Source organism: Nocardia brasiliensis NBRC 14402, assembly GCF_000308475.2.
GTDB classification, from domain to species: Bacteria; Actinomycetota; Actinomycetes; order Mycobacteriales; family Mycobacteriaceae; genus Nocardia; species Nocardia brasiliensis.
The window spans coordinates 54,806-139,584 of record NZ_BAFT02000045.1 but is presented as its reverse complement, the minus strand read 5'-3'; the positions used below and the strand labels follow the sequence as shown (position 1 = coordinate 139,584).

At 68.4% G+C, this 84,779-nt stretch carries 76 protein-coding genes, 1 tRNA gene and 2 pseudogenes (1 of these 79 cut by a window edge); 41 read left to right on the top strand and 38 right to left on the bottom strand.

From position 1 onward, the window contains the following. Together TY25_RS43210 and TY25_RS14915 are read left to right on the top strand one after the other, a co-directional pair. The coding region (locus tag TY25_RS43210) for a DUF8176 domain-containing protein (protein ID WP_500797169.1) at nt 1-589 on the top strand (589 nt) is incomplete at its 5' end. Between the two features lie 95 nt (nt 590-684). Then, complete coding sequence (locus tag TY25_RS14915) at nt 685-1,860, top strand: aminotransferase-like domain-containing protein (protein ID WP_042256659.1); 1,176 nt, start codon at nt 685-687, stop codon at nt 1,858-1,860. Nucleotides 1,861-1,948: 88 nt separating this feature from the next. Here the strand turns inward: TY25_RS14915 and TY25_RS14910 are convergent, their stop codons facing one another. Together TY25_RS14910 and glpK are read right to left on the bottom strand one after the other, a co-directional pair. Continuing rightward, a complete protein-coding gene (locus TY25_RS14910; protein ID WP_042256656.1) occupies nt 1,949-2,161 on the bottom strand; it encodes a hypothetical protein in 213 nt (70 codons plus the stop codon). Nucleotides 2,162-2,263: 102 nt separating this feature from the next. After that, nucleotides 2,264-3,763, bottom strand: a complete 1,500-nt coding sequence (gene glpK / locus TY25_RS14905; RefSeq protein ID WP_042256654.1) for a glycerol kinase GlpK — start codon at nt 3,761-3,763, stop codon at nt 2,264-2,266. Nucleotides 3,764-4,021: 258 nt separating this feature from the next. Here glpK and glpD point away from each other — a divergent pair, with 258 nt between their 5' ends. Next, nucleotides 4,022-5,788 carry a glycerol-3-phosphate dehydrogenase gene (gene glpD / locus TY25_RS14900; RefSeq protein WP_042256652.1) on the top strand — a complete coding sequence of 589 codons (1,767 nt, stop codon included), beginning with the start codon at nt 4,022-4,024 and terminating at the stop codon, nt 5,786-5,788. Between the two features lie 4 nt (nt 5,789-5,792). Here the strand turns inward: glpD and TY25_RS14895 are convergent, their stop codons facing one another. The 8 genes from TY25_RS14895 to TY25_RS14860 form a co-directional block, all read right to left on the bottom strand. Further along, on the bottom strand, nt 5,793-7,100 hold the full coding sequence (locus tag TY25_RS14895; RefSeq protein ID WP_081868875.1) for a sensor histidine kinase: 1,308 nt from the start codon (nt 7,098-7,100) through the stop codon (nt 5,793-5,795). Continuing rightward, entirely contained in the window at nt 7,097-7,771 is a 675-nt protein-coding gene (locus TY25_RS14890; RefSeq protein WP_042256651.1) for a winged helix-turn-helix domain-containing protein, read from the bottom strand. The genes TY25_RS14895 and TY25_RS14890 overlap by 4 nt, the downstream gene beginning before the upstream one ends. A gap of 48 nt (nt 7,772-7,819) precedes the next feature. Then, nucleotides 7,820-8,041: a hypothetical protein gene (locus TY25_RS14885; protein WP_014981925.1), complete on the bottom strand. Its 222-nt coding sequence runs from the start codon at nt 8,039-8,041 to the stop codon at nt 7,820-7,822. A 90-nt stretch (nt 8,042-8,131) separates the two neighbouring features. Beyond that, nucleotides 8,132-8,701 carry a TetR/AcrR family transcriptional regulator gene (locus tag TY25_RS14880; protein ID WP_014981926.1) on the bottom strand — a complete coding sequence of 190 codons (570 nt, stop codon included), beginning with the start codon at nt 8,699-8,701 and terminating at the stop codon, nt 8,132-8,134. A 101-nt stretch (nt 8,702-8,802) separates the two neighbouring features. Next, nucleotides 8,803-10,164, bottom strand: a complete 1,362-nt coding sequence (gene hpnE / locus TY25_RS14875) for a hydroxysqualene dehydroxylase HpnE (RefSeq protein WP_042256649.1) — start codon at nt 10,162-10,164, stop codon at nt 8,803-8,805. A gap of 54 nt (nt 10,165-10,218) precedes the next feature. After that, the gene (locus TY25_RS14870) at nt 10,219-10,404 is read right to left on the bottom strand and encodes a hypothetical protein (RefSeq protein ID WP_042256647.1); all 186 of its coding nucleotides are present in this window, start codon (nt 10,402-10,404) and stop codon (nt 10,219-10,221) included. 279 nt (nt 10,405-10,683) lie between these two features. Further along, nucleotides 10,684-11,466: a DNA-formamidopyrimidine glycosylase family protein gene (locus TY25_RS14865; protein ID WP_042256644.1), complete on the bottom strand. Its 783-nt coding sequence runs from the start codon at nt 11,464-11,466 to the stop codon at nt 10,684-10,686. Nucleotides 11,467-11,493: 27 nt separating this feature from the next. After that, nucleotides 11,494-16,146 carry an ATP-dependent helicase gene (locus TY25_RS14860; protein WP_042256642.1) on the bottom strand — a complete coding sequence of 1,551 codons (4,653 nt, stop codon included), beginning with the start codon at nt 16,144-16,146 and terminating at the stop codon, nt 11,494-11,496. 201 nt (nt 16,147-16,347) lie between these two features. Here TY25_RS14860 and TY25_RS14855 point away from each other — a divergent pair, with 201 nt between their 5' ends. Next, nucleotides 16,348-16,893: a histidine phosphatase family protein gene (locus TY25_RS14855; RefSeq protein WP_029898536.1), complete on the top strand. Its 546-nt coding sequence runs from the start codon at nt 16,348-16,350 to the stop codon at nt 16,891-16,893. Nucleotides 16,894-16,899: 6 nt separating this feature from the next. Here TY25_RS14855 and TY25_RS14850 read toward each other — a convergent pair whose 3' ends face one another. Continuing rightward, nucleotides 16,900-17,526, bottom strand: coding sequence for a TetR/AcrR family transcriptional regulator (locus TY25_RS14850; RefSeq protein WP_042256640.1), 627 nt, complete (start codon nt 17,524-17,526; stop codon nt 16,900-16,902). Nucleotides 17,527-17,594: 68 nt separating this feature from the next. Between TY25_RS14850 and TY25_RS14845 the strand changes: the two genes are divergently transcribed. The 6 genes from TY25_RS14845 (at nt 17,595) to TY25_RS14820 (ending at nt 23,596) form a co-directional block, all read left to right on the top strand. Then, entirely contained in the window at nt 17,595-18,542 is a 948-nt protein-coding gene (locus TY25_RS14845; RefSeq protein WP_042256637.1) for a patatin-like phospholipase family protein, read from the top strand. Next, nucleotides 18,539-19,375 carry an SDR family oxidoreductase gene (locus TY25_RS14840; protein ID WP_042256636.1) on the top strand — a complete coding sequence of 279 codons (837 nt, stop codon included), beginning with the start codon at nt 18,539-18,541 and terminating at the stop codon, nt 19,373-19,375. Before TY25_RS14845 ends, TY25_RS14840 begins: the two co-directional genes overlap by 4 nt. Nucleotides 19,376-19,725: 350 nt before the next feature. Further along, on the top strand, nt 19,726-20,019 hold the full coding sequence (locus TY25_RS14835; RefSeq protein ID WP_052382981.1) for a hypothetical protein: 294 nt from the start codon (nt 19,726-19,728) through the stop codon (nt 20,017-20,019). 746 nt (nt 20,020-20,765) lie between these two features. Continuing rightward, a complete protein-coding gene (locus TY25_RS40575; protein ID WP_146154085.1) occupies nt 20,766-22,613 on the top strand; it encodes a hypothetical protein in 1,848 nt (615 codons plus the stop codon). Between the two features lie 5 nt (nt 22,614-22,618). Further along, nucleotides 22,619-23,005: a hypothetical protein gene (locus tag TY25_RS14825; protein WP_042256635.1), complete on the top strand. Its 387-nt coding sequence runs from the start codon at nt 22,619-22,621 to the stop codon at nt 23,003-23,005. Nucleotides 23,006-23,029: 24 nt separating this feature from the next. Further along, nucleotides 23,030-23,596: an RNA 2'-phosphotransferase gene (locus TY25_RS14820; RefSeq protein WP_042256632.1), complete on the top strand. Its 567-nt coding sequence runs from the start codon at nt 23,030-23,032 to the stop codon at nt 23,594-23,596. 172 nt (nt 23,597-23,768) lie between these two features. On the opposite strand, the gene TY25_RS14815 is transcribed toward TY25_RS14820, so the two are convergent. After that, complete coding sequence (locus TY25_RS14815; protein WP_042256698.1) at nt 23,769-24,926, bottom strand: lipase family protein; 1,158 nt, start codon at nt 24,924-24,926, stop codon at nt 23,769-23,771. A gap of 757 nt (nt 24,927-25,683) precedes the next feature. Between TY25_RS14815 and TY25_RS14810 the strand changes: the two genes are divergently transcribed. Then, on the top strand, nt 25,684-29,157 hold the full coding sequence (locus tag TY25_RS14810; RefSeq protein ID WP_042256631.1) for an indolepyruvate ferredoxin oxidoreductase family protein: 3,474 nt from the start codon (nt 25,684-25,686) through the stop codon (nt 29,155-29,157). A 122-nt stretch (nt 29,158-29,279) separates the two neighbouring features. On the opposite strand, the gene TY25_RS14805 is transcribed toward TY25_RS14810, so the two are convergent. Further along, a complete protein-coding gene (locus tag TY25_RS14805) occupies nt 29,280-29,579 on the bottom strand; it encodes a hypothetical protein (RefSeq protein ID WP_029898523.1) in 300 nt (99 codons plus the stop codon). 406 nt (nt 29,580-29,985) lie between these two features. Between TY25_RS14805 and TY25_RS14800 the strand changes: the two genes are divergently transcribed. From TY25_RS14800 to TY25_RS14785, 4 genes are all read left to right on the top strand, one after another. Then, complete coding sequence (locus tag TY25_RS14800) at nt 29,986-30,744, top strand: helix-turn-helix transcriptional regulator (protein WP_052382979.1); 759 nt, start codon at nt 29,986-29,988, stop codon at nt 30,742-30,744. An 81-nt stretch (nt 30,745-30,825) separates the two neighbouring features. Continuing rightward, nucleotides 30,826-31,083 carry a DUF2283 domain-containing protein gene (locus tag TY25_RS14795; protein WP_042256629.1) on the top strand — a complete coding sequence of 86 codons (258 nt, stop codon included), beginning with the start codon at nt 30,826-30,828 and terminating at the stop codon, nt 31,081-31,083. A gap of 73 nt (nt 31,084-31,156) precedes the next feature. Next, nucleotides 31,157-31,966, top strand: coding sequence for a lantibiotic immunity ABC transporter MutE/EpiE family permease subunit (locus TY25_RS14790; RefSeq protein WP_042256626.1), 810 nt, complete (start codon nt 31,157-31,159; stop codon nt 31,964-31,966). 2 nt (nt 31,967-31,968) lie between these two features. After that, complete coding sequence (locus TY25_RS14785) at nt 31,969-32,679, top strand: ATP-binding cassette domain-containing protein (RefSeq protein WP_042256625.1); 711 nt, start codon at nt 31,969-31,971, stop codon at nt 32,677-32,679. A 468-nt stretch (nt 32,680-33,147) separates the two neighbouring features. On the opposite strand, the gene TY25_RS14775 is transcribed toward TY25_RS14785, so the two are convergent. The 6 genes from TY25_RS14775 to TY25_RS41650 form a co-directional block, all read right to left on the bottom strand. Further along, nucleotides 33,148-34,143 (bottom strand): DUF6895 family protein, encoded by a 996-nt coding sequence (locus TY25_RS14775; RefSeq protein WP_052382978.1) that lies wholly within the window; start codon nt 34,141-34,143, stop codon nt 33,148-33,150. Further along, entirely contained in the window at nt 34,140-34,928 is a 789-nt protein-coding gene (locus TY25_RS14770; protein ID WP_042256694.1) for an ABC transporter permease, read from the bottom strand. Before TY25_RS14770 ends, TY25_RS14775 begins: the two co-directional genes overlap by 4 nt. Before the next feature lie 5 nt (nt 34,929-34,933). Further along, nucleotides 34,934-35,860, bottom strand: a complete 927-nt coding sequence (locus tag TY25_RS14765) for an ABC transporter ATP-binding protein (protein ID WP_042256620.1) — start codon at nt 35,858-35,860, stop codon at nt 34,934-34,936. 15 nt (nt 35,861-35,875) lie between these two features. Continuing rightward, on the bottom strand, nt 35,876-37,252 hold the full coding sequence (locus tag TY25_RS14760) for a lanthionine synthetase C family protein (protein WP_042256618.1): 1,377 nt from the start codon (nt 37,250-37,252) through the stop codon (nt 35,876-35,878). Then, entirely contained in the window at nt 37,249-40,362 is a 3,114-nt protein-coding gene (locus TY25_RS14755) for a lantibiotic dehydratase (RefSeq protein WP_201773669.1), read from the bottom strand. Before TY25_RS14755 ends, TY25_RS14760 begins: the two co-directional genes overlap by 4 nt. A 77-nt stretch (nt 40,363-40,439) precedes the next feature. Further along, entirely contained in the window at nt 40,440-40,616 is a 177-nt protein-coding gene (locus TY25_RS41650; RefSeq protein ID WP_115347074.1) for a gallidermin family lantibiotic, read from the bottom strand. A gap of 245 nt (nt 40,617-40,861) precedes the next feature. Between TY25_RS41650 and TY25_RS14750 the strand changes: the two genes are divergently transcribed. From TY25_RS14750 to TY25_RS14730, 5 genes are read left to right on the top strand one after another with little or no spacing between them, the layout of a single operon-like run. Next, the gene (locus TY25_RS14750; protein WP_042256615.1) at nt 40,862-41,431 is read left to right on the top strand and encodes an RNA polymerase sigma factor; all 570 of its coding nucleotides are present in this window, start codon (nt 40,862-40,864) and stop codon (nt 41,429-41,431) included. Next, a complete protein-coding gene (locus tag TY25_RS42655) occupies nt 41,428-42,327 on the top strand; it encodes a hypothetical protein (protein ID WP_052382977.1) in 900 nt (299 codons plus the stop codon). Before TY25_RS14750 ends, TY25_RS42655 begins: the two co-directional genes overlap by 4 nt. After that, nucleotides 42,324-42,953, top strand: coding sequence for a hypothetical protein (locus tag TY25_RS40570; RefSeq protein WP_052382976.1), 630 nt, complete (start codon nt 42,324-42,326; stop codon nt 42,951-42,953). The genes TY25_RS42655 and TY25_RS40570 overlap by 4 nt, the downstream gene beginning before the upstream one ends. Next, nucleotides 42,950-43,729: a hypothetical protein gene (locus tag TY25_RS14735; protein WP_042256613.1), complete on the top strand. Its 780-nt coding sequence runs from the start codon at nt 42,950-42,952 to the stop codon at nt 43,727-43,729. The genes TY25_RS40570 and TY25_RS14735 overlap by 4 nt, the downstream gene beginning before the upstream one ends. A 17-nt stretch (nt 43,730-43,746) precedes the next feature. Then, on the top strand, nt 43,747-44,622 hold the full coding sequence (locus TY25_RS14730; protein ID WP_042256612.1) for an ABC transporter ATP-binding protein: 876 nt from the start codon (nt 43,747-43,749) through the stop codon (nt 44,620-44,622). Here the strand turns inward: TY25_RS14730 and TY25_RS40565 are convergent, their stop codons facing one another. Continuing rightward, a complete protein-coding gene (locus tag TY25_RS40565; RefSeq protein ID WP_063602725.1) occupies nt 44,623-45,714 on the bottom strand; it encodes a glycosyltransferase family 2 protein in 1,092 nt (363 codons plus the stop codon). Between the two features lie 130 nt (nt 45,715-45,844). Between TY25_RS40565 and TY25_RS14720 the strand changes: the two genes are divergently transcribed. Both TY25_RS14720 and TY25_RS40560 read left to right on the top strand, forming a co-directional pair. Further along, on the top strand, nt 45,845-46,213 hold the full coding sequence (locus TY25_RS14720; RefSeq protein WP_042256687.1) for a DUF2511 domain-containing protein: 369 nt from the start codon (nt 45,845-45,847) through the stop codon (nt 46,211-46,213). A gap of 97 nt (nt 46,214-46,310) precedes the next feature. Beyond that, the gene (locus tag TY25_RS40560) at nt 46,311-47,444 is read left to right on the top strand and encodes a class I SAM-dependent methyltransferase (protein ID WP_052382974.1); all 1,134 of its coding nucleotides are present in this window, start codon (nt 46,311-46,313) and stop codon (nt 47,442-47,444) included. Between the two features lies 1 nt (nt 47,445). On the opposite strand, the gene TY25_RS14710 is transcribed toward TY25_RS40560, so the two are convergent. From TY25_RS14710 to TY25_RS14690, 5 genes are all read right to left on the bottom strand, one after another. Beyond that, the gene (locus TY25_RS14710; RefSeq protein ID WP_042256611.1) at nt 47,446-48,789 is read right to left on the bottom strand and encodes a hypothetical protein; all 1,344 of its coding nucleotides are present in this window, start codon (nt 48,787-48,789) and stop codon (nt 47,446-47,448) included. Between the two features lie 177 nt (nt 48,790-48,966). Then, entirely contained in the window at nt 48,967-49,263 is a 297-nt protein-coding gene (locus TY25_RS14705) for a hypothetical protein (RefSeq protein ID WP_042256609.1), read from the bottom strand. Between the two features lie 13 nt (nt 49,264-49,276). Next, nucleotides 49,277-49,669, bottom strand: a complete 393-nt coding sequence (locus tag TY25_RS14700; protein WP_146154084.1) for a hypothetical protein — start codon at nt 49,667-49,669, stop codon at nt 49,277-49,279. Then, nucleotides 49,662-50,078 (bottom strand): toxin C-terminal domain-containing protein, encoded by a 417-nt coding sequence (locus TY25_RS40555; RefSeq protein WP_052382973.1) that lies wholly within the window; start codon nt 50,076-50,078, stop codon nt 49,662-49,664. The genes TY25_RS14700 and TY25_RS40555 overlap by 8 nt, the downstream gene beginning before the upstream one ends. Before the next feature lie 151 nt (nt 50,079-50,229). Next, the gene (locus TY25_RS14690) at nt 50,230-50,613 is read right to left on the bottom strand and encodes a DUF4258 domain-containing protein (RefSeq protein WP_162184201.1); all 384 of its coding nucleotides are present in this window, start codon (nt 50,611-50,613) and stop codon (nt 50,230-50,232) included. A 184-nt stretch (nt 50,614-50,797) separates the two neighbouring features. On the opposite strand from TY25_RS14690, the pseudogene TY25_RS14685 reads away from it, so the two are divergent. Next, nucleotides 50,798-51,612: pseudogene (locus TY25_RS14685) on the top strand (DUF4185 domain-containing protein); the annotation flags it as partial. A 61-nt stretch (nt 51,613-51,673) separates the two neighbouring features. Here TY25_RS14685 and TY25_RS14680 read toward each other — a convergent pair. Beyond that, nucleotides 51,674-51,747 (bottom strand) — tRNA-Met (locus TY25_RS14680). A 291-nt stretch (nt 51,748-52,038) separates the two neighbouring features. Here TY25_RS14680 and TY25_RS14675 point away from each other — a divergent pair. The 4 genes from TY25_RS14675 to TY25_RS14660 all read left to right on the top strand — a co-directional run bounded on the left by TY25_RS14675 (nt 52,039) and on the right by TY25_RS14660 (nt 57,627). Then, nucleotides 52,039-53,724, top strand: coding sequence for an MDR family MFS transporter (locus TY25_RS14675; RefSeq protein WP_042256604.1), 1,686 nt, complete (start codon nt 52,039-52,041; stop codon nt 53,722-53,724). Between the two features lie 446 nt (nt 53,725-54,170). Beyond that, entirely contained in the window at nt 54,171-54,995 is an 825-nt protein-coding gene (locus tag TY25_RS14670) for an acyl-CoA thioesterase (protein ID WP_042256602.1), read from the top strand. Then, complete coding sequence (locus TY25_RS14665) at nt 54,995-56,383, top strand: hypothetical protein (protein ID WP_042256601.1); 1,389 nt, start codon at nt 54,995-54,997, stop codon at nt 56,381-56,383. The genes TY25_RS14670 and TY25_RS14665 overlap by 1 nt, the downstream gene beginning before the upstream one ends. Beyond that, entirely contained in the window at nt 56,380-57,627 is a 1,248-nt protein-coding gene (locus TY25_RS14660; protein ID WP_042256600.1) for a cytochrome P450 family protein, read from the top strand. Before TY25_RS14665 ends, TY25_RS14660 begins: the two co-directional genes overlap by 4 nt. Before the next feature lie 102 nt (nt 57,628-57,729). On the opposite strand, the gene amaB is transcribed toward TY25_RS14660, so the two are convergent. Continuing rightward, nucleotides 57,730-59,295 carry an L-piperidine-6-carboxylate dehydrogenase gene (amaB, locus tag TY25_RS14655; RefSeq protein ID WP_226887057.1) on the bottom strand — a complete coding sequence of 522 codons (1,566 nt, stop codon included), beginning with the start codon at nt 59,293-59,295 and terminating at the stop codon, nt 57,730-57,732. 112 nt (nt 59,296-59,407) lie between these two features. On the opposite strand from amaB, the gene TY25_RS14650 reads away from it, so the two are divergent. Together TY25_RS14650 and lat are read left to right on the top strand one after the other, a co-directional pair. After that, nucleotides 59,408-59,860, top strand: a complete 453-nt coding sequence (locus TY25_RS14650; RefSeq protein ID WP_014981966.1) for an Lrp/AsnC family transcriptional regulator — start codon at nt 59,408-59,410, stop codon at nt 59,858-59,860. A gap of 63 nt (nt 59,861-59,923) precedes the next feature. Next, nucleotides 59,924-61,258, top strand: coding sequence for an L-lysine 6-transaminase (gene lat, locus TY25_RS14645; protein ID WP_042256599.1), 1,335 nt, complete (start codon nt 59,924-59,926; stop codon nt 61,256-61,258). An 87-nt stretch (nt 61,259-61,345) separates the two neighbouring features. On the opposite strand, the gene TY25_RS14640 is transcribed toward lat, so the two are convergent. From TY25_RS14640 to TY25_RS14630, 3 genes are all read right to left on the bottom strand, one after another. Continuing rightward, nucleotides 61,346-61,690, bottom strand: coding sequence for a hypothetical protein (locus TY25_RS14640; RefSeq protein WP_014981968.1), 345 nt, complete (start codon nt 61,688-61,690; stop codon nt 61,346-61,348). A 64-nt stretch (nt 61,691-61,754) separates the two neighbouring features. Then, nucleotides 61,755-63,086 carry an amidohydrolase family protein gene (locus TY25_RS14635; protein WP_042256597.1) on the bottom strand — a complete coding sequence of 444 codons (1,332 nt, stop codon included), beginning with the start codon at nt 63,084-63,086 and terminating at the stop codon, nt 61,755-61,757. A 58-nt stretch (nt 63,087-63,144) separates the two neighbouring features. Further along, nucleotides 63,145-63,573 (bottom strand): DUF1707 SHOCT-like domain-containing protein, encoded by a 429-nt coding sequence (locus TY25_RS14630; protein ID WP_042256595.1) that lies wholly within the window; start codon nt 63,571-63,573, stop codon nt 63,145-63,147. 29 nt (nt 63,574-63,602) lie between these two features. Here TY25_RS14630 and TY25_RS40550 point away from each other — a divergent pair, with 29 nt between their 5' ends. Together TY25_RS40550 and TY25_RS40545 are read left to right on the top strand one after the other, a co-directional pair. Further along, nucleotides 63,603-65,105 (top strand): serine/threonine-protein kinase, encoded by a 1,503-nt coding sequence (locus TY25_RS40550; RefSeq protein ID WP_052382972.1) that lies wholly within the window; start codon nt 63,603-63,605, stop codon nt 65,103-65,105. Nucleotides 65,106-65,313: 208 nt separating this feature from the next. Next, nucleotides 65,314-67,593: a serine/threonine-protein kinase gene (locus tag TY25_RS40545; RefSeq protein ID WP_052382971.1), complete on the top strand. Its 2,280-nt coding sequence runs from the start codon at nt 65,314-65,316 to the stop codon at nt 67,591-67,593. 103 nt (nt 67,594-67,696) lie between these two features. Here TY25_RS40545 and TY25_RS14615 read toward each other — a convergent pair whose 3' ends face one another. From TY25_RS14615 to TY25_RS14605, 3 genes are all read right to left on the bottom strand, one after another. After that, nucleotides 67,697-68,632: a patatin-like phospholipase family protein gene (locus tag TY25_RS14615; RefSeq protein WP_042256594.1), complete on the bottom strand. Its 936-nt coding sequence runs from the start codon at nt 68,630-68,632 to the stop codon at nt 67,697-67,699. 115 nt (nt 68,633-68,747) lie between these two features. Beyond that, nucleotides 68,748-70,547: an acetyl/propionyl/methylcrotonyl-CoA carboxylase subunit alpha gene (locus TY25_RS14610; RefSeq protein WP_042256592.1), complete on the bottom strand. Its 1,800-nt coding sequence runs from the start codon at nt 70,545-70,547 to the stop codon at nt 68,748-68,750. Nucleotides 70,548-70,710: 163 nt separating this feature from the next. Then, on the bottom strand, nt 70,711-71,676 hold the full coding sequence (locus TY25_RS14605) for a sulfurtransferase (RefSeq protein WP_042256590.1): 966 nt from the start codon (nt 71,674-71,676) through the stop codon (nt 70,711-70,713). Nucleotides 71,677-71,842: 166 nt separating this feature from the next. Between TY25_RS14605 and TY25_RS14600 the strand changes: the two genes are divergently transcribed. Next, nucleotides 71,843-72,655, top strand: a complete 813-nt coding sequence (locus tag TY25_RS14600) for a helix-turn-helix transcriptional regulator (RefSeq protein WP_014981976.1) — start codon at nt 71,843-71,845, stop codon at nt 72,653-72,655. Here the strand turns inward: TY25_RS14600 and TY25_RS14595 are convergent. From TY25_RS14595 to TY25_RS14585, 3 genes are all read right to left on the bottom strand, one after another. Beyond that, nucleotides 72,581-73,216, bottom strand: coding sequence for a nucleoside triphosphate pyrophosphatase (locus TY25_RS14595; protein WP_042256589.1), 636 nt, complete (start codon nt 73,214-73,216; stop codon nt 72,581-72,583). The two genes, TY25_RS14600 and TY25_RS14595, sit on opposite strands and share 75 nt — an antisense overlap. Then, nucleotides 73,213-73,545 (bottom strand): acyl-CoA carboxylase subunit epsilon, encoded by a 333-nt coding sequence (locus TY25_RS14590; RefSeq protein WP_042256588.1) that lies wholly within the window; start codon nt 73,543-73,545, stop codon nt 73,213-73,215. The genes TY25_RS14595 and TY25_RS14590 overlap by 4 nt, the downstream gene beginning before the upstream one ends. A gap of 134 nt (nt 73,546-73,679) precedes the next feature. Continuing rightward, nucleotides 73,680-75,320 carry an acyl-CoA carboxylase subunit beta gene (locus tag TY25_RS14585; protein ID WP_042256587.1) on the bottom strand — a complete coding sequence of 547 codons (1,641 nt, stop codon included), beginning with the start codon at nt 75,318-75,320 and terminating at the stop codon, nt 73,680-73,682. 334 nt (nt 75,321-75,654) lie between these two features. On the opposite strand from TY25_RS14585, the gene TY25_RS44455 reads away from it, so the two are divergent. From TY25_RS44455 to TY25_RS14565, 5 genes are all read left to right on the top strand, one after another. Further along, complete coding sequence (locus TY25_RS44455; RefSeq protein ID WP_256656772.1) at nt 75,655-75,777, top strand: hypothetical protein; 123 nt, start codon at nt 75,655-75,657, stop codon at nt 75,775-75,777. Between the two features lie 58 nt (nt 75,778-75,835). Further along, the gene (locus tag TY25_RS14580) at nt 75,836-76,636 is read left to right on the top strand and encodes a biotin--[acetyl-CoA-carboxylase] ligase (RefSeq protein ID WP_042256586.1); all 801 of its coding nucleotides are present in this window, start codon (nt 75,836-75,838) and stop codon (nt 76,634-76,636) included. A 347-nt stretch (nt 76,637-76,983) separates the two neighbouring features. Further along, complete coding sequence (locus tag TY25_RS14575) at nt 76,984-77,532, top strand: PH domain-containing protein (RefSeq protein ID WP_014981982.1); 549 nt, start codon at nt 76,984-76,986, stop codon at nt 77,530-77,532. A gap of 22 nt (nt 77,533-77,554) precedes the next feature. Continuing rightward, entirely contained in the window at nt 77,555-78,232 is a 678-nt protein-coding gene (locus TY25_RS14570) for a response regulator transcription factor (RefSeq protein ID WP_014981983.1), read from the top strand. Between the two features lies 1 nt (nt 78,233). Continuing rightward, nucleotides 78,234-79,541 carry a sensor histidine kinase gene (locus tag TY25_RS14565; protein ID WP_042256584.1) on the top strand — a complete coding sequence of 436 codons (1,308 nt, stop codon included), beginning with the start codon at nt 78,234-78,236 and terminating at the stop codon, nt 79,539-79,541. Between the two features lie 77 nt (nt 79,542-79,618). Here the strand turns inward: TY25_RS14565 and TY25_RS14560 are convergent. Further along, nucleotides 79,619-80,098: pseudogene (locus TY25_RS14560) on the bottom strand (GtrA family protein); the annotation flags it as partial. Between the two features lie 38 nt (nt 80,099-80,136). Between TY25_RS14560 and TY25_RS14555 the strand changes: the two are divergent. The 4 genes from TY25_RS14555 to TY25_RS14540 all read left to right on the top strand — a co-directional run bounded on the left by TY25_RS14555 (nt 80,137) and on the right by TY25_RS14540 (nt 83,931). Continuing rightward, nucleotides 80,137-81,360 carry a 5-(carboxyamino)imidazole ribonucleotide synthase gene (locus TY25_RS14555; RefSeq protein WP_042256583.1) on the top strand — a complete coding sequence of 408 codons (1,224 nt, stop codon included), beginning with the start codon at nt 80,137-80,139 and terminating at the stop codon, nt 81,358-81,360. Between the two features lie 13 nt (nt 81,361-81,373). Further along, nucleotides 81,374-81,874 carry a 5-(carboxyamino)imidazole ribonucleotide mutase gene (gene purE, locus TY25_RS14550; protein WP_041562433.1) on the top strand — a complete coding sequence of 167 codons (501 nt, stop codon included), beginning with the start codon at nt 81,374-81,376 and terminating at the stop codon, nt 81,872-81,874. 56 nt (nt 81,875-81,930) lie between these two features. Next, nucleotides 81,931-82,611: a TetR family transcriptional regulator gene (locus tag TY25_RS14545; RefSeq protein WP_042256581.1), complete on the top strand. Its 681-nt coding sequence runs from the start codon at nt 81,931-81,933 to the stop codon at nt 82,609-82,611. A 159-nt stretch (nt 82,612-82,770) separates the two neighbouring features. After that, entirely contained in the window at nt 82,771-83,931 is a 1,161-nt protein-coding gene (locus TY25_RS14540; protein ID WP_042256579.1) for an acyl-CoA dehydrogenase, read from the top strand. Between the two features lie 30 nt (nt 83,932-83,961). Here the strand turns inward: TY25_RS14540 and TY25_RS14535 are convergent, their stop codons facing one another. Then, a protein-coding gene (locus TY25_RS14535; RefSeq protein ID WP_042256577.1) for a tyrosine-type recombinase/integrase crosses the window boundary here: on the bottom strand, nt 83,962-84,779 show its 3' portion. The gene runs 445 nt beyond the window's last position; the window shows 818 of its 1,263 coding nt (coding positions 446-1,263); its start codon lies off the right edge, out of view; the stop codon is at nt 83,962-83,964.

Here is an 84,779-nt window from a genome sequence, read left to right as displayed (position 1 = left end):
GCGGACGATCCGGATCGCGCAGCGGCTGGCGCCGAGCACGCCGGCGGCGCCGGTGCCTGTGCGCCGGACCGGTTCGCACAAGGGCCGCAACGTGCTGGCCGGCCTGCTGGCGGTTGTCATCCTGATCGGCTTGACGGTGACCGTGATCGTGGTGTCCAGGAACGGCGGCGACGACGGCCCCGTGCCGCCCGGCTCGACCACCGCCGCCGGGTTGACCTGTCCGACCGGCAAGGACGGCAAGGTGACGGTCGGTAACGGCAACGGCGACACCGCGAGCGGGCCCGGCGCGATCCTCGGCTTCCAGTACGCCTTCTACGTCCAGCGCAGCGGCGCCCAGGCCCGGGCCTTCGTCGCGCCCGACGCGGAGAACGTCTCGTCGGCGGAGATCATCCAGGGTGGCATCAACGCCGAGGTTCCGGTCGGGACCAAGCACTGCCTGCGGATCACCGAGGTGGCGAGTGACACCTTCGACGTGGATCTGACCCAGCGCAAACCGGACGGCACCGAGACCATCTACCACCAGACCATCACCACCGCGGTGCGGGACGGAAAGGTGCTCGTCTACTCGATCAAGCCGCGTGAGGTGTGAACAATTCTCAGAATATGAGAAATTCGTTTCATATATTGGTCGGCGCCGTGCGAAAGTAGACTTTCGCATATCTGGCGTTCGTTCGGAGGTTTCTCATGTCGCCGACCCGTCCCGCGCTCGCGGCCAAGCTCGCAGGACTGCAGAGCTCGGCGATTCGTGACCTGCTCAAACTCACGGCTCGCGCCGAGATCATCGGGCTCGCAGGCGGCCTGCCCGACGCCGCGCTGATGCCGCGCGAGCGGATCGCCGAAGCCGCGGACGCGGCGCTGCGCAAGGCGGCCTGCCTGCAGTACACCGAGTCGCCGGGCTGGGCGCCGCTGCGTGCGGTGCTCGCGGAACGGGAATCGGCGCGCCTCGGCCGGGCGGTGCCGGTCGACGAGGTGTTCGTGACGCACGGTTCGCAGCAGGCGCTGTCGCTGCTCGCCGAGGTGCTGCTCGATCCGGGCGCGCTGGTGATCGTCGAGGATCCGGCCTATGTCGGTGCGCTGCAAGTCTTCCGGGCCGCGGGCGCGCGCATCGTCGCCGTGCCGCTGGATGCCGAGGGAATGCGCACCGACGTGCTCGCCGACCTGCTCGCTCGCGGTGAGCGTCCCGCGGTGGTGCACACGGTCAGCAATTTCCACAACCCGGGCGGGGTCACGATGAGTCCCGCACGCCGCGCCGAACTCGCCGAACTCGCTGACGCGCACGGTTTCTGGGTGATCGAGGACGACCCGTACGGCGAGCTGTGGTTCGACGAGCCCGCACCCGCTCCGGTGGCCACTTACTCCCGCAACGTGATTCGGCTGTCGAGTTCATCGAAGATCCTCGCGCCGTCGCTGCGGGTCGGCTGGTTGGTCGCGCCGAACGAGGTGTGCCGCGCGGTGGAATTGCTGAAACAGGGTGCGGACCTGTGTGGTTCGGCCCTGACCCAGCAGATCGCGGCCGATCTGCTCGCCGACCGGGACTGGTTGGCCGCGCACATCGATCACGTGCGTACGGCCTACGGCGAACGCGCCAAGGCGCTGGTGCACGCGGTGCGTACCCGCTTCGGTGACCGGGTGCGCTGCACCGACGCGACCGGCGGGATGTTCGTCTGGGCCGATTTCACCGACGGCACCGACACCCATGAGCTGCTGCCGCGCGCGCTGGACGCGGGCGTCGCGTACGTACCGGGCGCGGCCTTCGCGGTGGCCGGCGGCTATCGGAACTCGATGCGCATGTGCTTCACCACGTCCGACGCGGACACCCTCGCCGAGGCGGTGCGCCGTCTCGCCCTCGCCGCGGAATAGCCTGCCCGCCCGAGGTTTTCGTCGGCATGCCCGCCGCGGCCGGGCGCGCGGGCGGAGTCGCGCAGTCCGGCGGCCGCGGGCGGGCGCGTCAGCGCTGGTTGATGCCCGGCTGCTTGCCGCCGATGGGCAGCCACACGTTCCCGTTGCCGCCCCAGGCGCAGACGAGATTCTGCTCCCGCAGGGTCTGTCCCGCGATCGGGCAGGGCTCGTTGATCTGGGCAGCCTGCGCGGACGGTGCGACGAGGGCGACCGCGCCGGCGGTCAGTGCGCCGATGGCAAGCGCAGATAGGGTGCGGCTCATAGCTTTTCATGCCTTTCGAGAGAATGATCAGTACGTCGGATTCGACGGCGGCGGCGCTCCCGTGGTTCCGTCGAGTGATGCGGATCACTGCTCTCGAGTTGTTCAGTCGGCCCAGCCGTAGGTGCGCTCGACGGCCTTGTTCCAGGCCCGCAGATGCTCGTCGCGATCCGCTTCGGACATCGTGGGCTCCCAGGTCTTGTCCGCGGCCCAGTTCTCTTCGATGTCCTCGGTACTCGACCAGAAGTCGACCGCCAGGCCTGCGGCGTAGGCGGCGCCGAGCGCGGTGGTCTCGTTGACCACCGGACGCACCACGGGCACGTCGAGGATGTCGGACTGGAACTGCATCAGCAGATCGTTGCCGACCATGCCGCCGTCCACCTTCAGGGTGGTGAGTTCCAGGCCGAGGTGCTCGGATTCGGCGTCGGCGCGCATGGCGTCGACGACCTCGCGGGTCTGGAAAGCGGTGGACTCCAGCACCGCTCGGGCCAGGTGGGCCTTGTTCACGAAGCGGGTGAGCCCGGCGATCACCCCGCGTGCGTCCGGCCGCCAGCGCGGCGCGAACAGTCCGGAGAAGGCGGGCACGATGTAGGCGCCGCCGTTGTCCTCGACGCTGCGCGCCAGCGGTTCGATCTCCTCGGCGGCGGAGATGATGCCCAGGTTGTCCCGGAACCACTGCACCAGTGAGCCGGTCACCGCGATCGAGCCCTCCAGCGCGTACACCGCGTCCGCGTCACCGAGCTGATAGCAGACGGTGGTGAGCAGACCGTGCTGGCTCACCACCGGCGTGGTGCCGGTGTTGAGCAGCATGAAATTGCCGGTGCCGTAGGTGTTCTTGGCTTCGCCGGGCGAAAGGCAGGCCTGGCCGAAGGTGGCCGCCTGCTGGTCGCCGAGGATGCCCGCGACCGGCACCCCTTGCAGCGGACCGGAATTGATTTCCGCGTACACCTCCGAGGAACTGCGGATCTGCGGCAGCATCGCCTCCGGCACGCCGAACTCGGCGCAGATCTGCCCATCCCATTGCCGGGTGCGCAGATCCATCAGCATGGTGCGCGAGGCGTTGGTCACGTCCGTGATGTGCTCGCCGGTGAGGTTCCACAGCACCCAGCTGTCCATGGTGCCGAAGCAGAGCTCGCCGGCCTCGGCGCGGTCGCGGGCGCCGTCCACGTGGTCCAGGAGCCAGCGCAGCTTCGGTCCGGCGAAGTAGGTGGACAGCGGCAGCCCGGTGCGTTCCTGGTAGCGGGTCGGACCGATATCGCCGCCGAGCTCGGTAGTGAGCCGGTCGGTACGGGTGTCCTGCCACACGATGGCGTGGTGGATCGGCTTGCCGGTGGCCCGGTCCCACACCACGGTGGTCTCGCGCTGATTGGTGACCCCGACGGCCGCGATGTCGCCGGCGCTCAGATCGTGCTCGTCGAGCACTTCGCGGAGCACTGTTTCGGTGTTCTGCCAAATGGATTCGGCGTCGTGCTCGACCCAGCCCCGGCGCGGGAAGATCTGCTCGTGTTCGCGCTGGGCGACGCCGACCACGCGCCCCTGCCGATCGAAGACGATGCACCGACTCGAGGTCGTGCCCTGGTCGATGGCGGCCACATAGCGACGCATTCGTGCAGGTTACTAAACGTGCGACGCGCTGAGGCCGATTGTCGTGCGCGCGGGTTGCCGCCGGTTTCACATCGCCGCGGCCGCGCGCCTCGAGTAGGTTGGTAGTGGTTACCGCCGGGTAGCGTTCGACGACACGGGCGGACGTCGCGGTCGACGAGATCGCGGGCCGTTCGCCTAGCCTGTTAGCAGAGCAGCTCGAGCTATGCCCGAAGAAGACCACAACGTCGTCGGCAACCGGCGCGGCTGGAGGAGTCGAGCATGACCAAGAAGCCGGAATCCCAGTTCCTCGGTCCGGAGCAGCGCAGGACGGCCTGGGAGCGGTTCGGTAAGGACCATTTCGACGTGGTCGTCATCGGTGGCGGCGTGGTCGGCGCGGGCATCGCCCTGGACGCGGCCACGCGTGGCCTGCAGGTCGCGCTGGTCGAGGCCCGTGACCTCGCCTCCGGCACGTCGAGCCGGTCGTCGAAGATGTTCCACGGCGGCCTGCGCTATCTGGAGCAGTTGGAGTTCGGCCTGGTGCGTGAGGCGTTGCGCGAGCGCGAACTGGCGCTCTCCACGCTGGCGCCGCATCTGGTGAAACCGCTGCGGTTCCTCTACCCGCTCACCCATCGGGCCTGGGAACGCCCGTACGTCGCGGCCGGGCTGGTGCTCTACGACACCATGGGCGGCGCCAAATCGGTTCCCGGTCAACGGCATCTCACCCGGATGGGGGCGCTGCGGCTCTCGCCCGGACTCAAGCGCAGCGCGCTGATCGGCGGCGTCAGCTACTACGACACCGTCGTCGACGATGCCCGGCACACCATGACGGTGGCGCGGACCGCTGCGCACTACGGCGCGGTGATCCGCACCTCCACCCAGGTGGTCGGCTTCCTGCGGGAGGCGGATCGGGTGGTCGGGGTGCGGGTGCGCGACAGCGAGGACGGCCGCACCGCGGAGGTGCGCGCGCACGTGGTGATCAACGCGACCGGCGTGTGGACCGACGAGGTGCAGGCGCTGGCGCATCAGCGGGGCCGGTTCCATGTGCGCGCGTCGAAGGGCGTGCACATCGTGGTGCCGCGGGACCGGATCGTCAGCGATGCCGCGATCATCCTGCGCACGCCGACCTCGGTGCTGTTCATCATCCCGTGGGGCAACCACTGGATCGTCGGCACCACCGACACCGACTGGAATCTCGACCTCGCGCATCCGGCCGCCACCAAGGCCGATATCGACTATCTGCTCGACCGGGTCAACGAGGTGCTGGTCACCCCGCTCACCCACGACGACATCGACGGGGTCTACGCGGGGCTGCGGCCGCTGCTGGCGGGGGAGAGCGACGAGACCTCCAAGCTGTCGCGCGAGCATGCCGTGGCCCGGGTCGCGCCCGGTCTGGTCGGCATCGCGGGCGGTAAGTACACCACCTACCGGGTGATGGCCTACGACGCGGTCGACGAGGCGGCACAGGACATTCCGGCCCGGGTCTCGCCCTCGATCACCGAGAAGGTGCCGCTGCTCGGCGCGGACGGCTATTTCGCGCTGGTCAATCAGACGGTGCAGCTGGCCGAGGCCTACGGCGTGCACCCGTACCGGATCAAGCATCTGCTCGACCGCTACGGCTCGCTGATCGATGAGGTCATGGCCATGGCGGAGGGTAAACCGGAACTGCTCCAACCGATTACCGACGCACCGTCGTACCTGCAGGTGGAGGCCGTCTACGCGGCCGCGGCCGAGGGCGCGCTGCACCTGGACGACATCCTGGCCCGGCGCACCCGCATCTCCATCGAGTACTCCCATCGCGGTGCCGACTGTGCCGCGCAGGTGGCGCAGCTGGTCGCCCCGGTCCTCGGCTGGGACGACGCCGAAATCGACCGTGAGGTAACGACTTACCGGGCCCGGGTCGAGGCGGAGATCCGCTCGCAGACCCAACCCGACGATGCCTCGGCAGACGCGTTGCGCATCGCGGCGCCCGAACCGCGGCCGGAGATCCTCGAGCCGGTACCGGCCGACGGCTCGGCGAGCAGGGCGGCGCGGCAACCGAATTCGTAGCGGTTCAGTCCAGGCCCAGCGTCGGCGGCGGTAGCGCGATGGTCGCGAGGGTGCCGCCGCCCGGCGCGGGTTCCATCGTGGCTGTGCCGCCGTGCAATTCGGCGATCCAGGCGACCAGCGCGAGGCCGATGCCGCTGCCCCGGCCGCCGGTGACACCTCGCTCGAACGGATTGCTCGACAGCTGCGGGTGCAGTCCGGCGCCGTGATCGCGCACGCTGACCCGGCCGTCGGCGACATGCACCTCGATCGGGGCGCCGGGGTTGATCGCGCCGTGCGTGATCGCGTTCTCGAGCAGATTGCGTACCGCGAGGCTCAGCAGATTCGGGTCGCCGACCACGACGGTGGGATTGCTCTGCACGATGATGCTCGCCTTGAATTCCTCGACGACCGATTCGGTGAGTTGATCGAGCAACAACTGCACCCGCTCCATCGTCGTCACCCCGGCCTGCATCCTGGCCCGGGCGAGCAGTCCCGTGACGATCCGCTCCATCCGGGCGCCGAGCGCACCCGCGTCGGCCAGCGCGCGTTCCACCTCGTGTGGATTGCGTCGTCGCGGCGCGGTGACCAGACCCAAAGTGGTGAGCGGCGTACGCAACTCGTGCGCGGCGTCGCCGAGAAACCGTTCCTGTTCCTCGATCAGCACCATCGCCTGCCGCATGCTGCGACCCGAAAGCGCATGGGCGGCAAGGGCGGACAGGGCGACCAGGGTCAGGCCGCCGACCACCAGACCCCAGAGCAACAGGGCGCGATCACGGTCGCGCAGACCGGGATTCGTGCCCGCGATGACCACCGCCTGGGTCGTGGTGTCCTCCCAGGACACCGGCGTCGCGGCCAGCCGCACCGGTCGCCCCGCGCTGTCGTGGTCGTCCTGGAAGACGGTGCCCGACGTGCGGACGGCTTCGTCGGCGAGCGCCTCGGCGCCCACCGACGCGGGTAACCAGGAACGCAGGTGCCCGTAGATCTCGCGCCAGTGCCCGTTCTCGTCGGTGCGCACGATCAGCACCGCGGTCTCGCCGTTGGCGAGGTCGTCGCGTTTCACCTGTTCGAGATCGATGGCCTGCGCGTCGAGGTCGAAGTCGATGCTGCGCCACAGGCCGGTCACCACCCGGTCGAGGCTGTTGTCGATCGCGTTGTGCCGCGAGCGCGCGTCGATGGTCGCCGCGACGACGCCGAGGATGATCAGACAGGTCGCGGTGATTCCGGTGATGAGCGCGGTCAGCAGCCATCGGGTGCGGCGCAGCCGGGCCACCGCGGGGCGTGCGCCGGTGAAACCGGCCGAACGGATGCCGCCGCGGCTCGGGCCGGGACTCAACGTGCGAATGCTGCACTTCCGATCATGAACCCGGCACCCCGCACGGTCTCGATCACCTGTGGCGGCCCCAGTTTACGGCGCAGCTGGGCGATGACGGCGTCGACCACATTGGAGGCGGGTTCGGCCATCTCGTCCCAGCAGCACTCGATGAGCTCGCTGCGCGACACCACGGTGCCCGCGCGGGTGGCGAGCAGTTCGAGTACCGCGAACTCCTTCGGCGTCAGCGAGCGCAGGATGCCCGCGCGCTGCACCCGCCGCCGCGGCAGGTCGATATCGATGTCACCGAGCACGATGCGCGCGGGCGCCGGGTGTTCGCGGCGGCGGCTCAGTGCCCGTACCCTGGCGGCGAGTTCGGGCAGGGCGAACGGTTTGACCAGGTAGTCGTCGGCGCCGTGGTCGAAACCGGCGATGCGATCGGCGAGCCCGTCGCGGGCAGTGAGCATCAATACCGGTACCCGCAGTCCTGCCGCACGGTGGTGGGCGACGAGGCGCAGACCGTCGCCGTCGGGCAGGCCGCGATCGATGACAAGAACGTCGTAAGTGTTGACGGCGATCTTCAGATCGGCGTCGGCGAGCCGTCCGGCTAGATCCACCGCGCAGCCCGCCGCGCGCAGCCCGGCGGCGACTTCGTTGCCGAGCCCCTCGTCGTCCTCCACCACCAGCACACGCACGAGGTCTGAGAATAAGGCATTTCAGACCTCGTGCGTGTGCCGGACGGCTCAGTTGGTGGAGTAGTACAGGTCCCACTCACCGGTCGGGGTCTGCCGGCACTCCCACCACTTCCAGTCGGGGTGCGCGGGGGCGTCAGCGCCGTCGGCGCGGCAGGCCGCCTCGGTGCCGTAGGTGCCGACGTAGATCGTCTCCGCGTTGGCCACCGCCGACCCCCCGGCGACGAGGCCCGCCGACAGCGCGACGGCGGCGAGCAAGGTGCTGATCTTCATGGTTTTTCCTTTCTCCCTGGCGCGTGATCCGCGCCCGGCATCAGAAAACCAAGCTGTCCGTGAGAATTTCGTGATGGACCGCGCGGGCGATCAGTGCGGTGCTTCCTGCCGGACCGCCCAGCCGACCAGCGAGCGCAGATAGCGCAGCACCATTTCCTCCGGATAGGCCGCGGGATCGGTGAGGTGCAGCCGGGCCAGTTCTTCCATGGCCGCCAACAGGATTCGTTCGGTCGGGCCGTCCGGATCCACGGTGACACCGGTGTATCGGGACAGGTGCCGCGCGCCGATCGCCCTGGCGTAGGAGCGGCCGAGCTCGAGCCGGGCGCGCAGATCAGGCGGGCCGCCGTCCGGCGGGCTGAGGATGATCCGCCAACTGGTCGGGGCTGCATGCAGATACGCGAGGATGCCACGGCCGACCTGATCGATGTCGATCTCGCCCGGCCAGTCGACTGTGCCGATGCCGGCTAGCGCGATCGCCGACTCGCGGTCGAGCAGCGCGGTCATCAGCCCGGACAGATCGGTGAACTGCTGATACACCAGGGCCCGCGCCACCCGCGCGGCGCGGGCCACCCGGTCGATGGTGACCGCCGCAAAGCCGTCCTCGGCGACGATGTCCCGCGCGATGTCCAGCAGCTGGGCGCGTCGGTCGGCGGCCGACATCCGGCGCTTCGGGGCTGCCGGACCGTTCGGCGGGTCTGCGGCGGGCCGGGATCCAGAGGGCGGGGATTGAGCGGCGAGCTCGGACGTGGCGCGATCCGTGGTCACCGCACCGACGGTAGCGTAAGCAGCAGGTCCACCGCCCTGGCAGCGCTCTGCACCGCGCTCTCCATGGTCGCCGACCAGTCGGTGGCGGTCCAGTCACCGGCCAGGACCAGGGTCGGCACCGAGGTCCGCTGTTTCGGACGCAGTCCGTGCGTGCCCACCACCTGGGAGAATGTCGCCTTGGGCATGCGCACCACGTGACCCTGCAGCACCGTCGCCGCGCGTGCCGCCGGATAGTAGCGACGCAGCAGTGCCAGCTGTTCGGCGACGATCTCCTCGTTCGATTTGTGGATCTGCTCGTAGGCGCCGCTGGTGGTCAGGCAGTACAGCCAGGCTCGCTCGGTGCTGCGGCCGGTCATCCGCTGGCGGTCGAAGACCTCGTCGATCACGCCGGTGCCGCCGATCAGCGCCTCGAATTCGGCCGTCGTCCCGAGCGGCCGATCCAGATAGAGATTGGTGCTGACAATCGGCGTGTAGCCCAATTTGTCGGCGGCCGAGTAGATTTCGGCGTGCTCAGGTAGGTCGTCGAGCAGTCCGTTGATATTCGAGTTGGGTACCGCGCAGACCACCGCGTCGGCGGGCACGGTGCTGCCGTCGGCCAGCGCCACCCCGGTAACCCGGCCGTCGGCGATGTCGATCCGCCGTGCCACGGCGCGGTGGCGCACCTGAACCCCGTGCCGGGCAAAGACTTTCAACGCGCCGGTGACGTAGAGCGTGTCCAGATCGGTGGTCGGGTAGCCGATGGTGGCGGGCCGCCGATGTTTGATGCCGAGGCGGATGCCCGTCGCCATCACATCGGCGAGCACCTTCGCCGATTCCTGCTGCACCGGTTCGGCGGCGACACCGAGCGCCAGCCAATCCCACAGCGCCTCACGGGCTTTGGCGGGCATGCCGACCCGGTCGAACCATTGCTCGGTGCTCAGGTCGGGCAGGTCCGCGGGCTGGTGCAGGCACTGCCAGCCGAGTCTCGCGGTGGCGACGGCGGCGCGGGCGCGCTCCAGCAGGGAGGCGTCGGGGTGGGCGCCGGACAGCGTGCGCAGCGCACCGAGCCCCCTGGTGTGCATGGTGACGCTGCGCCCGTCCGGCCAGCGCAGCGTGGCCTGTTGCGGGAAGGCGACGTACTGGCGGGTGCCGACGCTGGTGAGGTACCGGAACAGGTGCTCGTAACCGCTGGCGATCACGTGCTGCCCGTTGTCCGGCGGATCGTCCGCGGCCTCGACCTTCATGGCGTGGGTGCGGCCGCCGAGCCGGCCGCGTCGTTCCAGCAGGGTGACCTTCTTGCCCGCCTCGGCGAGCCAGACCGCGGCCGCGAGCCCGGCCAGTCCGCCGCCGATGACCACGTACTGCCGTGGATCGTTCATGCCGCACTCCTCGATAACTTACATATTGCAAGTTATGCGGGCTGGCTCACTTCGTCAAGGGTGCGGGGAGACCTCGGACACCGACGGGTGCGGCGCTTGCGGCGTCGAGCCCTCGGCCGAATTCGGGTGCAGCAGAAGGTAGCTGAACAGCACAGTGGCCAGCGTCGCCAGGGTGGCGAAGAACAAGCGTCCGGCGATCGCGAGGAACAGTCGTCCGCTCGTTCTCGGTACCGTCGTCATGGCTTGCTCCTGTGCTGTGTCGTGACTGCCACGGATGTAGTCGTGTCGCGTGCGCCGAGCATTAGCAACTGAGTGGCAAATTACAGTGCCGGTCGGGTGATAGCGCGTTGGCACGCCGGTATTCGCCATGTTCGGACGGTAGGAGCCGGGGGCCTTCGTCCGGAAGCGGTGATCAACTGGGGAGGCCGTGACCTGCGTCGACGCCGAGGTCCGACGCCAACTGGGCAGATCGCCGCGGCAGGTGGCTCAGCCAGCTGGGTGGCGCGGCCGACGGGTGACTCAGCCGGTGGGCTCGGGTTGGCAGCGCGGGCAGAAGTAGATGCCACGCTCGCGTTTGGCGAGCCGATCCGTCTCCGGCGCGGTGTCGCCGAGCAGGCGCACCGTGATCTGGGTGCCACAGCGCTGGCACGGCCAGCGGGTACGCCCGTACGCCAGTGGGCGCCAAGGCGGTTCGTGCACGGCCTTGTTCAGCACCCGGTGTGCCTCGTGCACGAGCGCGAGCAGGTCGGGCACCGCGCCGACGGGGGTCGCCGGATGCACGCGCCGCAGGTAGCAGATCTCGCTGCGATAGATGTTGCCGATACCGGCTAGGTTGCGCTGATCCAGCAGCGCGACCCCGATCGACTGGTCCGGCTGCCGCTGCAATCGGGTCATCACCTCGGCGACATCCCAATTCGGTCCGAGCAGGTCGGGGCCGAGGTGATCGATCACGGTGTGCTCGTCGGCCAAGCGCAGCACCTCGACCTTGCCCAGCGAGAACCCGACGGCCTCCACCTCGTCCGTGCGCAACACCAGCCGCGCGGTGACCCGCGGCCTGGTCCAGCGCTGCCCGCAATGGAAGACCCGCCAGATGCCCTCCATCTTGAGGTGCGTGTGAATGCTCACCGTAGAGGTCCGGATGAACAGATGTTTGCCGTAGCTGCCGACGCTCTCCACCACCTGATCGCGCAGATCCACCGTTGCATAGCGGGGCACCCGGAAGTCGCTGCTGGTCAAGGTCTTTCCTTCGAGCGCGGCGCGCAGCCGGGCAGCGGCGAAGTAGACCGTGTCACCCTCTGGCATGACACCACCGTGCCGGGTGGCCGCCCCTCACGGCCGCGTCCGGAGGCGCAGGCCGCGCGGGGTGGCGGAGAAGCCCGCTTCGGTGAGGAAGCCCGCGAAGGTGTTGCCGTGCACCGTTTCCCCGTCGACCTTGTCGATGACGAGGGAGTCGACGCGCCGGCTGTGCACGAGGCCGGCCATGGCGTGTGCGGCGGCCTGGCGGGCGTCCGGGTCCTCGGTGAAGGTGAGCAGTGTCTTGCCGCCGCGTTCGAGGTACAACACCAGTTCGCCGTCGACGAGCACGACGATCGCGCCCGCCTTCCGCCCGGGCCGATGTCCGCCGTCGCCCTCGCCTTTCGGCCACGGCAGTGCGGCGCCATAGGGATTGGCCGGATCGCAGGCGGCCAGCGCGAGGGCCTGCCCGGTCTGGGGTTTGGCCTCCGACGGTCGGCGTTCGGTGTCGAACGAGCGCAACCGGTCCACCACGTCGGTGGTGGAGAACTGGGCGCCGCCGAGCGAGTCGACGAAATAGCCACGGCGGCAACGGCCGCGGTCCTCGAACTCGGTGAGCACCCGGTACATCAGCGCGAAACCGCCCGGGATGCCTTCGTTCTGGACCGAACCCCTGGTCAGCACGCCGTAGCGCTCCAGTAGCAGATCGGCGGTCGCGTGCGCGCGAACGGTGTTGTCCGACACCCGCTCCGGCAGCAACGACCATCGACCGGCCACCATCGGCGGACCGGACCGGGTCGGCATGCTCGGCCGCGGCAGGTAGGCCCGCCCGCGCGGGGCGCGGCGCGGGGTCCGGTGCGCGGTCGTGGTGCGCGTGGTGCCGGACAACAGCGCGCGCACCGGCGCGAAGGTATCGCCGGAAACCATTCCCGCCCAGACCAATTCCCACAGTGCCGCGGCGACCTGGGTGTCGTCCAGCAAACCGGTGGCATCGGAGAGTTGGCGGAAGAAGTAGGCGCCCCCGCCATGCAGGACCGGAGCGAGCCGGGGAGCCGGGGCACCGGCCCCGGGCGGTGCCCCGGCACTCGTGTCGAGATCCAGTTCGACCGGTTCCTGCTGGGGTAGCGCGGAATTCGCCGGTCGCGGCACGAGTGTCGCACCGAGCGCGGCGAGCAGGCTGAGCTGCACCTCGGAGAGTTCGATGTCGTCGGGCGGCGGCAGGGTGAACGCGGCCTGGTCGGTCAGGTGCAGGGCGATCCAGCCGTCCTTTGCCGTGATCGAGCCGTGGCCGGACCAGCTGACCTCGCCGGTGGCCATCAGCTCGTCCAGCATGGCGGGGGAGTAGTCGCGCACCCGCGCGGGCAGGATGAGCGATTCCCAGGCCGAGGCCGGAATCGGCACGCCCGCCAGCTGCTCCACCACCGCGGCCACGCCGTCGACGCCGCGGAGTTCGCCACTGCCGATGTGCTGCCAGGCCGGCAGGAAACGGCCGAGCGTGGCCGTCGACACCGGTTCGACCTCGTGTCTGGCGGCCGCGAGCGAGCGGCGGCGCAGCCGGCGCAACACCTGCGCGTCGCACCATTCGGACCCCGCCGCGCCGGGCGTGAATTCGCCCTCCACGAGGCGTTTTTCGGTGACCAGCCGATGCAGCGCGGTGGCGGCGACCGCGGTGCCGAGCCCGAACCGGGCCGCCACCGCCTCCGTGCCGAACGGGCCGTGTGTGCGGGCGTAGCGCCCGACCAGATCGCCGAGCGGGTCGGCGACCGGTTCGATGAAGGCCGCGGGCGTCCCGATCGGTAGTGGTACGCCCAGTGCGTCTCGCAGCCTGGACGCGTCCTCCACGGCCACCCACCAGCTGCGGCCCGCGAAGGTCACCTCCATGGCGCGCCGCGCCGCCAGCAGGTCGGCGAACCAGCTCGCCGGATCGTCTACGCAGCGCTCGGCGGCCTCCGCGGCGGTGAGCGGACCGAGCAGGCGCAGCAGATCGGCCAGTCCCTCGGCGTCGCGGGCGTGGCGCTCCGGGGTGCGCCGCTGGAGTTCGCGTTCGGTCAGCTCGAGTACCGAGGCGTCGAGCAGTTCGCGCAGTTCCACCCGGCCCAGCAGTTCGGCGAGCAAGCCCGAATCGAGCGAAAGGGCGGCGGCACGGCGTTCGGCCAGCGGGCTGTCGCCGTCGTACATGAACTGGCCGATGTAGTCGAACAGCAGCGCGTTGGCGAACGGCGACGGAGTCGCCGTCTCCACCTCGACGAGTCGCAACTGCCTGCGCGCCACCCGGCTGAGCACGTCGCGCAGCGACGGCAGATCGTAGACGTCGCGCAGACATTCGCGCACCGTCTCCAGCAGGATCGGGAAGTCGGGGAATTTGCGCGCGACGTCGAGCAGTTGCGCCGAGCGTTGCCGCTGCTGCCACAGCGGGGCGCGTTTGCCCGGATCGCGGCGCGGCAGCAGCAGCGCGCGGGCGGCGCATTCGCGGAAGCGCGACGCGAAAAGCGCTGAGCCGCCGACCTGTTCGGTGACGACGTCGTCGATCTCGTCGGGCTCGAAGACGAACAGCTCGGCGCCGGGCGGGGCGTCGGTGGTGTCGGGCAGGCGCACCACGATGCCGTCGTCGGAGGCGTTGGGCGCCGCGTCCACACCGAACCGTTCGCGCAGCCGCGCACCGATCGCCAACGCCCACGGCGCGTGCACCGGCAAGCCGTACGGCGAATGCAGCACCAGCCGCCAATCGCCGAGCTCGTCCCGGAAACGCTCCACCACCAGGGTCTTGTCGCTCGGCAGGTGGCCCGTCGCGGTGCGCTGCTCGTCCAGCAGGGCACCCAGATTACTGGTCGCGAACGCGTCCAGACCCGCTGCGGCCGTGAGCTTTTCCAGGTTCTCCGGATGCTGGCCGACCTTGCGCACGAATTCGCCCAGCGCGCCGCCGAGTTCGGCGGGCCTGCCCAATCCGTCGCCGTGCCAGAACGGCAGCCGGCCCGGCTGCCCGAACGCGGGCGTCACCAGCACCCGATCGAAGGTGATCTCCTCGATCCGCCAGCTGGTCGCGCCGAGCGCGAAGACGTCGCCGACCCGCGACTCGTACACCATCTCCTCGTCGAGTTCGCCGACCCGCGAGGCCTTTTCCCCGACCATGTACACCGCGAACAGGCCACGGTCGGGGATCGCGCCGCCCGAGGTCACCGCGAGCCGCTGCGCACCGGGCCGTCCGGTGAGGGTGCCCGCGTCGCGGTCCCACACCAGCCGCGGGCGCAGTTCGGCGAACTCGTCGGACGGGTAGCGCCCCGACAAGAGGTCGAGCACCGACTCGTAGGCCGAGCGGGGCAGCGTCGCGTAACTGCCGGTGCCGCGGACGATCTCGAACCAGGCGTCGACGTCGATGGGTTCCAGCGCGCACGCGGCCACCGTCTGCTGGGCCAGGATGTCGAGCGGGTGCGCCGGGATCTGGATGGCCTCGATCTGGCCCGTGGTCATCCGCTGGGCCGCGACGGCGCAATGGATCACGTCGGTGCGGTGCTTGGGGAACAACACGCCGCGCGAGATCTCGCCGACCTGATGCCCGGCCCGACCGACCCGCTGCAGGCCGCTCGCGACCGAGGGCGGCGCCTCCACCTGGACCACCAGATCGACCGCGCCCATATCGATGCCGAGTTCGAGGCTGCTGGTCGCGACCACGCAGCGCAACCGCCCGCTCTTCAGGTCGTCCTCGATGAGCGCGCGCTGCTCCTTGCTCACCGATCCGTGATGCGCCCGCGCGAGCAGCTGGCTCGCGCCGTGCACCACCTCGGTGCTGGCGCCGATCAGGGCGGGGGGCTTGTGCTCGAGCTCGACCGGTGCGCCGATCCGTTCCGCGTAGGTCTCGTTGAGTCGGGCGGTGAGCCGCTCGGCGAGGCGTCGCGAATTCGCGAAGACGATCGATGACCGGTGCTCCAGCACGAGATCCACGATGGCCTCGTCCACGTGCGGCCAGATCGAGCCCGGCTGATCGGAGTCCCCGGGCTCGGTCATGTCCGCGACCGGCACCCGCACGGACAGGTCGAAGGTCTTCGGCGCGGGCGGCGCGACGATGGTGATCGGCGCATTGCCGACCAGGAAGCGCCCGACCTCCGCCGGCGGCCGCACGGTCGCCGAGAGACCGATGCGCTGGGCCGGACCGCTCGGCGCCCGGCCGTCCTCGTCGCGCGGTTCCGAGGTGAGCAGGTCCAGCCGGGCCAGCGAAAGGGCCAGGTGCGCTCCGCGTTTGGATCCGGCGATCGCGTGCACCTCGTCCACGATCACGGTGCGCACGTCGCGCAGCGTCTCCTTGGCCGCGGAGGTGAGCATCAGGAACAGCGACTCGGGTGTGGTGATCAGGATGTCCGGCGGGGTGCGCTGCATCGTGCGGCGGTCGGCCGCGCTGGTATCGCCGGAGCGCACGCCGACCCTGATCTCCGGGGGATCCAGGCCGAGTCGCTTGGCGGTCTGGGTGACGCCGACCAACGGGGCCCGCAGATTGCGCTCCACGTCCACCGCGAGCGCCTTGAGCGGGGACACGTACAGCACCGAGGTACCGGTGCGCTGCGCGGACGGCTCCCGCGTCGCCAGCTGGTCGATGGCCCACAGGAACGCCGACAGCGTCTTGCCCGAGCCGGTCGGCGCGATCACCAGCGTGTGCTCACCCGCCGCAATCGCCTCCCACGCCCCCAGCTGCGCGGACGTCGGCGCCGGAAACGCACCGTCGAACCACTCCTGGGTAGCCGGGGAGAACTGAGCCATGTCCTCAGTCTGCACCCCACCACCGACACACTTATCGGTGTCAACCACCCTGACCACTGATCTCGTTCGCACATGGGTAACTCGCCGGGGACGGGCTGAGCGGATTCCGGCCCCACCGCCGGTCGCCGACGTCAGTGTTCGCGCACCTCAGTCTGGCCTGAATACGCGGAGAGGCGGAACAGATAGCCGTACGCTTCTCGCGTGCACAAGGTGCTGAGACTCGACCTGGTCAGCCATGGAATGACCGAGGCGATGCGGAAGGCACGTTTTCCAGTCGACGAATCGCTGACCGAAGCAGGCCGCCGCGCCATCTCCGGCAGCACCGCGCTGGCCGCTCCCCGGGTGCTCACCGGTCCGGAACGCCGGACGGTCGAAACGGCGGCCCTACTGGGGCTACCAGGCGAAGAGGACACCCGACTACGTGATCTGGACGCGGGGGCCTGGCGCGGTGGCGCGCTGATGTCGGTGCCGCAGGACGAGCTGTACGCGTGGCTCACCGACCCGAAGTTCCGCGGCCACGGCGGTGAGTCCGTGGTGGACGTGATCGAGCGGACCAGGTATTGGATGGCCGAGATCGCTTCCGAGGGGAAATCCACCATTGCCGTCACCCATCCCGCCGTGATCCGCGCGGCGCTGCTGGTGACGCTGGACGCGCCGCCGAAGTCGTTCTGGCGGATCGATATTCCGCCGGGCAGCGTCACCCGGCTGCACTACCGCGGGGAATGGACGCTGCACTTCACCGCATGACGGCCGTCAGGAGGTGGCGGTACTCTTCGCGGCGAGCGGCCCCGTCCCGAGGGTGAGCAGCATGCGCAGCGCGTCGGTGATCAGCCTGGCCGGGATGGACGGGTCGATGGCGCGCTGCATACCCAGGCCGATGCCCATGCTGAGGATGCCCGTCGCGGCGTCCTCGACCGGCACCGGCAGCTCTATCCCGATCGTGTCGGCCAGCGTCTGGACCTGCGCGGCAACGGCCCCGCGCAGCACGCTGAGGCTGGACACCAGCGCCGCCTGCAGTGCCGGGTCGTCCCGGGCGACGGTGGCGAATTCGAATTCGAGCATGGTCCATCCGACGTCGCCGACGGTGTGCTCGGCCCACTCCTGGAATCGCTCCAGCCGCTCGTCGAAGTCGTCGCCCGCGGCGAGCAGGTCGGTCACCTCTTGGAACTTGGTCGCGTGGATCAGCTCGAGCACCTCGAGGCCGAGCTCCTTCTTGGTGCGGAAGTTCGAGTAAACGGCACCCTTGGAGTACCCGGCCTCCTCGGCGACCCGTTCCAGGCTGGTGCTGGCGTAGCCGTCGGCCAGGAAGAGGTCGCGGGCCGTGGCGATCAGGTCCGCGCGGGTGCGGGCCTGGCTCTCGGATCGGGTCAGTCGTGCCATGCCGTGATTCTACGTACCGCAAGATTTCGGATACCGCGGGTATTTGAATTCTGCTAGTGTTTGAAACCATGGGTAACAAGAACGGGTCGCAGCACCGCGGCCTGGCCATCGGCTGTGGTGGCACGCTCGGCGCCGCCTGGATCGTCGCGGCACTCGCCGCGGTGCGCGAAGTGCTCGACTGGGATCCGCGCGAGGCCGACGTCCTGATCGGCACCTCGGCGGGCGCGGAGCTGGTCACCATGCTCGGTAGCGGTGTCGCGGTGCCGGAGCTGGTCGCCATGCAGGACGGCACCTCGGCGAACCCGATCCTCACCGCGCACCTGCGGTCCGGGCCGGGGCGGTTCCCGCCCGTGCCGCGGCCGCGCCTCGGCTCCCTCCGATTGCCGTTGCGGCGCACCGGGTCCGGGCAGCGGCTACTCACCGCGGGCAGCGGGTTGCTGCCGGTCGGCGGTGGCGACGCGAGCTGGTTGCAGCAGCTGGCCGAGCGGCTTAATCCCGGCCGCGCCTGGGTACCGCATCCGGCGACCTGGTTGGTGAGCATGGATTACGCGACGGGACAGCGGGTTCCGTTCGGCGCACCCGACGCACCGACGGCACCGCTGGGAGCCGCGTTGCGCGCCTCGTGGGCGGTGCCCGGGTGGTTTCCACCGGTCGCGATCGACGGCCGCCGGTTCATCGACGGCGGTGCGGGTTCGACCGCCTCGGTGGATCTGCTCGCGCCGGCGAAGCTGGACGAACTCGTCGTGCTCGCTCCGATGGCCTCGACCGGTCAGATCCCCGCGAGCGGGCCGGGTCACTTCCTCGAACGGCAGCTGCGCAATCGCATGAGCGCCGCCCTCGATGCGGAGATCGCTCAGTTGCGCGCCACCGGCACCAAGGTGCTGCGCATCGACGCCACCGCCGCGGATCTCGCGGTCATGGGCCCCAATTTCATGGACGGCCGCCGCCGTCTCGACACCTTCCAGCACAGCCTGACCAGCACGCGCCGTGCGGTCGAACAAGGAGCCTTCGCATGAGAATTCTCGGTCACGGTTACCCCGGCATCGATCTGAAAGGCGCGCGGGTGCTGATCACCGGTGCCGGCCGCGGCATCGGGCAGTCCACCGCGGAACTGTTCGCGGCCAAGGGCGCCGAGGTGGTGATCGCCGATGTGGATACCGTCGCCGCCGAAACCGCCGCTGCCGCACTGGGTGCCGCCGCCGTCGAACTCGACGTGCGTTCCCGGGGCCAGTGGGACAAGGTGATCGCCGATCTCGGCGGCGTCGACATCCTCGTCAACAACGCGGGTGTGATGCCCGCGGGCGCATTCCTCGATGAGCCGGATGTGGTGGGGCAGGCCACGATGGACATCAACGTGTGGGGCCTGATCCACGGCATGCGTGCCGTCGCGCCCGGCATGATCGAGCGCGGCCGCGGCCATATCGTCAACGTGGCCTCGCTGGCGGGCAAGATCCCGGTTGCCGGCCTGGCCGTCTACAACGCGAGCAAGTTCGCCGCCGTAGGTCTTTCCGCCGCAACGCGTTTGGAGTTCGCACCGCAGGGCGTCAGCGTCAGCTGCGTGCTGCCCTCCGCGGTGCGCACCCGGCTTTCCTCCGGCCTGACCCTCGGCCACGGCATGCCCACTGTCGATCCCGAGGACGTCGCCGCCGCCATCGTGCGCACCGTCGACACCCGCAAGGCCGAGATCGCCGTCCCCAACTACCTCGGCCCCATCGACGTCGCCCTCGCCGCCGCCCCCGAACGCGCCGTCCGCCTGGTCCGCCGCCTCTTCGACGGCGACCGCGCCCTGCATCCCGCCGACGAGAAGACCCGCGCCGAATACGAAGCACAGGTCCGCAACATCAGCTGAGCCGCCCGATCGGCTGACACGCAGCCCCGGCCTTCCCGGCCGGGGCTTTTGCCTTTCCTCGGCGATTGGCTGCGGCGTCGCTGTTCCTGTGTGCTGTGTCACCTGCGGTTCCTATGCTGGGCATTCTCTGCCATGCTGAAATAGCTAAAAAATAGCTACATGGGGAGTGGGGGGTTATTCGTGCAGTCGCAAGGCCATTTTTCGAAGATTGCTGTTCGATTGTCCGCTGTGTCGCCGTGTGTCGCGCGTGGTCGCTGCGCTGACCTGGTGCCCGCTCCTGTCCTCGACCTCTGTTCCGTCGCGACTGTCGGCGGCCCGGTCTTCGTGTACAGCGAAAGGATCATCCGGTCATGAGCATCAGCCCGACCCTCGGCGTTCCGACCGCTGACAACGCACGCGAAAACGCCACGGCCTCAGGCGATCACGAAACGGCGGCGTTGGCAGGTCCAGCGCTCATCCTCGGCGTGATCCTGCTGATCGCCGCCTTTACCACGCTCGATCGCATCCCGGGCTGGGCCGACGATTACGGTGCCGTGCTCGTCTACCTGGCGTTCTTCCTCTACATGTCGACCGCGGGTCGGCTGACCTGGTGGGGCGTCGACACGATCTACGCCCAGTTGAAGGACCGTCGGAGCGGCCGATGAGTGGCCGCGCGGGGCGCACGATTGCCGCGGGATTCGCGATTGCCGCAGCCGGCGCCGGTATCGGGTTCGCGTTGCTCGGCACGCCGAAAGTCGCTGCTGCGCCGTATATTCCCTGCGCACAGTGGCAGCAGATGCACCCTGGCTGGCCGTGCATCGATGTGCCGGAGCCGCCCTCCCGGCCCCCTACTGCACCTTCTGTGCCGCCACCGCCCAGCGGCGTTCCGGCACAACCGGGTTCCGGTGCCGGGGTCGGTGCCGGGGCCTTGGTCCCGCCTGCGCCGGGGTCGGGAAACGGCACACCGATTGTGCCGGTCCCCGGCGCGCAGCCGCCCGTAACCCACGAAGGGCGGCCGACCACCGGCTCGGCGACCACCGCCGCGCCGGAGATCACTGCGCCGGAGACTGCGCAGGCGCCCCCACCGTCGGTTGAATCGGCGCCGCCCGCAATCACTTCCGCGCCGCCGCCGCGGCCATTGCCGCAGCCTGCTCCCGAGCCGGACCGCAGTGCCACCGAAGGGGGGACAGATCGCCGAATTCCCTTGCTGCTCTTGGCTGGAGCGGCGGCCTTCCTGGCTCCCGCATTCCGATCGCGCACGTTCGCGTCGTCACACCAGTTGACGATCCACAAGCTGTGGGGTGGCGAACAGACCTTCATTCTGATGACCGATCCGTCGGCACCACGAATCTATCGGTTCCCGATGCAAGTCCCTCCCGGCGGTCGAGTGCGTCGAAACCTGGACGGGACAGTGGACGTCATCGACGCCGATGGGCAGATCGTCCAGCACACCAAGGCGCCGTGGGCATACGACGCGCTCGGTCGCCCGGTGCGTACCTGGTACGAGGTCGACGGCAACACCTTGGTGCAGCACATCGAGCCCGACGCAGACAACGTGTACCCGATCGTCGCCGACCCGGACAGCGACCCGTTCGGCAAGCCTGACGTCAGCGGCCGCCAGGAAGGCGATTCCTGGACCACGAAGCTCCCGGACGGTCGCGAGGTCATCAACCACATCCCGGTCGGCAACGGCACGCAAACCGTCGACCAGACCATCCCGGACGGCAAGGGCGGCTTCACCACCTCGCGAATCACCGAGAACGGTGCGGGGGGATATCAGCGCTGGAACGACGACAGCAGCGGAACCGCCTCGTACGCAGCGAAAGACACACCGGACGCGACCGTCTACGGGCAGTCGTTCGACCGGGGCGCGTCGACCTCCGGTTCGCCGAGTCATGAGTGGGGCGCCACCGCCGACTATCAGCACACCGTCACACCGACATACGACGACAACGGCAATCGAACCGGCGCCGTCTACGGTGATCAACGCTCCGACGGATACTGGAACAGCGCCGTAGAAGACAACCAGGGCAACACCACATACCTCGACGGGCACCCGGACGGCTCCGGCGGCATCGCCAATACCGTTACGGGGCAGGTCGACAGCGACGGGACCGGCTGGCGGACCCTCGAAGACGGCCGCCGAGCAGAGGTTTTCACCGACGGAAACGACAACCCGGTCATGGTCGTCACCGACCCGAAGACCGGTGCGCAGTCCTACCGGTACATAGAAGACGGCATCGTTCAAGAGAACGCCTTCGACAAGGATGGGCGGTGGAACGGGCATACCGAGTACCGCGCCGACGGCACGATCGTCCAGTGGAGCCGTGATGCGCAGGGTGACAAGTGGACCACCCTGAATCCCGATGGTTCCGGAAAAGTGGTGTTCGACAGCGTCAATGGCACCGTCTCCACCACGACGTTCGCCGCCGACGGTTCCGGCCGCACCACCGCGAACGACGGCTCCTGGCAGGTGTTCGACAAGAGCGGCCGGGTCACCGAAAGCCACGGCCCGACCGACAATCGTTCCGGGCCGGAGAAATTCGTCGACGGCTTCGCCAACGCTGCGGACCGGACCGCCTCGCTCGTCGGCCTGGGCAGTCATGGCGTCGGCGAATCCTGGCAGGCGGTCGGCACCGGCACCTATCGCATCGTGTCGTTCCCGTTCCGGGAGATGCACGAGTCGATGATGGCCGCCGCCACCTACAATCCGGTCACCGGCACCGGCTATCAATACGACCCTCGGGCCGACCTCGTCGAAACCTTCCCGGTCATGGATCCGAAGCTCTGGCAGGAGGATCCGTGGGGCATGGCGGGAGGTTTGGCCTTCGATGCCACCCTCGGCCTGGCAACTTCGCGCATCCCGCTGAAGTTCCCCGGCAAGCTCGGCGAAGCATCCGACGTGCCGACGATCGACATCGAGAATGCCACGTACGCGCAAAAGACCGCCAACGTGAACTTCAGTAATACCGGCAAGTTCGCCGGATCGACCATCGACGATGTTGCGAACATGCTCGCCGATGGACGACTCGCACCGTCCGACGTGCCGATCGAAGTTGCACAGATCGAAAACAGCGTCCTAATATTGAATACGCGGTCGTCCATGGCTTTAGAGGCCGCCGGAATTCCTAGAACTTCGTGGTATGTCGTCGATGTGACAGAAGATACCGCTGCGATGGCTCGGTTGCTGGGGCAGTTGAACCGGAACAAGCTCGGCCCCGAAGGCTTGACCGGAAGCCCTCGAATCACGGGAAGGTGAAAAGAGTGACCGAAGTCAAATCGACCGTCGTCGAATTGTCACAGCCGTCGACCTCCGCCACGGCGTTCCAGTACGTCACGAACGGTGCCGATATCGTGCTGCGACTGGACTACGAGGACGAGGACGGCAGGAAGACGCAGGACACCGTTACTTTCCGGCGCGTCCGAGCTGCCCACTGGCGAAGCGAATCATGCTGCACCCCATGGCATATCAATGGAGTTTTCGATACGGTGGCAATCGTCCGTGAGTCCGGATGGCTGGCCGAGCTCTCCGCTGTCGTGCCCGAGCATCAGCGGCTGACGTGGTCGGAAACCCAGCATTTCATGCTGTATGTCGACGGAGTGGGCTGCCATGAATTTCTCGCTGATTCTGTAGATGTTGTCAGCACCTGAATTCATCGAAAGGCGCCGGTGACAATGCCGCTGTCGGACGAATCCATTTCCAAGAGGCTGTCGCTCGTATTGCGGCACGACCCGGACGCGCATGGTGTCGTGCTGGACGCCGAGGGCTGGGCGCAGATAGCTGACCTGCTGGCCGCGCTGCACCGCCTGGGAGACGACTGGAGCGGCTTGGCGGCGCGCGATATTCGCCGGGTCGTTTCGGCTGCCGGTAAAGCCAGGCATGAAATAGACGGCGAGCGTATCCGGGCACGGTACGGGCATTCGATCGGAGTTCGTCGCGCCGAAGCGCCGGCTGTCCCACCGGCGATCCTGTATCACGGGACCTCGAGATCCGCGTGGGCGGCGATCGAGCGAACGGGGATCAAGCCCATGGCGCGCGACGCCGTGCACCTGTCCTCGTCGAGCGAGGCCGCTCGGTCGGTCGGCCTGCGGAAGGATCGTCGACCCGTTGTCGTCGAGGTGCACGCGCTACAGGCGTATGAGCGTGCACAGGTGCAGTTTTGGCGTATGTCCGAATCGTTGTGGTTGGCGGGCTCGGCCATCGGCCCGGAATTCGTCGCGCAATGGCACCGGGATGAATAGCAATGGGCTCCCCGGTGCGTCGGTCGTGCTCCAGAATCCGGATGGCCGAGCGGGTGTGGAGGCTTTCCTGTTACGGCCCGTGCCGGTGGAGACAGCGGCTATACGTGTCGTCGGCGCCGGCGAAAGCAAGTGGCCCCGGAGTCGAACTCCGGGGCCACTTTTCGGTGTGGGATCAGCAGGTGGTGGGGGCGGGGTCGCCGCGGAAGCGGGCCTCCACGTAGTTCCAGGCTTCGACGAAGCCCGCGGCGGCGGTGGTCAGGTGTTCGGCGATCTCGTACGGGCGGAACTCGACTCGGGCGCCCGCCTTGCAGTAGCGGTCGACGACCTCGGCGACCGGTGGGAAGAAGGTCATTTCATCGAAGCGGCCCTGCCAGATGAAGGTGGGGATGCTGGGGACGCCGTCGTAGTAGCGCAGGCTGTTCTCCCGCAGCACCTGATGCGCGACCGGGCTGTCCATCAGGCTCTTCGACGCGGCCATCTGCTCGGCGTTGCGGAACGCGCCGTGGAACAGCAGGAACCGGCGGCAGGCGTCGTGGGTGAATTCCCGGAACCACAAACCGTTTTCGTTGAGCTGATCCGAAACCGGCAGTCGCTCCGGGTATTCGCGTTCCAGTCCCATCGCGGCGGCGAAGGCCAGGCCGAAGCCCGGATGCGGCGCGAAGCCCAGCGCCATCGCCATCTCCTCGAGATCGGCGGGGATACCGCCCGCGACGGCCGCGGTGAGCTTCAGGTCGGGGGCGTAGGTGGGCTGCAGCGCGGCCGCCCACGCGGTGGCCATGCCGCCGCCGGAGTAACCCGCAATGGCGACAGGCGAATTGCCGAGTCCGAGTTCGGTCACCTGCTGCACGGCTTTGACGCTGTCCAGCGTCATCATGCCGCTGAGCCGGGCGGCGCCGTAGGCCGAGGTGGGGCCGAGGTAGTCGGGCAGCGAGACCGCCCAGCCGCGCCCGATCGGCAGCATCGCGCCGACCGCGTCCTGCAGTTCGCCGTTGAACAGCGAGCGGGACGGGTTGCACTGGGTGCCAAGGGAGTTGATGAGCGCCTGGTAGGAGACCAGCGGCGGGTTCTTGACGCCGAGTGGCAGCAGCACCGTGGTCACGCCCATGACCGGCTTGCTCTGGGAATTGGTGGACCGGAAGGCGACCTGCCAGCCCTCGGTCCCGACGTACGGGCCGGTGTCGATCTTGCGGGAACGCACGACGTCGCCGGGTTTCAAGTCCGCCAAATTCGCTGGCGCACTGTAGAACGCATCCGGGTCAGGGGTGGGGTAAAGCGGCTGGGCGATTGTCGCGGGCAGGCCGACCAGGCCCATCGAGACAATGCTCAACATCAGGATCGCGATCCTGAACGGAACTCTTCGCACGGCTTTCCTTCGAATCTCGGCCGTCATCGACTCGCCGACCCCGACTTTCGTTCGGCAGTTCGGACGGACCACCACTGCATGGAGAGATCGCGGCGAACGTCGTCGTTCGCTGCGCGGACGGTAAGCAGGAACCCACAGCCGCACCGAGGGGCGGACCGGCACACCACCTTTCGACTCGACGCTGCGGATCGCCGCAGCAGGCGGCACCATCCGCAGCGAAAGTAGCGTCGCGACCGCGGCCCCGCGCACCCGGCCCCGGCATATTGGACAAGTAACAATGCGCTACCTGTGCACCTGCACAAGATCACTATTGCCAAACCATCGCAACTCCTGCCCGTCGGTGATGGAAGCCGTTTGCTATCACCGCAGTAGGGCTGGCGTGGCGAAACGCGCTGGGCGGCGGCGCGTACGCCGACCGGCGCTGTCGTCGCCGATAGGGCGGGTCGCCGAGTCGTCGCTCCCCGCGTTCGCCGGGATGTCGCCGCGACCTCCGCCGCGCCGCTGGCCCCCCGGGCGTGCGGGCCGCGTGGCACGGCCGAGTGGTGGCAGTCACAACAGACCGCACATCATGCATAGTGTGTGCCCATTCACAGGTGATCAAATTGGGCAACATGCTCAACAAAGTGAACAAAGGTTGTTCAAGTAGCGCTTTAAAGGCAGGGTATGCGGCAAGAAGTGCTCAACTAGGAAGGCGCCCGATCGGTGCTGACCGGAGGTGGACCGAATGACCGAGCTCGCCGATCACGACCTGATCCCGGCTCCGTATGACCTCGCCGACCGTTACCGCGTCGGCGCGGGCACCGTTGTCCTCACTGGCGTCCAGGCGATTGCCCGACAGCTGGTGGAACAGCACGTGCGCGATCTGCGCGCCGGGCGCCGGGTCGGCACCTTCGTTTCGGGATACCAGGGCAGCCCGCTCGGCGGCGTCGACAAGATGCTCAGCGGCATGCCGAATGTGCTGGCCGAGCACGACATCGCGTTCGTCCCCGGCTTGAACGAGGAACTCGCGGCCACCTCGGTGTGGGGGAGCCAGGCCGACCTGCCAGCCGGTGCGGCCACGCACGACGGCGTCGTCGGCGTCTGGTACGGCAAGGGGCCCGGTCTGGACCGCGCGACGGATGCGTTGCGGCACGCCAATATGTACGGTGCGAACGCGCGCGGCGGTGTGCTGCTGCTCGTCGGCGACGATCCCGCCTCCAAGTCCTCGACCGTGCCCGCGGTGAGCGAACGCTCGCTGGCCGCGATGGGCATTCCGGTGCTGTTCCCGCGCAATGCCCGCGAGATCATCACGATGGGTCTGCACGGGGTCGCGCTGTCGCGCGCCTCCGGCTGCCTGGTCGCGCTGAAGATCGTCGCCGACGTGGCCGACGGCGCCTGGACGGTCGAGGGCAACGTGGGCGACATCGACATCACGGTGCCCGAGATCACCTGGGAGGGACGCCCGTTCAGCTACCTGCAGCGTCCGATGGCCGCGCCGACCGACAGCGTGATCGCCGAGGCGGACCTCTACGGGCCGCGCTGGGAGACGGTGAAGGCGTACAGCACGCTCAACGAACTCGACGTGATCGAGGTGAATCCGGCCCAGGCCACGATCGGGATCGCCGCCACCGGAACGACTTTCGACGCGGTCCGGCAGGCGCTGATCGACCTGGGCGTGGACGACGAGGCGCTCATGCGGGCCGGGGTACGGCTGCTGCGCATCGGTATGCCGTATCCGATTGCGCCGGAGCGGGTCCGGCAGTTCGCCAAGGGCCTCACCCGGTTGGTCGTGGTCGAGGACAAGACGGCGTTCATCGAGACGCAGCTGCGCGAAATCCTCTACGGCACCGCCGATGCCCCCGAGATCATCGGTAAGCGCGACGCTGCGGGCCGCCCGCTGTTCAGTCAGGACGGCGAGCTCACCACCGGCCGGATCGCCAAGCCGCTGTGCCGGGCACTCGACGGTTTTGTGGACATGAAACGACCGCTGCCACAGCCGTTGTCGCTGGCCGTGCTACCCGCCAAGCGCGCGGCCTATTTCTGCAGCGGCTGCCCGCACAACCGCTCCACCGCCGTGCCGGAGGGTTCGCTGGCGGGCGGTGGCATCGGCTGCCACACCATGGTGACCATGTCCGGTCGTGAGGACAGCAAGGTCACCGGCCTCACCCAGATGGGTGGCGAAGGCGCGCAGTGGATCGGTCAGGCACCGTTCACCGACGTGCCGCACCTGTTCCAGAACATCGGCGACGGAACGTATTTCCACTCCGGCCAGCTCGCCGTGCAGGCGTGCGTCGCGGCCAAGGTGAACATCACCTTCAAGCTGCTCTACAACGACGTCGTCGCGATGACCGGCGCGCAAGACGCCGAGGGCGCGCTCGCGGTGCCGCGGCTGACGCACAAGCTCGCCACCGAGGGCGTCGCGCAGATCATCATCTGCGCCGACGAGCCGAAGAAGTACCGCAAGCGTGACCTCGCCGCGGGCACCCGGCTGTGGCACCGCGACCGGCTCGACGAAGCGCAGCGCATCCTGCGCGAGATCCCGGGTGTCACCGTGCTCATCTACGACCAGCACTGCGCCGCCGACGCACGCCGTCAGCGCAAGCGGGGCACCCTGCCGGTGCGCCAGACCCGGGTGGTCATCAACGAGGCGGTCTGCGAGGGTTGCGGTGACTGCGGTGTGAAGAGCAACTGCCTGTCGGTGCAGCCGGTGGACACCGAGTTCGGCCGTAAGACCCGGATCGATCAGACCTCGTGCAACACCGACTACAGCTGTCTCGACGGCGACTGCCCGTCCTTCGTCACGGTGGAACTGCCCGAGCCAGGGAAAGCCAAGAAGCGCAAGGGCACTCAGCGTCCCACCCCGCCCGTGCTGCCGGACCTCCGGCAGGATCCGCCGACCACGACGCAGAATGTCTTCCTCGCCGGCATCGGCGGCACCGGCATCGTCACCGTGAACCAGGTGCTGGCGACCGCGGCGCTGCGCGCGGGTTACGACGTGGCGAGCCTGGACCAGATCGGGCTCAGCCAGAAGGCGGGCCCCGTCGTCTCGCACCTGCGGTTCGTCGCGGGCGTACTGGAGCCGGCGAACCGGCTGACCCCCGGCTCCGCGGACTGCATCGTCGCCTTTGACCTGCTCACCGCGACCGACAACAAGAACCTGGCCTACGGGTCGAAGGAGACCACCCTCTCGGTCGCCTCCACCAGCAAGACCCCGACCGGGGACATGGTCTACGACAAGTCGGTGCAGTACCCGGAGACGCCCGCGCTGCTGTCCCGGCTCGACCAGGCCTCGCGGGAACTGCGCTCGTTCGACGCGCTCGGCGCGGCGGAGGTGCTGTTCGGCAACACCGCGGCGGCCAACTTCCTGATGGTCGGCGCCGCCTACCAGCTCGGCGGCTTGCGCCTGCCCGCGGCGGCGATCGAGGAGGCCATCGAGATCAACGGGGTCGCCGTGAACGCGAATATCGCGGCCTTCCGCTGGGGCCGGGTCGCGATCGCCCGCCCGGACGAGTTCGCGGCGGCGATCGGCCGTCCGCAGGCCGAGCGGGCCGAGATCAAGGTTCCGGCAGACCTTTTCGACACGCTGACCGCCACCGGTGAGACCCGGCGGCTGATCGAGCTGCGCGCCGCGGAGCTGATCGGGTTCCAGGGTGTCCGGGTCGCCCGGGACTACGTGTCGACGATGCAGCGGGTGTGGACGGCGCAGGAGCAGGTCACCGGTCGTACCGAGTTCAGTGAGCAGGTGGCGCGGGGGCTGTTCAAGTTCACCGCGTACAAGGACGAATACGAGGTCGCGCGGCAGCTGATCGACCCGGCCTTCCTGGACCAGGTGGCGGGTCAGCTGCCCGAGGGCACCAACCTCACCTACAAGCTGCACCCGCCGATCCTGCGCGCCATGGGCCGCAAGAAGAAGATCGGCATCGGACCGCGCGGGCACCTCGCCCTCAAGGTCCTGGCCAAGGGAAAGCGGCTGCGCGGCACCAAGTTCGACATCTTCGGTTACGCGCACGTTCGTCGCGTCGAGCGGGAACTGCTGGCGCACTACACCGAAATGGTGCTGGCACTGGCGGGTTCGCTCGACGAGGCGGGTTACGACCGCGCGGTCCAGGCCGCCGCGCTGGCCGACACAGTGCGTGGCTACGAGGGCGTCAAGCTCGCCAACGTGGAGGTGTACCGAAACAGCCTGCGCGAACTCGGAATCGAGCCGCCGCAGGTGTGAAGCAGCGCGGCCTGGGCAGTAGGCCGCGCGCCTGGTCGAGCGTAAAGGCCACGCTCCCAGGCATATGAGAAGCGACCCGGAACCGCATCGGTTCCGGGTCGCTTCGCTGTCGGGACCGCGCGTCAGGCGCCCGGCCTGCGGTGGCGGCAGACGGTGACGGCCAGGGTCGCCGGCGGGGTCAGCGTGAGAATCCCGAGCACGGCCACCACCAGCGGCGCCTGCGCGGGCAGGGCGAGGCACAGGGCGACCACGCCGGCGGTGATGACGAGGGCGAGTACGGACACGCCGAAGCCGTGCCAGGTCCGGCGGATGCCGAGCGCGCGGCCGCGCGGGGCCGGCACCGGGGCGAACGGCGCGGGATCGGGTGCGGGACCGGCCGCGGCGGCATCGCTGCGGACGGGATCGGGCGTGAGCAGAGGCACTGTCGTCTCTCAGGGTTCAGTGGACAAGTCGCGCAGGCAATACCCGTTCGCCGGCGGCTCAATCAGCCCGAATCGGTCTGATTTTCCGACACCGCCGCGGCCATCCGAACCTCGATCGTGCACCGGGTCGGCCGAGGGCGACGAACTTCGGACCGGGAGCAACACTGGACGGCCCGCCGGCGTGGTGCGGGATCTCGTTGCCGCACGCCGAAGTTCGTACCTGACGTGCACTCATCATAGCTTATGTGCATGGAGGCCTGTGCTGCGGCAACGTCTTCCGCGCGACTGCCGCCGGGGTCGCTGCGAGAGCTTCTCAAATCTGTTGCCCCGAAATGGAACCGATCGGGTATCGGCCGCGTCTAACCCCGTGACTAGACACAGTAAGGACAAAAAGGTGGGGGTTTCCATGAACGCTTTGCAGCTGAGTCAGGGCATCGAGGCGACGGCCACGACCACCGCGTTCGCGCATCCGAGCCTGCGCGACTATCTGGATCCGGCGGACGGGCGGTGGGGCAGTCTGTTCGCGGCACCGTTCCGGCTCGAGTTCGCCGAGTACGACGAGTTGAGCGACCGCCACGACACCGAGGGAGCGCCGATCGTGCTCCCCGTGCACACCGAGTGCCAGGCCGAAAAGCTGCGCTCGATTCGGGCGCGGCACGCCATGACCCTGCTCGTCGCGGTCACCAACGACGTCACCGGTCATTCGACCTACCTGGCGATCCGGGCCGGCGCCAACTTCGTCATCAACCTCGCGATCTCGATCGAGCGGCAAGCCGAGGTCCTGCGCGCCCGGCTGCTCGACCATGTCAGCGCGCAGCCGAGAAGGCCGCGTCCGCCGGTCCTGGGCGCGGTACCCGATCGCGCCCCCGCCGCCCGCGAAACGCGCGCTGCCCGCGACACTGCGCCCGCCGTCCCGAACGGCCTGCGCGCCGCCAGTCCGATCGGCCGACCCGAGCTGGACGAATTCGACGCTCGCCTGCTGCGCATGCTGAAGACCTCGATGACCGTCGCCGAAATCGCCCGGCAGAACTACCTTTCGGAACGGTCGATGTACCGCCGCATTCGCAATCTCTACGACGTCCTGGGCGTCGCGGGCCGCAACGATCTGGTGAACTCGGGTGCGCACGACCAGGCCCGGGCGCCACTCACCGTGCTTCGCGGCTGACCGGCGCGGACCGCACGCCCGCACGACCAGCAGCCGCCCGCAGCGGCTGCGGCGAATCCACGACTACCGAAGGATCCGAGCATGAACCCCGACCTCATCGACTACGTGACCTGGGACGACCAGCACAACGTCGCCTACCTCGCGCTGCGGCAGAACACCGCAGGCCCGCGCTACGCCGCCCGAACCCTGCCGGTCCAGGACAGCACGGACAACGAGGTCGTCGCCGCGCTCGACTTCGGCGCGGACGGCGAACTGATCGGCATCGAACTCCTGCGGGCCGACTCGCAGTTGAGCGCCGCACTGAAGGCAGCGGCACGCACGGAACGCGAAACGGATTGATCGGCGATTCGCGGTGAACCGTCCGGCCGCTGCTCGCTACGTACCGGAGGAGACCGAAAGAACGAGGAGACCCATGGCCACCACCGCACCACATCAGGGGCTCGAAATACGCCCCGGGCGGGACCAACCCAGCCTGTGGCATGTCACGGCGACCGAACTGTCCAGGATGCGGCGTGGCTTCATCGGCTGGTTCGTGATCCTGGTGCCCATCATCCTCACCGTTCCGCTCTATCCGATGTCGCTGGCTTCGCCGGAGGGCAAGTCCGGTCACGCGTGGATGGTGTTTCGCGACGTCACGCTCGAAGGCTGGGGCGTGCTCATTCCGATGACGGCGGCGCTGCTCGCCGCGCTCTCGGTGCGGGCCGACCAGGACGCCTGGCGGCTGCTCTTCTCGTACGCGGTACCGCGAACGAAGTACCTGCTGGGCAAGTACTTCGCGTTGGCGGCATTGTCCGCGGTCTCGACGACACTACTGGCGGCACTGCTGTGTGTCGGTGCGGCGCTCGGCGGTCGGCTCGGCAGCAGCATCGGGACCATCGTCGCGGCGAGCTTCCTGCCTTGGCTGGCCGGACTGGGTTGCGCCGCAGTGGCTTTGGTCGTCTCGGTGGTGTGGGGTCTCGGGCCGACCATCGCGATCGGCGTCGTCGGCATGATGAGCGGCATGCTCATCGCCGACAAGACGTGGTGGATGGCGGTGCCGTTCGCGTGGCCGATGCGCGTCATCCTGCCGCTGGCCGGCATCGGGCCCAACGGAGTTCCGCTGCCGGCCGACAGCCCGGTCCGCGATCACGGGGTGATTCTCCCCGCGATAGCCCTGTCGTTCGGACTGGCGGCGGTTGTCCTGGCGCTGGGTTCGGCGCACCTCGAGCGCAAGGAGATCTGACTGTGGCGGCGTTGGAAGTCTCGCAACTGCACAAGCATTACGGAAAGCATCGCGCGCTCGACGGCGTCGAGCTGTCGGTCCGAACGGGCGAGGTCTATGGCCTGCTCGGCCCCAACGGCGCGGGCAAGTCCACCCTGATGAAGACCGTGCTGGGGCTGCAGCGGCCGACCAGTGGACAGATCCAACTGTTCGGCAAGCCCTACCACCGGGCGCAGTTGGTCGATGTCGGCGCGCTGATCGAGACTCCGGGACTGTGGCCGAAGCTGGACGCGTTGACCCATCTACGCATTCACGCGAAACTGCGCGGCGTGCCCGAAGCCTGGATCGAGGAGGCGTTGGCCGTGGTGCAACTGAACGACGTCCGGGACCGCAAGATTCAGGCCTTCTCGCTCGGAATGCGCTGGCGGCTCGGCATCGCCATCGCATTACTCGCGCGACCGAAGCTGTTGCTGCTCGACGAGCCGACCAACGGACTCGACCCGGTGGGCATCCGGGAGATGCGCGGGATCATCCGTTCGCTCGCGGCCAACGGCACCACGGTGTTCATTTCCAGCCACCAGTTGACCGAGATCGCGCAGGTGTGTGACCGCGTCGCGGTGCTGGTAGCGGGAAAAACCCGCTACGAGGGAACGCTGGAGGGCATCGCGGGCGACGGTGATCTCGAAGCAGGATTCTTCCGCATCCTCGAGTCCTGTGATTCGCATATTCGCTGAAGCGCGCGGGCGCAGTGCCGAGTGAGGGCGATCCGAACAGCCGATTCGGATCGCCCGGCATCCTGGCTCGCAAAACCGAAGCCACCGTCGGACTGCTGCTGGGCAAGCAGGAAACCCGTCGCGCGCAACGGAAGCGGACGTGCGGTCAGCCCGAGTTCGGCGCAGCCGCGCAGCAGCGTCGCGAGCGCTTCGAGGTCGTAGCGCCGAATCGCCAGCACCAGTAGTGAATCCAGCACTACCGCCCACGTGGCCACGGGTGCGGTTGATGCGGGGAGGTTGTCGAGGGCGCGCCAGCGAACCGGGTCCGCGCACAGCAGTTCCATCGGTGCCGGCTCCGGAACATGCTCCTGCGCACCGGCTTCGGCGACGGAGCCGACTCCGTCGTCGAGGGCGTCATCGACGCCGATCAGCCACGCTCGGGCAGCACCGAGCGCGTGTTGCGTGCGGGACCGCTGTGCCTCGGCGACATTATCGAGCACGGTGGCGCTCCCGTTCTGCGGCGGCCATCGCCGCGACCATGGTGGTGTGGTGACAGGTTCCGAAGGCATAGCCCTCGGCGACCTCGTCCCGCAAAGTCGACCAGCGGGCCGGGTCGAAGAGCGGCCCGGGCACCGCGCCGTCGGACAGTCTGTGCCGCGCCAGGGTGTGCCAGCCATGCGTGGTCAGCGCGCAGTCGGGCGGTCCGATGGCCAGCAGACACAGCAACAGTTCACCCGCTAGATCCATGTCGCCGAGGGCGAGATAGGTGCCGAGCAGTGTGCGCAATGCCTCGACGAGCTCCGGCTCGACCGGTGTCGGCCGAGCGGCGAAATCCGTTGCGTAGAAGAGGACGTGGGTGAGCGCGTAGACCTCGTCATCCCGCAGATAGAGGGGGTCGGGCGCGCCCGCGATGATGGAGAGTTCGAGCAGATCGGCGCTCGGCGGCAGCGGGTTGGGAAACTGGCCGAGCTCGAGGACATAGTGCAACTCCAGGCGGCTCAGCGGTGTACGCCAGGCACCGTGCTGGCCGCCGCAACCGGTGGCGAGGACTGTCCGGACGCGCTCCGCGGCACCCGGCACCGGCCTACCGAGCTCGGCGAGCAGCGCGACCAGGTACGCGCGATACGGAAACTTGTCGTCACCGAGGCCCAGTGCCGCGTGGAACGAGTCCGTGGCGGCCAGCGAATGCGCCAGCTCGACCGCGTCCGCGATGAGCGGATGATCATGGAATCGGCCACGGCGCAGGATGCGGCAGAGCATGAGCAGTTCGAGCGCGGCGCCTTCGCGGAACGGCCGGGGCGGCAGCATCCGCTCCCATATGTTCGGGTCGAACCAGCGGAGGTGAGCGTGCAGCCAGGCCACCGCGGCGTCCAATATCGGCGCATCGCCGCGGTATTCGATCGGGCTGATCGCGGGCCAGACCGGGTAGCCGCTTACCTGTCCGCGCAGGTCTGCGTCGAGGTACCGGTCGGCCACCGGCGTCACTGCCCGATCCTGAGGCGGATCGCCGCCGCGAAGAACACCGCGAGCGCCGCGAGCACGAGCACGTCCACCCCGGCTGGGACGAGGCCGCGTTCGGCACCCACCAGCACATGCCTGCCCAGATCGACCAGATAGGTCAGCGGGTTGAGCCGGATCAGCACCGAAAGCCAGGTGGGGACCACCTCGGGTTGAAACACCGATCCGGAGAGGAACAACATCGGCATCATCATCATCTGCACACTCGCCTGCAGGGTTTGGATCTGGCGGAAAGCGGTGGCCAGAAACAAGCCGAGCAGACTGAACACCGCGGAACCGAACAGGTAGATCAGCGCGGCCACGGCGATCTGCCCCATGGTCGGCGTCAGTCCGAAAACCGGTGCGCACGAGAGCAACAGCAGGCTCTGTATGCCGACGATGACGCCGGTGCTCGCTACTTTGCCCAGCGGCAGGCACATCCGGGGCACCGGGGCGACGGTCATCTCGCGCAGGACGCCGAACTCGCGGTCCCAGGCGTAGGACAGGCCGGTCGCGATGCCGATCGTCGCCACCTGAATGGCGATGATGCCGGGGAGGATATACGCGCTGAACGACACCGAGTCGACGGTGCCGACCATCGCGTCGAAGCCGACGGCGTAGATCGCGATGAAGAACAGCAGTTGCGCGGCATTGCTGAGCAGCAGCCCGGGACGCCGGAGCTGCCGTTGCAGGTCCCGTCCCGCGATCACCGCGATCGCCCGGACACCGCTGACCATCGCGTGTTCCCGCGCAGGGGCGGCAGTCGGATGCATCGTTGTCATGAAATGCCTTTCCCGGCACGGGCGGTGGCGGCGACATAGACGTCGTCCATCGACGGGTTGTGCACGGTGACGCTCGAGATCGGCAGCTCGAGCACGCGCACGATATCGGCGACGCGGCGATCGGGTTCGGTACATCGCACCTCGAGCTCGGTGAACCCGGTGACCACCTCGAACCCCGCCCTGCGCAACTGTGCGGCGGCCGTCTCGTCGTCGTGGGTCCGCAGCCGGACACAGGAGACCCGTAACTCGTCCTTCAGCTCGACCGGCGAACCGGAGCGACCGATCCGGCCGGCGGACATGATCACGATCTCGTCGGCGTATTCGGCCTCGTCGAGATAGTGGGTGGAATACAGGGTGGTGACACCGAGTTCGTCGCGCATTCGGAGGAGATCTCGCCATACGACGCGACGAGATTGTGGATCGAGGCCCGTTGTGGGTTCGTCCAGGATGAGCAGTCCGGGGCGATGGAGCAGTGCACGAACAAGTTCCACGCGTCGCGCGGTGCCGCCGGACAGTCGTTCGATCGCGGTGCGCCGGTGCGCGGTGAGCTCGAGCAGGTCGAGCAGGCGATCGATCTGCGCGGCAGTGTCGACTCGGCGCATGCCGAAGAGCCGGGCATGGAACCAGAGGTTCTGCTCGACCGTGAGTTCCTTGTCCAGCGTGCGTTCCTGGAACACCAGACCGAGTTGGGCGCGGGCCCGCATCGGTGCCACCCGTACATCGCTGCCGAAGATCCGCACCGTGCCCGCGGCCGGCCGCGCCGCCGTCGAGAGCACATTGAGCAGGCTCGACTTTCCCGCACCGTTCGGCCCCAGCAACGCGGTCAGCTTGCCTGGTACCGAATGCAACGAGACCGAGTCGACGGCCAGCGTGCTGCCGTAGCGCACGACGATATCCGAGAGTTCGAAGGCGTTGACTGCCATCGGACGACCCCTTTCTCAGCTCAGCGCGAGGACGCGGTCCCAGGGATGCCGTGCCGTCTCGGCACTACCGTCCGGGAGCACCGACAGCAGCGCGCACGCCACCCCGGCCGCCCCCTCCAGCAGTCCGGCGATATCGAGCAGCTTGAATTCGCTCGGCCCTGGCGCAGACCTCGGATACCGCATCGGCTGCCGGAACACGAAGGGCGCGGCCGGATCCGCCATGTCGAGGATCGTCGCGGCGAGCCGGTGCTGCGCGGCCAGTAGCACGTCGTCCTGTTCGGCGGTGCCGATGCGATGGACCACCTGGAGCAACCCCGCGTAACCGTGGCAAATCGTCGGTCCCGCCAGGGTCCAGCGCGATTCGTCCCGGGCCAGCGCGTCGTGCAGTGCCCGGACGGCATGCGCGCGCCACTCGGGGATGCCGAGAGTCTGACCGGCGTGGTGTACCGCCGCCGCGACGCCCGGCGCGCCATAACACCACGCGGTCCTGGTGAACAGATCTTCCGTTGCGGTGGCGGCGATTTCGTCGTCGAACGGTATTCGGCAGGGCCAGTAGGTGCCCTGGTCGTCGGTGCGGATCCAGCGGATCAGCCACTGCACCATGCGGGTCAGCGCCGCGCGCTGTCCCGGCACCTCGTGCCCGCGGCGCAAGGCCGCCGACAGCACCGCTATCGGTCCCGGAATGCCGTGTGCGAGACCGAGATTGAAGTCGCCGCGCGGATAGTCGATCCGGTCCTGCTCGACGGGTTGCGCCGCCGCGGGAACCCACCAGCCGGGCACGATGTGGCCGTCCACGGTGATCGGTTCACTGATCTGCACCAGGTACTGCAAGGTGTCGTAGAGGGCGCGCCGGACTTCCGCGCTGTTCTCGTCCGGATCGTCGAGGGAATCGAGCAATATTCGTGCGGTGCCGGACAATCCGTTGACGATGTCGTAGCACTCCCAGGAAATACCGGGCCCCGGCTGGGCGCGCAGGCGCCGCAGTCGGGTCAGCTGGTCGTCGGCCAGCCAGGCGGCGAGTTTGCGTCGCAATCCGGGGTAGTGGCCCTCGCAGGTCTGCGCGGCCGCCAGCAGCGCCGCCGGTCCCGCGTACAGCCCCCGGCTCGGCTGACTCGACATCGTCTCGCCCGCCGCGCGGACGTGGTCGTGGGTCGTGCTCGACCAGGACGGAGTCCGGCGAGCCAACTCCGCGTAGAACATCGCCGTGCCGGGCAATCCGGTGGACAAGGTCATCGGTCCCCACATCACCGACCCGTAGATGGGGTCGTGATTGTCCGGGCGGTCCGCGATCGTCGCGATGGCGGCGGGATCGGCCAGCCGTTCCGCGACCAGGGTGACGAGTTCGGCCGCCCGTTCGGCCGGCGAAACCTGTTGCGGTAGGGCGGTGCTCATCGTGCGTGCCTTCTTTTGCCGAAGTTGTCCTGCACGGCGCCGCGGGCAATGGCGACCGCCGCGCGCTCTCGATCGGAGTCGCCGCCGAAGAGCCGATTGCAGCTCATGTGCATCAGGCTGCCGACGAGCCGTTGGTGCCGGAGCGCAGGGGCTGTCAGTGCTGCGCGCAGTTCGCGGACGGCGGTGTCGCGGGTGTGGAGTACGTCCAGCGCAGCAGCGCCGTACGGGTCGGCGCGCAGCCCGTCCCACCCGCCGTGCGGGTCGACCAGCCGCCGCCAGTTCTGTGCGTCCACCCGGTAGGCCGCAGGCAGGTCGGCTCGTGCGCCGGTCATCGACAGCCAGGCGAAGGCCGCGTCGGTTGCCCGCCGGTTGTCATCCGCCGGGTTCGGCTCGGGTGGACCGTAGGCGGCGGCCAGCGCCGCGACGGAGACCGCGGCGAAGGTATCCAGCGTATGCGGGCACGAGGGGTCGTCCACCAGCTCGAGAAACCGGATCGCGCGACTGTCTGCCTCGAATACTCGCTCGGCCAGCGCCATGGCCGCCACGCCGCCGTATCGTTCCAGTTCGGCTTCGTAGGGCTCGATACGGTGCGTTCTGATCAGCCCCCCGCGCTGCCATTGCTCGAGTTGACGTCCGAGTGACGACGCGGCCGCACCCCACAGATCCGCGGCCGGGCCGTGGCATCGGATCCGCAGATGCGGCCCGTTCGGCCCGGTGTACCGAATGAAGAACCAACGGTCGCAACCGTTTTCCTGAGCTCGCTCGACCAGGCCGGGCAGGTGCACACGGAGGAACTCGCTCTGCTCCGCTACCGGAAGGTACAACTCGAGCGAGAGCCAGTCGCTGCCGAGCCCGGCAGCCGTCCGATCCACCCCGAGGCGGCCACCGTGCGGCGAGCGGGCCGGGCGAGTGTCGCGCCGTGACAACGGCACGACGATCTCCATCGCGTGCCCATCGATACCGTCGAAATATTCGTCGTCCCCGGGTATCTCGTGCGCGACGAGGCCGGGGTCCTTGCGCAGTTCGTCCCACAGCAGCCCCAGATGGGCGGGATCGGTCAGGTCGAACAGCAACCGCTGATCCATCTGGACGGTCAGGATCCGCCCGGGCACCCGCCACTCGCGCCGCCATGCGGCGACCGCTGCCGCGAAGTCCGGCTCGGCCACACCGAGGAGCGCGTCCATGCGCCACACCGCAGGGGCCAGCACGAAACGGCCGTGCCTGATCCGCGGCACGAAGGGCAGCTCTGTCAGCCCGGACCAGGTCCACGGCTCCCACAGTCGTTGTCCCTCCAACCCGATCTCCCACAGCAGCCGGGCGGCGTTGGGCGCCTGGGTCATCGGGCTGATCATGTTGTTCAGCACCGGAACGATCTCCCGGCCGGTCGGCAGATGTACCGCACACAACCGCTCCGTCGTCGCACCGACGGCTACCTCGGCGAGGGGGATCTCATCGATGCCGACGGCCGCGGGCAGTCCGATGCTGATCCGGCTGCCGCTGTGCACCGCGCAGTGGGCGAGGTTCGCCGCTTTGCCGGAACGTGTCATGAAGGCCAGGTCGACGCGCATCGCGCCGTTCACGTGGACCGGAATCGCCGCGGACTCCGCCGCGATCTCGGCCCGAATCTCCGCCGGCAGCAGGTCGGCGAAGCGGGCGAGCGTCGCCCCCGCGTGGTGGGAACCCGGGCTGGGTGCCAGCACGATCCGGAAGTCCCCGGCCGACAGCGCGTCCAGCGACGCAGCGATGACGTGGAAGGTGATCTCGCACGAGTTCGGCGCGTCCGTGTCGCCGTCGTCCGTGCCGATCAGGTCGTGCAACATCGCGTCGGTCAGCTCGACCTCGCGCAGGCCGTCGCGTAGTGCGACTCCGGCCAGTTCGTGCAGCAGTCGAATTCGGCTCGGTTCGCGAGCGATGGCCGAATCCGGCTTCGTCTCTTGGCTTTCCGGCCAGATATAGCCGGCGGGTGCACCCATGCCCCGCGTGGCGTCGAGCAGCTCGCCGACGCGGACCAGGCGATCGGTGCCGTAGCGTTCGAGGAATTTCGCGTGATAGTCGCGCAAGGCGACGAGGCCGAGCTTGGCTGCCGACATCCGCCACATCAACTCGGCCGCGCGCTCGACCTCGGTGCGCACCTCGAGCGGTAACTGGACGTCGATATCCACCGCCGTATCGATGTGCAGCGGTGTGTCGTAGGAGTGCAGGCGGTCGGCCAGCGCCGCGGTCTCGATCAACCGCGCGGTCCCGGCCTCCAGGGACAGTAGATCGCTCGATCGCCGTCGGTCATCGATCTCGCGCAGCGCGCGCAGCGTCGCCGCGATCGGTGCGGCCGGATCTCCGACGGCCGCGAGGACGTCGATCACGTGGTCGAGTGGGTCGCCGCCGTCCAGCGGTGGCCGCAGCTCGGTGAGCAGGAATTCCTGCTCGACCAGTACCCGTAGCACCTCGGCCACGCGGTGCGGCGGGGCCCCGAAACGGACCGCGATCGTTGCCGTGAGTTCGTCGATCGGGATCATCTGCTCGGCGGCGGCCAGCGCGGCGTGGACCACCGGCGAGTTCCGTAGCGACACCACCGCCCGGGTCTGTCCGTCGAGCGGTGCGCCGAGCGGTGACGGGCAGTCGAGCACCACCCGGTCGCCGCGACCGGACAGTGCCGGGTGGGCCAGTACCCGTAGCCCGGGTAGCAGCTCCGGCCTGCTCTGCAACTGCTGTACGAGGCCGAGCAGCCATTGCATGTCCGCGTGTGTCCTGGTGCGGTGGCGGGTGCCGCGGTCGAGCTTCGCCGAGGAATCGAATCGGCCACCCGTCACGCCGGAGAAGACGCCGAACGGCGTCGGGCGCATCCGTGTTCGGATGTCGTAGCGGAGTACCGCGAGCGCGGCGCGGCGCAACTGGGTTGCTTTGATGCCGCGGTGTTCGCCGCGGTGGACGCGGTCGAGCAGGTTGCCGAGACTCGGGCTGGCCAGCGTGATCGCGGTGCGCAGCGTGGTATCGGCCGCGGCGGCGCGCACGATGCCGAGGTGGCCGCCCGCGGTCGGGATGCCGGAGCGGCCGAGCGCCAGCGGGGCGCGGAGCATGAAGACATCCCAGGCCCGGAAGATCGAATCCGACACCAGCCCAATTCCTTTGCGATGGTCGACGATGTGGGGGCACCCGGGCCGCGCGGTGCCGCGCGGCCCGGGTCTGGCGATCAACAGCAGTGGCTGCAGCCGCTGCCGCCGCCCGAGCTGGTGCAGCCCGGGGTGCAGTACGACCAGCTGTTGATCGCCGCGTTGCCCTGGATGTTGCCGACGCCGACGCGGATGTCGAGATCGAACAGATCGACTGTTTCGACGGTCTCCACCGGTTCCATGGTCACCGTGCTCACGGTGTTCTCCTCTTCTGTGGCACTGCCCGGCTGATCGAACGACCCGGCCGAGGGAGGCCCAGCGTTCCCACCGGGCCTGCCGGCCGGTGCTGTTCCCCCGGTAACGAGACAAGCACCGCACACCACACGGCGACAACGTCTCGACCGGTATCTGGCAGCGTCCGAGGCCGCTGCCAACTCTGCGCAGCGCGCCGAATTCCGATCCGGGTTGAACCGTTCGGCGCGCACCCGCTACACACGACTGTGTGGACTCGGACGAAGCGTTGCTGGCCGCGGTGGCCAAGGGCGACCAGGCATGCCTGCGTGTGCTCTACGACCGGCACGCGCCCGCGATGCTGCGGGTGGTGCGCCGGATGACGGCGCAGAGCGGGGTCGCGGAGGAGATCCTGCAGGAGACCTGGCTGGCCGTGTGGCGCTCGGCGGACAGTTTCCGCGGCGAATCCTCCGCCCGCGGCTGGCTGTTCGGTGTCGCCAAACGCCAAGCCCACAACTATCTGCGCAAGTCGGTGCTCGCCACGGTCGATCTCGACGAGACGCCGGAGATATCCGATCACGCGGGGACGGTGGAAGACATCGTGCTCGCCAACGCCGCCCGCGGGGATCTCGCGGCCGGCATTCGCGACCTGCCGGAACATCTTCGCGACGTCCTGTTGCTGGTGCTGGTCGACGATCTGTCCTACCCGGATGTCGCCACGGTGCTCGACATTCCCGTGGGTACGGTGAAGAGCCGAATGTCGCACGCGCGCAAGCGACTTGCACAGGCCCTGTCCGGCACCACCGCCGATCTGTCCATTCGTTACGGAGGCGAGCGATGACCAGCCCGAACACCCTGGGCCCACACCTCTCCGACGATCAACTGATCGGCGTACCGGACGATGCCGCCAGAGCACACCTGCGTGCCTGCGCGGAATGTCAGGCCCACGCTCAGATTTGGCAGCAGATGGCAGTCGCGGCCCGCCAGGTTTCCGCCGATCTGGTGGGTGCTGCTCGTACGCCCTCCTTCGATGCGCTGCTCGGCGACGCGCTCGGAATGCCCTGGGCGACAACGAACGAGGCAGTGCGCCCGGGGTGGCGAGCCTCGCTCCTGCTGACGGTGACGCTGGCTCGGGCACAGCTACGGCTGCTGCCCCGGGCACTCGTTCTGTTGAGCGCGCTGGGCTTCGTGGGTTCGGTGCTGCTCGCTGTGCTGACGCGGCACAGCGGCGCTGCCGCACCGCTGTTCGGTCTCACGGTGACCTTGCTCTTCCAGCTCGGCACGCTGGCGACCTGCATGCCTCGATCCGATCCACGGTTGGAGTTGTTCGCCACCTTGCCCATCGCGCCGGCGGCGGTGTTCGCGTGCCGGCTGATCGTGGTTCTCGCCGCCGATCTCGCGCTGGCACTGCTCGCCTCGCTGCTCGCCAGCGGCGTGGGTGCGTCCGCCGATTTCGGCGCGACGGTCGCGGGTTGGCTCGGGCCCGCGTTGCTCGCCTCCGCGGTCGGCGTCGCCGGTGCGGTCTGGCGTTCCCCGCCGGTCGGTGCCGGCGCGGGTGCGGTGATGTGGCTGCTCGGCGCGGCGGCCACCGCGGATGCCGGACCCGCGCACCGCGTCGGCGCGGTGATCGCACCGCTGTGGTCCACCTCGGTGCTCACGCTCGCGGTCGCCGCGCTGCTGCTGGTCGCCGCCGCGGCCGGGATGAGCAGGCCGCGCTATCGCACCGTGGCCGGATGAACCGAATCGAGCGGCTCGGCTACCACAATGAGGTGAATCCGATCTGGTGGTACGAGATCCGGCGCTGCGGGCCCGGAGTGCTGGTGACGGCGCCGCTGGTGGGCGTCGTCATCGGCATCGCGCTGGTGGCTTTCGACGGCACGATGATCCTGCGCACGATCGCCATCGAGGTCGTCGCGCTGACGGCCGGGCTGGCCACCGCGGCGGTACTGGGCCGGGAGCGGATGGGTGAGCTGCACCTGACCGTGCGGACGCCGTACCCGCAGACCGTCGTGCGCCGCCTCGTCCTGGTCGGGGCATCGGCGTGCGGTGCGGTGGTGCTGATCGGCCTGCTCGGCTGGTCCGCGGGGCCCGTTGCCGCAGGACCCCTGCTGGTGAGTACGCCCGCGTTCGCCCTCGCGTTGATCAGTGTCGCGACCTACGTCGTCGTCACCTCGGGTTCCGCTGCGGGTGCCTCGGCGATCGTCGTGACCGTCTGGTCGGCGAAGCTGCTCTTACTGGATCAGGTCGTGCGCGGTGTATGGGCACAGGCCGCGGTCATGGTGACGCTCGCGGCACTGTTCGCGTGGCCCGCGGCAATGCGCGTCGCGGACAGCGAGACCCAGCTGCGCGAGGTGCGGGCATGACCGGCCGGTCCCTCGGGGCGCTCGGCGCGACCGTCCGTTACGAGGCGTTGCTCTCCTTCCGGCACCGCACGGTGTGGCTGTCGTTGCTGCCGCTCGTCGCGTTGATCATGGTGCTGGGGGAATTCCCGTACGGCCGGAATCGAACAAGCGATATCGCCGCCGTGGGCGAGACCGCCTTGCTGATCAATTTCCTGGGCTCCCTCGGTATCGCCATCGTGCTCGCCGATCGGCTCGCCGGACAGCGGCGACCAGGATTGCGGGAATTGTTCGGTGCCACACCGTCCGGTGGACTGACCAGAACGGCAGGCCTGGTCCTGGGCCCCTGGCTGATCGCCTCGGTGCCCGCGACCGTGGTCCTGGTGAGCATGGGGGGATGGCTGGCGATCACCTCGGGTGGGCCCGGCCCGCTCGGCGCTGCAATGATCGGTGTGCTCACCATCGTGGCGCCCGGATCCTTGCTACTGACCATGCTCGCGAACGTCGCGGCCCTGTTGCTGCCCAGCGCCGTCGCGCGTGTTCTCCTGGTGCCGTTCTGGTACTGGGCGACGCTGCTCACGCCACTGCTCCCGATACCGACGCCGGCCCGGACCGTACTGTCGCCGCTCGGCGATTACCAAGCGGCGCAATGGCTCGAGGTCGCACTGCCCGGGCGAAGCGGCGGTTGGCTGTATCCGGCGGTGAGCGTTACGTCCTCGATCCTCGCCTGCGGGCTCACCCTGGCGGTGACGGTGCTCGCCTTTTTCATCGGCCACGCGATCACGACCAAAGGTCGTTGAGCCGGAATGGAGTTCGAATGACGATCACGCTGCGCAAGCTCACCAAGGTCTACCGTGGGCGCAACGTCGCGCTCGACGAGATCGACCTGACCGTGACCGAGGGCATGACCGGCTTGCTCGGCACGAACGGCGCGGGCAAGACCACCCTCATCCGCATTCTGACCGGAACCATCCGCCCGAGTGCGGGCACGGTCGCGGTCTGCGGACACGATATGGCGACCACCGCGGGTCGCACCGCCGTCAAACGGCTACTCGGCTATCTGCCCCAGGAGCTCGCGCTCTATCCGGACCTCACCGGTCGCGAGTTCCTCGACTATGTCGCATTGCTCAAGGGGATCGACGACAAGCGGCGCCGACGCTCACAGATCGATAACCTGCTGGACCGTGTCGGACTGGATGCCGTCGCCACCCAACGGATCGAGCGATACTCCGGCGGGATGAAGCGCCGGCTCGGCATCGCGCAGACGCTGCTGGGGGACCCGAAGCTGATCATCGTCGACGAACCGACGGCGGGACTCGATCCCGAGGAACGGATCCGCTTCCGCACCTTGCTCGGCCAGCTCGGTGGCGACCGCATCGTCGTCTTGTCCACCCACATCCTCGACGACGTAGCGCACAGCTGCCCGATGGCCGCCGTGCTGACCGAAGGCAGGTTGGCCTATCACGGCACCACCGGCGGTCTGGTCGCACTGGCCGACGGGCAGACGCACGTGCTGCGCGCGGCGCACGAGCCGGTGGGCGATTTCACCGTAGTCAACGTGACCAGCACCGGCGACGGGGTGCACTATCGGGTGGTCGGCCCGGTACCGCCGCCCGAATCATGGCCGGTGGCACCGACTCTGGACGATGGCTACATCGCGTTGCTCCGTGCCGCCAGGGCCGGGACCCGCTGATCACGCCGCCGCGGTCGCGTCGACCAGTGCGTGCAGATACCTGTGCTGTGCGGGGAAGCGCTCGCGGACCACGGTGCCGATCGCGCGTGCGTGCTCGCGGTCGGTGCACCACAGCGGCAGCAGTATCGCGTAGTGGTCGCCGATCGCCGCGTAGTTCAGTTCCTCCAGCAGGCAGGGCTTCTCGTGCTGCTCGAAGTATTCGTGCAGCGCTTGCGCGACGGTGTCGGGCGGTAGGCCTTCGGCCAGCCGATAACGATCGGAATCGGCCAGGCTCGCATACCACTCTTCGACCTCGGTGAAATGGATTGTGCGCAAGGAGTTTCGATGTTCCGGCGTCTTGATGGCCTGGAGTACGGCTTCCGCGGCGGCCAGGTCCGGGACCCGCTGGAGCACTACCGCCTGCGGTGGGCGCAGGCCGTTGCGACGCGTGCCCGGGCCGACGGTGAGCAGCGCGGTGTGCTCGGCGGAAATCGTGAAATCGTAACCGCGCCTTGCCGTCCGGAACCATAGATCCCAGTCCTCGTAGCCGGCCCGCACGGTGGTCCAACCGCCGACCTCGGCCAGCAGCGTCCGCACGTGGCCGACGCGGGACGGTTCGAACATCGCATGGGTGGTCTGTAGCTCCGGATGCCAGACCAGATCGGGGACCGCGGTGCGATCCAGTTCCGTCCCCGTTTCGTCGACCCGGCGGCAACCGGTGGCGGCGAAGGCAGCACCGCGGTCGAGCATGCCGAGCAGAGTCGCCAAATGCGTTGGCAGCCAGCGATCGTCATGATCGAGGTAGGCCACCGCCGGGGCCGTCGCCGCCGCGACACCGACGTTGCGCGGACCGCCTGGGTGCCCATAGGGGCCGGTGCGCAGGAGCCGGATCCGCGGATCGCGATACGCGCGCACGACGTCGTCGGTGTCGTCGGTGGAGCCGTCCGACACGACCAGCAACGTCCAGTCCGGCACGGTCTGTGCCAGCACGCTGTCGATCGTGGCCCGGATAGCCGCAGACCGGTTGAATGTCGGACACACGATGTCGATTCGAGACGACCGGGATGCGGACAACGACTCTCCAAAGGGCGCGAAGGGATGCGCTCCGACCATATCCGGCCGGAACTGCCGGCTCCGCTGACAGCCACGCTCGTGAACCGAAACTTGGCAGTGCGCAACGTTATCGATAGACGGATACCCGAAGGCTGGAGGAAGCATGATCCCGCAGGTTCGAGGAGTACTGATGGCCGGTGCGGCGCTCTGCGGTGCCGTGGCGATCAGCGCGTGCGGTGGCGGTTCGGGGCCGAAGGACCCGGCCCATCGGGACGGTGTGACCCTGCCCGAGCCGACGTCGAGCAGCCAGGCTGTCGCCAGCGAGAATCTCGGCTACCTGTGGCCGTTCACCGTCGATCGCGGCACGATCGAGTGCCGGGCGGGTGCGCAAGCGACGTTCACCGCTCCGGATGGAAAGACCTACGCGCTCAACGAGAAGGCCGAACAGGCAGGCCTTCCCGGCATCGAGCCGTTGCGAGCGACCGGCGCCGGTGGCGACAAGGTCAGTCTCGGCGCCCTGCGCAGCCGAGCGATGCAGCTGTGCCGCTTCGCGAACTGACCTCGGGGGCCGAACATGCTGTGGCACAGTAGGAATGGCACTGCCGGATCAACGCAGAATCGTTGACTCCGCCCACCATCGGTGTCAGCGTCGCCGCATGACCCACCGCGCCACAGACACTCGGCCCGACCTTGCACGCCTCATTCACGTCGCCGGGGCCAGCGATGGCCTCATCGCCGAGCACATCGAGTCGATGGGTGTCGAGCGGACCGCGCGGACGGTCGTCCGCGAAGTACTCGACCGTGTCGATCTGCGCGGTTGCCCGCCGATCGACGTGCTGTTCCGGCTGCATGCCGGTGCGCAGTCGGCCGACGTGCTCGTGTGCGTTGCCGCGGACGGCAGCACCACGACGCCGACCGCCCCGTCGTCCGGTGCGGTCGCCGCCACGATCGAACAGTCACTACCCGAGTTCGTCCGCAGTGTGCTCGGGCCGCGCGGCGCGGCGACGAGTGCCACCCGCGTGCTGCACTGGCCCGATCTGTCCGCCTTCGAGACGTTCGGCAGGCCGCAACCCGCATTCGAACCCGTTCGGCGGCTGCTCGATTCGATCGACCACGGCTACGGCGTCACCCTCGCCGAATTGTGCGTCCGGGCCGGTTCGGACAAGTGGGGCGTGCATCAGTACCCGCAGCACTACGCGAAGCACTTCGAGATGCTTCGGGATCGTCCCCTGACCGTGCTGGAGATCGGGGTCGGCGGTTTTGCCGACCCCCGGCGCGGCGGCGAGTCGCTGCGCATGTGGAAACGGTACTTTCCGCGGGCCACGGTGTACGGCATCGACATCGTCGACAAGTCCGAGCTGTCGGAGCCACGGATGACGGTATTGCGGGCTGATCAATCCGCGCCGGCCGACCTCGCCAGGGTGCTCGAGACAACCGGGCCGCTCGACCTGGTCATCGATGACGGCAGCCACCTCAGCGCCCACGTCATCGCCTCGTTCGGCGTGCTGTTCCCCGCTCTCCGACCGGGCGGAATGTACGTGATCGAGGATCTGCAGACATCGTACTGGCCACACTTCGGTGGCAAATCCGGTGTCTACGATGACACTTCGACGAGCATGGGGTTTCTCAAGTCCTTGATCGACGGACTCAACTTCGCCGAGATCGACGGTCGGGAGCCGAGGAGAACCGACAGCGCGATCAAAGGGCTGCACTTCTATCACAACATCGTGTTCGTCGAGAAGGGCGAGAATCGCGACGAGGGAGCGCCGGCTTGGCTTCGCGGGGCGTGAGCTAGCGACTGTTCGGGTTGTAGGGATAGTCCTGCACCCAGTGGAAATTGCGGCTGAGCAAGGGCAGTGACTCCAGATCGAGTCGGCGCAACCAGATCTCGGTGCGGTGGCCGTTCAGTGTGCCGGACAGTTTCAAGCTGTCCGGCTCGGCGGTATCGAGCCGGAGTTCGGTGACCTGGTCCGGACGGTCGTATCGGCTCAACGCCAGTCGGTGGCCGGTGACGTCGACGGTGGCTCGATAGAACCCGATCGAGTCGTTCATGCGCTGGAATTTGAACTCGTCCGGGTACTCGAAGAACACGCGCCGCCACTGCTTCTCGTCGGTGATCAGCAGCGGCACGTCCTTGCCCTCCTCGGTCGCGCGCTCCACGTTCCACACCCCGTACAGTGGCGGTTTCACCCGTCCGGCACCGTGCTCGCGCCACGCGGCCACGCAGTCCCCGACGATCGGGATCGCGATCCACAATCCGAGCAGAACCTGTGCGGCAAGGGCGATCCGAGCCGCCCGGCGAGCGCGGAAGAGCGGTGGCTGAGCCGAGACGCCGACCGGCCTCCTGGACAGCAGCACATCGAACAGGCGGCCGAGTTCCGGCGCCAGCAGCACCAGGGTCATCACCAACAGGTGCAGTGACATCGACTTGACCGGAACGTCGTAGGTCAGGTTGAGCACGAATATCTGGGTGAGACCGACGGTGCCGAGCACCGCCCCGAGGGTGGTTGTCCGCGGCAGCACGAGCAGCAGGCCACCGATGGCCTCGAAGCTGCCGATCATGATCTCGTAACCCGGCGCGGCGCCGACCGATGACCAGAGCAGGCCCATGGGGGTCAGCTCGCCGAACGGTGACACCAGGGTGGTCAGCGGAGGTGACGGCATCTGTGTCAGCAGGATTTTGGCGATGCCGTAGAGCATGAGCTGTCCGGCCAGCGTGAATCGCAGGAATACCCGGAACCAGGCCAGCAGCGCCGGATACCGGGTCCGGCGTCGATCCAGCACCGACCAGACGAGGGTCGCCACGGCGGCGATGACGAACAGGCAGAACAGCAGCACCCAGTCGTAGGTGCGGTCACTGCTCGCTGTCGCGGCGTGCACCAGGGGTGCACGCACACCGAAGACGTGGGCAGCGGTCCAGTCCACCAACGGCGTCATCAGCCCGCTCACGTTCCACCCGGCGCTCGGACTGCTGAAGAAGCCGAACAGCGGACTGATGAGCTGGGTGAGCACCGCATAGAGACCGAAATAGCTGACGCAGAAGCGAAAAATGATGCGAGTCAGCGGCTTCCATGCCGCGAGCGTCGATTCCTCGGGCAGTTCGTGCTGTGGCTCGGCACGCGTGATCACCGACATTCGACATCAATCCTTCGCTCGGCCCATCCGCGCCGGCGTGATCGGTGCGGTCGAAGGCGTGGACGGGTGGTCCCTCGCGGATCCCATCGTGCATCGGGAAGGACGCGCCGACATCGGCCTGCGCGGTTGTTGGCACCCCGATGGCAGGCCGTACTGCCATCGGGGTGGCCGGTCGAATCAGTCGGTCGCGGAGGCGGTTTCGGCCCACGCGTCGAGCTCGGCGAGCCGATCGGCGAGGACGAGCCGATTGTTCGCGGTGAGCTCGGCGCCGTCGAGAATCTTCTGGAACAGGTGGCGATACAGTTCCACCGTCGCACGGTCGAAGTCGTAGCGGAGCACCGCTCGATCGTCGACACCGTGTGCCGCCTGCTCGATCCCGTTGCTCGCGGCGAACTCTGCCAGGCGAGCCACCTGATCTGCGGTGAGTCCTTCCGGGAACAGGATCTGCCATTGCTGTGATCCGGGCTCGGTCATGGGCAGCTCCTTTCTAGTCGAAATCGAAGAACGTGGTATCCGCGTCGTAGATCTCCTCGCGCGGATAGGCGAGCGTGCGCAGCCATTCGTCGAATCGCTGGACTGTGTCCCGAATCGGGTCGAGGTCGGTTGTGCTCAGCGGCTCGTTGTTCAGCGCTTTGCGCAAGATCTCTCGGTGCGCGTCGACCTCGGTGCGGTCGAGCGCACCGGAGTGCCAGAACCGCGGATCCCGGCCCGCGCGGACGAAATCTGCCGAGCCGGGATCGCACATGCCCTCCGCAACAGCGAAATCCGCGATCCGCGCGATGTTTTCCTTCGTTGTCCCCGGTTCGAACCGTATCTGCCACGGTCCGGCGGCGGTCGGCGCGTCTGCGGTGTCGTTGTTCGAATGGTCCAAATCAGTCACCAATCCGGTTGAGGTTCGCGTCGTAGGTCCCCATCCGGGTCTTCTTCGAGGCAAGGTTCTCCGGCGAACTCGCCATTTTCCAGCGCCCCCCGTTGTGGCCGTCGACGTCTTGTGAAATGTACAGGTTCTTCTTCTCGTGCTTGAAGATCAGGCAGCCATGGCTCTTGCCGACGTTGGCCACCGCGTAGCCGAGGTCGCGCGCCGCTGCCCGGTCCTCGGCGTCGGTGAATCGCTTGCCTGCGACGGCTTGGAATGCGGGCGGCACGCCCGGGGTGTCCGCGTCGACGACGATCGTCGCGGGGGCCGGGGTGCTCGCGGACGGCGCGGCGGCCGCCTGGGCGCTCGTCAGGGCGATGAGTGGCAGCGTGGCGAAGAGCGCTGCGGCAAAGGACTTGCGGATAGTGATCAAGGTTCTTCCGATCGTCTACAGCCGAGCCGGCGGCTCGGGGTTCCTGCCGCGCCGACGAGGGCGCAGGCGCGAGTCAGGGATTGGGTGGTAGTGATGCACCGCGGCGCTGTCGGCGTGGCAGTCGACTGCCACGTCGACACGCGGGGCCGCGTCAGACGCGCTCGACCGTGACGATCTTGGCGTCCTCGCTGATCGCTACCGCGACTCCGCCCCAGGTCACCAGCCAAGTGCGGTGCTGGGGCTGCCACTGGCCCTCGTACTTGCTGTAAATGGCGCTTTCGACCTGGTCCTCGTTGATCCGGCGCTCGGCCATGCGCTGGCGAGCGTGGTCCGTGTAGCCGGAGATGTAGTGCGGGCGCCGGCCCGCTGCTTCCTCGAACCTGAAATCCCCTGTGCCGGGGACCTGCTCGGCGGCGACGAACGTGACCGCGGTATCCGGCGTGGCAGTGGAAGTTGCTGCGGCGAAAGGCATTCCGGTCAGCAGAATGGCGAAGGCGGCCACGGGTGCGGCGGCGGCACGAATGATTGATCGCAAGGGTTCCCCTCCTGGACTACTTGGGCTCGCAACGCCCCGATGATCGGGTGGCCACCGAACCGGTTGCGCACCCAGCGGATTCATCGTGCCCGGCGGAACGCCCGAAAATGTTGCCCGGAACCAGCTTTGGCATTCCCGTGGCAGATGGTCGGCAAATGTGGCAGTGGGCCAAGAATCCGCCGGGGCTGATCCGTGCCGGAATCCGTGTCCCGATATCCGGGATACGCCCGGCCGCGACGCGCCCGCGCCGCCACCGCCGCCTGATCCGGGCAGCGGTACCGGGTCGTCCTCGGGCTCCAGCCTGGATTCTGGATCGGGTTCGGGGAGTTCCGTACCCGACAGGATCGAGTGGCCGGGGGTGCGAATCCGGCCGGAGTTCGAGCCGTTTCCGATACCGGTGCCCGGCGGTCCCGGCGATCCGCCGCAGCCCGCGCCACCTGACGTAGTGCATCCGGCCGAACCAGGTCCGGTCAGCGAGCCGGTGCCGGTGCCGCGAGTGGGTTCGGTCGACCTGGTCGGTCAGGTGACCGGGCATGGATCGCAGAACCGTACCGATATGCGCTGGCAGGTCGACGGCACCGATCTCGGGATCGTGTGGGAGACCAGACCCGGCGAGGTCGCGGTGGTCTTCGGTGACACCTTCGGCGCGGGCTGGGAAGCGGGCGCGGTCGGTGGACCGGACTGGCGCAGCAATGTGCTCGGCTACAGCACCGGTCGGGATCTGTCCAAAGGACTGATCATCGACAACATGGTGCAGGACAGTCGCTGTCACGCCGCCAGCATGCCAAGTGGGACAACATCTTCGGGGAGAATCGGTTTCAGATGACGGCCATGGCGCCCGTTGCCGAAAACCAGGCCACCTCAATAGCTTCCGGGATGTCGGGGGAATGGGGTTTCATCCATCCCTGGTCGACCGCCACGGACCTGTACTTCACCCTCTCCGCATGGGACACCTACAACGTCTATCTCATGCACGCCGAACTGAAGCCGGCGCGCTGACCCGGGCCGAAAAATAGTCTAGGCCGGAGACTTTGGTAAGTCTCCGGCCTAGGCTGTGCTGTAGCGGGGACAGGATTTGAACCTGCGACCTCTGGGTTATGAGCCCAGCGAGCTACCGAGCTGCTCCACCCCGCGTCGGGTGTCCCCAACCTTACACACCTTGGGGGCGGATGCGAAAACGCCTGGTAGGGGTGTCTGATTGCGGCGGGCGGTGCCGCAGCAACGGCCGCAGAGGTATGGCGCGCATCACTGAATGGGTGGCGGTGAGATAGCCGACACACCGGGGTTACCTGAGACGCCGTGTCAGGTTTATCGTGACTACTTCGCATTGCGTAGCTTCTGGGCGGATCACCGCCGCGGTCCGGGGACGAGAGCGACCGCTGACAACCGATCATGCACTCTCTCTTCGGATTTCAGGAGGCGCTCATGGCGCTGCCTATCGGGCATACCGGGAAACGGACGCGGCGGACCGAACCGGTGGCGGCGCCTTCGGACAATCCGGGCGGCTTCACCCATCGGCAGGTGCTGATCATCCTGAGTGGCCTGGTGCTCGGGATGTTCATGGCGGCGCTGGATCAGACCATCACGGCCACGGCGGTGCGGACCATCGCCGACGATCTGTCCGGGTATTCGTTGCAGGCGTGGGTCACCACCGCGTACCTGATCACCGCGACGTTGACCACGCCGCTGTACGGAAAATTGTCGGATATGTACGGCCGCAGGCCCTTTCTGCTCGCCGCGATCGTGATCTTCGTGGGCGGATCGCTGCTGTGCACGGTGGCGCAATCGATGTACGAGCTGGCGGTGTTCCGGGCGATCCAGGGCGTCGGCGCAGGCGGGCTGATGTCGCTGGCCTCGGCGGTGCTCGGGGATATCGTGAGCCCGCGGGATCGGGCGAAGTATCAGGGTCACTTCTTGGCGACCTGGGCCCTGGCCAGCGTGATCGGGCCGGTGCTCGGCGGTCTCTTCGCCGGGCAGCACAGCATCCTGGGCGTAACGGGCTGGCGCTGGGTCTTTCTGGTCAATGTTCCGGTGGGCTTGATCGCGCTGGTGGTGGTGTATCGCGTGGTCAGGATTGCGCGGCCGGATCGGGAGCGGGTCGCGGTCGACTGGCTGGGCACCGCCGCGTTCGCGGTCGGCATCACGCCGATCCTGATCGTCGCCGAACAGGGACGTAGCTGGGGTTGGACTGCCGCAGGCGCGGTGATCTGCTACCTGGTCGGTGGAATCGGGCTGATCACGTTCGTGGCCGTCGAGGCCAGAATGGGTGATGCTGCGTTGATTCCATTGCGGCTGTTCCGAAATCGCACGTTCGCGCTGGGTGTCGTGATCGCGCTGGTGGTCGGGGCGGCGCTGTTCGGCGGCATCATCCTCGTGCCGCAGTACCTCCAGGTGGTGCGGGGCGCCAGTCCGGTCGCGGCCGGTCTGCAACTGCTGCCGATGGTGCTCGGGCTGCTGGTGGGCTCGGCCGTGTCCAACCGGCTGATCAGCCGGACCGGCCGCTATCGCGTGTTCCCGCTCGCCGGAACGGCGGCCGTCGCGGCGGGCCTGTTCCTGTTCCACTACCTGACGCCGGAAACGCCGCTCTGGCGCACCATGATCTTCATGGCGATCACCGGGGTCGGGCTCGGAAATCTGTTGCAGCCCATCACTTTGGCGATCCAGAATGCCGCCGCTCCCGCGGACATGGGCGTGTCGAGCGCGGCCGCGACGTTCTTCCGCCAGGTCGGCGGCACGCTGGGGGTCGCGGCCCTGCTGTCGACGCTGTTCGGCCTGCTGCCCGCGCGGGTGGACGCGGACGTCGCGACGGCGGCCGCCGATCCGGGCTATCAGCGGGCCGTCGCGGCCGGCCTGCACAGTGGCGATCCGGCCGAGGTCGCGTTCGCGCAGGGCCTGGTCCGGCACGACCCGGCGGCGGTGCAGCGGATCCTCGACGACAGTTCGCTCATCCAGCGGCTGAATCCCGTGTTGGCGGCGCCGCTGAAGACCGGTTTCGCCGATGCCATGTCGACGGTGTACCTGGTGTCCGCAGGCCTCGCGGTGCTCGCCCTGGTGCTCGTGCTGTGCTGGAAAGAGATCCCGCTACGGGAATCCGGCGGCCTGGGCGGGTAATCGGCGACCTGCCGAAATTGCAGTGTGTGCACGTCGTTGCACGGCGGTAACTGTAGGTCGATCATCGGCGTGAATTTTTCGGCTGCCGGTCTCACAGAGATCCCTTATATAAATGTATTCTTTGACCGTTTCGCGTGATTGTCGATTTCCGTTTCGCCGTTTACGGGAATGGTCCCGAGTGCGAAAAATGCGGCAATACTCGGGATAGCCGTTGTGCATAATCCCAAGCAGGCGGGCATGCTTTGAGCAGTCGCCTAACCGGTCAGCGGTGTTATTCTGTAAAGAATCCGTAATGTCTTGTGAGGTGGACTACACCGCCTTGAATAGCATTAGCCGCAGGTTCACTGTATTCGGTACGGGCGTTGCGAGACGGGCCATCGGCACGGCGGAAAACGGTCGGATATGAGCTTCGTCGGTATTCAGAAATCGAAGGGAACGGTGGCGTCATGGTTGAACTACTCGACGCGATGGCCGTAGAGGAAATCGACCCGAACTTCTTCCGCGGCAAGCGGCAGCACCGCACCGCACTGAGGCGAACTTTCGGCGGGGAGGTGGCGGCTCGGGCTCTGGCGGCCGGCTCGTCCGGGATGCCCGCAGAGTTCATGGTGCATTCGATCCACGGATACTTCGTCCGGCCGACCACGCCGGAGGTCCCGATCGACTACCTGGTCGACACGGTCAAGCACGGGCGCTCGTTCGCGGTGCGCCGGATCCGGGCGGTGCAGCACGGCAAGGAGACCTTCCTGATGGTCGCCTCGTACCACGTGGGTGATCGCGGGGTGCGGCATGCCGACCCGTGCCCGGACGCGCCCGCCCCGGAAGCGCTGGCGCGGATCGGCGTGGACGACGCGGGCAACGAATGGGCGGGCTGGGATATCCGGCGGGTGCCGGACGGGCCGACACATGCTGCGCGCCAGCAGGTTTGGCTGCGATACACCGGCGAGCTGCCCGCCTGCACGGTGACCCACAGCTGCGCGCTGACCTATGCCAGCGATATGACCCTGCTCGGCGCGGCGGTCGCCCCGTACCCGGGCATCGCCATCCAGACCGCCGCCCTCGACTATTCGATCTGGTTCCTGCGGCCGTGCCGGGTCGACGATTGGTTGCTCTACGACGAGATCTCGCCCTCGGCCGAGGGTGGCCGGGCCTTCACCCAGGGCCGGATCTTCAGCCGGGACGGCCAGCTGGTCGCGATGGTGGCGCAGGAGCGGATGCTGCGGCTGGCCGAACCGGAGTTCGGCGCCGCGCTGACCGCGAAGGCGGCGTCCTGATGTCGCCGGTGTACGTCGGGCTCACCGACAAGGCGTTCCTGCGGTTCCATCACGGTCACGGCGTGCCGGTGATCAGCCAGACCGTCGTGGTGCTGGCGAACCGGCTCACCGAGGACCAACTGCGCTCGATGTACGAGATCCTGTGCGCGGGCCCGTCCATGCGCCGGGTGCACCGGCCCGCGGTGCCGTTCGCGCGCTGGCGCTGGGTGCCGGCCGACGCCGCGCTGCCGCTGAGCCTCGATCACGCCGCGATCGACGAGTGCGACATGCTGGCCTGGGCGAACACCCAGGCGCACTACCCGCTCGATCCCGAAAACGGTTACGGCTGGCGGATGTCGGCGGTGCCCACCCGGTCCGGCGGCATGGTGTGGTCTGTCATCGCCTCGCACGCCATCGCCGACGGGCACGCGGGGTTGATGGCGATCGCCGGGCTGGTGCATCCCGAACTCGCCACGACGGCATCACTCGGCGCGGTCATCGATCACCGCGGCGATCTGCTGGACGGCTTGCGCCGCAGTATCGCCGTCGCGCGCGGCGTCACGGCGGAAGTGCGCCGGATGGCCCGTGATCCACAACATCGCGCGGCGGTACGGCGGGCGTTGACCGCGCGCGAATCCGCCCCGGCGGGCGAGCCGCTCGGCTGGCGCGAGGGCTCGGTCGTAGTCACTTTCGATGCGGCGCAATGGAATGCGCGCGCGGCGCAGCGCGGCGGCTCACCCAATACGCTCTACCTCGCGATGGTCGCCGATCTGCTGCGGCACTGCGCGCTGGTGGGGCCCGACGGCGCGCTGGTGTTGCTGACGGCGGTGCGGATCCTGCGCGAGCAGGACCAGGCCGACTCGAATTCCTTTGCCCGCGTGCCGATCGTGGTGGACCCGGCGTGGCTGGACCGTGGCGATCTCGCGCCGCTGCGGCTGGCGAGCAAGGCCGCGTTCGCCAACGCGCACGACGTGGGTTCCGGTGCGATCTCGCGCCCGCGGAACATGCCCGTCGAACTCATCGACGTGCTGCCGGAGGGCGTGGTCGAGCGGCTGGCCGAGACCGCGCCCATCACCGTCGGCATGTGCTCCAACATGGGTGTGGTCGACTCGTTCGTGCCGACCGCGATGCGCCACGGCGCGAACCCGTCGATGTTCATGATGCGCGGGGTGTTCCAGGGCATCGATGCGCCGCGCGCCGACCGGCAGCCGATCGCGCTCGCGACCTGGTTCTCCCAGTTCGACGGGAAGATCCAGTGGGTGCTGGAGAGTCTCAAGCCCGAAATGGCGCATTCCGACGAGGAATTGGTCTTCCTGGCTCGGCTGGTAGCGGAGAGCTGGGATCTGAAACCCCTGCACGTCATCAGCGGTGACGGCAGCACCCGTACGACCCACAGGAAGTTCTCATGACCAAACCACTGATCAGACTCGGCACCGAGTTCCTTTACAACCCCTACCCCGTCTACGACGAGCTGCGCGCGCAAGGACCGGTCCATCACGTGCTGCTGCCCAACGGACTGTCCACCTGGCTGGTGGTCGACTACCAGCTCGGCCGCGCGGTGCTCGCCGACGACCGGGTGCGCAAGGACGCGGCGAGCATCGCGCCGATCACCACGAGGCTGCGCGGCGAGCACGATGGAATGACCGCGGTCAGCACCGACCTGTGGAAACACATGCTCAGCTCGGACCCGCCGGACCACACCCGGCTCCGCAGGCTGGTCAGCAAGGCCTTCACCGCGCGCACGGTCGACCAATTGCACCCGCGGATCGAGACTTTGGCCGATGAGCTGCTCGACAAGATGGCCGGAGCACCTGAGGTCGACCTGATCGAGGGCTACGCGCTGCCGATCCCGATCACGGTCATCTGCGAACTGTTCGGGGTGCCCGAGGCCGATCGGAACCGGTTCCGCGAGCTGTCGACCACGATGACCGCGACCTCGGCGGAGCACGTCGAGGACCCCGACGCCGCCGACTCACCGTTCTACGCCACCGCCGCCCAACGCGCCGCGGCGAGCGTCGAACTGGCCACCTATTTGATCGGGTTGATCGCCGAACGCGCCAAGAACCTCGGGGAGGATTTGCTGTCGCAGCTGATCCAGGCCACGCACGAGGGCGACAAGCTCAGCGATCAGGAGCTCATCGCCATGCTGTTCCTGATCCTGGTGGCCGGTCACGAGACGACGGTGAACCTGATCGGCAACGGCCTGCTCGCGCTGCTGCGGGACCGGGCGTTGTACACCGAACTCACGGCGGAGCCCGAGCGGATTCCGGCCGCGATCGAAGAGTTCCTCCGCTACGAGGGCCCGGTCCACGTGTCCACGTTGCGGTACACCGCGGAGCCGATCACGGTGGCTGGCATCGACATTCCGGCCGACGAGCTGATCTCGGTGTCGCTGCTCGCGGCCAATCACGATCCCGGCCGGTTCACGCACCCGGACCGCATCCGGATCGGGCAGGCCGCCAAAGGTGGGCACCTGGCGTTCGGGCACGGCATCCACTACTGCGTCGGCGCGCCGCTCGCCCGGCTGGAGGCGCGGCTCGCGTTCGAGAAGATCCTGGCCAGATACCCGGACATGCGGCTCGCCGAGGCGGTGCGCTGGCGGCCGAGCAGTACCTTCCGCGGCGTGCAGTCCCTGCCGGTCGTGCTCGAATGAGCTTGCCGGAGCGCGGAAACGGCCGAAGCCGGGTGGTCGATGGCGACCACCCGGCCGCGGCGTTGCCCTGGCGCGTCAGGGGATTCGGCGGGTAATCGCCGATCAGCCGAACTTGATCCCTTGCGCCAGCGGCAGTTCGGCGGAGTAGTTGATCGTGTTGGTGGCCCGGCGCATGTACGCCTTCCAGGAATCCGAGCCGGATTCCCGCCCGCCGCCGGTCTGCTTCTCGCCGCCGAACGCGCCGCCGATCTCGGCGCCGGAGGTGCCGATGTTGACGTTGGCGATGCCGCAGTCCGAGCCGTCCGCGGCCAGGAAACGTTCGGCCTCGCGCTGGTCGGCGGTGAACACCGCCGACGAAAGCCCCTGCGGCACCGCGTTGTGCAGGGCGATCGCGCTGTCGAAATCGTGGTAGGTGAGCACGTACAGGATCGGCGCGAAGGTCTCCTCGCGCACCACCGCGGTCTGCGCGGGCATCCGCACGATCGCCGGGCGCACGTAGTACGCGTCCTCGCCGAACCCGTCGACTCGCTCACCGCCACAGATCAATTCGCCGCCGTCGGCCAGCGCCTTGTCCAGCGCCGCGCGCATCCCCGCATAAGCCCGGCCGTCGATCAGCGGGCCGACGAGAACGCCATCTTCCAGTGGATTGCCCACGCGCAGTTGCTGATAGGCGCTTTCGATCCGCTCGAGCAGCGGTCCGACCACGTCGGCATGCACGATCAGCCTGCGCAGCGTGGTGCACCGTTGCCCGGCGGTGCCCGCCGCCGCGAACACGATGCCGCGCGCCGCGAGCTCCAGATCCGCTGAAGGCGTGACGATCGCGCCGTTGTTGCCGCCCAGTTCCAGCAGGCAGCGGCCGAACCGCTCGGCCACCCGCGGCGCGACGATCTTGCCCATCCGCACCGAACCGGTGGCGCTCACCAGCGCGACCCGCTCGTCGTCGACGAGGCGGGCGCCGACCTCGGCCGCGCCCTGAATCAGTTGGTGCACTTCGGGATCCGCGCCGACCTCGGCCGCGGCGCGACGGAGCAGGGTGTGGCAGGCCAGCGCGGTGAGCGGGGTGGTCTCCGAGGGCTTCCACACCACCGTGTCGCCGCAGACCAGCGCGATCGCGGTGTTCCAAGCCCAGACCGCGACCGGGAAGTTGAACGCCGAGATGACCCCGACCACGCCGAGCGGATGCCAGGTCTCCATCAACCGGTGACCCGGGCGCTCCGACGGCATCGTCTGCCCGTACAGCTGCCGGGACAGACCGATGGCGAACTCGCAGACGTCGATCATCTCCTGCACTTCACCCGCGGCCTCGGCGCCGATCTTGCCCGCCTCCAGCGTGACGAGCTCGGCCAGTTCGCTCTTGTGCGTGGTGAGCAGTTCGCCGAGTCTGCGCACCAGCGCGGCCCGGACCGGGGCGGGCACCGTGCGCCAGGCGGCGAAAGCCGTGGCGGCCCGTTCGATCGCGCTGTCGACCTCGTCCAGTGCACTGGCCCGCAGGGTCAGCAGTCGCCCGCCGGTGATCGGACTGCGGGCGGGCAGGTCGCCGGGTTCGGGAGATTCGACGCCGAGGCCGCGCAGCACCGCCGCGGCGCGCTCCGCGAGTTCACGAGTGGTCTGATCGCCGGGTGCGGTCTCGCGCGTCCGCGAGTCGTGGGCGCTCTGCACATCTGTCATCTGTTGCTCCGCCGTACCTTTCGGCCGCATTGCGGCATATCTGTCCCATGTCTTGGGAGGATCGGGGTGAGGTTTCTGCCACGAGCCGGGTCGCCTGGTTTACCCTTCGCTGATGGCGGATACACCGGCAAGACCAGTACTGGACGACATAGATCGCCTGCTGATTCGTGAATTGATGGCCGATGGACGCGCCACGCTGTCGAACCTGGCCGAGAAGGCGAGCCTGTCGGTTTCCGCCGTGCAGTCGCGGGTGCGCAGGCTGGAAGCACGCGGCGTGATCCGCGGATACACGGCGCACGTCGACCCCGAGGCGCTCGGCCAGCTGTTGTCGGCATTCGTCGCGATCACTCCTCTCGACCCGTCGCAGCCGGATGATGCCCCGGCAGTGTTGCAGCACATCCCCGGGATCGAGGCGTGCCACTCGGTGGCAGGCGACGAGAGCTACATGCTGTTGGTCAGGGTGGCCTCGCCGCGGCACCTCGAGCAGCTGCTGCAGGAGATCAGGGCGACCGCCAACGTCAGGACTCGAAGCACCATCATCCTGCAGACATTCTATGACAGGTAGCCGTTACGTGTAATTAATCCGCTTTCCTGTACAGATTCCGTAAATTTTCGTACCCTCGGTGGTGTGACCATCGAACTGGAACGCACCCGCCCGGCGGTCACCCCCGCCGCCCGAGTGCATGAGATCTTGTCGGCCAGCATCCTCGCCGATGGCTTCGAACTAGTCCTCGACCTACAGAAGTCCCGCGGCTGCCGGCTCGTCGACGAGCGTGACGGCAGCTCCTACCTAGACATGTTCGGCTTCTTCGCGTCCAACGCCCTGGGTATGAATCACCCCGCGCTGGCCGAGGACGACGAGTTCCGCGCGGAGATCGCGACCGCCGCGATCAACAAACCGAGCAACTCCGACATCTACACCGTCGAGATGGCCCGCTTCGTGGAGACCTTCGTGCGCGTGCTGGGCGATCCCCGGCTGCCGCACCTGTTCTTCATCGACGGCGGTGGCCTCGCCGTGGAGAACGCGCTCAAGATCGCGTTCGACTGGAAGAGCCGGCACAACGAGATGCACGGCCGCGCACCGGAACTCGGCACCAAGGTGCTGCACCTGACCGGCGCGTTCCACGGCCGCACCGGATACACCATGTCGCTGACCAACACCGATCCGGTGAAGGTCGCGCGGTTCCCCAAGTTCGACTGGCCGCGCATCGAGTCGCCGTACCTGAGCGACGCGCACGATATCGCCGAGGTCGAAGCGCGCGCACTGGATCAGGCGCGCCGCGCCTTCGCCGAAAACCCGCACGACATCGCGTGTTTCATCGCCGAGCCGATCCAGGGCGAGGGCGGCGACCGGCACCTGCGGCCGCAGTTCCTGCAGGCGATGCAGCAGCTCTGTCACGAGAACGACGCGTTGTTCGTGCTGGACGAGGTACAGACCGGCGTCGGTATGACCGGAACCACCTGGGCCTACCAGCAACTCGGCGTGCAACCCGACGTCGTCGCCTTCGGCAAGAAGACCCAGGTGTGCGGTGTGATGGCGGGCGGGCGCGTCGATGAGGTTCCCGACAACGTGTTCGTGGTGAACTCCCGGATCAACTCCACCTGGGGCGGCAACCTCACCGACATGGTGCGGGTGCGGCGGATTCTCGAAGTGCTGGAACAGGATTCGCTGGTCGATCGGTCGAAGGCGCTCGGCGCGCATCTGCTGGATCGGCTGGAGTCGCTGGCCGAGCGGCATGCGAGCATCAGCGAGCCGCGCGGTCGTGGCCTGATGTGCGCGGTCACCGTGTCCTCGGTGGCGCTGCGTGACGAGGTGCTCACCGCGCTGCGCGAGCAGGAGCGGGTGCTGATCCTCGGCACCGGCGAGCGTGGCATCCGCTTCCGCCCGCCGCTGACCGTCTCCGCCGCCGAACTGGACGAGGCGGTCGACGCGCTGGACCGGGTACTCGACCGGCTCGGCTGACAAACTTCGCACACCTCGCCGGAACCTGGTCCGTGCGTCGCCACGGCGGGTTGCAGTGTGACGACTCGGCGAGGTGTGCGAACACCCTCAGCCGGTGTGCGGGCGCAAGCCGAGCGCGCCCTCGACGAACCGCTGCACAGCGCTCAGGCCGGCATCGAGCGCCTGCTCATGGCCGGGACGAGCCCAGCCGGTGAGTTTCGCGGTGCCGTCCGGCGCCGGGGTCGCGCCGACCTCGGCGACCAGCTCGGCGGTGGTCGGTTCGCAGACGGCCCAGGAGAAATGGGATTCCTCGACCCAGCCCGCGAAGCGCAGGGCGACGTAGCCGGGGTCGGTGATGCCGCCGTGGGCCAGGGCGGGCCGATCGTCGATGCGGTCGTCGGCGCGCAGCGCGCGCAGATACCAAGTGCCCGCGTTGATCTCGATCGGTTCCATCCGTGTCCGCGCTCCTCGACGATGTGCGGCGGCGCCCGCTCGGGCACCCCTCGATACGTCGAGGCTATCGGTCGGCTTCGTGCACGATGCGGCCGTCCCGGAATACCGTGTCGACGGCGCGCAGCGCGGTGATGTCGGTCAGCGGGTCGCCGCGGACGACCAGCAGGTCGGCGGCGCGGCCCGGTGCCAGTACCCCGATGGCGTCGGCGTGCAGGGCGGCGGCGGGTGTCACGGTGGCCGCGATGAGGGCTTCGCGCGGGGGCAAGCCCGCGGCGACGAGCAATTCGAGTTCGCGGATCAGGCCCGGCCCGGCGTAGACGCCGGGCATCCCCGCGTCGGAACCGGCGATGATCCGGCCGCCCGCGTCGCGGAACTCCTTGACCCGCAGCCGAATCGCCGCTTTGGTGGGCTCGTCGAAGACCAGGTCGGTGACCGCGAGCGTCGGTGCGAGCGTGATACCGCGCCGCACCAGAGTTTCGGGAAAGCCCTCGGGCCAGCCGGTCAGCACGCCACGGGGCTCCAGATGGTCGAGCCCGTCGACGCCCGCCGCGAGCAGATCCTCCAGATCGGCACGAGTTCCCCAGTGCGCGAAGACCTTCGTGTCGTGCCGGTGCGCCTCGTCGATGATCGCCGCGAGGATATCGGGCCGGATCGGTTCCAGCACTTTGCGTTCCGGGCTGCCGCGCTCCTGCACCACCTTGATCAGATCGACCGGATCCGCGCCGGTGACCAGCGCACGGACCATTTCGCGCGCCTGCTCGGGACTGTCCGGGAGCCGTACCGCGTCCGACTTCGGCTCGACGCCGATGGTGGTGACCGGATGGCCGCCGGGTGTGGTGAAGATCGGTCCCGCGATCAGCAGGCGCGGTCCCGCCAGGTCGCCTTCGGCGATTCGTCGCCGCAGCGTATGCACCCATTCGTTCTCGTCGCCCATGCTCCGGACCGTGGTCACGCCGTTGCGCAGGAAGTTTCGCCGCTTGTCGGGGTGATAGCGGTACCAGTCGGCGACGATGCCCGGCATGTCCAGCAGGCCGGCGCGCTCGCCGCGGGGCACTTCCGGCGCGTTGAGGTGCACGTGGGAATCGATCAGGCCGGGCAGCACGGTGCGGCCGGTGAGATCCCGGCGTGCGGCGTCCTGCGGTATCGCCACGCCCGGGCCGATCGCCGTGATCAGGCCGTGCTCGATCAGGATGGTCGCGTTCGGGTGCGGTGTCAGGTCCGCGCCGACGAGCACAGTGGCACCGGTGAGCGCCAATTTTCCGGTCTGTCGCGGCGCGGCCTTGTACAGCGTGAGCCGGTAGTGCGCGTAACCCGCCGCGAGGGACAGCAGGAGCAGTGTCACCGCGACCGCGAGCGGATACAGCAACCAGCGGCGCAGTCGGGCGGATCGCGTCATGGCTTCGACGCTACGGTGACCGGCTCGGGCCGGTCATGACCCGAGAAATCGGCGTCAGTCAGTCAATTTCGGGATCGCGCCGGTTGCGGCGGCGCTCCCGTCCACCGCCGTGGCCACCGTGTCCGCCGTGCCGTCCGCCGAACAGCAGCGCACCCATCAGTGGGATCGCCAGGAACCAGAGCCAACTGCCGGTCAGGAAGAACAGGATGACGGCCAAGATCGGGATCACCGCCATCACCCGCTCGGGCCATTCCGAGAGGAACCCGGACTCCGGTTTCGCAGGCACCGCAGCCGCTTTGGCCAGCGGCTCCGGCAGATCGGTGAACACCTGCGTCAGGTCGCCGCGGGTGACAGCGGCCGCGACGATCGCGCTGCGCTCGTCGAATTCCGCGACGCTGAGCCGCCCTGCCGCGAAATGATCGGACAGTCGCCGCATCGCGTCCTCGCGCTCGGCGGTGCCGATACGGATTTCGGGTAGCTCCTCCATGAGGAAAAGGCTAGCGGGAGGTTCCATATATGGGTGCGACGTGGTTCGGCCACTATCGCCTCGATCGATTGCTCGGCAGCGGTGGTACCGGGCAGGTGTGGCTCGCCTACGACGACACCACCGGACGGTCCGTCGCGCTGAAGGTGCTTTCGTCCACCTACGCCGGCGAACCGGCCTATCGGCAGCGGTTCACCAGGGAGGCGCGGCTGGCGGCGCAGGTGCGCGGACCGCACCTGGCGTCGATTCACGCGTTCGGCGAACACGACGGGCGGCTCTATCTCGCTATGGAGTTCATCGCGGGCGTCGACCTGGCGGCGCTGCTCCAGCGGGAAGGGCCGCTGCCGCCCGCGCGGGCGGTACGGATCGTGATGCAGGTCGCGCAGGCACTGGACGACGCGCACCGGGCGGGGCTGGTGCATCGGGATGTCAAGCCGTCCAACATCATGCTCGGACCGGACGACCACGTTCATCTGATCGACTTCGGTACGGCGTATCGGATCGATCAACCGGCGCTGACGACGAGCAGCAATGTGGTCGGCACGCTGGCCTATATGGCGCCGGAGCGTTTCTCCGGCGCTGGGGACGCGCGGTCCGATCAGTACTCGCTGGCCTGCGTGCTCTACGAATGTCTCACCGCGCGAAGGCCGTTCGGCAACGCCGACGCCGCCCAGTCGTTGCTCGCCCATCTGATGACCGAACCGCCGCTCGCCGCGGCGTGGAATCCCGCGGTGCCCGCCGCGCTCGACGCGGTGATCGCCCGCGGCATGGCGAAGGTGCCGGAGCAGCGGTGTGCGAGCGCGGGTGAGTTGGCGGCCGCCGCGTATGCCGCGGTCACCGGGCTCGATGTGCCGACGGTGGAGACCGCGGCCGTGGTGCTGCCGACGACAAGCGTACCGAACCAACCGTTTCGGGCGTCCGAATCGGCGGAGACGCTGCCGAGTACCCGGCCGGAGCGGATGGCCGATGCCCAGGCCGCGGCCGCACCGTCGCCGAGTCCGGCACGGCGGGAGACGAATTCGCGCATTGCGGCTGCCGTGCTGGTCGGCCTGCTGGTCACCGTCGGGCTGGTGCTCTGGTTGGGGCAGTCGCTCGATCGGGAAAAGGGTTCGGCTGCCAGGGCTTCGGCCCCGCTGACGCCCTCCGGTGGGGTTTCCGCGCCGGTCGAGACGGTGCCCACGCCTGTTCCGGCGGTATCGGTGCCTGCCGCGCCGATCGCCGGTGTCCCGGCCGCGTGGCAGCCCTGTGATCCCGCTGTTGCCGCGCGTGCTGTCGCGGCGGACGGCAGGCTGCTGCGCTGTGTGCCCACCGTCGGGAGCGCCGCGAGCTGGATGCCGTCGGAGCCCGGTGCCGAACCGCCCCGTGCGGAACCGCCCCGGGGGGAACCGCAGAAACCGGATACCGCGAAGCCGGAGCGCGGTGGACCCGCCGGTGCCGAGGACGGCAACGACGGCACCGGCAAGGGCAAGAACGAGCACGGCGGCCACGGGCACGACAACGGGCAGGGCCGTGGAAAGGCCGGCAAGGACAAATAGCGCGGCCGACGAAGGGCGGCGAGCATCACGGTCACCGCGAGGGTGTCGTTCACGACACACTGGCCGGGGTGCCGGGGCGCGGTTACGCTGCGAAGGAGGTTGGGTCTTTTGGTATCTGCGGCCGGAGCAGGTGTTTTCCGGTGTCGCCGCAGGTAATCGGGGCCGGCGGGCCGAGCCTGGACAAGTCGACGGTGACTGGAGGTTCGCGATGGGGGAGGTGCGATTCGGGGGCTACCGGCTGGATCGATTGCTCGGCCGGGGCGGCATGGGGCAGGTCTGGTTGGCATACGACAATGCCGGTGCGCGCTGGGTCGCGCTGAAACTGTTGCCGACCGAACTCGCGGCCGACGCGAGCTACCGCAAGCGTTTCGAGCGCGAAGCGGAAGTGGTGTCGAGGCTGCGTGACCCGCGCATCCCGCGTATCCATCGCTTCGGGGAGATCGACGGCAGGCTCTTCATCGACATGGAGTTCGTCGAGGGCGCCGACCTGGCGGCCATGATCGCGGCCGGGGCGCTGGGGCCCGCCACGTCCGTCGGCATCGTCGCTCAGGTCGCCGCCGCGTTGGATGCGGCGCACCGAGCCGGGCTGGTGCACCGGGACGTCAAACCGTCGAACATCGTCGTGCACGCGGGCGGGTTCACCTATCTGATCGACTTCGGTATCGCGCATGGCATCGGGCAGACCGCGGTCACCACCACCGGGTTGGCGATCGGCACCCTGGCCTATATGGCGCCGGAACGGTTCACCGGCAAGGCGGATGCGCGTTCCGACGTGTACTCGCTGGCCTGCGTCCTCTACGAATGCCTGACCGGCGCCCGGCCCTACGGGGACACCGACCCCGCCCAGCAGATGCACGCCCACCTGATGACCGATCCGCCGCGCGCAGGCGCCCGCAACAGTGCGGTCCCGGCCGCCCTCGATGCCGTCATCACCCGCGGCATGGCCAAGAATCCGGCCGATCGCTACCCGACCGCAGGGGATTTCGCGGCTGCGGCCAGCGCCGCCATCGGCATCCGCCGCCCCCTGCTACCTCCACCACCCACCAAATCCGTGCGGCCCCCGAGCCAGACCAAGGTGCTGCCGAACGACGGGCCACCTCACCCCGATCCCCACGGTTCGTCCGGGGTTGTCGGCTCGCCGTACCCGGGACCCGCCCGCGGGCAGCGCCTTTCGCCGACGCGCGTGATGCCCCCGGCTGGAGCGGCCGCCGCTTCTGCCGATGCGGAACCGGCCGTGGGTGGCGCGTCTGCGGGTGATGGTGGGGCGAAGCAGCTTTCGCCGACCAGAGCGTTGCCGCCCACCGGTGCGGCCGCGTCTTCATTCGACGGCCGCCCGGCGGGAAGTGGCGTTGCTGCGGGGGGTGCCGGGGTGCAGCGCCTTTCGTCGACGCGCGTGATGCCGCCGGCTGGAGCGGCCGCCGCTTCCGTCGACGCGGGATCGGTAGTGAGTGATGCGTCTGCGGGTGATGGTGGGGCGAAGCAGCTTTCGCCGACCAAGGTGATGCCGGAGGCTGGGCCGACGCCGACGCTGGTGGCAACCCGGCTTGCTGAGTCGGTCGTGTCGGCTCCGCCGCAGGGATATTCGCAGCCCGGGAGTCGGTTGCCTGCGGCGGGTGCATCGCATTCGCCGGCGGGCAAGGCGGGTTTCGGTACCGGCGCGCCGGGGACCGTCGTGCCGCATCGGCCGATGCCGCCTCGGTCGCTCGCGGCGAAGTTGGGACTCGTCCGATCCAAGCCGAGACCTGTTGTTTCGCAATATGTTCCGCAGGCTCCGCAGCCGCCGGTCGTCCCGTCTCGGTACCCCGTCGGGTATGGGCGCAAAGTTTTTCCGGCTCCGGCGAAACCGCCGAAGGACGCGCGACGGCGACCGCCCGCAGCCCGGCCGCGCCGTCGCAAGCGCGGCTTCGTCTCGAAGGTCGTCGGCGCGTTGGTCATCGTCTTCCTGACGCCGTTCATGCTGGCGGCCGGATGCGTCGCATTGCTGGCGGCGGGCAATCGGGCTGCGGACTCGGGCGGGAGCACGGCCGCGCCGCCGCCACCGACCGCCGTGGCCGAGGAGAACCCGGGACCACCGCCGGAACAACCCGGTCCGGTGGGGCCCGCCGCGGCCGGAACTGCGGTGCGGGACGGCAAGTTCGAGTTCGTCGTCAGCGATGTCGACACCGGCGTGCGCTGGGTCGGCCTGCAGCAGGCCGCCGGTTCGTTCCTGGTCGTCACGCTCGCGGTCCGCAACATCTCCGACGAGGCGAAGTGGTTCCTGCCGTTCGGCCAGCGCCTGTTCGACGCCGCGGGCACCGCGTTCGACCACAACGCCACCGCGACCATGTGGCAGGTCGCCCAGCACAGCTACAACTACTCGTTCGAGCTGGCCCCCGGCCAGTCCGCGACCACCCAGCTGGTCTTCGACGTCCCCGCTGAATCCACTCCCACCCACCTGGAACTACACGACTTCGTCCTCTCCAACGGCGTCGCCGTCCGCCTCAGCTAGCACTCACGCACCCGTTCTGACCTCACGCACCCGCTCTGCCATGCCACAGCGCGTGCGAGAGCCCAGAACCCGTGCGAGAAATCAGAACCGGTGCGGCGCGGGGTCAGGCGACGCGCATCGTGTCGGCGAAGACGGCGTGGACGGCGGTGCGGCCGATTTCGAGGGCCTCGGCGAGCAGGCCTACGTCGCGGGCGGCGCTGTCGACGTCGGGAGAGCCGACGGGTGGGTGGATCTGGAGGACTGCCTCGCCGCGTTCGGTGAGGGCGCGGTCCTCGATCGCCTGCTGTTGCGGACGCTGGATCCAGGCGCGGTAGGCCCCGGGGGCGACGGCGCGCAGGTAGCCGCCGCCGACGACGCGGTGCAGCAGCGAGGCGGGCGGACGCTGTTCATCGATCCGGCGGGTGCGCAGCACCAGCGCGTGCGTGGCGCCGGCGCGGACGGCGGTGCGGATCGGGACCGTTTCGGTGAGGCCGCCGTCGAAATACTGTGCGCCGCCGAGCCGTACCGGCGGCCCGGCCAGGATGGGCAGGCCGGCGGAGGCGCGGATCGCGCCCATCAGCGTGCGCTTGTCGACGATGTACGGGTGCAGGTCCACCGCCCGACCGGTCCGGATATCGGTGGCGATGGGATGAAAAGTGGTGGGGTTGGCCAGGATTGCCGGGAAGTCCATCGGCTCGATGCCGTCGTAGACCTGATGCACCAGATAGCGCAGGTCGAAAGCCGGTCGGCCGCGCAGCATCCGGGCCGGATCGATGGCACGGCGCATGATGTCCGGGTCGGTCCAGGAACGCATCCCCGCCACCGCGCGCCCGCAGAGCAGCCACGCGGCATTGATCGCGCCCGCCGACGTGCCGTACACCGCGTCGAACACGCAAGCGAGGCCGAGTTCCTCGAGCGCCGACACCATGCCGCTCGAATACACGCCGCGACTGCCGCCACCCTCGATGACAAGCACCAGCCGATTGCCGTCGGCACGGCTGCCCGCGGTGCGCCGCGCGCGGATCAGCTCCGCGACGACGGAGACGCTCGTACTGGTCACCGGACCACGATACGACAGAGCGGGCGCGGGCGGCAGCGCCCAGCGCCCGCTCGAAGCGGTGTTCGCCGTACGTTTACGCGAGGACTACTCGAACTCGCTCAGTGTTCGGAACGTCTTACTTGATCTCGGCGAGCACGGTGCCCTGGGTGATCGCGGCACCCGCCTCGACCGCCAGCCCGGTGACCACGCCCGCCTTGTGCGCGTTGACCGGGTTCTCCATCTTCATGGCCTCGAGCACCACGATCAGGTCGCCCGCCTCGACGGTCTGGCCCTCTTCGACGGCGACCTTCACCACGGTGCCCTGCATCGGCGCGGTGACCGCGTCACCGGAGGCCGCGCCGCCGCCCGCGCCGCCCCGCTTGCGCGGCTTGGGCTTCTTGCGCACGACGCCGGCACCGTTGCCCGCGGCGGCCGCACCGCCACCGAGGCTGAACTGACCGGGCAGCGACACCTCGACGCGTCGCCCGCCGACCTCGACGACCACCTTCTGCCGGGGCAGGGCCTCGTCCTCTTCGGCCGGGGCCGCGCCGGTGTACGGCTCCACGGTGTTGGTCCACTCGGTTTCGATCCACTTGGTGTTGACGTCGAACTTCTCACCGTCACCGATGAAGGCCGGATCCTCGACGATCGCGCGGTGGAACGGGATGACCGTGGCCAGTCCCTCGACCTGGTACTCGGCCAGCGCGCGCCGGGCCCGTTCGAGGGCCTGGGTGCGGTTCTCGCCGGTGACGATCAGCTTGGCCAGCATGGAATCGAACTGGCCGCCGATCACGCTGCCCTCGACCACGCCGGAGTCCACGCGCACGCCGGGGCCGGTGGGCTCCCGGTACACCGAGACCGGACCGGGGGCGGGCAGGAAGCCGCGGCCCGCGTCCTCACCGTTGATCCGGAACTCGAAGGAGTGCCCGCGCGGGGTCGGGTCTTCCTTGATCGACAGCTCTTCGCCGTTGGCGATGCGGAACTGCTGGCGCACCAGGTCGATACCGGCGGTCTCCTCGGTGACCGGGTGCTCGACCTGCAGGCGGGTGTTCACCTCGAGGAAGGACACCGTCTCGCCCTGCACCAGGTACTCGACCGTGCCCGCGCCGTAGTAACCGGCTTCCCGGCAGATGGCCTTGGCCGAGGCGTGGATCTTCGCGCGCACGTCGTCGGACAGGAACGGCGCGGGGGCCTCTTCGACCAGCTTCTGGAACCGGCGCTGCAGCGAGCAGTCGCGGGTGCCTGCGACCACCACGTTGCCGTGCTGGTCGGCGATCACCTGGGCCTCGACGTGGCGGGCCTTGTCCAGGTACTGCTCGACGAAGCATTCGCCGCGGCCGAACGCGGCGATCGCCTCGCGGGTGGCCGACTCGAACAGCTCGGGGATCTCCTCGATGGTGTGCGCGACCTTCATGCCGCGTCCGCCGCCACCGAAGGCGGCCTTGATGGCGACCGGCACGCCGTACTGCTTGGCGAACTCGACGACCTCGTCGGCGTTCTTCACCGGGTCCTTGGTGCCCGCGGCCATCGGAGCCTTGGCCCGCTCGGCGATGTGCCGGGCGGTGACCTTGTCGCCGAGATCGCGGATGGACTGCGGGGACGGACCGATCCAGATCAGCCCGGCGTCGAGGACGGCCTGGGCGAAGTCGGCGTTCTCGGAAAGGAATCCGTAGCCGGGGTGGATCGCGTCGGCGCCGGACCGGGCGGCCGCGTCGAGGATCTTGTCGAACACGAGGTACGACTCGGCCGAGGTCTGGCCGCCGAGAGCGAAGGCTTCGTCAGCGAGCCTCACGAAGGGAGCGTCCGCGTCGGGCTCCGCGTAGACCGCGACGCTGCCGATGCCTGCGTCCTTGGCTGCCCGGATCACGCGCACGGCGATCTCGCCTCGGTTAGCTACGAGTACCTTCGTGATCCGTGCGCTGGCGTGGCTGGGCACTGAGCCTCCTGTGTGCAATCTCTTTTGGTCGCCCCGAGGTCGACAGAACTACGTCTCGGGCGAGTGTAGGCAGTCTGCCAACAGACGCCGAACTCGGCCAGTCCTACTGGACAGTAGGTCGGGTATCACACACCGCCTGTCCGGCGAGAACGCCGAGCATGCGCTACCTCGCGCGAGCGCGCCGGCCCGCGGCCGCCGGTATCGCACCGGGTTCAGCCCCCTTGGCGATCGGCATGCGCACCGAGTTGCCCCACTCGGTCCACGAACCGTCGTAGTTGCGCACCGTGTCGATGCCGAGCAGATACCGCAGCACGAACCAGGTGTGGCTGGAACGTTCGCCGACCCGGCTGTAGACGATCACGTCGTCCGCGCCGGCCAGCCCGCCGTACACGGCGTCCAGGTCGGCGCGGGAGCGGAAGCGGCCGTCGTTGCCGAATGCCTCGGTCCATGGAATGTTGGTCGCGGTCGGGATGTGCCCGCCGCGCAGTGCCGCGTCCTCCGGATTGATCGGCTCGATGGTCAGCATCGCGTAGCGATTCGATGGGGGGTGGTGGTCGGGCGACGGGTGGGCGAGCTCGCCGGAGTATTCCTCGGGCGAGCGCACGTCGAGCAGCGGTCGGCCGAGGTGGGCGAGCACATCCTCGCGGAAGGCCCGCGCGCTGCTGTCGTCGCGGACCACGTCCGGATAGTCGCTCACGGAAAGATAGGGGGTGTCGAAGGTGGTGTCGCGTTCCTCGGAAATCCAGGCGTCGCGGCCGCCGTCCAGCAATCGCACATCCTCGTGCCCGAACAAAGTGAAGACCCACAATGTGTGCGCCGCCTGCGCGTTGCCCCGGTCGCCGTAGATCACCACGGTATCGTCTCGCTCGATTCCCTTGGCGCGCATCAACTCGGTGAATCGGGCGCCGTCGATGTAGTCGCGGGTGACCGGGTCGTTGAGATCGCCGCGCCAGTCGATCTTGATGGCACCGGGTACATGCCCGATGTCGTACAGCAATATGTCCTCGTTGGACTCGACGATCTTGAGTCCGGACGTGCCGATGTTTGCCGACAGCCACTCTGTGGTTACTAGTCGGTGAGGATCTGGGTAAGCACCGAATGAGGGATGAGGGTCCGGAGCAGCGGGCACGTTGTGGGTCCTTCACGCGAGGTAGACGGCGGTTACGGCGGTTCAGGTCTCACAGCGATGGTAAGTGTGAGGCGATAGTTGCTTTCGTTTCAGATCACAAATCGGCTGAATGAGCGAATAAATCGCACCTGCATCCGATAAAGTCTCCCGGGAGGAGGGGTGAGCTATGTCCGATTCTTGGCCGCGGCGGCGACTGCTCGCGATCCTACGTGGCGCCAGCGAGCCTCTCGACGCCCAGGAACTGGCCAGAATCACCGGACAACACGTCACCACGGTTCGGTTTCATCTCGACGTGCTCACCCGGGAATCCCTGGTGCGCCAATTCCAGCAACCGCCGCGCGGTCGCGGCCGTCCGCGGATCGGTTACAGCGCGGTTCAGCGATCGGTCGGCTACCAGGATCTGGCCCAGGTGCTCGCCGATCAGCTCGGCCCCGATCCGCGCAGGCGTTCGGAGGCGGCCATCGCGGCCGGCCGGGCCTGGGGCGCGAAGCTGGACGTCGGCGATCATCGGGTGGAATCGCTGGAGGACGCGAAAGACGTCACCATGACGCTGCTTTCGGAGCTGGGCTTCGCCCCCGAACGGGACCCGAACAACGACACCGCCGAGCAGGTGCTGGTCCGCCTCACCGCGTGCCCGCTGCGCGAACTCGCGCGCACGCACTCGGAGGTGGTGTGCGGCGTGCACCTCGGGCTGATCAAAGAGGTCCTGGATCGCAACGGCGCGCGCGGCGAGGTGAACGTGCGCCTGCACCCGTTCGTCGAGCCGGAACTCTGCGTGGTCCGGTTGGAACTGCTGGCGCGGCGGGAACAGGACGCGCGCCGCGAGCCGGACAATCGTGAGGTCGCGGCGGTGGCCGCGGTCGGCGACGCGGCCGCGTCGGTGGAACCGGTGATCGCGCCGCCGTCAGCGGGCCGGATCGCCCCACAGCTGCGTAACGGCGACCCCAACGTCGCCAAGCAGTCGGCGCAGCAGTGGTAGGCCGATACCGATCACGCTGGACGGATCGCCCTCGATCCGGTCGATGAACCAGCCGCCCAGCCCGTCCAGGGTGAACGCACCCGCGACCTGCAGCGGTTCGCCGGTCGCGATGTAGGCGTCGAGTTCGTCGGGTTCGGGCTTGCCGAAATGCACTGTGGTGGAACTGCAGTCGAGGGCCTCGGCGGTGCACTCGCCGTCCCGCAGCCGCAGCACGCAGTGTCCGGTCACCAGATCGGCACTGCGCCCGGCCATTTCGCCCCAGCGGGCCCGGGCGACCGCGGCGGTGTGCGGCTTGCCCTGCAGTTCGCCGTCCACCAGCAGCATCGAATCACAGCCGACGACAACGCAATCGGCGCTCAGTTCGGGAATGGTCGCGGCCACCGCCAAGGCTTTCGCCCTGGCCAGTTCGACGACCACGACCTGCGGTGCGGTGCCGGCGGGCAGTGCGGCCGCGACGGCGTCTTCGTCCACCTCCGAGACCCGCACGACCGGGTCGATGCCCGCCGAGCGGAGCACTTCCAGGCGGGCCGGGGACGCGGAGGCGAGAACGAAGGTGGTCACCCGCGCAGGTGCGAGAGCTGTGGGAAGGCGTAGGGCGAGAACGGCGAGGTGCCCCGGTGCATGAAGGTGGGACGGCCCCACATGTCGACCGGGCCGCTCGAGCCCGCGGCGGCGGCGTCCTCGGCGGCCGCGGACAGCACGCAGACCAGCGCGGCGATCTCCTCGTCGCTCGGGTTGCCCTTCAGTACGCGGAAGAACGGCTCTCCGGTCGCGGCGGTTTCGGCGGTTGCCGCCGTGCCATCGGCCGACTCGGCCTGGTCGGGCAGCGCACCGACGGAGAGGTCGAGTTCGGCGGCGGTCAACACATCTTCTTCTGCCACGGTCGTCACAGTGCCAGATCCTCTCTTTGCCTGATCAGGCGTGTTCCTTGTTCGAAACTAGCGGTCGATGACGCGATCATCCTCGGATCCACTCATTGCGTCGCTCTCACCAGTGTGCGCGGCGTACCGAGGGTATCGCTTGATCACAACGGGATGTTGCCGTGTTTTTTCGGCGGCAGGCTGACCATCTTGCGCTCGAGCAGCCGCAGTGCCGACACGATCTGACCGCGGGTGTGCGAGGGCGGGATGACCGCGTCCACGTAACCGCGTTCGGCAGCGACGTAGGGGTTCACCAGGGTGTCCTCGTACTCGTTCTGCAGCTCGAGCCGCAGCGCGTCGACGTCATCGCCGCTGTTGGCGGCGTCTTGCAGCTGCTTGCGGTAGACGAAACCGACCGCCCCGGACGCGCCCATCACCGCGATCTGCGCGGTGGGCCAGGCCAGGTTCACGTCGGCGCCCATGTGCTTGGAACCCATGACGTCGTAGGCGCCGCCGTAGGCCTTGCGGGTGATGACCGTGATTTTTCCCACAGTGGCTTCGCCGTACGCGTACAACAACTTCGCGCCGCGGCGGATGATGCCGTTGTACTCCTGGCCGGTGCCCGGCAGGAAGCCGGGCACGTCGACCAGCGTGAGGATCGGGATGTTGAACGCGTCGCAGGTACGCACGAAGCGTGCGGCCTTCTCCGAGGCGTCGATATCCAGGCAGCCGGCGAACTGAGTCGGCTGGTTGGCGACGATGCCGACGCTGCGGCCGTCGATCCGGCCGAAGCCGACGATGATGTTCATCGCGCGCTCGGCCTGCACCTCGAGGAACTCGTCGTCGTCGAGCAGGCGACGGATCACCTCGTGCATGTCGTACGGCTGGTTCGGCGAGTCCGGGATGATCGAGTCCAGCTCGAGGTCCTCGTCGGTGAGCGAGTCCTCGATCGCGCCGTCGATCGGATCCGACGCCGGGAAGCGCGGCGCCTCGGCGCGGTTGTTGCTCGGCAGGTAGGACAGCAGATCCTTGACGTAGTCGAGGGCGTCCTGCTCGCCGGAGGCGACATAGTGCGCGACACCGGATTTCGTCATGTGGGTGTGCGCGCCACCCAGGTCCTCCATGCTGACGTCCTCGCCGGTGACCGTCTTGATGACGTCGGGTCCGGTGACGAACATCTGGCTGGTGCCGTCGACCATCACCACGAAGTCGGTCAGCGCGGGGGAGTACACGTGGCCACCCGCGGCCGGGCCCATGATCAGCGAGATCTGCGGGATCACGCCGGAGGCCTGCACGTTGCGGTGGAAGATCTCGCCGTAGAGACCGAGCGAGACGACGCCCTCCTGGATGCGCGCGCCGGCGCCCTCGTTGATGCCGATCAACGGGCGGCCGGTCTTGAGCGCCAGGTCCATCACCTTGACGATCTTCTCGCCGTAGACCTCGCCGAGGCTGCCGCCGAACACGGTGACGTCCTGGCTGAAGATGCAGACGTCGCGGCCGTCGATGGTGCCGTAACCGGTGACGACGCCGTCGCCGAGCGGGCGGTTCTGCTCCAGTCCGAAGTTGACGCTGCGGTGGCGGGCCAGCGCGTCGAGTTCGACGAAGGAGCCCTCGTCGAGCAGCGCGAGGATGCGCTCGCGGGCGGTCATCTTGCCCTTGGCGTGCACCTTGTCGACCGCGGCCTCACCCATCGGGTGCTTGGCCTCTTCCAGCCGATTCCGCAGATCAGCCAGCTTCCCGGCGGTGGTGTGGATGTCGGGGGCGCCCGCCGGGTCTTGCGCGGACTGCTGCTGGACACTCGTCATGGCTCCGGAGTGTAACGAGTGGCAGTCCTTCTCTCTAACCGAGTAGGGGCTACCGACCGGTAAAAACACGCAGCTAGATCAACGTTGCGCCGGGAAAGTTCCAGGTCGTCGGTGGCGTTTCCATTCGGCAGAAAATGAGTATCGCCGCGACCGGGAGCCCGGATACCCTGGAGTGGTCGAGTTTCGCGCTCCGACGGGGGAGCCGGGATAGGAGAACACGCGCCCAGGCAGACAGTTACACCGCCCAGGCAGCTCAGGGGAGGAGCACAGTATGTGGGGATGGAGCACGACCATAGCCGAACACGCCGCCGCGGGGGCATTCACGAGGTGGCCGGTGACCGAGCCGGAGCCGACGATCGTCGATCCGGACTTCCGGACCGAGGCCGAACACGGGGAGGACGCGCCCCCTGAGCAAGCAGCACGGGCGCCGAGCTGCGGTTACGACCTCGTCGGATAGGCGCACCAGCGCCCGGCGGGTGTCGGGCACGACCTCGCGCACCGAGTAGCCTGCCCGTGTGGACAGGCCCCCTTTGGATGCAGAGCAGTTGCGGCGCAGTCTCATCGAGTCGCCCGAGCTGTCGTTCTTCCACCACATCGAGGTGGTGGAGTCGACCGGGTCCACCAACGCGGACCTGATCGCGCGCGCAGGCGAACCAGACGCCGATCGCGCGGTACTCCTCGCAGAGCAGCAGGAGCAAGGGCGCGGCAGACACGCACGCACCTGGATCAGCCCGGCGCGGGCACAGATCTCGATGTCGCTGCTGGTGCGGCTGCCCGGGATCGAGCCCGCAGTCCTCGGCTGGCTGCCGTTGCTCACCGGCATCGCCGTGGTGGACGCACTGCGCGCGACCGCCGGTGTGCACGCGAACCTCAAATGGCCCAACGATGTGCTGATCGATGGCCGCAAAGTGGCGGGCATCCTGGCCGAGGTCGCGGTGAGCGGCGAGGTGCCGGCCGTAGTCATCGGGATGGGCCTCAACGTGAGCCTCAGCGAGGCCGAACTGCCGGTGCCGCATGCGATTTCGCTGTTGCTGGCCGGTGCGGGCGATACCGATCGGACCCAGCTGGTGCAGGCGATGCTGACCGAGTTCGCACGACGCTTCACCGCCTGGCGGGACGCGGGCTGGAAGACCGCCGACCTGGCCGCCGCCTATCGCGAACGGTGCGCGACGCTGGGCAAACAGGTGCGCGCCGAACTGCCCGGCGGGCAGACGCTCACCGGTGTCGCAACCGATATCGACGACGCGGGCCGCCTGCTGATCGGCGATCGGCCGGTCTCCGCGGGCGATGTCACGCATCTGCGCGCCGACTACTGAACGGTCCCCGCACTCGAATTCGGGTGCGGGACATCGGTGTCGGCGTAAGGCCCGGCACAGTGCGGCTTCGACCGCCGCGCGGATCCCTGGTCACACGTGCCTCCCCGGTGTGCCCGGCGACGGATACGAGCAGAGCCTTTGTTCGCGTACGACTTTGGGGTCGAGATGGCGTTCCGGGCGCGGCTGCGGCGTGGCATGTGCGGCTGATCGAGCACGGCGTCGGCGGCGCGGTCAGCGCTTCGGGTAGGCACGCGAACGCGGTGCCGGCCCGCGCCGACCGATGATTGTGCAGCACGACGCGGTGCGGTGTCAGGCCTTTCGGCATCTGCACGCGGTACTGTTCGACCATGGGTTATCCGGAGGATGTGCTTGCGCCGGAAGAGCAGCTGATTCTGCATCGTCATCCGCACTGGAAGATGCTCTTCTGGCCGATCGTGACGCTGATCGTCGCCACCGCACTCGCCGGGTTCGCGGGGGGCCTGGCCTCGCGCAAAGCGCCCGAGGGAACCGCGCGTACCGCGCTGCTGATCGCGGTGCTCGCGATCTGGCTGATCATCGTCGTATGGCGTTGTGTCGCACCGATTCTCGGCTGGAAGTCGACGCATTTCATCATCACCGACCGGCGCGTGCTGGTGCGGCAGGGCGTGCTGACGCACACCGGCATCGACATCCCGATGAGCCGCATCTCCAGCGTGCAATTCCGGCACGGACTGTTCGACCGGATGCTCGGCACCGGCACGCTCATCATCGAATCGTCGTCCTCGGAGCCGCTCGAGTTCGACGACATCCCGGCGGTGCAGCGGGTGCACGCGCTGCTGTACCACCAGGTCTTCGAGGTCGAGCAGGGTGACAACGGTCGCGACGCGTACTCGCGCGAGCGCGGCGACTATCGATGACCGTTCGCGTTAACCTGGGCGTATGACGGCCGTACTGCTAGCTGAAGACGACGAGGCGATCGCCGCGCCGTTGTCGCGCGCCCTGGGGCGCGAGGGGTACTCGGTGACCGTCGAGCGCTTCGGTCCGGCCGTGCTCGAACGAGCCCTGGAAGGGCATCACGATCTGCTGATCCTCGACCTCGGCCTGCCCGGCATGGACGGGCTGGAGGTGTGCCGTCAGGTCCGGGCCAGCGGCGCGGACATCGCCGTGCTGATGCTCACCGCCCGCACCGACGAGGTCGATTTCGTGGTCGGCCTCGACGCGGGCGCCGACGACTATGTCGGCAAGCCGTTCCGGCTCGCCGAACTGCTGGCGCGGGTGCGAGCGCTGTTGCGGCGCAGCGGAATCGGCGACGACACGGTGGAGGTCGGCGGCATCCGGCTGGAGCCGGCCGCGCGCCGGGTGCTGGTGAACGGCGCCGAGATCGGTTTGGCCAACAAGGAATACGAGTTGCTGAAGGTGCTGATCGACCGGGCCGGTCAGGTGGTCCCGCGGGAGACCATCCTGCGCGAGGTCTGGGGCGACGCCGAGTTGCGCGGCTCCAAGACGCTGGACATGCACATGTCCTGGCTGCGTCGCAAGATCGGCGACGAGGGCCCGATGGCCGAGCGGCGCATCGTCACCGTCCGCGGTGTCGGCTTCCGGCTGAACACCGACTGACGTGCGGCGCAGAATCCTGCGGTCCATGCTCACCGTGCTGATGCTCACCACGGTGGTGCTCGGCGTGCCGCTCGTCTACACGGCCTGGCTCTGGGTCGAGGACATCACCCGCGACGATCTGCAGAGCAAATTGGAACGGATTGCCGCGGCGATCATCGTGCAGGAGCACGGCGACGGCATGGTGCTCGGCGAACTGGACACGCGCGCGATGGAACCGGTGCTGCCCGCGGACGCCAAGCTCACCATCGTCTATCCGGCCCCGCAGGACAACGCGTCGCGGGTGGACATCGGCGTGGACGAGGTGCAGGAACCGCTGGTCGAATCGCTGTCCATGGGCCAGCGGGGGTCGCTGCGGCTGGAGGTGCCGTCCGCGCCGATGCACGCCAGGCAGCAGCAGGCCGTCGCGGTGGTGGCGCTGGCCGTGCTCGCCTCGCTGGGCGCCGCGGTGTCGGTCGCGGTGGTCACCGCACGGCGGGTGGCCGATCCGTTGCGTGACGTGGCCGCCAGGGCCGCAAGACTGGCCATGGGTGACTTTCGCCCGGACCCGCGCCGGCACGGCATCTCCGAACTGGACCGGGTCTCCGACGTGCTCGACTCGGCGACCGTGGAGATCGCCGGGCGTCTGCAGCGCGAGCACGCGCTGGTCGCCGACGTCTCCCATCAGTTGCGCAGCCGGCTCACCGCGGTCCGGCTGCGGCTCGACGAGCTGTCCGCGCACGCCGATCCCGAGGTGGTGCACGAGGCCGAGGAGGCCATGGCCCAGGTCGATCGGCTCACCGACGCGATCGACGATCTGGTCCGCGCGTCGCGGGACGAGGACGCCGCCGACCTGGACCCGGTGCCGGTGATGGAGGAACTGCGCGGCGTGGTCGCCGAATGGACGCACCCGTTCTCCGAGGCCGGTCGCACGCTGACGCTCATCGGCGACGAATCGCTGCGCGCCCCGATCACCGGTTCCCGGCTGCGCGAGGCGGTCGCGGTGCTCGTCGACAACGCGCTCATGCACGGGGGCGGCACCTGCACGGTGTCGGTGCGCACGGTGCGGCCTGGTATCGATCGCGATCCGCTGGTCTGTGTGGAGGTGGCCGACGAGGGCGACGGCATCCGGGACGAACTCGCGCCGCACATCTTCGACCGCGGCTTCTCCGCGGGCGGCTCGACCGGTGTGGGGCTGGCGCTGGCGCGGGCCCTGGTCGAAGCCGACGGCGGGCGGCTGGAATTGCAGCGGCGCCGGCCCGCGCTGTTCGCGGTGTTCCTGAATTCGGCCGCGTATCGGACGCAGAACTCGGTGGTGCCGGAACCGCGGTGAGTCAGGCCCGCACGGCCTCAGTTACGGCCGAACTGCTCTTCGACGATCTCGTCGAATTCGGCGGCGATCTCGTTCATCTCGTCGGGGAACACCCAGCGGCGCATCGCCCAGAAGCGGAACGCCATCTGCAGCAGGTTGCCGATGATGAAGGCGCTGATGAAGTCGGCGATGTTCTCGACGGTGAAGCTCACATCGGGCTGGCGCAGGTCGAACACGTAGCTGGAGATCCACAGCGGGATGAAAGCCAGCACCACGCCGACGCCGCTGACGCCGAAGAACAGCAGCGCCTCATGGTGTCGTTCGCGCCCGCCCCGGTTCCGGAACGACCACTCCCGATTGAGGATGTAGGACGCGATCACGGCGATGACGCCGGAGATGATCTTCGCGGTGACCGGTTTCTCCGACAGCACGGTCCACTTCAGGACGTAGAAGATGCCGCTGTCGATCACGAACGTGGTCGCGCCGACGATCGCGAACTTGATCAGTTCCCGATGCCGGAACGCGATCCTCGCGAGAGGCCTGGGGAGGACGCGGACCACGTCGTCGACGAATGACACGGGGCCGAGTGTACCGGTCGGGGTCATTTGCGCCGGACATGACAATATTGTCCGACGTGGACGCAGTACGTTCCTTCGAATCCTCGGGCATGCCCACCGTCACCATGATCGGCGGTGGTCAGCTGGCGCGCATGACGCACCAGGCCGCCATCGCGCTCGGCCAGCGGCTACGGGTGCTCGCCGAACGCCCCGACGACCCGGCCGCCCAGGTCAGTCCCGAGGTCGTGCTCGGCAGTCACACCGACCTGGCCGCGTTGCGCAAGGCCGCGGTCGGCTCGCACGCGCTGACCTTCGACCACGAGCACGTCCCCACCGAACATCTGGAGGCGCTGGTCGCCGAGGGTGTGAACGTCCAGCCGCCGCCGCAGGCGCTGGTGTTCGCGCAGGACAAGCTCGCCATGCGGTTGAAGCTGTCCGAGCTCGGCCTGCCGGTGCCCGCGTTCACGCCGGTCGGTTCGGTCGAGGACGCGGTGCGGTTCGGCGCCGAGCACGGGTGGGCCGTCGTGCTCAAGGCGGTGCGTGGCGGTTATGACGGCCGCGGTGTCTGGATGCCCACGTCCGCGGCCGAGGCCACCACCATCGTCACCGAGCAGCTCGCGCACGGTGTGCAGTTGCTCGCCGAGGCCAAGGTCGATCTGAAGCGGGAGCTGTCGGCGATGGTCGCGCGCTCGCCGTTCGGGCAGGCCGCGACCTGGCCGGTGGTCGAGACCGTGCAGCGCAACGGCCAGTGCGCGGTGGTGATCGCGCCCGCGCCGGACCTCGACGACGACCTGGCGGCGCAGGCGGAGACGCTGGCGCTGAACCTCGCCAAAGAACTCGGTGTGGTCGGGGCGATGGCGGTGGAGCTCTTCGAAACCCACGACGGCGCGCTGCTGATCAACGAGCTGGCGATGCGGCCGCACAACTCCGGGCACTGGGGGATGGACGGCGCGCGCACCGGTCAGTTCGAGCAGCATCTGCGCGCGGTGCTGGACTATCCGCTCGGCGACACCAGCCCGCTCGCCCCCGTCACCGTGATGGCCAATATTCTCGGCGCGGCCGAGGCGCCCGCGATGACCATGGACGAGCGGCTGCACCACCTGTTCGCGCGGATGCCCGACGCGAAGGTGCACCTGTACGGCAAGGGCGAACGCCCGGATCGCAAGATCGGGCACATCAACATCCTCGGCGACGATGTCGCCGAGGTGCGGGAGAAGGCCGAACGCGCGGCGCAGTGGATGTCGTGCGCGGTATGGACGGACGGATGGGATCCCCACCAGTGAGCGAGGCGCACGCATGACCACTCCGCAGGTAGGCCTGATCATGGGCAGCGACTCCGACTGGCCGACCATGGAGGCCGCCGCGGAAGCGCTGGCGGAGTTCGGGATTCGGTTCGAGGTCGGGGTCGTCTCGGCGCACCGCACCCCGCAGCGGATGCTCGACTACGCGCGCGAGGCCGCGGGCCGCGGCCTCCAGGTCATCATCGCCGGTGCGGGCGGCGCCGCCCATCTGCCCGGCATGGTGGCCTCCGCGACCGCACTGCCCGTCATCGGCGTCCCCGTCCCGCTGAAGTACCTCGACGGCATGGACTCGCTGCTCTCCATCGTCCAGATGCCCGCGGGCGTCCCGGTCGCCACCGTCTCCATCGGCGGCGCCCGCAACGCGGGCCTGCTCGCCGTCCGCATCCTCGCCGCCCACGACCCCGCCCTGCGCACCCGCATGGAACAGTTCCAAGCCGCCCTCGAACAAATGGTCCTCGACAAAGACGAGGCCCTACGCACCAAACTCCTCGGCTGAACGATCCGCGAACGTCGCGGCGCTCGCCGGGGCCCGCGGCTCGCTACGGTTGGTTGGTGACTACTGGTGAGGGGCGGGTGCGGGGGGAGGACAACGCGGAGTTTCGGCTGGCGGTGGTCGATCAGGCGTTGCGGTTGTTCGCCGAGAAGGGGTACGAGGCGACGACGGTGGACGAGATCGCGGAGGCGGCGGGGATCTCGCGGCGCACGTTCTTCCGGCAGTTCCGCTCGAAAGAGGACGTGATCTTCGCCGATCACGAATCGCAGCTGGCGCGGGCGGCCGAGTTCCTGGCGGCCACGCCGGGGGATCCGTGGGAGATCGTGTGCGAGGCCGTGGTCCAGGTCTTCGTGCGGTTCACCCAGTGGCGTGAGATCGCGGCGCGGCGGTATCAGGTGGTGCGGCGGGTCCCCGCGCTGCGCGAGCGGGAGATCGTGACGGTCTTCCGGTACGAGCGGCTGTTCACCGACTACCTGCGGGAACGCCTGCCGGAGGTGCCCGACCTGGCCCGGGTGCAGTACACGGCCGCGGTCACCGCGACGCACAACTACCTGCTGCGCCGGATGGTGCGCGGCGAATCCGACGCCGGTGCCGCGGACCTGCGCGTGGAACTCGCGGCCATCCCGCGCGGCGACGGCAGGCGGACGGCGGCCGACGAACTGGTGGTCGCGGTGTTTCCGCGCGACACCCCGCCTCGGCAGGTCGCCGATCTGGTGGCGCGCAAACTCGGTAGTCTCTGAACCGGGCCCAGTGCGACCAATCTGACACTGAGTGCCAGAAGATATCCGCACGTTGGGACGCCGTGTAGGCGTACACTGGATCCCGATATGGCACCGAGTGCCGAAGTGCGGCAATGCCCGAGCAGTGCCGGCATGTACCGACGACCAGGAGTGAGCCCCATGGCGGGAAACCCCGATTTCAACCTGTTCCAGCTCGAGGACTTCCACGACGAACTGCGTGCGGCCATCCGCGGGCTGGCGGAGAAGGAGATCGCTCCGCACGCCAAGGACGTCGACGGTAACTCCCGCTTCCCCGAGGAGGCGCTGTCCGCGCTGAACGCGGCGGGCTTCAACGCGGTGCACGTGCCTGAGGCGTACGGCGGCCAGGGCGCGGACTCCGTCGCCACCTGCATCGTGATCGAGGAGGTCGCGCGCGTCTGCGGTTCCTCCTCGCTCATCCCCGCGGTCAACAAGCTCGGCACCATGGGCCTGATCCTCAACGGTTCCGAGGAACTCAAGCAGCAGGTGCTGCCCGATATCGTCAACGGCGAGATGGCCTCCTACGCGCTGTCCGAGCGCGAGGCCGGTTCGGATGCCGCGAGCATGCGCACCCGGGCCAAGCAGGAGGGCGAGGACTGGATCCTCAACGGCTCCAAGTGTTGGATCACCAACGGCGGCAAGTCTTCCTGGTACACCGTCATGGCGGTGACCGATGCGGACAAGGGCGCCAACGGTATTTCGGCCTTCCTGGTGCACAAGGACGACGAGGGTTTCGTCGTCGGCCCGCTCGAGCACAAGCTCGGCATCAAGGGATCGCCCACGGCCGAACTGTATTTCGAGAACTGCCGGGTGCCGGGTGACCGGATCGTCGGCGAGCCGGGCACCGGTTTCAAGACCGCGCTGCAGACCCTCGACCACACCCGCCCGACCATCGGCGCGCAGGCTGTCGGCATCGCCCAGGGTGCGCTGGACGCCGCGATCGCCTACACCAAGGACCGCAAGCAGTTCGGCAAGACCATCGCCAGCTTCCAGAACACCGAGTTCATGCTCGCCGACATGGCGATGAAGATCGAGGCCGCCCGCCTCATGGTCTACACCTCCGCCGCCCGCGCCGAGCGCGGCGAGAAGAACCTCGGCTTCATCTCCGCCGCCGCCAAGTGCTTCGCCTCCGACGTGGCCATGGAGGTCACCACCAACGCCGTCCAGCTCTTCGGCGGCGCCGGCTACACCACCGACTTCCCGGTGGAGCGCATGATGCGCGACGCCAAGATCACCCAGATCTACGAGGGCACCAACCAGATCCAGCGCGTCGTCATGAGCCGCGCCCTGCTCAGGGGCTGATTTCCAGATCGGTCGGGTGTTCCGCATCCGCTACTTCTCCGCGTCCAGGCCGTCTACAGGCCGTGGGGAGTGGATAGACCGGAACACCCGATCGATCGCTTTACGCGCTCGTGCATAGCTCGAGGGCACCAGGTGTGTGTAGGTCCGCAACGTGAAGCCGGGATCGTTGTGGCCCAGGAACTCCGCGAGTTCTTTGATCGAGCATCCGTCGGCAAGCAAGATCGACGCGAAGAAGTGGCGCAAGGCATGCATGCCGTCGCCGCGGCCCCGGTACTCGATTCCGCCGACTCGGAACGCCGCCTGCCACACGACTTTCGTGAAAAGGTCACCGGTGTACAGCCGCCCGCCTTCTCCGGTCATGAGCAGCCGAACAGTCACCAGCTCGCCGTCTGGCTTACCCCACGGCAGCGTGACAAGGACTGCGGGGAAACGCTTTTCGTGCTCTTCGATGGAAGTGAGCACGCTTTCTGCAACCGGCACGGTGCGCGTCTTACCGCCTTTGGGTAGCGCGAACATCATCACTCCCTTCACGGTCTTGATCTGCCGTTCAACGCTGATCTCGCCGGTAGTGCGGTTCACGTCGTCGGGGGAGAACCCGAGAATCTCGCCTTGCCGGAGTCCCGCTCCAGCCCCGAGCGATACGACTACTTGGAACCGTTCCATGAGCGCATCTTGAACGGCGCGTAGCTTGTCTTCGGACCAAATAACGATCTTCGGGCTACGAGCGACCGGCCGACGAACCGTCTTCGCCTTGCACGGATTCTTGCGAATCACCTTGTCGTCCACGGCCGAATCGCACACTGACGACACGATGGTGAAGATTGCCGACTGGTAATTGTCAGATAACT

What these genes read in the sequence shown, in the direction of transcription:
- TY25_RS14910 (WP_042256656.1), bottom strand. Translation starts at nt 2,161, where the DNA reads ATGAGCCGCACCCTATCTGCGCTTGCCATCGGCGCACTGACCGCCGGC.
- TY25_RS14705 (WP_042256609.1), bottom strand. Translation starts at nt 49,263, where the DNA reads ATGACCGAGCCCGGATCACAGCAATGGCAGATCCTGTTCCCGGAAGGA.
- TY25_RS14850 (WP_042256640.1), bottom strand. Translation starts at nt 17,526, where the DNA reads ATGGCACGACTGACCCGATCCGAGAGCCAGGCCCGCACCCGCGCGGAC.
- TY25_RS14865 (WP_042256644.1), bottom strand. Translation starts at nt 11,466, where the DNA reads ATGCCAGAGGGTGACACGGTCTACTTCGCCGCTGCCCGGCTGCGCGCC.
- TY25_RS14790 (WP_042256626.1), top strand. Translation starts at nt 31,157, where the DNA reads ATGGCCACCACCGCACCACATCAGGGGCTCGAAATACGCCCCGGGCGG.
- TY25_RS14860 (WP_042256642.1), bottom strand. Translation starts at nt 16,146, where the DNA reads ATGGCTCAGTTCTCCCCGGCTACCCAGGAGTGGTTCGACGGTGCGTTT.
- TY25_RS14630 (WP_042256595.1), bottom strand. Translation starts at nt 63,573, where the DNA reads ATGGAGGAGCTACCCGAAATCCGTATCGGCACCGCCGAGCGCGAGGAC.
- TY25_RS42655 (WP_052382977.1), top strand. Translation starts at nt 41,428, where the DNA reads ATGACCAGCCCGAACACCCTGGGCCCACACCTCTCCGACGATCAACTG.
- TY25_RS14710 (WP_042256611.1), bottom strand. Translation starts at nt 48,789, where the DNA reads ATGTCGGTGATCACGCGTGCCGAGCCACAGCACGAACTGCCCGAGGAA.
- TY25_RS14640 (WP_014981968.1), bottom strand. Translation starts at nt 61,690, where the DNA reads ATGGAACCGATCGAGATCAACGCGGGCACTTGGTATCTGCGCGCGCTG.
- TY25_RS40565 (WP_063602725.1), bottom strand. Translation starts at nt 45,714, where the DNA reads ATGGTCGGAGCGCATCCCTTCGCGCCCTTTGGAGAGTCGTTGTCCGCA.
- TY25_RS40545 (WP_052382971.1), top strand. Translation starts at nt 65,314, where the DNA reads ATGGGGGAGGTGCGATTCGGGGGCTACCGGCTGGATCGATTGCTCGGC.
- TY25_RS14770 (WP_042256694.1), bottom strand. Translation starts at nt 34,928, where the DNA reads ATGCATCCGACTGCCGCCCCTGCGCGGGAACACGCGATGGTCAGCGGT.
- TY25_RS14880 (WP_014981926.1), bottom strand. Translation starts at nt 8,701, where the DNA reads ATGTCGGCCGCCGACCGACGCGCCCAGCTGCTGGACATCGCGCGGGAC.
- TY25_RS14800 (WP_052382979.1), top strand. Translation starts at nt 29,986, where the DNA reads ATGAACGCTTTGCAGCTGAGTCAGGGCATCGAGGCGACGGCCACGACC.
- TY25_RS14735 (WP_042256613.1), top strand. Translation starts at nt 42,950, where the DNA reads ATGACCGGCCGGTCCCTCGGGGCGCTCGGCGCGACCGTCCGTTACGAG.
- TY25_RS14575 (WP_014981982.1), top strand. Translation starts at nt 76,984, where the DNA reads ATGGGTTATCCGGAGGATGTGCTTGCGCCGGAAGAGCAGCTGATTCTG.
- TY25_RS14570 (WP_014981983.1), top strand. Translation starts at nt 77,555, where the DNA reads ATGACGGCCGTACTGCTAGCTGAAGACGACGAGGCGATCGCCGCGCCG.
- TY25_RS14660 (WP_042256600.1), top strand. Translation starts at nt 56,380, where the DNA reads ATGACCAAACCACTGATCAGACTCGGCACCGAGTTCCTTTACAACCCC.
- TY25_RS14835 (WP_052382981.1), top strand. Translation starts at nt 19,726, where the DNA reads ATGAGCATCAGCCCGACCCTCGGCGTTCCGACCGCTGACAACGCACGC.
- TY25_RS40560 (WP_052382974.1), top strand. Translation starts at nt 46,311, where the DNA reads ATGACCCACCGCGCCACAGACACTCGGCCCGACCTTGCACGCCTCATT.
- TY25_RS14885 (WP_014981925.1), bottom strand. Translation starts at nt 8,041, where the DNA reads ATGAAGATCAGCACCTTGCTCGCCGCCGTCGCGCTGTCGGCGGGCCTC.
- TY25_RS14765 (WP_042256620.1), bottom strand. Translation starts at nt 35,860, where the DNA reads ATGGCAGTCAACGCCTTCGAACTCTCGGATATCGTCGTGCGCTACGGC.
- TY25_RS14555 (WP_042256583.1), top strand. Translation starts at nt 80,137, where the DNA reads ATGACAATATTGTCCGACGTGGACGCAGTACGTTCCTTCGAATCCTCG.
- TY25_RS14635 (WP_042256597.1), bottom strand. Translation starts at nt 63,086, where the DNA reads ATGACGCGATCCGCCCGACTGCGCCGCTGGTTGCTGTATCCGCTCGCG.
- TY25_RS40570 (WP_052382976.1), top strand. Translation starts at nt 42,324, where the DNA reads ATGAACCGAATCGAGCGGCTCGGCTACCACAATGAGGTGAATCCGATC.
- TY25_RS14540 (WP_042256579.1), top strand. Translation starts at nt 82,771, where the DNA reads ATGGCGGGAAACCCCGATTTCAACCTGTTCCAGCTCGAGGACTTCCAC.
- amaB (WP_226887057.1), bottom strand. Translation starts at nt 59,295, where the DNA reads ATGACAGATGTGCAGAGCGCCCACGACTCGCGGACGCGCGAGACCGCA.
- TY25_RS14810 (WP_042256631.1), top strand. Translation starts at nt 25,684, where the DNA reads ATGACCGAGCTCGCCGATCACGACCTGATCCCGGCTCCGTATGACCTC.
- TY25_RS14650 (WP_014981966.1), top strand. Translation starts at nt 59,408, where the DNA reads ATGGCGGATACACCGGCAAGACCAGTACTGGACGACATAGATCGCCTG.
- TY25_RS40550 (WP_052382972.1), top strand. Translation starts at nt 63,603, where the DNA reads ATGGGTGCGACGTGGTTCGGCCACTATCGCCTCGATCGATTGCTCGGC.
- TY25_RS14820 (WP_042256632.1), top strand. Translation starts at nt 23,030, where the DNA reads ATGCCGCTGTCGGACGAATCCATTTCCAAGAGGCTGTCGCTCGTATTG.
- TY25_RS14665 (WP_042256601.1), top strand. Translation starts at nt 54,995, where the DNA reads ATGTCGCCGGTGTACGTCGGGCTCACCGACAAGGCGTTCCTGCGGTTC.
- TY25_RS14845 (WP_042256637.1), top strand. Translation starts at nt 17,595, where the DNA reads ATGGGTAACAAGAACGGGTCGCAGCACCGCGGCCTGGCCATCGGCTGT.
- TY25_RS14760 (WP_042256618.1), bottom strand. Translation starts at nt 37,252, where the DNA reads ATGAGCACCGCCCTACCGCAACAGGTTTCGCCGGCCGAACGGGCGGCC.
- TY25_RS14720 (WP_042256687.1), top strand. Translation starts at nt 45,845, where the DNA reads ATGGCCGGTGCGGCGCTCTGCGGTGCCGTGGCGATCAGCGCGTGCGGT.
- TY25_RS14675 (WP_042256604.1), top strand. Translation starts at nt 52,039, where the DNA reads ATGGCGCTGCCTATCGGGCATACCGGGAAACGGACGCGGCGGACCGAA.
- purE (WP_041562433.1), top strand. Translation starts at nt 81,374, where the DNA reads ATGACCACTCCGCAGGTAGGCCTGATCATGGGCAGCGACTCCGACTGG.
- glpD (WP_042256652.1), top strand. Translation starts at nt 4,022, where the DNA reads ATGACCAAGAAGCCGGAATCCCAGTTCCTCGGTCCGGAGCAGCGCAGG.
- TY25_RS14815 (WP_042256698.1), bottom strand. Translation starts at nt 24,926, where the DNA reads ATGTTGAGCATTGTCTCGATGGGCCTGGTCGGCCTGCCCGCGACAATC.
- TY25_RS14840 (WP_042256636.1), top strand. Translation starts at nt 18,539, where the DNA reads ATGAGAATTCTCGGTCACGGTTACCCCGGCATCGATCTGAAAGGCGCG.
- hpnE (WP_042256649.1), bottom strand. Translation starts at nt 10,164, where the DNA reads ATGAACGATCCACGGCAGTACGTGGTCATCGGCGGCGGACTGGCCGGG.
- TY25_RS14600 (WP_014981976.1), top strand. Translation starts at nt 71,843, where the DNA reads ATGTCCGATTCTTGGCCGCGGCGGCGACTGCTCGCGATCCTACGTGGC.
- TY25_RS14870 (WP_042256647.1), bottom strand. Translation starts at nt 10,404, where the DNA reads ATGACGACGGTACCGAGAACGAGCGGACGACTGTTCCTCGCGATCGCC.
- TY25_RS14795 (WP_042256629.1), top strand. Translation starts at nt 30,826, where the DNA reads ATGAACCCCGACCTCATCGACTACGTGACCTGGGACGACCAGCACAAC.
- TY25_RS14730 (WP_042256612.1), top strand. Translation starts at nt 43,747, where the DNA reads ATGACGATCACGCTGCGCAAGCTCACCAAGGTCTACCGTGGGCGCAAC.
- TY25_RS14670 (WP_042256602.1), top strand. Translation starts at nt 54,171, where the DNA reads ATGGTTGAACTACTCGACGCGATGGCCGTAGAGGAAATCGACCCGAAC.
- glpK (WP_042256654.1), bottom strand. Translation starts at nt 3,763, where the DNA reads ATGCGTCGCTATGTGGCCGCCATCGACCAGGGCACGACCTCGAGTCGG.
- TY25_RS14915 (WP_042256659.1), top strand. Translation starts at nt 685, where the DNA reads ATGTCGCCGACCCGTCCCGCGCTCGCGGCCAAGCTCGCAGGACTGCAG.
- TY25_RS14585 (WP_042256587.1), bottom strand. Translation starts at nt 75,320, where the DNA reads ATGACGAGTGTCCAGCAGCAGTCCGCGCAAGACCCGGCGGGCGCCCCC.